Origin of the sequence: Serratia sp. CY31944, from assembly GCF_052169175.1 — a bacterium.
GTDB classification, from domain to species: domain Bacteria; phylum Pseudomonadota; class Gammaproteobacteria; order Enterobacterales; family Enterobacteriaceae; genus Serratia; species Serratia sarumanii.
On sequence record NZ_JBJNLG010000011.1, the window covers coordinates 57,672 to 164,028 of the forward strand.

The window sequence follows — 106,357 nt, forward strand, 5'->3', positions numbered from 1 at the left end:
CGCTTTACCGGGCACGGCAATTACGCCGCTTCTTATGATGTCCCCACGCTGGATATCTACAACCCGGTTTATGGCCAGGCCACCTACGGCACGCCTGAGAACTATCAGGATACGCGGCTGATGAATACACAGACCGGTTTGTATGCTCAGGATCAACTGAGCTATGAAAAATGGCGCGCCACGGTGGGGGTGCGTCATGACTGGTCAAGCGTGCGTACCACTGACTTAATGGGTTACAGCGCGGATACCAAACAGCGTGATGAAGCCACAACCTGGCGTGCCGGCGTCAATTATCTGTTTGATAGCGGTATTGCTCCGTATTTCACATACGCTCAATCATTCCAGCCGATCAACTCTGTGGACAGCAGCGGGAACGCGTTTGATCCCTCGCACGGCGAGTTGTATGAGGCAGGTATTAAGTATCAGCCCAAATATTTGCCAGCGTTATTCTCTATTGCCGCCTTTAATCTTACCCAGGACAAAGTCCTGACCACTGATCCCAACAACATCAACTACTCGGTACAGGGCGGGAAGATTCGTTCCCGCGGCATTGAGTTAGAAGCGCGTGGCCAACTGACTGACCAGTTCAGCATCATCGGATCCATGACCTGGCAGAATGTGGAATATACCCAGGACAGCAATCGCGATGTCGTTGGGCGCACCCCACTGCGTATACCTACCCGTTTCGGTTCGTTGTGGGTCAACTGGGAAGCGCCGGAGTCCAGCTTTGCTTCCGGGTTTGGTGCAGGTGTGGGGGGACGTTTCAGCAATGGTACCAAAGGCGGCACCATGGAGAACCAGTTCAGCACCGCTGGCTATGGCGTGATGGATGCCGAAGTGCATTTCGATCTGGGACATCTGACTTCCAACCTAAAAGGTGGAAAGGTGCAGGTCACCGCGCAAAACCTTACCGATCGTAAGTACATCACCAGCTGCTTTACCGAATCTCAGGGCTGTTTCTATGGGGCTGAGCGTGCCGTGATAGCGAAGCTGAGTTGGGATTTTTAATCATAACTTCACCAGACACCTGGCCATTCAGCACCAGGTGTCTGACGCTTACTCATGAGTTTCCGTCGAGATCAACGAGCGAACTGCAACCCGCTGGCAATAGCGTGCTGAACCTGTTCCACTCGCCGGTTCTTAAAGGGACGGAGTTTGCGAATTAAGGCATCAAGTTTTTCAGGTTCCATCCCGTACTTACTGGGGTCGCGCGATGTATTGACCTGAACAAATACATTAAGTGAATGGTCTTCCGCCGTCAGGTGGCGATCTAGAACTTCAGCGGTATGAAAACTGTCGGACGCCTGAAATTCATCCGCAAAGCGGGCAACAAACTTCGCTTTGTTGGACTGCAGGTGTGCAGGTGGCCGATAAATGAATAATGCCGTGCCAGCACAGGCTGATACGGCTTTTCTCATGATCTTATTATGCCCGATGCATTACGCCACTTTGACCCTGGATATACGGCGGCACATATGCTTCCCGGCAGGTATCCAGATAATCCGACCACCACTGCATCATTGCCTTACGGGCTTCCAGATGCTCAGCCTTATGAATGTAAGCCAGGCGTACGGTGTTGCGCTCCTGATGGCTCATCTGACGCTCCACCGCATCCTGCGACCATAAACCGGATTCCTGTAGTGGCACAATATGTGGGGTGCGCATTTTGGCACCGCGCCCGGAATAACACACCAGCAATGGTCTCGCGAGTGGCAGGAATTGTCCAGACCCGGTTTCTGAAATCAATCTCCCACCAGCGGGTGAAACGTAATTCACTGGAGCGAATGAACAGATGCAGCGTCAGCAGGACGGCAAGCCGGGTAAGTTCGCGGCCCCGATGATAACCTTCAACCCTTTCGAGCAACTCAGGAAGCCGTTCCAGCGGCAGGGCGGGATAGTGGCGTCTGACGGGAGGTGTCGTCACGCCGTCAAGGTTTGCCGCCGGGTTGCTGTCGATTAACCCCTGATGTATAGCATGACGCATGATGTTACTGAGGTGCTGCCGCGTGCGGGACGCGACTTCCAGCAGGCCCTTTCCCGCAACCCCTTTCAGCAGCTCAATGAAATGTCGGGGTTTAAGCTCTAAAACTGACAGATGCCCGATGACTGGAAAGATATGCCTGTTCATGCTGGCGAGCAAACGGTCGGCGGTGTTCTGCGACCATTTCTTATTGCTTTTATGCCATGCCAGCGCCACGGTTTTAAACACTTTATCCGGTGTGGAGGGTCCGCGTTCAGCAGCGCGTTGCTGTGTCGGGTTGATGTTCAGCGCCAGCATTTTACGGATACCTTCGCGCTGATGGCGGGCATCAGAGAGGGAGACGGCAGGATAGGCACCCAATGCAATGCGGGATTCTTTACCGTTTATGCGATATTTGAGATACCAGTGACGTGAACCTCCGGGTTTGACCAGAAGATACAGACCGTGGGAATCGGAGACTTTAAAGGGTTTATCAGAAGGTTTGAGAGTGCGAATTTTCGCATCGGTAAGGGACATATGGGGGGCACTTCATTATCGAACTAACCTGACCCCAGATTTGACCACCAATTTTTCCCGATGCGGAGGGTAAAATCAAAATGCACCAGGAAGACTTTTCACGCTAACCTCTTGAATCAACATCAGAAAAGGATTCGTAAGGATGCATGAAAACAGGAAAATGGCTCCTCTGACTGGACTCGAACCAGTGACATACGGATTAACAGTCCGCCGTTCTACCGACTGAACTACAGAGGAATCGTTGGAACGGGGCGAATAATAGCGGGGCGCCTGGGGTTTGTCAAAGCGCTAAACTGCAAAAAAAGCGCGTTTGCTGAGGGAATGAGCACCTTGCGCTGTTTTTCGGCATTTTCCATCGCTATGCGCTGATTTTTGCATCCCAAATCGTTTTGACGTCGTTTGCACAAGCCGTTGCACGGCGATGGTGCAGGGTCACTCTCGCTATCCTGCACCTTCCCTCTTAGCCGTACGGCTTATCCCCCGTTAACCCCGTCAAACGCCGCGCCGCAACTGATATGTAGGATGAATAAGCAAATAATATGTATTCGTCGTCACAATGGCTGGATTTTTGCTTACCCATTTTTGGGGAATGCGACTGCGCTCTCAAGAAAATTATTTTCCCCGTCTACACATAAAGTGAAAGTTCCGCGCCCCAGGGCGTTCCGCTACACCAGTGCTGAGGAAGATAACAATGTCATCGAAATTGATAAAAAGTCCGCTCGCTGCTTTGCTCATCGGTTGTTTAGGTACGGCGTTTTCCGCGCAGGCCGATATCGTCATCGGCGTCGCCGGGCCGTTCTCCGGGCCTAACGCCACCTACGGCGATCAGTATTGGCGCGGCGCTTCTCAGGCGGCGGCGGACATCAACGCCGCCGGCGGCATCAAAGGGGAAAAAATCAAGCTGGTGCAGGGAGATGACGCCTGCGAACCGAAACAGGCGGTCGCGGTCGCCAACCGGCTGGTGGATCAGGAAAAGGTCTCGGCGGTGGTCGGCCACTTCTGCTCCTCTTCCACCATGCCCGCCTCCGAGGTGTATGACGAGGCCGGCATCATTGCCATCACCCCCGGCTCCACCAACCCGCAGATCACCGAGCGCGGCATGAAGACCATGTTCCGTATGTGCGGGCGCGACGATCAGCAGGGCGTGATCGCCACCAACTACATGCTGGACACCCTGAAGGCCAAGCGCATCGCGGTGATCCACGATAAAGACACCTATGGCCAGGGGCTGGCGGACGCGGCGAAGGCGGCGATGAACAAGCGCGGGGTCAAGGAAGTGCTGTATGAGGGGCTGTCGCGCGGCGAGAAAGACTTCAACGCGCTGGTGACCAAGATCGCCTCGGTCAAGCCGGACGTGGTCTACTTCGGCGGCTGCCATCCGGAAGCCGGGCCGCTGGTGCGCCAGATGCGCGAGCAGGGCGTGACCGCCAAGTTCTTCTCCGGCGACTGCGTGGTGACCGAAGAACTGGTGACCGCTGCCGGCGGGCCGCAGTATACCAACGGCGTGCTGATGACCTTCGGCAACGATCCGCGTCAGATCCCGGAAGGCAAGGCGGTGATCGCCAAGTTCCGCGCCAGCGGCTTTGAGCCGGAAGGGTACACCCTCTACTCCTACGCCTCGATCCAGGCGATCGCCGCCGCCTTTAACGCCACCGGCGGCAAAGACAGCGCCAAGGCCGCCGAGTGGCTGAAGTCGCACGACGTTGACACCGTGATGGGCAAAAAAGCCTGGGACCAGAAGGGCGACCTGAAGGTCTCGGACTACGTGGTCTACCAATGGGATGACAAGGGCAAATATCACCAGCTGTAAACGGCCGAACCTTGAAGTTGTAACCCTATGACCGACGGGCTCGCCGCTCTGGCGAGCCCGTTCCGCGATGACCTTTGGGCCGCGTCGGACTGCGTTGGCGGCCTTACCAGGCGAGACTGCTCATTATGGATGTATTCTTTCTGCAACAGCTGATCAACGGCCTGACCCTCGGTGCGGTGTATGGCCTGATCGCCATCGGCTACACCATGGTTTACGGCATCATCGGCATGATCAACTTCGCCCACGGCGAGGTGTACATGATCTCCGCCTACCTGTGCGCCATCGGTTTGGCGCTGCTGTCGTTCTTCGGGCTGCACTCGTTCCCGCTGCTGATCCTCGGCACGCTGGTGTTCACCATCGTCATCACCGGGGTGTACGGCTGGGTGATCGAGCGTATCGCCTACAAGCCGCTGCGCAACTCCACCCGCCTGGCGCCGCTGATCTCCGCCATAGGCATGTCGTTAATCCTGCAAAACTACGCGCAGATAAGCCAAGGGCCGCGCCAGCAGGGCATCCCAACGCTGCTGAGCGGCGTGTTCCGCCTGGAGTTCGACGGCGGCGTGGTGCAAATCACCTACACCAAAGTGTTTATTCTGGTAGCGTCGCTGCTCGGCATGGCGATCCTCACCTACATCATTCAGCGCACCCGGCTGGGGCGCATCTGCCGCGCCACCCAGCAGGATCGCAAAATGGCTTCGATTCTCGGCATCAATACCGATCGGGTGATCTCGCTGGTGTTCGTGATCGGCGCCGCCATGGCCGGGCTGGCCGGGGTGCTGATCACCATGAACTACGGCACCTTCGATTTTTACGTCGGCTTTATCATCGGCATCAAGGCCTTCACCGCCGCGGTGCTGGGCGGCATCGGCTCGCTGCCGGGCGCCATGCTGGGCGGGCTGCTGCTCGGGGTGGCGGAGGCGCAGTTCGCCGGCATGGTGAACTCGGATTACAAGGACGTGTTCTCCTTCGGGTTGCTGGTGGCGATCCTGATCTTCCGTCCGCAGGGCCTGCTCGGCCGGCCGCTGATCGCCAAGGTTTAAGGAGAACGCCATGTCGCAATCCGTGATCCACGGCGGGCTGGACGTTAAACGCAGCCTGCTGGACGCCGTCTTGGCCGGGCTGATCGCCCTGATCGTGTTCGGGCCGATCGTCGGCATCGTGCTGAACGGCTACAGCTTTAACTTCGAACCGCACCGGCTGGTGTGGATTATCGTCGCGGTGATGGCCGGGCGGCTGCTGCTGAGCCTGTTCCTGCAAACCGCGCCGGGGCGCAGGGTGCTGGCGCGCTTCGACGGCGGCAACGACGGCGTCTACGTGCGGCCGCTGGGCTATAAATCCAACCTGCGCTGGCTCCTGCCGCTGATGGCGGCGATCGCGCTGCTGTTCCCGTTCGTCGCCACCAAATACCTGCTGACGGTGGCGATCCTCGGCCTGATCTATGTGCTGCTCGGCCTGGGGCTGAACATCGTGGTCGGGCTGGCGGGGCTGCTCGATCTGGGGTACGTGGCGTTTTACGCCATCGGCGCCTACGGGCTGGCGCTGGGCTATCAGTACCTCGGGCTGGGCTTCTGGGCGATGCTGCCGCTGGGGGCGCTGATGGCGGCGCTGGCCGGCGCGCTGCTGGGCTTTCCGGTGCTGCGCATGCACGGCGACTACCTGGCGATCGTCACGCTGGGGTTCGGCGAGATCATCCGGCTGGTGCTGAACAACTGGATGTCGCTCACCGGCGGGCCGAACGGCGTCTCGGTGCCGGCGCCGACGGTGTTCGGCCTGGAGTTCGGCCGCCGCGCCAAAGACGGCGGGGTGCCGATCCACGAGTTTCTCGGCATCGATTACAACCCCAACCTCAAGTTCATTTTCATCTACGCGGTGCTGTTTTTGGTGGTGCTGCTGGTGCTGTACATCAAGCACCGGCTGACGCGCATGCCGATCGGCCGCGCCTGGGAGGCGCTGCGCGAGGATGAGATCGCCTGTCGCTCTCTCGGGCTGAACCACGTGCTGGTGAAGCTGTCGGCCTTTATGCTGGGCGCCTCCACCGCCGGGCTGGCGGGGGTGTTTTTCGCCACCTATCAGGGCTTCGTCAACCCGACCTCGTTCACCTTCTTCGAGTCGGCGCTGATCCTGGCGATCGTGGTGCTGGGCGGCATGGGCTCCACCCTCGGCGTGGTGCTGGCGGCCTTCGTGCTGACGGTGGCGCCGGAGCTGCTGCGCAGCTTCGCCGAATACCGGGTGCTGCTGTTCGGCATGCTGATGGTGGCGATGATGATCTGGCGGCCGCGCGGGCTGGTGCGCATCAGCCGCGCCAGCTTCGCCGAGCGCAAGGGGGTGGCGCCATGAGCGACGCCATTTTACGGGTGGAGCACCTGATGATGCGCTTTGGCGGCATCAAGGCGCTGAACGACGTCAATCTGGAGGTAGAGCGCGGCTCCATCACCGCCCTGATCGGCCCCAACGGCGCCGGCAAGACCACGGTGTTCAACTGCCTGACCGGCTTTTACCGCGCCAGCGGCGGCGCGATCCTGCTCAATACCCATAAGCGGCCGACCGACGTGATCCAGGTGCTGGGGCAGAAGTTTCGCGCCGGCGACTGGATACGCCCGAAGCGGCTCGGCTCGCGCCTCTATTACAAGATGTTCGGCGGCACTCATTTGGTCAACCGCGCCGGGCTGGCGCGCACCTTCCAGAATATCCGCCTGTTCCGCGAAATGTCGGTAGTCGAGAACCTGCTGGTGGCGCAGCACATGCAGAGCAACCGCAACTTGATCGCCGGGGTGCTGAACATGCCGGGCTACCGCCGGGCGGAGAGCGCCGCGCTGGATCACGCCTTCTACTGGCTGGAGGTGGTGGATCTGGTGGACTGTGCCAACCGGCTGGCGGGGGAGATGTCCTACGGCCAGCAGCGGCGGCTGGAGATCGCGCGCGCCATGTGCACCGCGCCGGAGATGATCTGTCTCGACGAGCCGGCCGCCGGGCTGAACCCGGTGGAAACGGCCACGCTGAGCCGCATCATCCGTTTCCTGCGCCAGCATCACGGCATCACGGTGCTGCTGATCGAGCATGACATGGGCATGGTGATGGAGATCTCCGATCGGGTGATCGTGCTCGATCACGGCGACGTGATCGCCCGCGGCACGCCGCAGGAGATCCAGCACAACGAGGCGGTGATCGCCGCCTACCTGGGCGCGGACGAAGAGGAGCTGGCGGGATGAGCGAAGCGATGCTGGAATTTCGCGAAGTGGACGTGTTTTATGGGCCGATCCAGGCGCTGCGCAAGGTGTCGCTGCAGGTCAACGCCGGAGAGACGGTGGCGCTGATCGGCGCCAACGGCGCGGGCAAGTCCACGCTGTTGATGTCGATCTTCGGCCAGCCGCGCATCGCCGGCGGGCAGATCCTGTTTGGCGGCGAGGACATCAGCCGCCGCTCCACGCACTACGTGGCGGCCGGCGGCATCGCGCAAGCGCCGGAAGGGCGGCGCATCTTTCCGGACATGAGCGTGGAGGAGAACCTGCTGATGGGCACCATCACCGTCGGCAACCGCTATCTGGCGGAGGATCTGCAGCGCATGTTCGAGCTGTTTCCGCGCCTCAAGGAACGGCGCAACCAGCGGGCGATGACCCTGTCCGGCGGCGAGCAGCAGATGCTGGCGATCGCCCGCGCGCTGATGAGCCGGCCGAAGCTGCTGCTGTTGGACGAGCCGAGCCTGGGGCTGGCGCCGATCGTGGTGCGGCAGATCTTCGGCGTGCTGCGCGAGCTGACCCGCAGCGGCATGACGCTGTTTCTGGTGGAGCAGAACGCCAACCACGCGCTGAAGCTGTCCGATCGCGGTTATGTGATGGTCAACGGCCAGATCCGCCTCACCGGCAGCGGCCAGGAGCTGTTGAACGATCCGGAGGTGAGAAAGGCCTATCTGGGCGGCGGCTGAACGCCGCCCACGGGCAGGGAGGCCCGCAGTCATCTCTCGGTGGCGTGACGTTCTTGATCATCGTAGTGCGAGCGGGCCGCCCTGAAGGCATCGGCGGAGGCGATAATCCACGACCAGAGCGGCAGCATGTTGAGCAGCATCTCTTCCCCCGCGTCGGTGATGGTGTAAACCACGCGGGGCAGCTTTTCCTGATAATCGCAGCGCGATATCAACCCGTCCCGCTCGAGATGGCGCAGCGTCCGCGTCAGCATTCTCTGCGTCACGCCCGCTAATTGGCGGCCTATTTCGCCGTGGCGCAGCGGCCCGTGGGTGCTCAGGATATGCAATACCCCCAGCGACCAACGGTTGCCTGCATGCGCGAGGACCTCACGCTTCAACCCTTCATCGTCGTCGCTCAATTCTTCACAGAACGCCTGCGAAAATTGCAACAGCGCTTCCCGATCGCTCGTCATATTCATCTCCAGTATCACGCGTGTACCTAATTGAACCCGTTTTTGTCAGCTGTCAGGATGACGCAGTGTCAAGACAGGAGGCAAGAATGAAATCCACAAATCCATCCATCAATACCGTGCTCATACTCGGCGCCGGTGAACTGGGGCTGCCGGTATTGCGCGCGATGAGCCGGCAGGCCCGGTTACACCACGCTTTAAAAATCAGCGTGCTCCTCCGGCCGGAGGCCGCTCGCGCCGTCACCGGCCCGCATCGGGCGCGGCGGGATGCGCTGGCGCGGCTCGGTATCGCTGTAGTGGAAGGCGATCTGCAGCAAAACAGCGTGGATGAGCTGAGCGCGCTGCTGCGTTGCTTTGACGCGGTGATCAACTGCAGCGGCTTTGTCGGCGGGGCGGGCACGCAGATAAAGATCACCTGGGCCGTTTTGCAGGCGGGCGTGGCGCGTTACTTCCCGTGGCAGTTCGGCGTGGACTACGATGTTGTCGGCACAGGCAGCGGGCAACAGGTGTGGGATGAACAGCTCGAAGTGCGCCATCTGCTGCGTGCGCAGAAGGCGACGGAGTGGGTGATTGTTTCCACGGGTATTTTCACCAGCTACCTGTTTGACTCGGGTTTTGGCGTGGTGGATGCGGCAACCAAAACGGTGCGCGCGCTGGGCGACTGGGGCTACGCGGTGACGCTGACCACCCCCGAGGACATTGGCCGGCTGACGGCCGCGATTTTTTTCCATCGGCCCGCGTTTCGCAACCAGGTGGTCTATATCGCCGGGGACACGCTGACCTACCGCGAGCTTGCCGATGTCATGCAGGCGCACTGGGGCGTAGAGGTCAACAGAGTCCTGTTGGACAAAGAGCGGCTGCAGGAGGAGGCGCGGAACCATCCGCGTGACGTCGGCGCCAAATACCGGCTGGCTTTCGCCCGGCCCGACGGCGTGGCCTGGGATAAGGCGAAAACCTTCAATGCGCGCCAGGGCATAGCCACCACCACCACCGAGCAGTGGCTGGCGCAGCAATGCCCGACCTCTCAGGACGGTTAAGCGCCTGAGCGCCGCAGTCAGAACTGTTTCTGCATCCAGCGCACGTTCAGCCGCACCAGGGCGATGATGGCGCTGGAGAGCAGCCGCAGCCCGCCGGGCATGTCGCGGCGGCGGATGTCCAGCAGCAGCACGGTGCGCACCTGCGGGCTGTCGTTCCACACTTCGTGTTCGAAGGTGTCGTCCCACAGCATGAACTCCCCCTCGTGCAGCCGGTATTCGCGGCCGTCCACTTTCAGCACCGCCGCCGGCGCGCCGTCGGCGCGTTTGGGCATGTCCAGCACCAGATAGCCGCGCAGAATGCCGCGAAACGGCCCGCGGTGGGGCGGCACCTGCTTGCCGGGCGCCAGGAAAGAGAGCGAGGCGGACAGCACGTCCGGCGACGAGGCGATCAGCGCCGCCAGCGTCGGGCAGCGCGCCAGGTTGCGGGCGATTGGCTGGCCGTAGGCCTTCATGATGAACATGCGCCAGTCGCGCGCGTCGTTGGCGGAAATCGACGCCTGCTGGATCATGATCTCGTGAAAGCGGGGAATATTGTGCAGATCGTGGGCTACGGTCAGCGCCTCTTCGCGGATCTGCCGCCATTGGGCGGTGAAACGTTCGGCGTCGGGGAACAGCGCGGCGCTGTCGAGCACCGGCTTGCCCTGAATGCGGCGATCGTAAACATTGCGCAATGCGAGCACGGACCAATCATAAATCGCGGACATAATGACCTCGCCTCAGAAAACGCCAAATGGACACTGCGCGCGGTTCTTCGGCGCGGCGCGTCGTCTGCGGCGGCCGGAGGGGAAGAGCGGCAGGAAAAATTGGTACGCTTCAATAGATTAGCACAGCATTTGTGCAACCGTGTGTCTGCGAATGTGTCGAAATGCGGCGAAAAAAACCACACAATTAAAGTGTGACGCGTATCGCATTTAGCGGGCCGGTTGGTTAAAATATCGCTACTTGCCCGCACCTGTCCGGATTTTGTTTACCATGGAACACGCTGCCGTTTCGCGCTCAACCGCCTGGTTGCGCGTGGTTATCCTCGCCGTCTCGGCCTTTATCTTCAACACCACCGAATTTATTCCGGTCGGTCTGCTGAGCGACATCGCCGCCAGCTTCTCGATGCAAACCGAACAGGTGGGCCTGATCATCACCATCTACGCCTGGATCGTCGCCGCCGCCTCATTGGCGTGCATGCTGCTGACCAGCAAAATTGAGCGCCGCAAGCTGCTGATCGGCGTGTTCATGCTGTTTATCGCCAGCCACGTGCTGACCGCCGTGGCCTGGAACTTCACCACGCTGGTCATCTCGCGTGCCGGCGTGGCGCTGGCGCACTCGGTGTTCTGGTCGATCACCGCTTCGCTGGCGATCCGCGTGGCGCCGCCGGGCAAGAAAGCCCAGGCGCTGAGCCTGCTGGCGGGCGGCACCGCGCTGGCGATGGTGCTCGGGCTGCCGCTCGGGCGGGTGGTGGGGCAGCTGCTCGGCTGGCGCATGACCTTTATCGGCATCGCGGTGTGCGCCACCCTGGCGCTGGTGCTGCTGTGGCGCCTGCTGCCGGTGCTGAAAAGCGAGCACTCCGGTTCGCTGGCCAGCGTGCCGCTGCTGTTCAAACGCCCGGCGCTGCTGGCGCTGTACATGCTGACCGTCATCGTGGTGACGGCGCACTTCACCGCCTACAGCTACATCGAGCCGTTTATCCAGACCGTGGCCGGGCTGTCGGAGAACTTCACCACGCTGATGCTGCTGCTGTTCGGCGCCGCCGGCATCGTCGGCAGCCTGCTGTTCAGCCGCTACAGCGAGCGTTTTCCTTCCGGCTTCTTTATCGGCGCCATCGCGCTGCTGGCCTTGAGCCTGCTGCTGTTGTTGCCGGCCGCCGGCAGCGAAAGCCACCTGACGGTGCTGTGCATCTTCTGGGGCATGGCGATCATGGCCATCGGCCTGTCGATGCAGGCCAAAGTGCTGAGCCTGGCGCCGGACGCCACCGACGTGGCGATGGCGATCTTCTCCGGCCTGTACAACTTCGGCATCGGCAGCGGCGCGCTGCTGGGCAACCAGGTAAGCCTGCATCTGGGCATGGGCAACATCGGCTTCGTCGCCGCGCCGCTGGCGCTGATCGCCCTCGGCTGGTGCCTGCTGAGCTTCTACCGCAGCGAACGGCTGCAGCAGCACCCCAGCCGTTAAGCCACCGATTCGGGATGCCGCAGCGGCATCCCGCGTTGCACTTTCCTGCTATAAAACAGGCTGCTGCAGCGTTTTATGCTTAACTTTTTTTCATAGTCTGCTAATTAAAAATTTAACTCCGACGCCGCTTCGCTAGCATAGAAAGTCATCAAAAATGTTAATGCGAGGTTAACGGTGAGTGACTCTGTAGCGGCGTCGCCGATCCATGCGCGGGATTTGGCGGCCAGAATCGACGCCTTGCCCGCGTCGGCCGGCCTGTGGCGCTTTATCATTCTGCTGTCGCTGGGCGGCTTTTTCGAACTCTACGATCTGTTCCAGACCGGCTATATCAGCACCGGCCTTATCGCCGACGGCATTTTCCACACCGGCGCGCAGGGCGTCTTCGGCGTGTCGGACCAGGCGGCCTTCGCCTCCGCCACCTTTCTTGGCCTGTTCGTCGGCGCCAGCCTGCTGAGCCCGTACGCCGATCGCTTCGGCCGCCGCGCCACCTTCATGTTCGCCCTGATCTGGTATGGCGCCTTCTCGCTGCTGCTGGCGTTTCAACAGCAGGCGGAGTGGGTGATCTTTCTGCGCTTTCTGGTGGGCGTCGGGCTTGGCATTGAGCTGGTGACCATCGATACCTACCTGACGGAGTGGGTGCCCGCGCATCTGCGCACCCGGGCTTTCGCCTTCGCGTTCTTCGTGCAGTTCCTGTCGGTGCCGGCGGTGGCGCTGATGTCCTGGTGGCTGGTGCCGCAGACGATTTGGGGCCTGAGCGGCTGGCGCTATGTAGTGATCGCCGGCGCGCTGGCCTCGCTGGTGATCTGGCTGGTGCGCAAGGGGCTGCCGGAGTCGCCGCGCTGGCTGGTGCAGCAGCGGCGCTATGTGCAGGCCCGGCAGGTGATGCGGGATATGGAACGGCGCTGCGGCGTGGCGGCTACGGACTTCCCGTCGCGCCCGGTGGACGATGCCGAGGGGGCACCGCTGCGCGGCCGCTTTCGCGACATCTGGGCGCCGCAGTATCGCGATCGCACGCTGATGCTGGTGGTGATGAATTTCTTTCAGGCCATCGGCTTCTTCGGCTTCGGCAACTGGTTGCCTGCGCTGCTGTCGGGCAAGGGCGCATCGGTCACCCACAGCCTGCTGTACGCTTTCTTCATCACGCTGGCCTACCCGCTGGGCTCGCTGCTGTGCAGCTTCTACGCCGACAAGATGGAGAATAAGTGGCAGATCGTGTTGTCTTGCCTGGTGACGGTGGTCTTCGGCTCGCTGTTCGCGCTGCAGAACAACCCGCTGTGGCTGATCCTGTGCGGCTTCTTCATCACCTGGTCCAACGCCTGGCTGACCTACAGCTACCACTCCTATCAATCCGAGATCTTCCCGACCCATATTCGCGCCCGCGCCGTCGGTTTTTGCTACTCCTTCAGCCGGCTGTCGACGGTGTTCAGCAGCATTATCATCGGCATTATCCTGCAGTACGGCGGCTCGCTGGGGGTGATCGCGTTTATCGTCGCCAGCATGCTGATCGTGATGCTGGTGATCGGGCTGTTCGGCCCGAAAACGCGCGGTATCGATCTGGAAAACATCTGACGTTTTGCGCCGGCGGCGACGCCGGCCTCTTCAGCAAAAAAACTCGCGATCATGCGAAAATTATTCCGTTATCACTGCCTTTGCGCCTGCCGTACTGTTACCCGGTACAAAATCCAATTCAATACCGAGCGGGGAACACGTCATGAGCATCCTCACCGCGCCCGATGGCGCGCGCATTTTCTATAAGGATTGGGGCCGCGGCCAGCCGATCCTGTTCTCCCACGGTTGGCCGCTGTCCGCCGATGCCTGGGACAACCAGCTGCTGTTTTTCGGCCAGAGCGGGTTCCGGGTGATCGCCCACGATCGCCGCGGCCACGGCCGTTCCGATCAGACCTGGCACGGCAACGACATCAACCAATACGCCGACGATCTGGCTCTGCTGATCGAAACGCTGGATCTGCGCGATCTGATCCTGGTCGGCCACGCCATCGGCGGCGGCGAAGTGGCGCGCTACATCGGCCGCCACGGCAGCGATCGGGTGGCGAAAGTGGTGCTGGTGGGCGCCGTGCCGCCGCTGATGCTGCAAACGCCGGTCAACCCGGAAGGCACACCGATGGCGGCCTTCGACGGCATTCGCAGCGGCGTGGCGGGCAACCGCTCGCAGTTCTTCAAAGATCTGGCGGTGCCGTTCTACGGTCTCCACTGCGACGAGGTGGAGAGCAATGCGGGGCTGATCGACCACTTCTGGCTGATGGGCATGCAGGGCGGCATGAAAGGGCAGTACGACGGCGTGAGCGCGTTCTCCGAAGTGGACTTCACCGCCGATCTGCTGGCGATCGACAGGCCGACGCTGTTGGTACACGGCGACGCCGATCGGATCGTGCCGATCGGCGCCTCGGCGCTGAAAGCCGCTAAGCTTATGCAACAGGCGGAGCTGAATGTTTACGCCGACGGCGCTCACGGCTTGGCGCAGGTCGATCCCGATCGCTTCAACGCCGATCTGCTGGCCTTTATCCAGAATTCGCCGTTTTAAGGGGGCACGATGAACCTGACTGCTATCGCCGCCCGCTGCGCGCAGCGGCTGCATGCGCCCGCGGTGCGCTGGCTGCTGCTGCTCGCCATTTGCGCCGCCTACATTCAGGGCGGATTGGTCAAGGCGCTGAACGTCGAAGGCGCCATCGCCGAGATGACCCATTTCGGCCTGCAGCCGGCGGCGCTGTTCGCCGTGCTGGTGACGCTGCTGGAACTGGCGGCGTCGGCGCTGATCCTGAGCGGCTTTTACCGCTGGCTCGGCGCGTTGGCGCTGGCCGGTTTCACCCTGATGGCGACGCTGATGGCCAATCCGTTCTGGCAGTTCGACGGGGCGGAACGCGGCCAGATGATGAACGGATTTTTTGAACACCTTGGGCTGGCCGGCGCGCTGTTGCTGGTGGCATTTAACGATTTGAAGGAGCGAACGGATGGCTGAACAGGCGGACAACAAGGCGGCGGCGGGCGGCTTCGCGCCGCTGAAAATCCCCTTATTTGCGGTGCTGTGGGGCGCCACGGTGCTCGGCAACGTCGGTAGCTTTATGCGCGACGTCGCCAGCTCGTGGCTGATCACCGATCTGTCGAGCAACCCTTCGGCGGTGGCGCTGATGCAGACCGCCGCCACGCTGCCGGTGTTCCTGCTGGCGATCCCGGCCGGGGTGCTGTCGGACATCCTCGATCGGCGGCGCTTTCTGATCTTCGTGCAAATTCTGCTGGCCTGCGTCAGCGGCAGCCTGCTGGTGCTGTCGCAGACCGGTGCGCTGACGGTGGAATACCTGCTGGCGCTGACCTTCGTCGGCGGCATCGGCGCGGCGCTGATGGGGCCGACCTGGCAGGCGATCGTGCCGGAGCTGGTGCCGCGCGCCGAGCTGAAAAACGCCGTGGCGCTGAACTCGCTGGGCATCAACATCGCCCGCTCCATCGGCCCGGCGGCCGGCGGCCTGCTGCTGGCCAGCTTCGGCGCCGGCGCGGCCTACGGCGCGGACGTGATGAGCTATGTGCTGGTGATCGCGGCGCTGCTGTGGTGGAAGCGGCCGAAGGCCGAGGACAGCGGCCTGTCGGAACACTTCTTCGGCGCCTTCCGCGCCGGCCTGCGCTATGCCCGTTCCAGCCGCGAGCTGCACGTGGTGCTGCTGCGGGCGGCGGTGTTCTTCGCCTTCTCCAGCTCGGTCTGGGCGCTGCTGCCGCTGGTGGCGCGCCGCATGCTGGGCGGCAGCGCCGGCTTTTACGGTGTTCTGCTGGGGGCGGTAGGCGCCGGGGCGATCCTCGGGGCGATCGCGCTGCCGCGCCTGCGCCAGCGGCTCAACGCCGACGGGCTGGTGCTGCTGGCGGCGGTGCTCACCGCCGTGGTGATGGCGGCTCTGTCACTGGCGCCGCCGCAGTGGCTGGCGGTGGTGCTGCTGTTGGTGCTGGGCGCAGGCTGGATTATCGCGCTGACCACGCTCAACGGCGCGGCGCAGGGTGTGCTGCCCAACTGGGTGCGCGGCCGCGGCCTGGCCATCTACCTGATGGTGTTCAACGGCGCGATGGCGGCGGGCAGCCTGCTGTGGGGGCTGGTGGCGCAGGAGCTGGGCGTGCCCGCCACGCTGCTGGTCGGCGGCGTCGGCCTGCTGGCGGCGGGGCTGCTGTTCCATCGCCTGCGTCTGCCGACCGGCGAAGCCGATCTGCAGCCGTCGAACCATTGGCCGGAGCCGCTGGTCAACACGCCGGTTGAGAACGATCGCGGCCCGGTGATGATTCAGGTGGAGTACCGCATCCGCGAACAGGATCGGCCGCAGTTCTTGCGCACGCTGCTGATGCTGGAGCGGGCGCGTCGCCGCGACGGCGCTTACGCCTGGGGCATTACCGAGCACACCGGCGATCCGGAATGCATCATGGAGTGGTTCCTGGTGGAGTCCTGGGCGGAGCACCTGCGGCAGCACCAGCGGGTGTCGCACGCCGACGCCGATCTGCAGCAGGAGGCGCTGCGCTTCCACATCGGGCCGGAGAAACCGGTGGTGCATCACTTCCTGTCGCTCGACCGGCATCAGGTGAAGCATTAACTGCACGGCCAGGCGGTGAGAAGGTGCTATGCTTTTGGTCGGTTCGGCGGCGCGGTCGCCGTAAGACGAATGTAGTCAGCACAGGGAGACACATTGATGACGGCACCTTCTGCTTTTGCCCGCGAGCTTGGGCTGCGCTATCCGATCGTTCAGGGGCCGATGAACGGCGCGTCGCCGCCGGCATTGGCGGTGGCGGTGAGCAACGCCGGGGCGCTGGGCTCGTGCGCGGCGGCGCTGTTTTCACCGGCGGTGATCCTCGAACGCGTGCAGCAGATCCGCGCGCAGACCGCCGCGCCGTTCAACATCAATCTGTTTCTGCTCGATGAGCAGCACCCGGATCTCGCCGAGCTCAAGCGCGCCCAGCACCTGCTGCGGCCGTTCCGCGAAGCGCTGGGGCTGAGCGAGCCGCCGATCCCCACCCAATTCGCCGAAAACAACCGTGACCAGATCGCGGCCTTGCTGGAGGCGGCGCCGCCGGTGGCCAGCTTCACCTTCGGCGTGCTGCCGCGCGCCACGGTCACGCAGTTCAAGAAGGCCGGCTCGCGGGTGATCGGCACCGCCACCACGGTGGCGGAAGCCCGCGCCTGGGAAGAGGCGGGCGCCGACTTCGTTTGCGTCTCGGGCGCGGAGGCGGGCGGCCACCGCCCGACTTTCCTTGGCGACATCGAACAATCCTGCGTCGGCCTGATGGCCCTGCTGCCGCAGGTGGTGGCGGCGGTGAAGATCCCGGTGATCGCCGCGGGCGGTATCATGAACGGGCGCGGCATCGCGGCGGCGCAATTGCTGGGCGCGAAGGCGGCGCAGCTGGGCACCGCGTTCCTGTGCAGCCCGGAGTCGGGCATCGCCGAAGCCTGGCGGGCGGCGCTGCGCAACGCCGGTGATGACAGCACGCGCCTGACGCGCGCCTTCAGCGGCCGCCCGGCGCGCGGCATCGTCAATGATTTCATGCGCCAGATGCGCGCGGAAGAGGCGCAGATCCTGCCTTATCCGGTGCAGAACGCGCTCACCGGCGATATCCGCCAGGCGGCGGCCAAGGCCGGTCGTGGAGATTTTATGTCGCTGTGGGCTGGGCAGGGCGTGGGCCTGGCGCGGCCGATGCCGGCGGCGGAGCTGGTCGCCACCCTGGCGGCGGAACTGGAGGCGGTGTGAGCTCGTCTGCGCGATTTGGGGGGAGCAACGGAGCCAAAACCGTTGTTTTCTGCCCCAGGGCTGGGCTGAAAACCAATCTGGCGTGGAATTAGCCATCAACGAAAACGTCCAATAAACTCTCGTTTGTTGGACGTTGCTTAAAACGCACTTATGGAAGGCACTGGTAATTACTCAATACCGTATTTTTTCTCGGTTACGAATGCGGGTTCTTTCCAGTTTGGACCTCTTTTATAGCCACCTTTTCCATTAGATGATACATCCCCTTTTTCTCGCATACTTTTCACTAATGAAATCAGTTCAATGTTTGATATACGTTTATTACCATACATAGTGCAATACCCATCTAATTGAGGATGGGATATCCCGTTTTCTTTTCGTCCCGACAAGAATAAAACTATGTCTCGGATTTGTTCATTTTCAAACATAGGTTTAAAATCAATCATATATAACCTCTAGATTTATTCATCACCAGCTTTTAATGCTTCTGGTGTATATAACAGAGAGCGATCGCTACTTAATTTGTAATCTTCCAACGTCGCCGTATGAGTGTTATTCCATGTAGCACCATCGTCATCAGGTGATATTCCATCAGGAACACCAACTGCTCTATAACGCTCCAATTCCCTGATTTCGTGGGTGTAAAAACGCTTGTCGGTATCGGTGGGCTGTACTTCTCCCTTCAGGATTTTTTCCAGGCGGTCAATCATCACCTTGTTATCGGGAGATTCGCCAAACCGCCCGGTATGCAGCTTCACCTTGTCCACGCCGGCGCGGTCAATGGTGGCGGTTTTCCAGTCCAGATTCTGAATTGGGCCACCGGCCTTGTCCGTGTTGTAGTCGCGACCACTGTATTGCCCTTTAGCGTTGGTTTCACCATAGATACCACTGAGCATGACATAGACAGGCTCAACACCGGTTCCCGTTGCATCAGGCTGCCAGTAGATAAAATCCTGCAGTGGCATGTCATCTGCAGGGAACGTCGTCGTGACGATACTGTCGGCCTGCTTTATCTCCGTACCGGTATGCACCGGCGTTACCGGCGCTGCAGGCGCAGGATTGCCGGTATGCCACGGACCCGACGGGGCGGTGCCCGGGTTTATCAAAATGGTTCGCCCCGGCGCACCGGCAACCGCCGGCAAGGTTATCCGGTCCAGGCCGGTTTTTTCATCGCGAACCGGCCGATACACCGGCACGGTAGCGGAGACGCCGCCCGTTCCTGTTTTGACCAGTATTACCTCTTGCTGACCGCTATTCCCTCTGCGAATAAACCCGCGCACCGGTAAATCGACCGTGGTCATTTCCGGCTGAATCGGTGTTTTCCCTGCGGCAACCAGGCTGGCCGGAACGGTAAACATCTGTGTTAAATCACGACCCAGCAATTTATCAATATCGCTCTGACTTTCACCGGCTTTCCCCGGCCAGAATCCGACAACGAAGGCGCCGACTGCCGGAGCTACCGCACTGAGCGTGGTAGCCCGGGAAACTTCGACGGCGCCGCGCCACACTCCACCGGATACCCAGCCGGCCAGCTCACTGGCGCTGGTCATCACGCTGTTGATCCATGTTGATAATTGTACCATACCGCCCGAGCGGTTGAGCACCATGACCCCGGCCGTGGCCATCGCGGCATTGGCCGCTTTTATCATGCCGGATGTATAGACCGGGGAGTCCAGTACGCCGGCTTTGGCGAACAGCGCTTTCCGTGCTGCTTCAGCTTTGCGGGCTTCTTCAGCCTTACGGGCCTCTTCGGCTTTGCGAGCTTCTTCAGCTCGACGGGCTTCCTCTGCCTTACGGGCCTCTTCGGCTTTGCGGGCTTCTTCCGCTCGACGGGCTTCCTCTGCCTTGCGAGCTTCCTCAGCTTTGCGGACTTCCTCTTCCTTCTCACGCTGTTCATTTTCTAAATGTTCAATGTTTTGTTTAGCTGTGTCAATTTCTGACTGTATTCTCTTCTCTTCTTCCAGTTTTTTACCCATTTCCTTTCTGTTTAATGATTGCTGTTCCCTAACCCAGGAGGTGGGCTTTTCTCTAGAGAAGAACCAGTCTTCATTATTTAGCTTTAAATATTCCTGATGTACTTTTCGTTTATTAGCTTCATTTCGAAGAATGGTAAGGCGTTCTTTACTTACCTTTAACTTGCTAATAATTACTTTTAGGTTTGCTTTCTCGAACTCAGTCAGTTGACTACTTTCAGCTTTCTTGCTTAATGCGTCAATATCCTTTTGAATTTCTTTAATTTGGTTGTCAATTTCATTTGCTTTATTAGCTGCAAACTGAATGGCTGTATCTGAATCCTCACGGTAACTCTCTTTTGCTTCATTACTGAATGGCGTGATATCATCATCTTCAGGACCAAAAGCACTTATCGGTTTATTAATATCGGAAATTTTTTGATCCCAGATATGGGTAATATTACTCAATTCCTTCTGTCTATCAGGTAAACCCTCGCCAACCCATGCTTCTACAACCATATTGCTATCTGATAAGTCAAACCCTCGTTGCCACCCATGTCCATTCCAGTTGTATCCCATTGAAGTCATTACATCGCGTTCATACTGCGTTGTATCTTCATATCGTGTCATAATCCGATCCCTCTTCAAATAGAACGATGTAATCGACGCGCTGCCGAGCTGCGAATAACGCAGACATTATCGAACCGGGAAGCAGCTTCTGCATTTACACCGCCTTGACGTTCCCTTCCTTTACCATCACCGTAATTAAATCCATTCATAATTGAGTTCCTTTCCGTCATCGTGTTGTACGCGTGGTACCCACCTGTAAAGGCGCTGAGAGGCATTCAGTGCTACCCCCCAATATTGTTAATCAGGCGCGCTCAATGCCTTTTTCCAAGACTACCAGTCGTCTTTCAAAAGCCTCTCGTTCTGCTTCGCGCAGTGAGCGTTCTTCCTTAAGCGCTTCAACCAGCAACGCGACTACGCCGTTGATATTGATGCTGCGGGCGTCTTTCAGCACGCTGCCGTCATTGAGTTTCAGCTCGGTCTGGGTCACGGATTGGGGGAGAATTTCTTCCACTTCTTGTGCAATCACGCCGGCTTCCGGCACGCCCTGTTTGAGGTAGGTGTAGCCGCCGATGTTGGCCAGCTTGTCCAGGGCACCGTCGATTGGGGTTATTTCCGTTTTCATACGGACGTCAGAGCTGATGTTCCACCCGCCGCCGGTGACGGCATAGCCGTCTTCTTTGAAAACGAACCAGCTATTTTTATTACCGTCACTCACGTTAATGACCAGCTCGTTGTACTTCACATGGTCGTGATGATAAATTTTTACGTGTTTGTTACCTGGATTAGGTAAATAAAGCCCGTTGGTGAGGGATTCCTGCGATTTATCGACATTCTCAGGCGGGCTTGCAGTGAACCAGCCGTGAGCGTTGCGTTTGGTCAGTTGCCCAACAGACAGCTCGGCATTGGGTTTGACCCGGAGTTCATTCCAGTTTCCCTGCCAGTCGCGGTAAGAGAGCAGGCCATAATCCTCTTTGCCGGCGACCACGCGTGACCCCATCAGCATGGTCGTGGTGATATTACCGCTGGTAAATTTGGTATGTATAGTTGCCGCATTATAGACCTGCCCGTTGATAAGCGGAGCCGGGCCGGTGGTCGCAGTGGAGATGTCGGCATTATGCGAAACCATCGCCCCGCCGGATATATCTACGCCGTTGCGCAGAGCAACCCGACCGGAAGCTAGATTGAACGAGAAGGGGCGCAGCGTGTTCCACTGCCCGTCCTGTGCCTGTCCGGTTGGTGTGGTCAGGGCATAAAAATCCTTGCCGTCGTTACGCAACATTACGCCGGTGTTGCCGTTGGCCAGTCGAAAGCCGTTGGCAGATTTTGAGACGATTTCACCGTCGCTGACGACCCGTTTGCGCAGTGTAGTCAGCGACTTTAGTTCGGTGATGTCGTCGTTGACGCCACTCTGTACCTGGGCATTTTTCTTTTGTTCAGCCATGATAATTCCTCAGTTTATTAATAAGTTCCTGCCATGGAAATGGCACATGGTAACGCTTTACAGACAGCTAACGACGCTGCGCATTTAAGGCGAAGATGGTTAAAAATTACGAAAGCTGTATGCATTAACAGTAGGTTATGAGCATCAGGAATAGATATCAAATGATAATGACTATCATTTGCCGTGTGATGGATGAGACAAGAAAGAAGAACGGATGATTTCTGGCGATGACGTGATAACTTATTAATTTATAGATTAATAGTCATTTAAATTGACTGCTTAAGTGCGTTTATTGTTCCGTTGCTCCTCACACCCATTTACTGCTTTGGTGATGTGGGAACCGCGCAAAAAATCGCCAGGGTGATGCCTGAGAAGAGATAAACAGTCCGGCGTTCGCGCCGGACTGCGGGTTTCTTGGCTAGACGAGAATATCGGCGGAAGCGTCGACATGCCCAACGATTTTAACCAGGAAATCAGGCTGGTTATGGCCGGAGAGATTGATCGCCAGATCGGTCACATTCTGCTGCGAGTCATAATTCAGCGCCGCTTCATATAGCGAGCCGCTTAAATTATTGACGAAGTGCAACTCGCCCCCCTCGGCCTTAACCGTCTGGTTGAGCCACGACAGATCGATTTTATCCACCGCCGTTTGGAAATCACGGATCCAGTCCGGCGCGGCGGCCTGGCTGTCGTCGGCTGCGCTGAAGACGAAGGTGTCGGCGCCTGCATTGCCCCAGAGCTGATCGGCGCCGTCGGCACCGTAAATGATATCGTTGCCTGCGCCGCCTTTGAGCGTATTGTTCAGTGCGTTGCCCACTAAGATATCGGCGCCGCTGCCGCCGATGATATTTTCAATCTGCGCGCCATAGGCGATGGCGATATTCGCCTTCAATCCGCCCACATCTGAGAATGAGCCTTCGTTAATGTTGATGCGCTGATCTTGGCTGTAGCCTGAAAAATCCAGCGTGTCGTTGCCGCCGGCATCCCAGATAGCCGCCACGATTTTGTCCGTGGACGCCTTAACGCTCAAAAAGTCTCGATCCGTATTCGAGTTGAAACCATAAGTGGTATCACCGGTGCGCGTGGTGGTGTTCGCGCCGTACAGCTTCTGAATGGCGGTAATATCATCCAGCTGCGGCCCCGAGGGCCATACGCCTTTATAGTCGGCGCCGGTGTTTTGTTCACTAAAATAGCTCATCAAAGAGTATTGATGGTCGTCCTCATAATATTTCGCCGAGTTGGTGTAGGTGGGGTAGGTCGCGTTGGAGGCATCATAGTTTCCGGGGTGGGAGAGCCCGAGCGCATGCCCTATTTCATGGGTCAGCGTATCCCTGGCATAGTTATTGGTCTGCGGATTCGAAGCGTCGTAGCCTTTGTTGCCGCTGATCCAGATGGTGCTTTTCAGGTTGTTTTGCGTACTTTCATAGGAGGTGTAATTGCCTCCGCTGGCCGCCTTATAAAAACCAAACTTTATATCAGCACTTTTGGCATCGGTGCCTTTGACCTCGGTGAAGGTGATATTGGCCACGTCTGACCAGGACTGCAATGAAAGCTTGGTTTGGGCCTGTTGGGCGGCGGTAAGCTGTGCGGATCCTGGCTTATCGCTGTCGGTATATACGGGGAAAGAGTAGGTTATTGTTGCCGCATGGTCAGTCACGCCTTTGCCATTGGCGGAATAATGGCTCCTCAGCAACAGATCTGAAACGTCTTCCGTGGCGTATGAAGGCTTGCTGCTTCCCTCGCGATCGCCTCTTTCATAATCGGTTAAATAATCTGAGATTTTATCGGTAGCTAATGACATATCAAACTCCTTTGGACGTTGACAATATTGCACTTAACGCTCTATATGCTCGTACACAGGTTTGAAAATAGGGGGGGTTATTGGGTTATCATTGGCTTGCCTCCTTGTCTGGCTTGAATATCGCACTCAAGCGGGATATGTCCTTATCATTAATCACGGTGAGGAATTAATGGCGCGCAATGGTTGGCTGAAAGCAGTATAGGCATAATTATTTTATTAATGAGTTATTCTTATATGAATCTTTTACATAAGATATGTGTAAAAGGCGCACTTAAATAACCAGGTGGAATTAAATCTTTATTTAATATTACTCTGTAACTGGCTCGTGGAGTTTACCTAACTGATTTATCTTTTTGCTTTTCATTAATTTTCATCTGTAAATGGCGGCGAGTAGCCACCATTGCCGCAATGCATATAGGCGGCTACACGCCGGCGAACGTCATTAATTGAGTAAGGGATTATTAAGGGCGCCCGCGTACACCGATTAACTTGCCTGATAATTAAAAACTGTAGGTGCCCTGCGCCAGGATGAAGTTCATGTTTTTCAGCCCGGCATGCTGCTGCAGGCTGTGGCCGACGTCGAAGTAGACATAGGCCACCTTGAACTGAAGATCGCTGCGCGGTGTCCAGATGGTTTCGACCTGATACTGATTGCCGATAAAGCGCGAGCCCTGCGCGCTGCCCTTCACCGGGCGCATCGGCCCGAGGTAGAAGGCATCCTCGCGGCGTTGCCGCCACAACGCGTCCCAGCTGAAGTCGATGGCCAGGGTTTGCCACGGCGTAATCGTGACCGAAGGATGAATGGCGATCAGGTTAGCCGGCGCCACCAGCCCGTTTTCGGTCAGGTAGGGCAGCTTGGGGTACATGGCGTTAAAGGTATTGAGCTGCCCATCGTGACCGTTTTTATCGCCGCTGGCGATGCCAATCTTGCCGCCAAAGCGCGGCTGCCAGCGCCAGTCGTTCACCGTATACCCGGCGTGCGCCGACGCCGACCAGGCGCGGATGTCGCGCTGTTCCGCGCTGCCGAACTGCCAGGCGGCTTCATTATCCCAGTCGAACCCCTGCGCCGCGCCGAAAATGCGCGCGCCGACGGTATAGCGCCGTTCTTGCCCGCTGAGCTGCGCGTAGTGGGCGTCGTTATCCTCAAAGCCAAAGGTGTAGAGATCGAGCGAGGACGCCAGCGCTGCCAGCGGCGTGGTGCCGTACAGTCCCCACACCTTTTGGCTGTTGTCGGTATCGTCGTCGAAACTGCCGGTTTTGAGGGTGACGGGGTGGCCGATAAATGCGTCGAGGCGGTTTTTATCCTTGGCCCAGCTGGCGCGGATGGCGTCGAAAGAGCGGCGCACGTTGGGGCCGTCGCGGGTGCCCATCAGGTGCAGCGAACCCAGCGCAATCTCCTGGCGGCCGACCCGCAGGGTGCCGAGGCCGTAGGCGGTGGGCAGTTTCAAGTCCACATAGCCCTGGCCGAGATAGGCATGATCTTCGTCGGTCGGCTTGCGCCCGCGATCGCGCGCCGTGGCCAGTGACGATCCCAACTGGACATAGGCGCCAAAGTAGTCGCCATAGTCGAGGCGCGCGCCAATCAGCAGGCGCTGCATGAAGGTGTCGTCGCGTCCGCCGCTCAGATCGCGTTGATCCGTCCATTCATAGCGCTCGCGCAGTGAACCGTCGAAAGACAGGGTGGCCGCATCGCCCAACGGGATGTTTTTCCAGGGGGAAGCGGCGGGTTCCGCCGCCAGGGCGGGGAGCGTGGAGAACAGCAACAGTGCGGAAAACGTGCGTTTCATCATGGATATCCGAAGAAAAAAGCGCGCCGCAGCGCGCCTTGGGTTTATTTAGCCGTCTGGTGAATTTCGGCGATGTAGCCGCCGGGGAAACGCACCAGCGCCGAGGCGCGGCGCTCCGCCGCCGTCGAACGCCACAGCACCTGCGCGCCGCTGGCCGTCGCTTTGGCCAGCGTGGCCGGCAGATCGTCGACGCCATAGCCGGTGCGCTCATGGCCGAACGGATAAGGCAGATGCCCGTCGGTGACGAAAATGCGCGTTTTGCCGAAGCGCGAGTCCAGTTCGATCTCGCGGATCTTGCCGCTGTCGCTGCGGCCGATCGCCGTATCGCTGACCTGTTCGTCGCTCACCACCGTGGCGTGCGAGAACGCCTGGTAGCTTTTCAGGAAATCGTCGACGCGGTAGGCGGAGAGATACAGGCGGTTTTCCGGCACGCTCAGCAGCGGCTTGTAGTTGGGCGCCTTGGTGTGCCAATAGAGCTGCATGTTGACGCCGCCGGGCCACTGGATCACCGCGTCGCGGCCAATCGGATCGTCGAAAGGCGCAACCTGCACATCGGCGCCGGCGGCCTTGGCCTGGCGGATGGCGGCGTCCATATCCCTGACCAGAAAACCGTTGCGCTCGGCGCCGAATGGGTGCGGGATCGGCGTTTTGAAATCGAACACCGAGAAGCTGCCGGCCGGCGTCAGTATCAGCTGGGAGTAGGTTTCGCTCGGCGTGGGCGTGACGTTGACCAGCACGCGTTCGGTGCTGGTGCCGCCGAAGGTTTTCAGGATGCTGTCGACAAAGGCATCCATTTTGCCGCGTTCGACGTAGACATGGGTGGTGTCATATTGCGGCCCCACGGCAAGAGACGCCGTATCGGCCGCCCATGATACGGCAGGGAGCAGCAGCGCAAGGGCTGATATCCTCAGCCGATGAGAAGAAATACCGATAATATGTTGCATGATGACCTCCAGGTAGCGGTTATTTTCCTGAGTGAAGCGTGATTTCCTATGAGCTTTCCCGTCGGCTGAAAAATAAAAACTAAAAACGCAATGCGCGTCGTGAAACATTAAATAAGGGCGAAATTCTGGCGCCCGAGCGAATATCGCGCAGGTGCAGAACCTCTCTTTTTATTGGCATAAAAACGGTGGGGTGCCTTTGCCGGCTAAGCCCGCTGTCGCTAAGGAACGGCGAGGCTCATAAGGCCCGCCTCGCCGCGCGCTGAGACGAATTGAGGATAATCCATAACGGTGTTCTCCTGGATGGGATATATCGCATTAGCCAGCTGAGTTTACGGTCTTCATTGCCGTCTAAATATAAATACAGCATTAAAATAATTGCCGCCCATCAAATTTTTATATGACTTGTTGAGTAAATACGAATAAGCGGGTAAAGAGAATATCGCGGCGCCAGCCATGGCTCGCCGAAGCAGGCCGTTGAGGGGGCTTACGCTAGGTTTGGGCGATCCTCGTAAGGGTTATTGATGTTCTTAGCGGGAAGGAACAGCGCGAAGAACAGCATTACATAGGGTGTGAAGCAGAACCATGTCAGGCACCAACCACCGGAGTAACCCGCATCATGCAAACGGCGCACATTGGCTGCTAGCATGGGGAGTAAAAACGCCGCAAGCGCGAAAATGGAAATTTCATTCACCTTGCTGGCGATAACGGCGAGATAAAACAGAAACCAAACGTGCTGGCACAAAAGCAGCATTGAGTAAGGCCCACGGCTTTCGCGGCCTGAGTAGGTGAAGGTCTTTTTGTAACAGTTGAAGAGCGGGTGAGCGCTATCCGATGTCTGTATCATGCCATCTTCTTGGCTGTGGTTAACCCACGTTAGCACGAGATTGCGATAAAGATATGCATCAATGATTAAAAAGCCCGCCAGGTTTACCGTGGCGGGCTTTGTGCTGTCGCTTAGTTACGCCAGATCGAAACGATCGAGGTTCATCACTTTGTTCCAGGCGGCGACGAAGTCGTGGGCGAACTTCTCCTGCGCGTCGGCGCTGCCGTAGACTTCGGCCAGCGCGCGCAGCTGCGCGTGTGAACCGAACACCAGATCGACGCGGGTGCCGGTCCATTTGACCGCGCCGCTGCGGCGATCGCGCCCTTCGAACAGGCCGTCCTCACCCACCGGGTGCCAGGTGGTGCCCATGTCTAGCAGGTTGACGAAGAAGTCGTTGGTCAGCGCCTGCGGCCGCTGGGTGAACACGCCGTGCGGCGTGCCGTCGACGTTGGCGCCGAGTACCCGCAGCCCGCCGACCAGCACCGTCATTTCCGGCGCGGTCAGGGTCAGCAGCTGCGCCTTGTCGACCAGCAGCGTCTCGGCTGGCACGCGGTATTTGCCCTTCAGGAAGTTGCGGAAACCGTCGGCGAGCGGCTCCATCGCTTCGAAAGAGTCCACGTCGGTCTGTTCCTGCGAAGCGTCCATGCGGCCCGGCGCGAACGGCACCGTCAGGGCCAAACCGGCGTTCTTCGCCGCCTGTTCCACGCCCGCCGCGCCGGCCAGTACGATCAGATCCGCCAGCGAGACGCGCTTGCCGCCGGTCTGCGCATCATTGAAGGCGCGTTGGATGCTCTCCAGCTTGGCCAGCGTCGCGGCGAGCTGCGCAGGTTGGTTGACCGCCCAGTCTTTTTGCGGCGCCAGGCGAATGCGCGCGCCGTTGGCGCCGCCGCGTTTGTCGGAACCGCGGAAGCTCGAAGCGGAAGCCCAGGCGGTGGAGACCAGCGCCGATACCGACAGGCCGGAAGCCAGCACGGCGTTTTTCAGCGCGGCGATGTCCTGCTCGTCGATCAGCGGATGATCGACCGCCGGGATCGGATCCTGCCAAATCAGCTCTTCCTGCGGCACTTCCGGGCCGAGGTAGCGAGGGCGCGGCCCCATATCGCGGTGGGTCAGCTTGAACCAGGCGCGGGCGAAGGCGTCGGCCAACTCTTCCGGATGCTCATAGAAGCGGCGCGAAATCTTCTCGTAGGCCGGATCGAAGCGCAGCGACAGGTCGGTGGTCAGCATGGTCGGGCGGCGTTTCTTGTTCGGATCGAAGGCGTCGGGAATGGTTTCACCTATGTCTTTTGCCACCCACTGGTGCGCGCCGGCCGGGCTTTGGCTCAGTTCCCATTCGTATTCGAACAGGTGGCGGAAGAAATCGTGGTTCCACTGGGTTGGGGTGGTGGTCCAGGTGACTTCCAGGCCGCTGGTGATGGCGTCTTTGCCGACGCCGGTGCCGAAGGTGCTGTGCCAGCCGAGGCCCTGCGACTCCAGCCCGGCCGCTTCCGGATCGGCGCCGACGTTAGACGCCGGACCGGCGCCGTGGGTCTTGCCGAAGGTGTGGCCGCCGGCGATCAGCGCCACGGTTTCTTCGTCGTTCATCGCCATGCGGGCAAAGGTTTCACGGATGTCGCGCGCGGCGGCCACCGGATCGGGGTTGCCGTCCGGGCCTTCCGGGTTGACGTAGATCAGGCCCATCTGCACCGCCGCCAGCGGGTTCTCCAGGTCGCGGTCGCCCGAGTAGCGGCTGTTCGGCCCGCCGCTCAGCTCCAGCCAGATCTTCTCCGAGCCCCAGTAGACGTCGTCCGGCTCCCAGGTGTCGGCACGGCCGCCGGCGTATCCGAAGGTTTTGAAGCCCATCGATTCCAGCGCCACGTTGCCGGTCAGGATAATCAGGTCGGCCCAGGAGATGTTGCGGCCGTATTTCTGTTTGATCGGCCACAGCAGGCGGCGCGCCTTGTCGAGGCTGACGTTGTCCGGCCAGCTGTTGAGCGGGGCGAAGCGCTGCTGACCTTCGCCCGCGCCGCCGCGGCCGTCTCCGATGCGGTAGGTGCCGGCGCTGTGCCAGGCCATGCGGATGAACAGGCCGCCGTAGTGGCCGAAGTCCGCCGGCCACCATTCCTGCGAGTCGGTCATCAGGGCGTGCAGATCCTGTTTGACCGCCGCCAGATCGAGACTGTTGAAGGCGTCGGCGTAGTTGAAGTCTTTATCCATCGGATCGGACAGGGGGGAGTGCTGATGCAGCGGTTTCAGGCTGAGCTGATTGGGCCACCAATCCTGATTGGTGGGGCCGTTCTGCGGTGCGGGCTGCTTGCCGCCCGAAAACGGGCATTTGCTTTCAGTTGTCATAATGCGCTCTCTGCTTCCGTAAGGGTGCTCCAGCCGCCGGGCGTGGAGCGGTTAACAAGGCATGCGGGTAAGGCTTGCGTCGGGTGTTACGCTAAATAACTGAACTCAATGGAATCACATCGCCCCGGCCGCTAACGGGCAAAGGGCGACTCATGGCTAAGCTTAGTCAGCGGCGGCGGAGAGATAAAATAGGAATGAGTGAATACTGTGATAGCTTGCGGCGATTCATGGCTGTGTTATTGATAGTCAGCGCGGCGCTCTATCGGCGCCGCAGCATCACCTTGAGCACCGCGTCCGCCAGCCTGCCGAACGGCGCGCGCAGCAGATCGGTGAAGCGCCAGCGGCTTTGGATAAAGACGCCCTTGGCGTGGCTCAGCGCCCGGAATCCTTCGATGCCGTGACAGGCCCCCATGCCGCTGGGGCCGATGCCGCCGAACGGCAGATCGTCCTGGGCAAAGTGCAGCAGGGTGGCGTTGACGCTGACGTTGCCGGAGGTGGTGCGCGCCAGCAGCCTATCCTGCAGCGTGCCGCCTGGGCCAAAGTAGTACAGCGCCAGCGGGCGCGGCCCGGCGTTGATAACGTCGATCGTTTCGTCGAAGGCGGTGTAGGTGCGCACCGGCAGCAGCGGCCCGAAGATCTCCTCTTGCATGATCCGGCTGTCGTCGGGGGCGCCGACGATCAGCGTGGGGGCGAGGGTTTTTGGCCGTTCCGCCGCCGAGTCCGGGCGGTGGCCCACCGGAACGATCCGCGCGCCCCGCGCCTGGGCGTCGGCGAGCAGATCCTGTAAACGGTGGTAGTGCCTGGCGTTGATGATGGCGCCGTAGTCATGGCTCGTCGGCCCGTCGGGGTAAAACGCTTTGACCGCCGCGTCGTAGAGCGCAATGAAGTTTTCCACATCGTCCTGATGGATCAGCAGGAAATCGGGCGCGATGCAGGTTTGGCCCGCGTTCGACAGCTTGCCGAACGCCAGGCTGTTAACGGTTTTGGCGTTAACCGCGCCGGGCGCCACCACGGCGGGGCTTTTGCCGCCCAGCTCGAGCGTCAAGGGCACCAGATTTTTACCGGCCGCCTGCATGACCTGACGGCCGATCGCCGTGCTGCCGGTGAACACCAGGTGATCGAACGTCAGCTCGCTGAACCCAGCCCCGACGTCCGGCCCGCCGGTCACCACGGCGACCTCATCGGCGGGAAACAGCGCCGCCAGCATCGTTTCGATAAGCTGGCTGGTGTGCGGCGTGAGCTCCGAAGGTTTCAGCATCACGCGGTTGCCGGCGGCCAGGGCGGTGGCCAGCGGGATGAAGGTCAACGAAAACGGGTAGTTCCACGGCGCCATGACGCCAATCACGCCCTTGGGTTGATACTGCACGTAGGCGCGCCCGGCCTGATACGGCAGGGCGACATGGCGGCGTTCCGGCTGCATGAAGCGCTTCAGATTGCGCAGCAGATAATCGATCGCCTGCACGGTGACCAGGATCTCCAGGATGTCGGTTTCGTATGGCGAGCGGTGGCCGAAGTCTGCGCTGACGGCCGCCGTCAGTGCGCCGCGCTGAGCCAAAATGGCGCTCCGCAGGTGGCGCAGGGCGGCCTTGCGCTGAGCGATCGTCGGTGCGCCGTCGCGCAGGAAGGCATGGCGCTGGGCGGCAAGCCGTTGCTCCATCGTCATGAGGATGTCATCTCCCTGCACTTGAATTCTCCTGATGCCGAGTGAAAGCGGGAATGCGGTTTGCCGAATCGTGTTTGACCTTAAAGTGAACTTTAAACCTATACTCGTTAAACGATCAACGCAAGATCGTCGGCCAACCGGGATGAGGGAGCCAGAGATCCCGGCGCCGCGCGCAGTATAAACCTTCTTTTTTAACCAAAGTGTAAATGGGAGAAACGACATGGGTTACGTAACGACCAGCGATGGCGTCGAGATTTTCTACAAGGATTGGGGCCCCAAAAACGGCAAGGTTATCTATTTTCACCACGGCTGGCCGCTGTCCAGCGATGACTGGGATGCCCAGATGCTGTTCTTCGTGAACAAAGGGTTCCGCGTGGTTGCGCACGATCGCCGCGGCCACGGCCGCTCCAGCCAGGTGTCGGAAGGGCACGACATGGACCACTACGCCGATGACGTCGCCGCGGTGGTAAAACACCTGGGCGTGCAGGGCGCGATGCACGTGGGCCACTCGACGGGCGGCGGCGAGGTGGTGCGCTATATCGTGCGCCACGGCGAGGACAAGGTGTCCAAAGCGGTGCTGATCAGTGCGGTGCCGCCGCTGATGGTGAAAACCGACGCCAATCCGCAGGGCACCCCCAAAGCGGTGTTCGATGATTTCCAGGCGCAGCTGGCCGCCAACCGGGCGCAGTTCTATTACGACGTGCCCGCCGGCCCGTTCTACGGCTATAACCGCCCGGGCGCCAAACCGTCGGAGGCGATTATCTGGAACTGGTGGCGCCAGGGCATGATGGGTGGCGCCAAGGCGCACTACGACGGCATCGTCGCCTTCTCGCAGACCGATTTCACCGAAGATCTCAAGAAGATCGCCATTCCGGTGCTGGTGATCCACGGCGACGACGATCAGGTGGTGCCTTATCAGGATTCCGGCGTGCTGTCGGCCAAGCTGGTGCAGAACGGCACGCTCAATACCTATAAGGGCGCGCCGCACGGCATCCCGACCACCCATGCCGATCAGGTCAACGCCGATCTGCTGGCGTTCGTGAACAGCTAAAGACTCAACGCGTCGCGAGCCTCGCCCTTCACCGGACGGGGCTTTTTATTGGCTGCGGGAGAGCGGATCACCAATGATAGCTGATGCCCATATCGAGCTTGTCCGAGGCATCGACGCCGGGCATGTGCTGCGAAAGGTTATTGAATTCATAGTTAATAAACACCTGCATATTGCTGTTGAGCAACCAGGTGACCCCCAGCTCCTCATAGTTCAATAAGTCCATGTTCCGGCCTGCCCGGGTCTGTATCAAACGGGTATAGCCGATGTTGGGTTGGATGTGGTCCGTCAGCCGGTATTTGGCGAGCGCTTCATAACTTGACGCCGAACCGCGGTTAGCGGTTTGTTGCGGGCTGATGGCGTTGTCGCTTTGGGTGAACACGGCCGCAAGATAGATTTTTTTCGACGCATAGAGAACCCCTTCGGCCAGCGTATCGATGCGCCGGCGATAGCCGGCGGCGCGTTGTTGCCGCTGCGTGGTTTGAGACGCCGAGGCGGCGGCGATTAGGCTGAGCGTCGGCGTCAGCGCATAACGGAAGGAGAGGCCGAATCCGTTGCCGTTTTGTTTGCCCGGCGTTTGCCGGTCGTCGCCGTCTTTGAACTGATATTGCAACGCGAGTGCGGCGCGCCGCTGAAACAGGCTGAAGGGGCGGCGGTAAGTGAGCAGGTTACGCGCCCGGCCGCGCATAAAATTGTCGATGTAGTTGTAGGCCATCTCTCTAAACAGCGGAGAGCGATCGGTCAGGGCGGTCACATCATAGAGCACGCCCCAATTGCGGCCGATATCGAGGCTGCCGAAGGTTGCGTTTTGCACCCCAATATAGGCGAGTCGGGTGCTGTTGCGAGTCGCGTCGGCGAAGCTGACGGTATATTCCCAGTGGGCGTAGGCCCGCCAGCGCGGCGCGATCTTTTTTTTGCCTATCAGGCCGAAATAGAGGTAGCTGCGGTCGCCGTCGTCGCGCGCGTTTTGGCCGCTGTAGCGTCTGGCGATAATCGTGCCGTAGAAATTCAGGCTGTTTTGCTGCGACCCCGTCAACGACACGGCGAAGGCGCCGCGTGGTAATAGGGCCAGCAGGGGGAAAAGCATGCTCGCCGAAAAATAACGCGGATTGCATTTTATCATGATGACACCGTCCCTGTGCGCGGCAAGCCCGTGAGCTTGCCGCCTCGGCGAAGCTTAAGCGTGCGTTTCGCGTTTAAAGTAGCTGACGATCCCCTGAGCGATCGCCGTGGCAATTTTATTTCGGAATGCGGGGGTGCCGAGCAGCCTTTCTTCCTCAGGGTTGGTGATGAAAGAGGTTTCCACCAACACGGAAGGAATATACGGGGATTTTAAGACCACGAAGGCCGCCTGTTCGGTATTTTTGGCATGCAGATGATGAATGGGCGCAATATGTTGAATCAGGTGCGAGCCCAGCGTCAGGCTTTCTTTGATCGTTTCCGTCTGCTCCAAATCAAACAGTATCTTCTGCAAATAGCGGTCTTTCTTGATGACGTTAGGGCCGGCGAGATCGTCCGCCGCGTTTTCACTGTTCGATAAGTATTTCGCCATCGCGCTGCTGGCGCCTTTATTGGAAAGCGCAAAGACCGAAGCGCCGCAGGCGCTGGGGCAGGTAAAACCGTCGGCGTGGATAGACATGAAAAGATCCGCACCGTGCCGGTGCGCGATCTCCACCCGATCGTAAAGCGGAATAAAAACGTCGCTGTCGCGCGTCAGGCGGGCATCGATGCCGTGTCGATCGAGCTGTGCACGCACATTTCTGGCGATCGCCAGAACGACATGTTTTTCCAGCGAACCGGTGTGGCCAATGGCACCGGAGTCGATGCCGCCATGACCGGGATCCAACATGACCAGGAATCTTTTTCGCGCCCCCTGAGGTTTGGGGCGCGGCAGGCCGTGGGCGTGAGCCAGCGGGGAAACGGCGCCGTTCAGCGCCAGGGCCGCCAGCCCTGCCAACATCATTCTGCGGCGAGATAACCGGGTGTTCAAAAGGTCCGTCTTAGCCATAAGGTTAACCAGCATAAAAGGAAAGGGTGTTTTTGTTATAACATAACAATTTCACGCGCCAGCGGGGTTGTCTGTTAGCGGCTGTTACTTTTAATGTCATTCCTTAAATTCACTGGTTTTTTATACTGCATTTATTTTGTTTATTGAATATTCGTATTGCTATTAATTTGTTTTGTATTTGTTAATTCTTATTTTGACACACTATTTAATCTAATATTTCAAATGAGATTTATTCTCCTCTTTAATTGATATGTTATAACGTAATTACTAAAACGGATAAAAAACGGGGTCTTTGCCGCCGGCATGAAGTCACTCACGTTTTTGGAGCGTTAACATGACTTTTAAACACCAGGAAAAAGAGACATTAAATATATTCGCCGTTCTCGCCGTCTCGTTAAGCACGGTTATCGCCATGCTCGACAGTACCATCGCCAACGTGGCGCTGCCGGTGATCGCCAAAGATTTCGGCGTTTCCGAATCGGCCTCCATCATGATTATTAATGCCTACCAGTTTGCCGTCGTGGCCTCTTTGATGCCCTTCGCGGCGCTGGGCCGCGCGGTGGGCAATAAAAAAATCTTTATGGCCGGGGTGGTGCTGTTCGCTTTTTCATCCCTGGGCTGCGCGCTGTCCACGACGCTGGAGATGCTGACGGCATTCAGGGTGATACAGGGCTTCGGCGCGGCGGCGGTGCTCAGCGTCAATGCGGCGCTGATCAAGGAGATATACCCGGCAAGGCTGCTTGGGCGCGGCCTGGGCATAAACGTGATGGTGGTGTCGGTTTCCGCCGCCGCCGGGCCATCCATCGCCTCGGCGATACTTTCTCAAACGAGCTGGAACTGGCTGTTTACCATTAATGTTCCCATCGCCTGCCTGTCGCTGCTGCTGAGCGTGATATTCCTGGGTTCCCGCGAGCGGCGCAGCGTTGGGTTCGACAGCGGGGGCGCCCTGTTGGTGTTTGTGCTGTTTATCGCTTTCTCGCTCAGCACCATGAGCATGACCACTCACCATCTGCCGGCGGCGGCGCTGAGCTTTGCGGTATTCGCCGGGCTGGCCGGGTTGCTGTACATCAATCAAAAAAGAAAGGCCGACGCCGCGCTGATCCCGATCGCGATGCTGCATAACCCGACGCTGTCATTGTCTTTGCTGATGTCGATGCTGTCCTACAGCACCCAGCTTTTGGCCTATGTTTCGCTGCCTTTTTATTTTCACAACGTCCTGCAAAGAAACGTGGTGGAAATCGGTCTGTTGCTGACCGCCTGGCCGCTGGCCACCATGGCGTCTTCGCTGATTTCCGGCGATTTGGCCAAGAAGTACGATCCCAATCTTGTTGCCCTCTCGGGCCTTGCCTGTCTGCTGGCAGGCATGCTGCTGATGGCCAATCTGCCGAGCGATCCGTCGAATGGGGCGATCGTATGGCGCGTGGCGCTGTGCGGCATCGGTTTCGGCCTGTTTCAATCACCGAACAACCTGTTGATCATGACGTCGGTCTCCCATGAAAACAGCAGCATCGCCAGCGGCCTGTTGGGCAGTTCCCGGCTGATTGGGCAAATCGTCGGTTCGGCGTTGGTGGCGATTTTCTTCAACATGCGGGGCGCGCAAGCGACGAATATCAGTTTAATGGCGGGGGCGGCATTCTCGTTCCTTTCTCTGGTCGTGAGCTATATGCGCTTCAAGTCCGCCGTTACGTTAAAAACCAGTAAATAGAAGCACGAGGTTTCCCATGCGATTTATCCCATTAGTGCCGTTGGTTATCGGCATGGCGGCGTTTTCCCTTGCCGGCTGCACGACCTACCACGACGTGGCGTTGCAACAAAAAGAGACGGGGCTCAATAGCCAATATTACCTGCTGCAGCCGCCGGTCTATGTCGGCGACCGGTTGAAATATGGTCTGAAGGACGGCAGCGGCGGCGAGTTGACGGTGGCTAAGGTTGAACCAAAAGACCTGGTCGCCGACAGCGGAAAAATCATTCCCCTGTCGCAGCTCTCTTTCCTGCAACGAAAAGACCTTTCCACAGGAAAAACCGCCGCGTTGGTCGGCGGCGGCGCGGTCGCCACCACGGCAATCGTCTTTGTGGCCGGGATAACCATCATGGCCGCCGGCATCGCCGCGTCGGCCTAACGCAGCCCATCGCCGCACGCCGCCGAGCGTGCGCACAGGAGGCACCATGTGCGTCACAGTGAAATTTATCGCCACCGCGCTGCTGGCAATATTCGCCTTGCCGACGGCGCCTTGCGCCAGCGGTAGTCAGCCGGCGGCGGCCGAACGTCCGCAGAGCGCAGCGGTGCAAAAGTTGCCTGGCCACTATCAGCGGATCGTCATCACCGGCAACTGCCCCTTCGGCGTGATCCTGGCGAACGAGGCGGCCTACCGGCACGTCGTCGGCGTGGGGCCCTGGGCGTTCATGCATGCCGATATGCATGTGTTGAAGGACATGAAGCCTGACATCGGCAGGATCACCTCCGCCTTCATCAATAAGGACTACCGGGTCAACATGGAGTCGTTAATGAATCTACGGCCCGACATTATTTATTACTACGGCAAAAGCCAGGACGATCGGCTGGAAAGGGCGGGCGTGATGACCGTCGATCTGGATGCCGGCGGGAAGACAAAGTACCTACCGATGGTCACCCAGATGTATTGGGAAAATACCTTCGCCGACACGCTCGGCCTGCCGCGCATGCACAAATTCAAAGACGCCTGGGAAAAGACCCTGAAGCAGATCCGCCCCTATGCCGCAGCCATCCGCGCGCAGCACGTCAGGGCGTTGTATCTCGAAGAAAGCGACGGCAGGCAGCTGAAGGTGAGCGGCCCGCATACCTACGGCGACACCTACCTGAAAATGGCCGGTATGGACAACGTCGCCGGGGATTTGCCGGTGAAAGGGGATGCCGGCAGGTACATCAACGTTTCGATGGAGCAGATCATGGCCTGGGATCCGGATGTGATTTTCGTGGTTTTCGGCAGCGCCAAAGCGCTGCTGCACGGGGGGATCCCCGGCCAGGCCTGGGAGACGCTCAGGGCGGTAAAAAACGGCAAGGTTTTCTCGACGCCGGTGGGCATTCATAACTGGGGGGGCCTGTCGGCGGAAACGTCACTGCTGCCGCTGTTTATGATCAACCGCTATGCCCCTGAAGATATTAGCGACAAGACGCTGCGGGAGGAGACGCGCCGCTATTATCAGACGATGTTCTCCTATGCGATCCCGGACCGTTTGTTGGATGAGGTGCTGGCACAGCGCTAGCACCACGGTTGAATTGCGTTAGTGGGTTGGAGGAGCTTGGGGATGCCGGGCAGAGGAAAATATATGGCGATCATGGTAGGGCTGTTTTTAGCCTTGTGTGTGGTTGCCGTCGCATCACTGTTTGCCGGCCGTTACGCCTTGTCGGCACATGACGTGCTGCTGATTTTATGGCAGGGGAACATGCCGGGGGAAAACCAGGCCCACTATTCGGTGATTTTTAACCTGCGTGCGCCGCGGGTGGTGGCGGTGATGCTGGTGGGCGGCGGGTTGGCAGTCGCCGGCGCGACCTTTCAGGCGGTGCTGAAAAACGCGTTAGCCAGCCCGGACGTGCTGGGCACGTCTTCCGCCTCCGCCTTTGGTGCTGCGCTGGGCATTTTATTGAGTTTGCCTTTTGCCCTGAGTTCCCTGCTGTCGTTTCTTTTCGGCGTGGTGAGTTTGTTGCTGGTGCTTGGCATTTGCCGCCTGAAACGCCGGCAGGATGCGCTGACGACGATCCTGTCCGGCATGATTATCGCGTCGGTGTTTATCGCGTTTGTCTCGGCCATCAAATATGTCGCCGATCCGCAGGATACCTTGCCCGCCATCGTCTTCTGGCTGATGGGCAGCTTCGCTTCGGTGGCGAAAGCGCAGGTCTATTGGCTGATCCCGCTGTTTGCGGCGTGTTACCTGACTATCTACCGGCTCAGGTGGAACATGAACATTCTCTCGCTGGGGGACGACGAGGCGCGCATTGCCGGCCTGAATCCGCCCCGGCTGAAGATCCTGCTGCTGATCGCCGCCTCCTTGCTGGTTTCCGCCTCGGTGAGCTTGGCCGGCGTGGTGGGGTGGGTTGGCTTGGTGATCCCCCATTTGGTGCGAAGCGTGTTGGGGTATAACCACGGTCGCCTGATCCCAGCATCGGCGCTCGGCGGCGCGTTGTTTTTGCTGGTTATCGACAATATTGCGAGAGGCGCCACCTATACGGAAATTCCAATCGGCATCCTGACCGCGCTGATCGGCGCGCCGCTTTTCGCGGTGCTTTTTATTCTGGGGAATCGATATGATCACCGCTAGCCGGCTAGCCTTTGGTTTCAAGGGGCGGGAGCCCATTTTCGACAACGTCAGCTTCGAGCTTAAGCGCGGCGAGATCCTCAGCGTGCTGGGCCCGAACGGCGCCGGCAAAACGACGCTGCTGAGAAATATTGCGGGCCTGTGTCGACCCAGCGCCGGCAGGTGCGAGATCGGCCGCGTCGATAATCGAGAGGCGCGCCTGGCCTACGTGCCGCAGGCGAAGGCGCCACATTTTTCCTATGGCGTACTCGATTTTGTCACTTTCGGCTGCGCCCACCAGGCGGGATGGTTCGCCGGGCCGCGGCGGCAAGATTTCACCAGGGCGCAGGCGGTGTTGCACGCGCTGGAGATCGCGCCGCTGGCGCAGAAAAATATCAACCAGATCAGCGGCGGTGAACTGCAGATGTGTTATTTCGCCAAGGCGCTGGTAGCAGATCCCGACGTCATGATCCTCGACGAACCGGAATCGAATCTGGATTTTTACAATCAGGCCAAAATGATCGAGATGCTGTGGCGCCTCGCCAAAGAGCGGCAGATGACGATCGTGCTGAATACGCATTTCCTCAATTACGCCGAACGCATCTCCGACAAGTGTTTACTGATGGCAAAACGACAGTCGCTGTTTGGCGTTAAAAGCGCAGTGCTGCAGGAAGATATCCTGGAGCGCTATTTCCGGGTGCCGGTCAGAAAATGCCGCTATGAACACCAGGGCGCCAGCGAAGAAACCTTTATTATCGCTCTACGCAATCTCGCCTGAGTTTCGGCTGCAAGGATTGCTTGAGGGATATCCCTCATTGCGGCCCCGCCGGCGGTTATTTAAGCTGAAAGGGCAACGTAACGGTGAATATGGAGATAATCATGACTGATTCAGTGTCCAACGATCGTAATCCCACCCCGGATGTGGCGGAAGACAACGCGTTCTTCCCATCACCTTACTCCCTCAGCCAGTACACCTCGTCCAAAACCGACTTCGCGGGCGCCAGCTACCCGAACGCCTATCGCGGCGGCAAGTGGAAGGTGCTGATGATCGCCTCGCAGGAGCGCTACCTGCTGATGCAAAACGGCAAGTTCTTCTCCACCGGCAATCACCCGGTCGAGATGCTGTTGCCGATGCATCACCTGGATCTGGCCGGTTTCGAGATCGATATCGCCACGCCGTCCGGCGATCCGGTGAAGCTGGAGATGTGGGCGTTCCCGCAGGAGGACGACGCGGTCAAGGCCACCTACGAGAAGTACCGCAGCCAGCTCAAGCAGCCGAAAAAGCTGACGGAAGTGGTGAAGGATCTGGATGGCGGCAACTACCTCGGCGTTTTCATCCCCGGCGGCCACGGCGTGCTGAATGATATTCCGTTCAGCGAAGAGGTGAAAAAGACCCTGCACTGGGCGCACGACAACGATCGCTACGTGATTTCGCTGTGCCACGGGCCGGCCGGTTTGCTGGCGGCGGGCATCGGCGAGAGCAAAGAGGATTTCCTCTATCGCGGCTATGAGATGTGCGTGTTCCCGGACTCGCTCGATACCGGCGCCAACATCGACATCGGCTATATCCCCGGCCCGATGCCCTGGCTGGTGGGCGAGCGCTTGCGCGAGCGGGGCGTGAAGATCGTCAACGCCGACATCACCGGCAAGGTGCATAAAGATCGGCGCCTGCTGACCGGCGACAGCCCGCTGGCTTCCAACAACCTCGGCAAGCTGGCGGCGGAGACGCTGCTGGCCGACGTCGCCGCGCGATGAGTGACGAGATCGCGCAGCGCGCTTTCCAGACGGCGCTGGCGATGCACCACGAGCGAACCCTGTCCGCCATTCAGGGGCGGGTTCGCGCCTTCGCCGCACCGTTCGGCTTCGATCGCTTTGTGCTGTTTTCCGCCTCCGCCGCGGCGGAGGCGGGGATCGAGCATATCTATTGGGTCGAGGGCGACTGGTTCGGCGACGGCGAGGCCGTCGATGCGCTGACCTACGTGCGGCACTGCCCGGTGACCCGGCATATGCTGCGGGTCAGCGAGCCGTTTTTCTGGACCAAGACCCGGGCGCAGCAGGGCGAGCGCTACCGGATTGTACGCACGCCGCGCGGCGTCGGCCTGCACGGCGTGCAGATCCCGGTGTTCGGCCCGGCCGGTTTGGAGGGCGCCGTCAGCCTGGGGGGCGATCGCATCGACGCCTCGCCGCCACCGCCGCCTGCAGCGCATGCGTCTCGTCGCTGAAGGTCAGCCCGGCTTCCACGTTCAACCCTTCCGGCCCGTAGCGCCGCCGCCAGTTTTCCCAGGTCGGCGCGTCGGCGGGCACCTGCCGATGTTCCACGTGAAACAGCGTTACCCGCCGCAAATCCTCGCTGCGCTTCAGCGCCAGCGCCGGGCTGGCCACCACGATAAAGCGATCCTCATGCAGCAGGGTGCAGTGCAGATCGGTTTCCGGCGTTTCGCGGTAGCGGATGGCGACGTCTACGGTGCGCTGGTTGAGATCGACGCGCTCGACGCTGGTGTGCAGGCGCAGATCGATGGCGGGAAACTCCGCCTTGAAATCCGCCAGGCGCGGCACCAGCCAGTGGGTGAGAAAATTGGAGGTGGTGGTGACGGTCAGCGCCGGCGGCTGTTGGGCGCGGGTGATTTGGGCGACGGACTGCTCCAGCGCGGCAAAGGCGCGCTGGGTGCCGGCATACAGGATCTCGCCGGTCTCGGTCAGGCTGACGCCCTGCGCGCTGCGCTCGCACACCCGGCATGCCAGCACCGACTCCAGCAGCTTGATCTGATGGCTGACCGCCGTCGCGCTGACGCCCAGCGCCTCGGCGGCCAGTTTGAAGCTGCGGCAGCCGGCCACGGCGTGGAAGGCGCGCAGCGCGCCCAGCGGCGGCAAACGGGGTTTTCTCATGGCTGAGTTATTCTCATCTAAGGCTGAAAACTATGAGTTTGTCTGACCGATTATACAAGAGATAGGCTACTGACATGTGAACAGGGAAGTGAATTTATTTCATCATTTCCACCATGTCGGGAGTTAACGATGAGCATATATGTCAACAACGGCGCCCTGGGCGCCATGGAACACACGGGAACGGCGGCGAGCGGTCTGGCGCTCAGCGTGCCGGTCGCGGCGGGCGCCTTGCTGCTGAAGACCGAAAGCCTGCTGGGCATCGGCGCAACGCTGATGCTGCTAACGGCATTGGCGCTGGCGTTTCTCGGCGGCGCCGCGCTGGCCCGCTGGCAGCCGCTGAGGAAGCGGCCTGCGCTGGCTATGCTCCGCTACGGTTTTTTGCTGGCGGCGGCGGGGTGGCTATTGACGCTGCTGATGCTGTTCGGCGGCCATGATTGGCCGGCCCTGCTGGCGGGCATCGCCCTCGGCGGCCTGGGGCAGGGCGTGGCCTACCGCACGGCGGTAGGGGAAGGGGCGTTCGCTGTGGCGTGCAGGCTGGCGACGGTGGTGACCATCGTGGCCGTGTTGGTTGCCGCGTTGCTGATTCAAACCTACGCCGCGCCGGGCGCGAGAGGAGGCTGTTTCGCGCTGGCGTTGCTGGTCGATCTGGCGCTGTTGGGGGCGTTGATGGCGCGGGTTGCGGAGCGGGATGGCGCCTGAGACAGTGCGGAGGGCCAAAGGCCTGCCTGGGGACGGGGCGGGCTTTTTGGTGTTTGCGGAGATTGTTGAGTAGGTGATCCGACGGTTGGTTTTGTGGCATGAACGGACGCTACCTACCTCAAGGTAGCGTTTGCCATACCGAACAAGCCTCAGTGCGACGAAACAAATATCGAGGCAGGCTGCGCGGGCGGAATGGCGAAGTGACGCTGCATGCGTTTTATCTCCTCTGCCGGTGGCAGGCCAAACAGACGTTTGAATTCGCGATTAAATTGCGATGGGCTTTCATAGCCAACGGCGTAACTCGCGGCGGCGGCGGTGATTTGTTGGCGCACCATCAGCATCCGTGCCTGGTGCAGGCGTACCGATTTCACATACTGCATCGGCGGCATCTTCGTTATCGCTTTGAAATGGCTATGAAAGGTCGGCACGCTCATGCCGGCCTTCATCGCCAGCTGCGTCAGCGTTAGCGGCTCCGCGTAAGCGGCATGGATGTGCTGCAACGCTTTGCCGATTTTGCCAAACTGGCTCTGCAAGGCCAGCGCGGCACGCATGGCGTTGCCCTGTGCGCCTGTCAGCACGCGGAAATAAAGCTCACGCAGCCGCGTCGGGCCGAGGATCGCCGCCTCTAGCGGGTCAGCCAGGGCTTCAAGTAAGCGAAGAACGGCCATTTTTACCCTGTCGTCCATGGGGCTCGACATCATGCTTTGCGGCGCGACGGGAGGGTGCGGGGCGCCATGCTGTTCAATCTGCAACATCAGTTCAGCGGCAAGCTGAAAATCCAGATGCATATAAATCGCCAGCAGCGGATGTGCTGCCGACGCATCGGTTTCCATCACAAACGGCACCGGCACCGAAACCGCCAGGTAGTGCTGCTCATCATATAAATAGGTCTGCTGGCCGAAATAGCCACGTTTGCTGCCCTGACAGACAATCACGATCCCCGGATCGTAAAGCACCGGCGTTCTGGCAAGCGGGCGATCGGATCGCAAAATTCGCACATCAGGTAGGGCAGTGAGGTTGTATCCCTCTTGCACCGCAAGTCTATTCATCAGGGCAATCATGTCGTACATCCCACCACCTCATAAAATCAGGCAAGAAAAAGAGAAGATACGGCCTAAAAATGCGGCAGTACAGAGAATACCATGCAACCTTCATGGTTCATGGGAGTTCTTTGTATGGCATCTGTAAAAACGATTTTAATCACCGGCGTCAGCAGTGGCTTTGGTCAGGCGCTGGCGCGGGAAGCCCTCGCCGTAGGGCATCGGGTTGTAGGGACGGTGCGCAACAGCGAAGCACTGCAGGCATTCGGCGCGCTCGATACGCAGCGGGCTTTTGGCTATCTGCTTGATGTCACGGACGTTGAACGTATTGATGAGGTGGTTGGAGAGATAGAGTCCGCCGTCGGCCCGATAGATGTGCTGGTGAACAATGCCGGTTACGGCCATGAAGGCATACTGGAAGAATCCCCGCTTGCAGAGCTGCGCCGCCAGTTTGACGTCAATGTGTTTGGCGCGGTGGCGATGATCAAAGCCGTGCTGCCGGGCATGCGCCAGCGCCGTCGCGGCCACATTATTAATATCACCTCAATGGGCAGCTTCATTACCTTACCTGGTATCAGCTATTACTGCGGCAGCAAATTTGCACTGGAAGGGATATCAGAAACGTTAAGCAAAGAGCTTGTCCCGTTCAACATACACGTGACCGCAGTAGCGCCCGGCTCGTTTCGGACGGACTGGGCCGGGCGCTCAATGGTACGTAGCCCTCGCCGTCTCCCGGACTATGACGCGTTATTTGAACCTGTTCGTCAGGCGCGTCAGGAAAAAAGCGGCAAGCAACTCGGCGATCCCGTGAAGGCGGCTCACGCCATGCTGGCATTGATCGAGAGCCGGAACCCACCCACGCATCTGTTGTTAGGCAGTGACGCATTAAGTTTGGTGCGGCAAAAGCTTGAGGCGTTAGGCAAGGAAATTGAACAGTGGGAGAAACTTACCCGTTCAACGGATGGCTGACCGGTTTCGGGTAGGGAGTGTGCAGGGGATAATTGAGTATAACCGCCCAACAGCAAAAAGCCCGCTCGGGTTTCCCTGAGCGGGCTTCTCTAAATATGGCTCCTCTGACTGGACTCGAACCAGTGACATACGGATTAACAGTCCGCCGTTCTACCGACTGAACTACAGAGGAATCGTGTGAACGGGGCGAATAATAGCGAGGCGCCGTCGGCATGTCAAAGGCGGATTACACATTCTGTGACTGTTTGCTTACAGAATGCGCAACCCGTTGAGTTTTTTGGCAGATTTAGCCCTCGGGCGCCCGCTGCAGGCGCAGCTGATAGCGGTAAACGCCGGCGGTGAGCAGGTAATCCCGGTGCACGCTCGGGCTCCAGGAATCGTCGCCGCCCACCCCCATGTGGAAGCCGTCCAGATGCAGCCAGGTGCCCGCTTCCGGCTGCAGCAGGTGCTGGTGGCTGCAGGCCATCAGCTGTTGCAGGCCGTAGCGGCTGAGCGAGAAGTGGAAGCGGCCGTCGATGCGCCAGCCGCCGTAGCGCAGGCTGCGGGTGTCGCAGCGCAGGCCGTTCTCGCCGGGGAAAATATACGGCGTGTGCAAATCTGCCAGCGGCAGGCGCCAGCGCCCGTGCTGCGCGGCCAGGCGGCGATCCGGGTAATTCTCGTGCGGGCCCAGGCCCAGCCATTCCGCCTGTGGCTGCACCGTCGCCAGTTGGCAGTGCAGGCCGATGCGCGCCGGCGGCGGCAGGGCGTCGGCCACCTCGACCTCCACGCTCACGTTCACCGCGCCCAGCGCATCGAATAGCCACTGTTTGCGGCCGATCAGCAAAATTTGCCCGTCTACGCCGAACTGGTGTTCGCTCACCACCTGCACGCCGTTTTGCAGCGCATCGGCCTGCAGCCGCGTGCAGCGTTCCTCCAGCCGGTACAGGCCCGCCAGCTTCCAGCGTTCGATCCAGGCGTTGGGATCGATATGGTCCGCCTCGCTGACGCCGATGTCGTTATCGATCGGCGCGCGCGCAAAGCCGTCGCGCAGAGGCGTCAGCAGCTGCGGCTGCTCATTCTGCCACCACTGCGTCAGGTGGCCGCTGCTGCGCTCGAAGCGCCAGCGCTGGTCGCCGTGGGTGAGGGTCAGCCCCTGATCGTCTTCAATCAGCGTTGGCGGCACGCCCTGCGCCGGCGGCGGCGCGGGATGCAGCGCGCGCGGCACCCGCCACTGATCCCAGGCGCAGCGGTGGTGCGCTTCGGACCAGTCGGTGGCCTGCGGCTGCACCACCTCCACGTTCAGCCACAGCTCGCCGGGCTGATGCAGCATCGGCAGGCGGTCGAGCAGGGTGAAGCTATGGCTGCCCTGCGGCGGCAGCGCCAGATCGAAGCTGCCGCTGGCGCGCTCCACGCCGTCCAGCTCCAGCCGCCAGTTGAGCTGCTCGTTGTCGGTCTGGCGGAACAGGTAATCGCTGGTGACGGTCAGCGTCAGCGAGGCGGCGTCGAAGGCGAAGCGGAACAGCTGCTGCGCCCGCTGCGCTTCGAACAGCGCCGGGTGCGGGGTGCGATCCGCGAACACCAGCCCGTTCAGGCAGAACTGGCGATCGTTGGGGGTATCGCCGAAGTCGCCGCCGTAGGCCCAGAACTCTTCGCCCTGTGCGTCGCGCTTGATCAGCGCCTGATCGACCCAGTCCCAGACAAAGCCGCCCTGCAGGCGCGGATGTTCGTGGAACGCGCGCCAGTAACGCTCAAAACCGCCGAAGCTGTTGCCCATCGCATGGGCGTATTCGCACAGGATCAGCGGCCGCTGTTCCTCCGGCAGGCCGATCCACTTGCCGATCGCCCATTTGGGCACCGCCGGGAACGGCTGATCCTGATCCACCCGCGCATACATCGGGCAGATGATGTCGGTAGCGGCGGTGTCGGCGCCGCCGCCTTCATATTGCACCGGGCGGGTCGGATCCTGGCTTTTCACCCAGCGGTACAGCGCGTCGTGGTTCACGCCGTGGCCGGACTCGTTGCCCAGCGACCAGATAATGATGCAGGGGTGGTTGCGATCGCGCTGCACCATGCGGGTGACGCGCTCGCTCATCGCCGGCAGCCACAGCGGATCGTCAGCCAGGCGGTTCATCGGCTGCATGCCGTGGGTCTCGATATTGGCTTCGTCCACCACGTACAGCCCGTAGCGATCGCACAGCCGATACCACAGCGGGTGGTTTGGGTAATGCGAGCAACGCACCGCGTTGAAGTTGTGCTGTTTCATCAGCAGGATGTCGTGGCGCATCGTCGCCTCGTCCATCACCTGGCCGTGGCGCGGATGATGCTCGTGGCGGTTAACGCCGCGGATCAGCAGCGGCTGCCCGTTGAGCTTCAGCAACCCGCCGCTGATGTCCACCTGGCGGAAGCCGACGTCATAGGCCTCCACCTCGATAATCTCCCCCTCGGGCGAGAGCAGGGCGACGGTGGCGCGATACAGCGCGGGCGTTTCGGCGCTCCACAGCGCCGGGCGTTCTACCGGCAGCCGCAGCGTGACGCGATCGTCATAGGCGCCGCGCTCGTCCACGATCTCGCTGCCGAGCGGCTGGGTGCGTTCGGCCACCCGCGCGCCATCGCGCCACAGCTGAATCTGCACCTGCAGCGGGCCGGGCCGGCTGGCGCGCGCCGTCACCACCAGTTCGCCGCGGGTAAAGCTGTCATGCAGCGGCGTGGTGATGCGCACATCGCTCAGGTGCGCGGCGGGTTTGTGCAGCAGGCTGACGTCGCGGAAGATGCCGCTCATGCGCCACATGTCCTGATCTTCCAGATAGCTGCCGTCGCACCAGCGCAGCACCATCACCGCCAGCCGGTTTTCACCCGGCTGCAGCCACGGGCTGAGATCGAACTCCGCCGGCAGGCGGCTGTCCTGCGAATAGCCGACCCAGTGGCCGTTGCACCACAAATAGAACGCCGAGTTGACGCCGTCGAAGATGATGCGCGTCTGGCCGGCGACCAGCCAGGCCGGATCGACGCTGAAGGTGCGCGAGTAGCAGCCGGTCGGGTTGTCTTCCGGCACGCGCGGCGGATCGACCGGGAACGGGTAGCGCACGTTGGTGTAAATCGGCGCGTCGTAGCCGGCGAGCTGCCAGTTGCCCGGCACCGCCAGCGGGGCGGCGTCCGGCAGATCCTGCTGCAGCCAACTGTCCGGCGCCGCCTCTGGGCGCGGGAAATAGCTGAAGCGCCACTCGCCGTTCAGCGAGCGGCGGCTGGCGCTGGGGGCATCGTCGCGCGCGTCTTCCACCGTGCGCCAGCTGGCGAACGGCGGGTGGGCGTCCAGCCGGCGGTAGTGGGTGCAGGCCAGGTTTTGCCAGTCACGGCGGGCGAGGATCTCGGTCAGGGAAGCAAGGGGCGCAGCGGGCATCGGCGATCGTCCAGTCGGCTAGGTGATGCTCACCAAGATGCTGACCGGCGCATAAAAAGTAAAGCGGTTACACGCAACCTTGCAAGGGCGATCAAATAACCGCTAATGCGGTTCGCCGGCGCGGTAGATCCGCTGCGGGCGGCCGACCTTGCCGTAAATGATCTCGGCGCGCAGCTGCTGCGCGGCGGTGCAAAACTCCAGATAACGGCGCGCGGTGGTGCGGCTGAGCCCCATTTTTTGCGCAACGCTTTCAGCGGTGTGGCGCGCGGCGGGTTCGGCAAACAGCGCGCGGACCTTGCCCAGCGTCAGCTCGTCGATGCCGGCGGGCAGCGCCGCCTGCTGTTCGCCGCGGGCGTAGGTGTTGAACATCTCGTCGATGCGGCGCTGGTTGAGGCGCGCTTTGTCCTTCAGCGCTTCGCGACGCTGGCTGAAGCGCTGCAGGGTCTGGCTCAGCCGGTCATAGGCCAGCGGTTTGATCAGGTAGTCGAATACGCCGTAACGCAACGCCTCGGCCACGGTGGCCATGTCGCTGGCGGCGGTGATGAACACGATGCCGCCGCGATACCCGCTCAGCGTCAGTTCGCGCAGCAGGGTGATGCCCTGGCCGTCGGGCAGAAAGTTGTCCAGCAGGATCAGGTCCGGCTTGAAGCGCTCGGTCATGGCGCGCGCCTGCGCCAGCGTGCCGGCCAGCCAAATCTGGCGGCAGCCGCCGTTCTGGCGGATAAACTCCGCGTGCATCTCCGCCAGCGGCGTTTCGTCTTCAACGATCAGGATGTTCAGCCATTCCATAATGAAACCTACTATTGCAATCAAGATGCTAAATGAATGTAAGTAAATTGCGGCGCCAAATAAAGATTATCTCAATAATAAACACCATAAGATTAATTAAGCAAATAAAGAACATTAAATAACTTATTAACCGGGATCGGTTTGTGAAATAGGTCAATAATCGGCGTTTTTTTTCTGTTTACCATTAATTTATTGAACGCAAAGTCGCGTTTATCTGCATGGTTTTTAAGGTTTTAATTACCCTTGTCGATGTTAATTAAAATGCCTTTTTGTATTTAATTTGTTGTTTGCCAGTTAACCCAGAGAGCGTGTTATGTTAGGCGATGCCGTATTTAATCGGGTAAAGCGATCGGATCATAAAGCGATTTCGGAAATAAGCGCCTTCTTGCGCAGTAACGATCTGAATATCGACACCACGGTTGAAATATTTATTACCGTTACCCAGCACGACAAATTGGTCGCCTGCGGCGGCATCGCCGACAATATTATCAAATGCGTCGCCATCAGCCCGCTGATGCGCGGCGAAGGGTTGGCGCTGGCGCTGGCGACCGAGCTGGTGAACCTGGCCTACGAGCGCCACCACACCCAGCTGTTTATCTACACCAAGGTGCAGAACGAGCCGCTGTTCCGCCAGTGCGGTTTCTACCCGATCGCCACCGTGCCGGGTATCGTGGTGCTGATGGAAAACAGCCCGTGCCGCCTGAAGCGCTACGCCGCCCAGCTGGCGAGCCAGCGCCGGCCGGGCGACACCATCGGCAGCATTGTGATGAACGCCAACCCCTTCACCCGCGGGCATCAGTATCTGGTGCGTCAGGCGGCCAAACGCTGCGACTGGCTGCACCTGTTTCTGGTGAAGGAAAACACCTCGCGCTTCAGCTATGAAGACCGCCGCCGGCTGGTGCTGGCCGGCACCGCCGATATCCCCAACCTCACGGTACACGAAGGCTCGCAGTACGTGATCTCGCGCGCCACCTTCCCCTGTTACTTCATCAAGGATCAGGGCGTGGCCGACGACTGTTACACCGAAATCGATCTGAAGATCTTCCGCCAGTATCTGGCGCCCGCGCTGGGCATTACGCACCGCTTCGTCGGCAACGAGCCGTTCTGCGCGGTGACCGCGAAATACAACCGCGACATGCGTTACTGGCTGGAAACGCCGGCGCTGCCCAGCCCGCCGATCGCGCTGGTGGAAATCGAGCGTTTGCAATATCAGGGCACGGCGATCTCCGCCTCCTGGGTGCGCAAGCTGCTGGCGGCGGGGGACTTCCACGCCGCCGCGCCGCTGGTGCCGCCGGACACCCTGTACTACCTGCAGGATCTGCAAACGCAGCGCCGGGCCAAGGCGGCCCCGCATCCTTTTGAGTCCGCACAATCAGGTGAATGATGAAAATTATCCGAGAAGCAATGGCCGGCACGCTGGAATCCAGCGATGTCATGGTGCGCATCGCGCCTGCCGAGGGGCCGCAGCACGATCTGTTGATCGCCAGCAGCGTGGAAAAACAGTTCGGCGCGGCGATCCGCCACACCCTGCTGGAGGTGCTGCAGCGCTATGAAGTGGAGCCGGTGCAGGTGATCGTCGACGACAAGGGGGCGCTGGACTGCGTGCTGCGCGCCCGGCTGGAAACCGCGCTGATGCGCGCCTGCGAGGGCGGCCAACTGCCGTGGGAGGCGAAAGATGAAAACGCTGAATAAAACCCGGCTGCGCCGCAGCATGCTGTTCGTCCCCGGCGCCAACGCGGCGATGGTCAGCAACGCCTTTATCTACCAGGCCGATGCGCTGATGTTCGATCTGGAAGACTCGGTTGTCCTGCGTGAAAAAGACGCGGCGCGCCGGCTGGTGTACCACGCGCTGCAGCACCCGCTGTACCAGGAGGTGGAAACCATCGTGCGCGTCAATGCGCTCGACTCTGCCTACGGCCTGGCGGACCTGCAGGCGGTGGTGCGCGGCGGCGCGGACATCGTGCGCCTGCCGAAGACCGACAGCGCGCAGGACGTTGTCGACATGGAACGCGAGATTGCCGCCATCGAAGCGGCCTGCGGGCGGCCAGTCGGCAGCACCGGGCTGCTGGCGGCGATCGAATCGGCGCAGGGCATCACCAACGCGGTGGCGATCGCGCACGCTTCGCCGCGGCTTATCGGCATCGCGCTGGGGGCGGAAGACTACGTGCGCAACCTGCGCACCGAGCGCTCGCCGGAGGGCATCGAGCTGCTGTTCGCCCGCTGTTCGCTGCTGCAGGCGGCGCGCGCCGCCGGCATTCAGGCGTTCGACACCGTCTATTCAGACGCCAATAACGAGGCCGGCTTCCTGCAGGAAGCGGCGCTGATCAAACAGCTCGGCTTCGACGGCAAATCGCTGATTAACCCGCGCCAGATTGAGCTGCTGCACAACCTGTACGCGCCGACCGCCAAAGAGGTGGCGCACGCGCAGCGGGTGGTGGATGCCGCCGAAGCGGCGGAGCGGGAAGGGCGCGGCGTGGTGTCGCTCAACGGAAAAATGGTCGACAGCCCGGTGATTGAGCGCGCCCGGCTGGTGCTGGAGCGCGCCGCGCTGTCCGGCTTACGGGAAGAACCGGCGCAGCACGGGGAGGAAGCATGATGAACCGCCAACAACGATTGATGACCTTCGCCAACCCGGCGGATCTGCCGGGCTATCAGGACGTGTCCAAAGCCAATCTGCAGGCGCGCAAACCGCGCGATCTCAAGCTGTGCGACTCCTTGCAGGAAGCGGTGCGCCGCAGCGGACTGCAGGACGGCATGACCATTTCCTTCCACCATGCGTTTCGCGGCGGTGATTTGACGCTCAATCAGGTGATGGAGACGCTGGCGGCGATGGGGTTCCGCAACCTGACGCTGGCGTCCAGCTCGCTGACCGACTGCCATGCGCCGCTGGTTGAGCATATCCGCCACGGCGTGGTGAGCCGCATTTACACCTCCGGGCTGCGCGGCCCGCTGGCGGACGCCGTTTCGCGCGGCCTGCTGGCGGAGCCGGTGCAAATTCACTCGCACGGCGGCCGGGTCAACCTGATCGAATCCGGCGAGCTGAAGATAGACGTGGCCTTCCTCGGCGTGCCGGCCTGCGATGAGTTCGGCAACGCCAACGGTTACAGCGGTGAAGCCTGCTGCGGCTCGCTCGGCTATGCGCGGGTGGACGCCGAGGCGGCGGGCACCGTGGTGCTGCTGACCGAGCAGCTGGTGCCGTATCCGCATCATCCCGCCAGCCTGGCGCAGGATCGGGTGGATCTGATCGTGCAGCTGGAGCGGGTGGGCGACGCCGACAAGATCGGCGCTGACGCCACGCGCATGACCTCGAACCCGCGCGAGCTGCTGATCGCCCGCCGCGCCGCCGAGGTGATCGCCGGTTCCGGCTACTTCACCGAAGGCTTCTCGCTGCAAACCGGCACCGGCGGCGCCTCGCTGGCGGTGACCCGGTTCCTGGAGGACAAGATGCGCGCCCGCGGCATTCGCGCCGCGTTCGCCCTCGGCGGCATCACTTCAACCATAGTGGATCTGCACGAGAAAGGGCTGATCGGCAAGCTGCTGGACGTGCAGAGCTTCGATCGGGCGGCGGCGACTTCGCTGGCGCGCAACCCGCGCCATATCGAAATCAGCGCCAACCAGTACGCCAACTTCAGCTCCAAGGGCGCCTCTGTTGATCGGCTCGACGTGGTGGTGCTGAGCGCGCTGGAAATCGACACCGGCTTCAACGTTAACGTGCTGACCGGCTCCGACGGCGTGCTGCGCGGCGCGTCCGGCGGCCACTGCGACACCGCCGCCGCCGCGCGGCTGGCGATCATCGTTGCGCCGTTGGTGCGCGGGCGCATCCCGACGCTGGTGGAGCAGGTGACTACCTGCGTCACGCCGGGCTCCAGCATCGACATTCTGGTGACCGACCACGGCATCGCCGTCAACCCGGCGCGGCCGGAGCTGGCGCAGCGCCTGCGGGAGGCCGGCCTCGAGGTGGTGAGCATCGACTGGCTGCGCGCCCGCGCGCTGCAGCTGACCGGCGAACCGCAGCCGATCGCCTTTACCGACAAGGTGGTGGCGGTGGTGCGCTACCGCGACGGCTCGGTGATCGACGTGGTGCATCAGGTGGCAGAGTAGCCGATGGCTGCCGTCGATCCCCAACTGGCCGCCGAACGCGCGGTCAGTCTGCCGGAGTTGCTCACCAGCCGCGAATGCCGCCAGGCGCGCCAGCAGGCGTGGCTGGCGCAGCACCAGTGCACGCTGCTGGTGCTGACGCTGGTGGTGCCCGGCCCGGTGAAGGACAGCGCGCTGACGCGCGGCATCTTCAACCTGGGGTGGGCGGCGCTGCTGCGGCTGTGCGCCGAACAGGGTTGGCCCAGCCCGCAGGCCGAGGCGCTGGCGCTCGCCACCGGTTGCGAAGGGTTTGTCGCGCTGCGCGCCGATGCTCAGCGGGTGAAGGACTGCGCCATGCAGCTGGAGGTGAGCCGCCCGATCGGCCGGCTGTGGGATATCGACGTGCTGGATACGCAGGGGCGCATTTTGTCGCGCCGCGACATCGGCCTGCCGGAACGGCGCTGCCTGCTGTGCGGCCAACCGGCCAAGATCTGCGCCCGCCAGCGGCGGCACAGCAGCGAGCAGCTGCTGCATGAAATGGAAAGGATGTTCAACGATGCGATCTCTGCCGATTAACCTGCCCGTCCACCGTGCCGAACCGGCCTGCGACTTCGCCCGCGCCGCTTTCCGCGCGCTGCTGGTGGAGGTCAACCTCACACCCAAGCCGGGGCTGGTGGATCGCCATAATACCGGCGCCCACCGCGACATGGATCTCGGGCACTTCTATCGCAGCGCCCGCGCCATCGGCGTGTGGCTGCCGCGCTTTATCCAACGCGGGCGCGAGGACGCCGCTTTGCCGGCAGAGCAGCAGCTGGCGCGGCTGCGGCCGCTCGGCCTGGCCTGCGAAAACCAGATGTTCCGCGCCACCGGCGGCATTAACACCCACAAGGGCAGTGTGTTCTCGCTCGGGTTGCTGTGCACCGCCTTCGGCCGCCTGCAGCAGCAGGGCCGCGCCATCGGCGCCGAAGCGCTGTGCGCTGAGGTGGCGGCGATGTGCCGGGGGCTGGTGGATCGCGAACTGCGGCGCAACAACGCCGGGCAGACCGCCGGCCAGCGGCTGTTCGCCGCGCACGGGCTGAGCGGCGCGCGCGGTGAGGCGGAGGCCGGTTTCCGGCTGGTCATTGACGGCGCGCTGCCCCTGTATCGGCAACGGCTGGCCGCCGGCGGCGATGAACAGCGGGCGCTGCTGGACAGCCTGCTGTGGCTGATGGCCCATAACGACGACACCAACGTCGCCTCGCGCGGCGGCCTGCACGGGCTGCGCTGGCTGCGGCGCCGGGCGGCATTGCTGCTGGCGCAGGGCGGCTCGGCGGGGGAGGCGGGCCTGGCGCGCCTGCGGCGCTTCGATGCCGACTGCATCGCCCGCAACCTCAGCCCCGGCGGCAGCGCCGACCTGTTGATAGTGACCTGGCTGCTGGCGCAGCTGGGTGCCCAAGAATAATAACCAAGCCTTCAGGAGAGTCCCTATGTCCCAAACCCAGGAAAAGATCTGGAAAGCGATAGCGCCGCTGGCGGTGCTCGCGATCCTGTTATTGATACCGGTGCCCGACGGCATGCCGCCGCAGGCCTGGCACTACTTCGCCATCTTTGTGGCGATGATCGTCGGCATGATTCTGGAGCCGATCCCGGCCACTGCCATCAGCTTTATCGCAGTGACCGTCAGTGTGCTGAGCGCCAACTGGGTGCTGTTCGGCGCGCAGGAGCTGGCGGAGCCGGGCTTCAAAGCCGGTAAAGAGGCGCTGAAATGGGGGCTGGCGGGCTTCTCCAGCACTACCGTCTGGCTGGTGTTCGGCGCCTTTATCTTCGCGCTGGGCTACGAGGCCACCGGGCTGGGGCGGCGCATCGCGCTGTTCCTGGTGAAGTTCATGGGCAAGCGCACGCTGACGCTGGGCTATGCGGTGGTGATCATCGATATCCTGCTGGCGCCGTTCACGCCGTCCAACACCGCACGCACCGGCGGCACGGTGTTCCCGGTGGTGAAAAACCTGCCGCCGCTGTTCGATTCTTTCCCCAACGATCCCTCTTCACGCCGCATCGGCGGTTACCTGATGTGGATGATGGTGGTCGGCACCAGCATCAGCTCCTCGATGTTCGTCACCGGCGCCGCGCCGAACGTGCTGGGCATCGAGTTCGTCGGCAAGATCGCCGGGGTGCACATCAGCTGGATGCAGTGGTTCCTGGCGTTCCTGCCGGTCGGCCTGCTGCTGCTGATCGTTGCGCCGCTGATCTCCTACTACCTGTACAAACCGGGCGTGACCCACAGCAGCGAAGTGGCCGCCTGGGCGGATACTGCGCTGGGGGAAATGGGCAAGCTGACGCGCAAGGAATACACCTTGATCGGCCTGGTGCTGCTCAGCCTGTGCCTGTGGGTGTTCGGCGGCAAAATGCTGGACGCCACCGCGGTGTGTCTGCTGGCGGTGTCGCTGATGCTGGCGCTGCACGTGGTGTCGTGGAAAGAGATCACCAAATATTCCAGCGCCTGGAACACGCTGGTTAACCTGGCGACGCTGGTGGTGATGGCCAACGGCCTGACGCGCTCCGGCTTTATCGACTGGTTCGCCCAGACCATGAGCACCCACCTGGACGGCTTCTCGCCGAACATGACGGTGGTGGCGCTGGTACTGGTGTTCTACTTCGCCCACTACCTGTTCGCCAGCCTGTCGGCGCACACCGCCACCATGCTGCCGGTGATCCTGGCGGTCGGTAAAGGGCTGCCGGGCGTGCCGATGGAGCAGCTGTCGATGCTGCTGGTGCTGTCGATCGGCATCATGGGCGTGCTGACGCCGTACGCCACCGGGCCGGGGGTGATCATCTACGGCTGCGGCTACGTGAAGTCGAAAGACTACTGGCGCCTGGGCGGCATTCTCGGCGTGGTGTACATCGCCGCGCTGCTGCTGATCGGCTGGCCGATCATGAGCCTGTGGTACTGAGTTGACGCACAGCGGCCGCCGCCCGGTGGCCGCTGGTACGATCCTTTCCCGTGAACCCTGTCACACACTTGTCACACTAACCCCGCCATCATACTCGGGCAAACGCTAACACCTTAAAAATAATCATTTTCCGGGAGCCTCTGCGGATGAGAAAAAAAACGTTATTGCTGTGCCTGCCTTTGCTATTCACCGGGAACGCGCTGGCGGAAGCCGGCGGTTATCAGCTGGAACAGGTGCTGGTGATGAGCCGCCATAACCTGCGCGCGCCGCTGGCCAACAACGGCAGCGTGCTGGCGCAGTCCACGCCGCAGGCCTGGCCGGCCTGGGAAACGCCGGGCGGCCAGCTGACCACCAAGGGCGGGGTGCTGGAAGTGTATATGGGGCACTATTTCAACGCCTGGCTGAAGCAGACCGGCCTGTTGCCGCAAGAGGGCTGCCCGACCGCCGGCAGCGTGTACGTCTATGCCAACAGCCTGCAGCGCACGGTGGCCACCGCGCAGTTCTTCAGCAACGGCGCGTTCCCTGGCTGCGACGTCGGCGTGCATCATCAGGACAAGATGGGCGAGATGGATCCGACCTTCAACCCGATCATCACCGACACCAGCGAGGCCTTCAACCAGCAGGCGCTGGCGGCGATGAACGCCGCGCTGGGATCGCTGAAGCTGGACGCGGCTTACCAACAGCTGGCGAAGATCATCGACTACAAGGATTCCGCCGCCTGCAAGACCGACAAACACTGCGACCTGAGCAAAGAAGCCAGCGTGATGAGCGCGGTGCCGGGCAAAGAGCCGGGCGTCTCCGGCCCGCTGCGGGTGGGCAACTCGCTGGTGGACGCCTTTATGCTGCAGTACTACGAAGGATTCCCGATGAAAGAGGTGGCCTGGGGCAAAATCGCCACCCCGCATCAGTGGCAGCAGCTGGCGCAGCTGAAAGACGGCTATCAGGACTCGCTGTTCACCTCGCCGGTGGTGGCGCAGAACGTCGCCAAGCCGCTGCTGACCTACATCAACAATGCGCTGCTCGGCGAGCGCAAACCGGACGCGCCGAAGCTGACGGTGCTGGTCGGCCACGATTCCAATATTGCCTCGCTGCTGTCGGCCATGCAGTTCCAGCCGTATCAGCTGCCGCAGCAATACGAGAAAACGCCGATCGGCGGCAAACTGGTGTTCCAGCGCTGGCGCGACGCGCAGAACGACCGTGAATTGCTGAAGATCGAGTACGTCTATCAGTCCACTGAGCAACTGCGCAAGGCGACGCCGCTGACGCTGCAAACCCCGCCGCAGCGCGTGACGCTGGCGCTGAAAGGCTGCCCGATCGACAAAGACGGCTTCTGCGCCTGGAGCGATTTCGAAAAGACCATGAAAGGCATCTTGTAATGCCCAGCTTCTCTCCCGAGCGCGGGGGAGAGGCGAAGGCGCGGCTGCCGGGGGGATTGTGCTTGAATCCCCTCAACCGATCACCTAGCATTTCGTTAGGTGTAACGGGGAGAGAAAACCATGCGACCATCCATTGTTCTTGCAGAGCATCGCCAGGCGATCCGAGAAACGGTTGGGCTGTTCCCTGCGGCTAATCCGCGTATTTTCGGCTCGGTGCTGCATGGCACCGATCGGGAGGGCAGTGATTTGGATCTGTTGGTCGATGCGTTGCCGGGCGCCACGTTGTTTGATCTGGGAGGGCTGCAGTCGGAACTGGAAGCGCTGCTGGGTATTCAGGTGGATCTGCTGACGCCGCTCGATTTGCCGCCGACCTTTCGCCAGCAGGTTTTGGCGGAGGCCCAACCGGTATGAAAGATGCGCGGTTGGTCGATTATCTGAGCCACATGCAACAGGCGGCGCAGGATGCCTGCGATTTCGTTGATGGCCTGGCGCCGGCAGATTTTATCGAAGATAAACGCACTCAGCAGGCCGTCATTATGAGCCTGATTATCATCGGTGAAGCCGTGACGAAAATCATGGATGGCAGCCCCGCGTTTACGCAACGTCATACTGAAATCCCCTGGCGCAACATGCGCGGCATGCGTAATCGCATTGCGCACGGTTATTTTGATATCAACCTTGAAGTGGTCTGGGCGACGGTGCAAACGGCGTTGCCGGAACTGCTGACACAGCTGGTGGCGGTACGCCAGGATGCCGAGAAGTTAAACGACGGTGATTAAACTCTCTTTGGACAGTGACTCTGGTTCCTGCCGGTTGCCCACTTTTATCCGCAATATCGAATTTTTCACGCCGGACGGCTATCCGGGCCAGGTGGCGCGCTGCCATTTTACGCTGGCGGAGTATCGCGACGACAGTTTTCCCGAGGCGGGTTTTGCACTGCCGGATCATCTGGCGCGCGCGGTGCCGAAGCGCCGCGCGGAGTATCTGGCCGGGCGTGTTCTGGCGCGGCAACTGTTGGCGCCGCTCGGTTTTGCCGACTTCACCCTGGCGCGCGGCGAAGATCGCGCGCCGCAGTGGCCGCCGGGCATCGCCGGGGCGCTGAGCCATAATTCGGATACCGCGCTGTGCGCCGTGCACCGCGAGCGCGGGCTGGGCGGCGTGGGGTTGGATGTGGAGACGCTGCTCTCCGACGTGCGGGCGGAGGAGTTGTGGGGCGCGATCGTTTCGGCGGGGGAGCGCGAGGCGTTGCTGCGCGAGGCGCTGCCGTTCAATGAACTGCTGACGTTGACGTTTTCCGCCAAAGAGAGCCTGTTCAAGGCGCTGTATCCGCAGGTGCGCTGTTACTTCGATTTTCTCGATGCGCGCATGGTCGCCGTGGATGCGCAGCGGCAGACGTTTGTATTAGCGCTGCTTAAGACGTTGACGCCAAATTGCCCCGCCGGCCGCCGGTTTAACGGGCGTTTTTGGCGTAAAGGTGACGATGTCACGACTTTTATCTTTTGTTAAAACCAAATAATAACAGTGTGTTATTTCTTTATTTGCCGTAACGCAGGTTTGCCGCGGCGGGCGGAAAGATTCATTCATCGGAGATTGACCCACGCTGGGGATCCGGTGTAATTTATCCTCCTTTTTATGGCTAATGATAATTATTCGCATAAACATTATCATTGGTAAGGCGCAACAAAGGAGTGGTCTAGTGGCGACACTGACGACAGAAAACCAAACCTTCCCCGGGTTTGTGTACGCCGAACAATCGACCTTTTTGTACCGGTCCGAATTCCGTTCCCTCTCCGCCGATGGCGTGTTCGAGCGTATCGAGACGCCGGCGTTCGGCGGCGAGCAGGAAGGCAGCGCGCTGGCGCAGCATATCCGCCAGGCGCTGGCGCGCGCCAAAGCCGCCGGCCAGGAGACGCCGGTGGTGGTGGGCGCCATTCCGTTCGATACGCGCCGGCCTTCCAGCCTGTACGTGCCTGAAAACTGCCAGTTTGTCGCCAACGACAGCTTTACCCGCGCCGCGCGCCCGATGCTGCAACAGCCGCATCGCCTGGCCGCCTGCACCAGCATTCCGGACGAGCCGCGCTTCAAGCACGCGGTGGCGGAAGCGGTCAGCCGCTTTAAACAGGGCAAGCTGGACAAGGCGGTGCTGTCGCGCATCCTCGACATCGAGCTGGAGCAGCCGGTGGCGGGCCACCAGATCCTCAATAACCTGATGGTGCAGAACCCGACCGGCTACCACTTTTCCCTGCCGCTGGCCGATGGCGGCGTGCTGATCGGCGCCAGCCCGGAGCTGCTGATCCGCAAGCAGGGCGGCGAGATCCACACCAATCCGCTGGCGGGCTCGGCGCGCCGTCAGGACGATCCGCAGCAGGATCGCCTCGGCAGCGAGCGCCTGATGCGCTCGACCAAAGACAAATACGAACACAAGCTGGTGATCGACGACATTCGCCGCCACCTGGCGCCATTGTGCGCCAGCCTGAGCGTGCCCAGCGGCCCGTCGCTGCTCAGCACCGGCACCATGTGGCACCTGTCCACCCGCATTCGCGGCGAGCTGCTGAACCCGAATCTCAACGTGATGCAGCTGGCTTGCCTGCTGCATCCGACGCCGGCGCTGTGCGGCTTCCCGACCGAGAGCGCCCGCCAACTGATCGCCGATCTGGAACCGCACGATCGAGGCCTGTTCAGCGGCATTGTCGGCTGGTGCGACGCCAACGGCGACGGCGAGTGGGCGATCGTCATCCGCAGCGGCCTGCTGCGCGGCAACCGGGTGCGGCTGTTCGCCGGCGCGGGCATCGTCGCCGCCTCGACGCCGCAGGCCGAGTGGATGGAAACCGCCGCCAAACTGGGCACCATGCTCAACGCTTTCGGCCTGAACAGCGGCGCGCTGTAGGCCTCTTTGCGGCGCAGTGCGCGCCGCGCCATACGCTTTCGCAGGAGACAACGATGAACAACAACATGACCCGGCTGTGCGCCCGGATGGCGGTGCGCGCATGAGCATTCAGATGGATTTCACCGGCAAACGCGTGTGGGTGACCGGCGCGGCGCGCGGCATCGGCGAGCAGATCGCCCGGCATTTTTTGACGCAGGGCGCCGAGGTGGTGGGATTTGACCGCGAGTTCGCCAACCCGGATCTGCCTTACCCGTGCGTGACGCTGGACATCAGCCGGCCGGAGCAGGTGGAGGCGGTGTGCCGCCAACAGCTGGCGGAGAACCCAAAACTGGACGTGTTGGTCAACGCCGCCGGCATTCTGCGCATGGGCAATACCGAAGATTTGAGCGTGGATGACTGGCATCAGTGCATCAACGTCAACGCCTCGGGGGCGTTTTACCTGTTCCGCGCCGTGCTGCCGCACTTCAAGGCGCAGCGCAGCGGGGCGATCGTCAGCATCGGCTCCAACGCCGCGCACGTGCCGCGCACGCAGATGGCGGCCTACTGCGCCTCCAAGGCGGCGCTGACCAGCCTGAACCACTGTGTGGGGCTGGAGATGGCGCCGTTCGGCGTGCGCTGCAATCTGGTGTCGCCGGGCTCGACCGACACGCCGATGCAGCGCGGCATGTGGCAAACCGACGATGCGCCGCAACGCACCATCGCCGGTTTCCCCGAGATGTTCAAGCTGGGGATCCCGCTCGGCAAAATCGCCCGCCCGGACGAAATCGCCAATGCGGTGTTGTTCCTGGCCTCCGATTTGGCCAGCCACATCACTATGCAGGACATCGTGATCGACGGCGGCGCCACGCTGGCCGCCTGAGTCAGACCCGCTGGCGGCGCAGCAGGTGCTGCGCACCTTCCGCCGCCAGCAGCAGCACCGCCAGCCAGATCGCCAGATAGGTTGGCCATTCGCTTTGGCCGATGCTCTCGCCGAGCAGCAGCGCGACGATCACCAGCAGCACCGGTTCCACATAGCTCAGCAGGCCGAACAGGCTGAACGGCAGCAGGCGGCTGGCGAGGATGTAACACACCAGCGCCACGGCGCTGATGACGCCGAGCAGCGGAATGCGCCAATACAGCTCGGCATTGGTCGGCAACGCCGCCGCGCCGCCGTCGCCGAAGGCGAACCAGGCCGCCGCCGGCAGCATCAGCGCCAGCTCGCACCACAGCCCGCCGAGATTGTCGGTGCCGAAACGCCGCCGCAAAATAAAGTAGAGCGGATAGCCCAGCGCCACCACCAGCGTCGGCCACGAGACGCCGCCCGCCTGATACAGCTCATTGCCCACCCCCACCATGGCGCACGCCACCGCCAGCTTTTGCAGCAGCGACAGCCGATCGCGGTAGATCAAACGGCCCGCCAGCACCATGGTCAGCGGCAGCAGAAAATAGCCGAGCGACACGTCGAGCGCCTTGCCGTGCAGCGGCGCCCACAGGAACAGCCACAGCTGCACCCCCAGCAGCGCCGAGGTGAGCAGCAGGCCCAGCAGGCGCTGCGGCCGTTGGCCGATCCAGGCCAGCGTGTCGCCCACCTTGCGCCAATCGCCGGACAGCGCCATAAACAGCGTCAGGAACGGCAGCGTCAGCAGCGTGCGCCAGCCGTAGACCTGCTCGCCGTTCAGCGGGGTGAGGGTAGAGGTGAAGTAATACATCGCGCCGAACAAGATGGAGGCGACGACCGAGAGAGTGATGCCCTTAATCACACGCATTCCTGGTGAGTGATCGATTTTATGGCGGCTACTGTAGAGAAATTTGCCGCCAACGACAATGGCGTTGCCAAGCGCTGGACAATCGGCGGCGGCGGGTTACAATGAATACTGTGTATTCATACAGGCTTTGGCGATGACAATCGATCTTTTTGAAGACGTGCTGCCGCCGCCGTGGCGCGAAGAGATCGCCCCCGGCGCGGTGGTGATGCACGGCTTCGTGCGCGATCACGGGCCGGAACTGCTGGCGGCGGTGCAGGGGGTCGTCGCCCAGGTGCCGTGGCGGCATTTGACCACCCCCGGCGGGCACGTGATGTCGGTGGCGATGAGCTGGTGCGGCAACGGCTGGACCAGCGACAGCCGCGGTTACCGCTATTCGGAACGCGACGCTCGCAGCGGCAAACGCTGGCCGGCCATTCCCCCCATCCTGATGGCGCTGGCGGACGAAGCCGCGCAGCAGGCGGGATTCGGCCCCTTCGTGCCGGATTCCTGTCTGATGAACCGTTACGATCCGGGCAGCAAGCTGTCGCTGCATCAGGATAAAGACGAGCATGACTTCGGTGCGCCGATCGTCTCGGTGTCGCTCGGGCTGCCGGCGGTGTTTCAGTTCGGCGGGCTGCAACGCAGCGACCGGGCGCGGCGCATCCCATTGGCGCACGGCGACGTGGTGGTATGGGGCGGCCCGGCGCGGCTCTGTTTTCACGGCATCCTGCCGGTCAAGGAGGGCTACCACTCGCTGGTGGGGCCGCACCGCATCAACATCACGCTACGCAAGGTGCTTTAGCTGCGGCTCCTGCGCCAGGCAGGCGACGAGATAGTCGATAAACACCCGCAGTTTGGGCGGCAGATACTGGTTAGGCGCGTAAAGCAACCACAGGCCGCCGTGATAGCTGCTGAGGAAATCCCACTCCGGCAACACCTGCACGATCTCGCCGTCTTCGAGCGCCTGGCGGGCGGTAAAATACGGCAGGCTGCCGATGCCGATATGCTGTTTCACCGCGTCCAGCCGCACGCCGGTGTGGTTGGCGGCGTAGCGGCCGCGCACGTTGACCGTCACCGTTTTGCCGCTGCGGCGGAACTTCCATTGCGCGTCGCTCGGCGTTTCGCCCAGATAGATGCAGCTGTGCGCCGCCAGATCGTGCGGGTGCTGCGGCGTGCCGTGCTGCGCCAGGTAGTGCGGCGTGGCGCACAGCAGATGGTCTATTCTCATCAACTGGCGGCCGATCAACCCGGGCGACGGGCGATCGGTGATGCGCAGCGCCAGATCGACCCGATCGTCGATCAAATCCATGTAGCGATCTTCCAGCCGCAGCCGCACGTCCACCTTCGGGTAGCGGCGCAGGAACTCCGGCATGTGCGGATGCAGCACGAAGCGGCCCACCGCCTTGGGCACGCTGACGCTGACCAGCCCCTCGGGCTCCACGGCGCCGCGCCCGCCGATCGCCATGACCGCGTCGGCCGCCGCCAGCAGGGTGCGGCAGTGCGCAAACGCCTCTTCACCGCTTTCGCTTAGCCGCAGTTTGCGGGTGGTGCGGTGCAGCAGCTGCAGCGCCAGCGCCTGCTCGAGCTTCGCCACGCTGCGGCTGACGGCGGAAGGCGAAGTGCCCAGTTTACGGGCGGCGGCGGAAAAGCTGCCGCTCTCTACCACCTGAACGAAAACGGCCATTTCAGGCAACAGGGCGTAAGAAAGATTTGTGCTCATGACGCAAAAGTCCATTGTGATGACGGCGGATTATCCATCGATTATGACATGAATATAATGGCTCTTCGAACCGAGGAGAAAAATGATGACCGAACGACGTTATTACTACAGCGACGATGTACAGGGCCAGGCGCAGGCGTTGAGCTGTACGCCGGCCGAGGCGGGCGCCTACGCCGTAGAGCTGGACGCCACGCTGTTCCACCCGCAGGGTGGTGGCCAGCCGTCCGACGTGGGGACGTTAGGCGGCGTCGCCGTGCTGCGGGTGCAGCAGCAGGGGGATACCGTGCTGCACTTTACCGCCGCGCCGCTGCCGATCGGGCCGGTCACGATGCAAATCGATGAAGCGCAGCGCCGCCTGCACGCCCGCTGGCACTCCGGCGGGCATCTGATCGGCTGGCTGGGCGAAAGCCGGGGGTGGCGGCCGGTCAAGGCGCATCATTGGCCGGGGGAAGGGCGCATCACGTTTACGCCAGGGCCGGATGCGCAGACGATAGAAGCGGACTTTTTGCAGGCGGAGCTGGCGCGCTTGATAGCCGCCGATCTGCCACGCCGCCAACAGGCGGTGGACGGGATGCGCCAGGTCGGTTTCGGCGAACTGCCCGCTTACGGCTGCGGCGGCACCCATGTCGCCACGCTGGGCGAGGTGGGGGCAATTGCGATCACCGGCGTAAAGATGAAGAAAGGGCAGCTGATCGTGCAGTATGAGCTGGGTTGAATAAGGGGCTTCAGCGCCCGGCCTGCCGCAGCTGGGTGCAGAACGCGCATTGGCATCCCGCTACCGGCACCGCCGCGCAGCTGCCGATGTTCACCGGCTGGGCGTCCATGGCGTGAAAGCCGTAAAACAGATTTTCGATGTTTTGTTCCGCCGCGCGCGCCTGTTCCGGGCGCGGTTCGGGCACTTTTGACTGAAACGCCGCGGCCTTGCCGGCCAGCAGGCTGAGAAACAGCAGCGACAGCTGGATTTTCATCGTCGTCTTCCTTTGGCTGAAGTTGTGATACGTTATAACAAAACCCCATCAATGCCAAGCGGCGGCGCTGCCGCCATTCACGGTATTTTTACGCACGGCAACAGTTCCTCATTCAAATAACACTTCGACACATTTCTTGCCGATACGCTGACTAATAATTCAAATTACAAAAATTGCCTCACTAAACGAATATTTAGATACTCGCTGTGCGGCCTGGCCAGTGCTGACACGTTTTTAAATTCTGAGCATACAGAAAGATGCCTCTGTAGGTATCGTCACGCACTCTGGACAGGACATCGCCACCATGGGCTCTTTTTTTAAGCAGATCTACCGCTATTCCCACGCGCGCCCTTATCGGCATAACGAAAACCTCTGGCCCTACGTGAAGATTGCGCGCGGCGAGGGCGGTGAAATCGCCGCCTTATGGTACAAGCACCGGCCGGTGCCGATCGTCCCGCTGAGCGAACTGCGCAACAGTTGCCGGGGGCCGGCGTTGTTGACGGCTACCGGCCCGTCGGTGAAGGCGCTGCGCTTCGAAAATATTCCCGCCATGCCCGCGATCGGGGTCAACGGCGCCTATTGCCTGCATCGGCAGGTGGATTTTCACTTCTACGTCATCGTGGACATGGGGTTTATCGATAACCGCCCGGAGATCGTGCGCGATGTCATTCAACGGCCGGCGCTGACGCTGTTCACCACCGTGCACGGCGTGGCGCGCATTCTCGATCGTTTTGGACAGGCGGCGATCGGCTGCCGATTGGCGATTGTCGAAGACGCGGCCTGCAAGATTTACCGTCCCCGGATCGACAGCGGCGCGCTGTGGGATCACTACTGCCGGGAAAACGGGGTGGAGTTTTGCATCGCGAACCGCACGCTCGGCTTCAGCCAGGATATCCGCTGTGGCATTTTCGATGCCGGCACCGTGGCCTATTGGGCGCTGCAAATCATCGCCTATCTCGGCTTCAGGCAGCTGTTTATCGCCGGGTTGGACATGAACAACTTCCACCAGCCGCGCTTTTACGAAACGGAGCTGGATCGGTTACCGACGTTCCTGTCGGACAAAGTGGAGTCGCTGGTGATCCCCGCTTTTCGGCATGCCGGCGCGGTCATGCAAAAACAGCAGATCGCGATAAAAAACCTTTCCCCGCACAGCGCTATCGGCAGCGATATCTTCGAGAAGGTGGACGGCAATGTTTACTTTCAGCAAGCCTGAGCGGTGTTATCGCCTCGGCAGCGCGCTGTTTTTAGCCTTCGCATTTTTAAGCGCGATCTTTTGCGGGCAGACCCGCGTCAACAACCTGTTTCATCTGGCGGCGCTGCTGTGGCTGGCCGCCGTGTTCACCTGGCCGCCGCTGCGGCGGCAGCTGTGGGCCAATCGTCAGGCGCGTTGGGGCGGCGGGCTGGCGCTGATGTTTTTGCTTTATTATTCCCTCAGCGCGCTGTGGGGCGAGACGCCGGGTGACATGCAGTCGGCCGTGACCCACAGCGCCTATATCCTGCTCTATCTCGCCTGGCTGGTGACGCTGCTCGACGGTGAGCGGCGTCATCAACTGCAGTGGGCGATGCTGGCCGGCATAACGGTGCTGTGCCTGTATCTGACGCTGGTCGACGCCCCGTCGATTTATCATCTGCGGGAAACCACCGCCCGCAATCCAGGGCCGAGCAACGTGATCGATCTGGCCGGTTACGCCGCCATCGCCATTTTGTTGAGCCTGATGATTTTCCGCGATACCGGGCAAAAAGCGGCGCTGTGCTTTATCCCGCCGCTGCTGGCGTTCATGGTGCTGACGCAAAGCCGCGGCCCGCTGATCGCGCTGGCGTTCGCGGTGGCGGTGGCGATGCCTTATCGACACCGGCCGGGACGATGGCTGTGGTTTCTGTTGCCCGGCGCGCTGGCTGTGGTTCTCGCCGTCGTTTACAGCGCGATCGGCGAAATGTTGCTTACGCGTTTTGGCGAGCTGTATCAACAGAGCTTTGTTCGCATCAGCATCTGGCGCCACAGCCTGGCGCTGATCGAACAGGCGCCGTTCTTCGGCTACGGCTTTGATAAGCAGCTTAACTTTCGCAATTACACCGGCGAGCTGAACCACACCACGCACAGCCTGTACCTTGGCGCGTTGCTGAAGGGCGGCTGCGTGGGGTTCCTGTTGTTGCTGGCGCTGCTGGGATACGGCGCGCGGCTCGCCATCGCGCACTGGCGCGCAGGGCGGCGTTGGGAGGCGGGCCTGTTTCTGTTTATGCTGGTATTTTACAGTTCGCAGGGCATGTTTGTGATCGCCAATCCGGCGGAGTTTTGGTACCTGTTTTGGCTGCCGCTGGCGTTGCTGCTGTCGCAGCCTAAACGGATCGGGACTGTGCGGACGGCAGCGCCGCCAGCGTCTTCTCCAGCACCTGTTCCGCCGCGATGATGCTGAGCGGTTGGCGTCGCTCAGCGGCACTCAGCGCGGCGCTGTCAACCGGCACGTGCATCACCTGATGCCGTTCGCTGTCCTGATAGGGGCCGGTATGCCGCGGGTTAGCGGTGACGAACAGGCTGACGGTGGCGGTTTTCAACGCCACGGCGAGGTGGAGCGGGCCGGTATCGCCGGTCACCAGTACCTGCAGATTGGCGATCGTCGCCAGCAGTTGCGGTAGCGTGGTCGCGCCGATATGGCTTACTACCCGCTGTTGCTGCGCCTCGCTCAAACCCGCCATAAACTCCCGCTCGAGGCTGTGCTCCGCCTTGCTGCCAATCAACTCGATCTGACAGTCGGGAGAGTGCGCCAGCAGCCGTTGCGCCAGCTGAACAAAGTGGTCGACCGGCCAGCGGCGCAGCGTTTCGGAAGCGCCCATCTGAAAGCCGATCAGGATCTTGCCCGCCGGTTTGGCGCGCGCAGGGAAAGCGACGGGAATGAACATCGCCGGGTTATCGGTGCGGCAGCCCAATTGCCCCATCATATCCAGCTTGCGCTGAATCAAATGGCCACCGGTGCTGCGGCTGACGCCGGTCAGCCAGCGCTCCATGCCGCTCGGTTTGTTGCCATAAATGTCTTTGAACAGGTATTGGCAGCCGGCGGCGATGGCGACCAGCACATCGTAAGGCGCCTTCGAGTGCAAGATGACCGCCAGCTGAGGCCGGTTTTTTCGCAGGCGCCGGATAACGCCCAACATGTCTTTGGCCTTGTGGTCCCAGTAAATTACGTCATGAAAGCAGGGGCTGCCTTCGACCAGTTGCCGGTTTTTATGGCTGGAGACCAGCGTGATTTGCGCGCCGGGATAGCGTTCGCACAGTGCGCGAATGGCGGGCGTGTTGAACATCAGATCGCCGAGGGCGCTGGTGGAGAAAATCACGATGCGCTCAAAGGATTGCTGCGGATCGAAGCTTGCTACGGGCCGGAAATTGCCCGCGATGCGGGTATAGAGACGCAGCCCGGCGTTGGCCGCCGCTATTTTCCACTGTTTAGACATTGCAGTTCGCTTCCGCTTGAGATCGGCGGCCACCGTCTGGCGCCGCGTCGTATCATACAAGCGCGGCAACGGCGGGCCAATGGCCCGCAACAGATTGCGACAGATGCTAACGTTATGCTTGCAATTGCCTCCGGGCGCCGCGCTTACTCCTCCCACACCTGCGTGCTGCGCGGGCTGTCCATCTGATAATCCGAATAGGGGCGAGTGAAAAACTCGCGCCCCAGCTCGCGGGCGGCCTGCAGCGGATTGCGTGGATCGCGGGCGATCTCGCCGCGCTGATTGCCGGCGCCGTGCACCAGCCCAACGAAGGCGGAATGGGTGTAGCGGCTGAATTCCTGGAGCTGATGCACGATGCCCAGCGCCGCGCCGGGGTAGGTCTCTTCCGACGCCACCGCCAGCCCGATCCGTTTGCCGCTCATGCGCTGGTGCACCTGTTCCGCCTGAGGGTAGGCATTGGAATAGAAGCTGAACGAGCGATCGAAAAAGGCTTTGGTTTGCGCCGACATGCCGTACCAGTAAATCGGCGTGCAGAATACCGCGCCGTCGGCCGGCAGGAAGTGCTCCAGAAACAGCTCGGCGTAGCGATCGGCCGGTGGCGGCGTGTGGCGTTCATCACTCAGAAAACCGCTCAGGTAATCATCGAGAAAATGCAGGCTGGCGGACGTGCCGGCTTCGGCGGCGCCCGCCAGAATCGCCTGCGCCAGCGTGGCGCTGTTGCCGTCGCGGCGCGGGCTGCCGACCAACACTACCAGACGTTTGGACTGATGAGTTGTATTCATGTCATGTTCCTCGGTATGAAGTGGATTCAGCCCTACTCTAGAAACAAGTAGTGGCAGGCGACAAATGACGACTTTTCTGCCAGGATGAGCTCAACTCATCTCTAGAGGTTTCGCCATGTTCGCCACGCTGCCCGTCAACGCATTACGCACCTTTGAATCTGCCGCTCGCCTGCGCAGCTTCAAGCTGGCGGCGGCCGAGCTGGCGGTGACGCCGACGGCGATTTCGCACCAGATCAAAGCGCTGGAACAGCAGTTGGGGTTTGCGCTGTTCGAGCGGGTGCCGCGCGGCGTGCGGCTGACGCCGAAAGGCGAAACGCTGTTTGCCGGGGTGCACGGCGCGCTGCTGGACGTTGCCGCCACGCTCGAGGGCCTGCGGCCGCAGCCCAGCACCGGATCGCTGTGCGTCTCGGTCACGCACTCTTTCGCGGCGCTGTGGCTGGTGCCGCGCCTGGGGCGTTTCTATCAGGCCTATCCGCACTATCTGGTGCGCCTGGAGGCCTGCGCCGAGGTGATCGATCTGCAGCAGGATGCCAGCGTGGACGTGGCGGTGCGCTACAGCCGCGCGCACTATCCTGCGCTGCATCAGACGGCGCGGCTGGAGGAAAGCTTTGGCGTCTACGTGGCGCCGGGGCTGGCCGCCGCCGAACCGGAAAACCCGGTGCTGATCACCGTCAAATGGGGGGATTCGGCGCTGTACGACAGCGGCTGGCGCGACTGGTGCCTGGCCGCCGGCGTGGACTGGTGGCAGCGCCATGCGGCGATGCGCAGCTATCACGAGGAGCATTACGCCCTGCAAGCGGCGGTGGCCGGGCAGGGGATGGTGCTCGCCAGTTCGGTGATGGTGTCCGATATGGTGGACAACGGCCTGCTGGTGGCGTACCGGCCGGAGGTGTGCGTACCGGGCGCCGCGTACAGCGTGCTGTGCGCGCCGGGGCGCGAACGGCATCCGCCGGTCAGGGCGTTTCTCGCCTGGCTGCAGCAGGAACTGCCGCAGGGCAATGGCACGAAATAAAAGTTTTATCGTCCTAAGCTGTGGGAATATCAGCGAACTTTTGTTTTTACTTCACTGCGAGAACCTATCATGAGCCAGCCAAGAACTTCCGATTATCCGATTGATGCGCAATTTATCGAACGCTGGTCGCCGCGCGCGATGGCCAACGACGCCATCGACGATCAAACGCTGCTCAGCTTTTTTGAAGCGGCGCGCTGGTCGCCTTCGGCCTACAACATTCAGCCGTGGCGCTTTGCCTACAGCAAGCACGGTTCCGACAGCTGGGAGAACTACCTGGAGTTCCTGATCGACTTCAACCGCGGCTGGGCGCAGCACGCCTCGGCGCTGGTGGTGATCGTCTCCAAAACCACCAGCCTGAACGGCGAACGGCTGGTGGACAACCCGACCCACGCGTTCGATACCGGCGCCGCCTGGGCCAGCCTGGCGCATCAGGCGCACCTGAAAGGCTGGCTCACCCACTGCATGAGCGGCATTCACCACGACAAGATCAAAGCGGCGCTGCAGCTGCCGGACGACTATGCGGTGCACGCCATGGTGGCGATCGGCAAACCGGGCGACAAGGCCCGCCTGCCGGATTTCCTGCAGGAAAAAGAGGCGCCGTCGGGCCGCCTGCCGCTGGGCAAAACCGTCAGCGAAGGGCTGAATTTCACGCTGTGATCGCCCGTTCTCGCCGAGGCCCGCTTGGCGGGCCTTTTTTATGCGGCGAGTAAAACTTAGGGAGTATGTTCTCGTTTGCTCATTCGCTGTATATTTTGTTATATAGCGATGGCGTAATGAGGAGGAAACCGTGGGTGACCATTTTGGCAAAGGGCTGTTGGCGGGGTTAAAGGCGGAGAGTCTGAAGCCGGAGACGGAGCTGTCGCGCTTTTGCTCCGACTACAAGCGCGGCTTTGTGCTCGGCTATGCGCACCATTTGGCGCAGCGCTGCGGCGACGAGAACCGGGCGGCGTTCGAAGCCGGGCAGCTGAGCCGCGCCTATGGCCTCGGCAGCGAGCCGATGAGCGAGTTTTTTTCCGGCGGCGACAGCCGGCTGGCGGAGAAGTTTTTCCGCGCCGGCTATAACCGGCCGACGCAGGGTTAGCGAGGGCGGGGCATCAGGCGGCGCTCAGCACCGCCACCATATACACGCACGGTTGATCGCTCTGGTTTTCAAAGCGGCAGTCCGCCGGTGGGCCGAGCTCCAGGCAGTCTCCCTCGGCCATGTCATGGCGCGCGTCACCTTCCACAAAGACCAACTCGCCGGATAAGACCCAGATCAGCTGGCGCTTGAAGGCATACACCGAAGCCGGCATCGGGATCGTCGCGCCGGCCGGCAGTTCGATACGCACCAGATCGAGCGGCAGATCGGTGCGCGGCGACACGTGGCGCCGCACGTAGCCGCTCTCCGGATCGACCCAGACCGGCTGATCTTCCCGGCGCAGCAGCCGGCCTTCCTGCGTTTCCGCCCGGGCGATCAGCTTGGACATGCTGAGGCCGAACGCCCCCGCCAGCCTGGCCAGCAGCATCGCCGTCGGGCTGCTCTCGCCGCGCTCGATCTTATGAACCATCGCCCGTGAGACGCCCGCCTGCTCGGCCAGATCGGACAGCGACCAGTGGCGCGCCTCGCGCTCAAGGCGAATGCGTGCGCCGATCAGCTGATTTAGATTGTCTAATTTAATATTCATATCGTAGTATTATAGTGGACAATTGGCCGGGGTAAACCATGATTATACGAAATGCGACGCTTAACGATAGCGCGGCGATTGCCGCCATCTATAACGACGCGGTGTTGAACAGCACCGCCATCTGGAATGAACAAACCGTGGATGCGGCCAACGGCGCGGCGTGGATCGGCGAACGGCAGGCGGCGGGCTACCCGGTGCTGGTGGCGGTGAACGGCGCGGACGAGGCGATCGGCTACGCGTCGTTCGGCGACTGGCGCGCCTGGGACGGCTATCGCCATACCGTAGAACACTCGGTGTATGTCCATCAGGCGCATCGCGGTGAAGGGATTGGCAAAGCGCTGTTGATCGCCCTGATAGCACGGGCGCGGGAGATCGGCAAGCACGTGATGGTGGCCGGTATCGAATCCGGCAATCAGGCCTCGATTAAGCTGCATCTGGCGCTCGGGTTCCGCGAGGTGGGGCGCATGGAGCAGGTGGGCGCCAAATTTGGCCAATGGCTGGATCTGACTTTCCTGCAGCTGACGCTCGACGAGCGAACGGCGCCGCCGGCGCGCTGATCCTGGAGACAGGGCGATGAATATGCTATTGCTGCTGATCGCGGCGGGAATGGGGCTGGTGGTGCAGAATCTGCTGATGGTGCGCATTACCGAAAGCGTCTCGACCATCCTTATCACGCTGGTGATCAACTCCAGCGTCGGTTTGCTGCTGCTGGTGGGGTTGTTGCTGGCCAAAAACGGCCTCGGCGCGCTGGCGGAAGTGACCGGCGCCGCCAGGTGGTGGATGCTGCTGCCGGGGCTGTTGGGATCGCTGTTCGTGTTTGCCGGCATCCTGGGCTACCAAAAACTGGGGGCGGCGGCCACCATCTCGATCCTGGTCGCCAGCCAGCTGTGCATGGGGCTGCTGGTGGACGTCTACCGCGCCGGCCCGGCGGCGCTGCGCGACAATCTGCCGGCGCTGGTCGGCGCCCTGTTGCTGGTGGCGGGCGCCTATCTGGTGGCGAAACGCAGCTTTTGACGGCGGCAGAAAGCAAAAAGCCCGCTCGGGTTTCCCTGAGCGGGCTTCTCTAAATATGGCTCCTCTGACTGGACTCGAACCAGTGACATACGGATTAACAGTCCGCCGTTCTACCGACTGAACTACAGAGGAATCGTGTGAACGGGGCGAATAATAGCGGGGCGGTTGCGGCTTGTAAAGCGTGAAAACGCCCGACGCGTTCGTTTGCTGCAAGATTGCCCAACCTGCTGCTTTTTCTCGCTTTTGTCGCTTATCCCGCGCGCAGCGCCGCCGGGTTGCCCGTTGTTTGGCGCATTTGCCTGCCGATGGTGCAACGGCTGCCCTGCGCGGTGGCGCGCGCCGCCCGGCGAACGGCCGTTGACCGCCGTATATCCCGCTTCCGTGGCCGTTTACCGACTCTGGCCTGGATCTTGCTGTGGTTGCCTGACCGGATTTCGGCATTCTCAATTTAGCGGCTCGCTGGAGGCACTATGAATTTCAGACGTCTGAAGTACTTCGTGAAAATCGTCGATATCGGCAGCCTGACCCAGGCGGCGGAGGTGTTGCACATCGCCCAGCCGGCGCTCAGCCAGCAGTTGGCGACGCTGGAGGGGGAGCTGAAGCAACAGCTGCTGATCCGCACCAAGCGCGGCGTGCAGCCGACCGAGGCCGGCAACATTCTGTATGCCCACGCGCAAACCATTCTGCGCCAGTGCGAGCAGGCGCAGAGCGCGGTCAACAGCGCCGGGCAGGCGATGAGCGGCCAGGTGTCTCTCGGGCTGGCGTCGGGCAGCACCGCGGCGCAGCTGGCGTTGCCGCTGCTGCAGAGCCTGCGCGATCAGCAGCCGGGTATCCTGCTCAGCCTGCATGAAAACGGCGGCGCGGCGCTGGCCGGGCAGGTGGCCAACCAGACGTTGGACATGGCGATGGTCTACGGCGCCAAAATGCCCGCCGGGCTGCACGCCATCGCACTGATGCGAGAAGATCTTTATCTGGTGGCGACGCGCGCGGTGCCGCATCCCGGCAACAGCGTCGAGCTGCTGGACGTGGCGCGGCTAAACCTGTTCCTGCCGCGCGAGGGCGATGCGGTGCGCAATCAGTTGGAAGAGGCGATGGCGCTGCGCAAGCTGGCTGTCAACGTGGTGGGGGAGATCGAATCCTCGGGCGCGTTGAGCGCCGCGATCGCCAGCGGGCTGGGGGCGACCGTGCTGCCGGAATCGGTGGCGCGCGCGATGATCGGCCCGGCCAAAGCCTGGATGGCGCGCATCAATGCGCCGACGATGTCGGTGCCGCTGTCGCTGTGCATGTCGGGCCAACAGGCGCTGTCCGCCCCGGCGCTGCTGGTGAAAGACCTGCTGCTGTCGATCGCCGGCGGCCGCAGCCAGGAGAAGCGCGCGCTGGCGTTGGTGCGTTAAGGAAAAAATGGCCCGCCGCAGCGGGCCTGAGAACCGTTACCGGAACGGCGGCTCGTTGAAGGTGCGCAGCTTGCGCGAGTGCAGGCGATCGCCCTCGGCGCGCAACAGATCGATGGCGCAGATGCCGATCTGCAGGTGCTCGGAGATCGCTCCTTCGTAGAAGCGGTTGGCCTGGCCCGGCAGTTTTATTTCGCCGTGCAGCGGTTTGTCGGAGACGCACAGCAGCGTGCCGTACGGCACCCGGAAGCGGTAACCCTGGGCGGCGATGGTGGCGCTCTCCATGTCGACCGCCACCGCGCGGCTGAGGTTGAAGCGCCGCGCCGAAGCGGAATAGCGCAGCTCCCAGTTGCGATCGTCGGTGGTGACCACGGTGCCGGTGCGCAAACGCTGTTTGACCTCTTCGCCGGGCATGCCGCTGACCATCTTGGTGGCGTCGTACAGGGCGCGCTGCACCTCGGCGATGCTCGGGATCGGGATATCCGGCGGCAGCACCGCATCCAGCACGTGATCGTCGCGCAGATAGGCGTGGGCCAGCACGTAATCGCCGATCTTCTGGCTTTCGCGCAGGCCGCCGCAGTGGCCGATCATCAGCCAGGCGCTCGGGCGCAACACCGCCAGGTGATCGCAGATGGTCTTGGCGTTGGACGGGCCGACGCCGATGTTGATCAGCGTAATGCCCTGGCCGGTGCGCGAGATCAGGTGATAGGCCGGCATCTGGTGGTTTTTCCACGCCAGATCGGACACCGCCTGCTCCGGTGCGCGGGTTTCCGGCGTGATGTAGGTGCCGCCGGCGCTGGAGAGGGCGATGTAGGGGCTGGCCGGATCGGCGATCTGGGCGCAGGCCCAGCGCACGAACTCATCTACATAGCGGGTGTAGTTGGTGAACAGCACGAACGGCTGGAAGTGTTCCACCGGCGTGCCGGTGTAGTGCCGCAGCCGCGCCAGCGAGAAATCCGCGCGCAGCGCATCGAAATGCGACAGCGGGAAATGGCTGTCGGTGGCGTGGTACAGGCCGTCGGCGGTCTCGTCACCGATCTGCGCCAGCTCGGTGGTGGGGAAATGCTGCGCGATGCCGGCGCTCATCGAGCGATCGAGCGCCAGGCTGGAGCCGTCGATCACGTAAGGGAATGGGATCTCCTGCTGCGACGGCGCCACTTCGATATGGGCGGCATAATCGTGCTCCAGCATCGCCAGCTGTTCGGCCAGATAATGGCGGAACAGCTGCGGCCGGGTCACGGTGGTGCTGTAGCTGCCGGGATGGGTAAAGCGGCCGAAGGCGCGGGTTTTGTTCGGGCCGGATTGCTGCCCGTCCCAGCTGACGCGCAGCTCGGGATACACGAACAGCCCGGCGGCGCGCGCCTGCGCATCCGGCAGCGTGCCGTGGCTGATAAAGTCGCTGACCGCCTGACGCAGCGCGTCTACCGCGGCGTCATACAGGGCTTCCAGTTGATCGAGTGCCTGATCGGCGCTGAGGCCGCTGCGAGGTGGGGCATAGCTCATACTTTCTCCTTGGATGTCCCGGCTCTGTAGCGGGGTTGCGGCGTTTTACCGTCACAGGTTAGCCGAAGAAAGGCGTAAAAGCTTGGTCGAAATGACGGGCGCAGCAAAGAAAATACCGCGCCCGTGAAGGCGTGGGGATCAGGAGGAGGGGGAGGCCGCCTCGACCTTCAGCGACACCAGGCCGATGCCCAGCTTCTTCGGCGTGAAGCCGCCGCTGGCGCTCTCTTTCGGCTCGGTCGGCGCCGGCGGGGTAATGCTGATCTTCTGCGCGCCGCGCGGGTTGTCGAAGCGCAGGGTGACGGTGCTGTCCTGTTCGCCGAGCGACACGAAACGCTCTTCGTCGCCGACGCGCACCGAAATCGGTTCGCCGACGTTATTGCCGTAGGCGCGGGCGCGCAGCACCAGATCGAAGCGCTTCGGCAGCGGATCGACGTAATCGATGTCGACCGCCGGCGCCAGGTTGGCGTCGGACCAGCGGCCCCACTCCTCGACGCCGGAAACGCCGGTGATGGCTTTCACCTGCTCCGGCAGGCCGGGCAGCATGAACTCGATGCTGTCCGCCCGGTACTTCATCGCGGCGTCGTCCACCTGCAGGCGGGCGACGGCGTTTTGATAATCGGCGACGCTGTCCGCTGGCGGGGCGGTAAAGCTCACCTTGCCGCGGAAGCGTTCGCCGCTGGCCTGCACGATCTGCGGCGGCGAGGCCAGGGTGCCGGAGGCTACGCAGATGTCGGTGCTCAGCGCCAGCTGCGGCGCCCAGACCCGGCCGATCTCGTAGCATTTATCGACCCAGACGAATTTCTCCCCCGCGCCCAACCCGGCCAGCTGCTTGCGCAGCGGGGTGGAGAGGTAGACGTTGAACATCGGTTCGATGCGGTTGTCGCCCACCCGCAGGATGAACGGCACCTTGTAGGTGACGCCGGAAAAGCTGAAGCTGCGCTGGCGCGTGTCCACGCTGTAGTCGCTGATGCGGTTCGGCAGGCCCCACTGGTTGATCACCGCCGGTTTCCAGCCGTTGATTTTCTCTTCGATGTTCAGGAACACCGTAGACAGCGACGGCGCCGACAGGCTGCTGCGGCCGAGGCCGATGTAGTTGTCGCCGCCCATCACGTCCAGCACCGTGGCGCCGTTGTCCAGCGTGCTGCGCTTCTCGTTGCGCTGTTCCGCCAGCGGCCGGGTGCCGTCGATGATGAAGAACAGGTTGCGGCGCTTCTGTTTGGTCAGGATATCGTAGGCGGTGTTGTTCATCGCCAGATGATCGGAGGACACCACGATCACGGTGTTGCTGAAATAGGGCGAGCGTTTGATCTTGTCGATCAGCGCGGCGATGTGTTGCTGGCTGCAGGCCACCGCGCTCAGCGAGCGGTTTTCCTTGTTCTGCCAGGCGTAACTTTTCTTGCTGCAGCCGGCGGAGATAAAGCCGTCCGGGTGATGGGTATCGACGGTCAGGGTAAACAGCGAGAAGGGTTGGCGCTGTTTGGACAGCTCGACGAACTTGCCGTACACCACGTCCAGCACGCTGTCGTCGTACCAGCCCCAGTCGTTTTTGTAGCTCGGATCGGCGACCTGTTCGCGCAGCTCTTTGAAGCCGTAAACGTGGTCGAAGCCGTGGGATTTCAGGAAGGTGTCTTTACCGGCGAACGCCAGCTCGGCGCCCTGATAGAAATAGTTGCTGTAGCCGGCGGCCTTCAGCACGTCGCCCAGGCAGACGTTCTCCGGGTAGAAGGTGGAGACCGCGCTGGAGGCGTTGCCGTCGAAGGGCGCGAACAGCGGAATGCCGCACTGCGAGGCGACCATGCCGGCGATGGTGTAGCCGGTGCCCGGCAGCTGCTGGGTGTTGCTGAAATCGATGCTGTCCGTGCGCAGGGCGTTCAGCTCGTCGGCCAGGCCGGGAAACAGCTCGGCGTCGAAGTAGGTGCGCTCCAGGCTCTCGGCATAGATGTACACCAGGTTCGGCCGCTTGCCCTGCACGGTCTTTTTCGGCGCCTTGTAATAGGTGGTGAAATCGGCGGTATCGCCGACGATCTGGCTCTTGACCAGCAGCGAGATGTCCTGAAACGCCGGGGTGGTGCCGACCGAAAACAGCGCCAGCAACACGGCGACGATGCTGTAGGCCACGCTGCTGCCTTTGGCCTTGCGGCGCAGCAGGCTGCGAGCCAGCACCGCGAAGATAAGCCCCAACGCCGCCAGCAGGCCGATAAACGGCAGCACGTATTTGCTGATGCCCGCGCCTTTGAGGCTGCTGGTGACGGTGTAAATCACCGCGTCGGTGATGCCGTCGCCGGTGAAGTAGTTGCTGGCGATCAGGATGACGTTCAGCACCAGATAGCTGCCGAGCAGCGTCAGCAGAATGGCGAACCACCAGCGGTTGGCGGCGGCCCGGGTGCGATAAATCAAAATCGACGCCAAAAAGAGAACAAACGAAACGACTGCTAAAACCATCCGCCAAACCCTGTCTGATTGAAATAAAACCGTTGCTGCCCTGGTCTGCGCCGCCGAGCGTGCCGCGGCGCGAAAAGTGAAGGGTATAGCCTATTGCCGGCGGCGGAACAACGCGCGATCTCCCGCTACGGCCGACGAACGGCGGCTATTGTACATTTTTATGACAATAGTGTGACGTTAATCACGCCGACGGTGGTCTCGGCGGCGAAAGCTTGCTGGTCGGAGGTTTCGCTCTACCCTTAATGAGCGCCACGACGGCGCGCCCATCAGCCATTCAGGAGGAAGTATGCAGACGATTCCCGCCGCGGTACTCGACGATCTGGCCCCGCAAGGCGTGTTGCGCGCGGCGATCAACTACGGCAATCCGGTGCTGGCGCAGGCCGGAGCCGGCGGCAAACCGCAGGGCGCTTCGGTGGAGCTGGCCGCCGCGCTGGCCCAGGAGCTGGGCGTGACGCTCGAGCTGGTGACCTATGATGCGGCGGGCAAGGTGTTCGCCGATCTGGACAGCGGCGCCTGGAACCTGGCGTTTATGGCCATCGAGCCGGTGCGCGCGGCGCAGATCGCCTTCAGCGAGCCGTACGTGATCATCGAGGGGACTTACCTGGTGGCGAACGACGCGCCTTACTTTGAGGTGGCGCAGCTCGACAGGCCGGAGGTGCGCATCGCGGTCGGCCAGGGGGCGGCGTACGATCTGTTTTTATCGCGCACGCTGCAGCAGGCGCAACTGGTGCGGGCGGCAACCTCCGCCGAGGCGATCGCGCTGTTTTTCGACCGGGGGCTGGAGGCGGCGGCCGGCGTGCGCCAGCCGCTGTTGGCCGCCGCGGCCGCCCATCCCGGCTACCGGGTGCTGGACGGGCATTTCACCGCTATCCGCCAGGCGCTGGCGGTGCCGCGGCAAAAAACGCAGGGCGCCGCCTACGTGAGCGATTTTATCGAGCGCTGCAAGGCCAACGGGTTGGTAAAGGCGGCCTTGCAGCGCAGCGGCCAGGGTGAGGTGACGGTGGCGCCGCCGGCCGCCTCGGCGTGATCAGTCGAGCTCCACCGCGTACTGTTCCACCGGAGTGATTTTCTTGATCAGCTTGTTGTCGAACAGGAACTGTTCGTAAGCCTGGTAGCGGGCGCGATCCAGCTTGGCCGGATCGCGCGCGAACAGCGGCAGGCTGGCTTGCCACGCCTGTTTGTTCAGCTCGGTATTCAGCTCCGGGTGCGCCTTGGCGAACGCCAGCCAGGTGTCCTGCGGGTGCGCATGCAGGTAGTCGCTGCCTTGCTTCAGCGCGGCGAGGAACTTGCGGATTTTCGGCTCGTTCACAGCATCACGGTGGGCGACGATGATCAGCTCGTCGTAGGCCGGCACGCCGTAATCTTCGACGTTGAACACCACCGGCGTCTTGCCCTGCAGCTTCAGCTCCAGCGCTTCGATGTTGCGGTAGCCGCCGATCACCGCATCGACCTGGCCCGCCAGCAGGGCGCTGGTCAGCTGGAAGTTGACGTTGATGAGCTTGATGTCCTGCGGCTTGAGGTGCTCGTGTTCGACCATGGTGGCCAGCGTCGCCTGTTCGATGCCGCTGACCGAGTAACCCACCGTCTTGCCCTTGAGATCCGCCGGCGACGTGATGTTTTTATCCAGCGCGATCACCGTATTCAGCGGCGTGTTGATCAGCGTGCCGACGCGCATCAGCGGCAGGCCCTGATCGGCGAAGAAATGCAGCTGCGGTTGGTAGGTGATGGCGAGGTCGGCCTGTTTGGCGGCCACCAGCCGCGGCGGCAGCGCCGGATCGGACGGCGGCACGATCTTGACGTCCAGCCCTGCGGCCTTGAAGGCGCCGATCTGCTCGGCCACCATAATCGGCGCGTGATCGGGGTTGATGTACCAGTCGAGCACCAGCGTCAGCTTTTCGGCCGCGCCGGCCTGGCCGGTGATGGCGGCGCCGAGCAGCAGCCCGCAAACGGTTTGTTTGATCATGGTCGTTCCTTTATCCCTGGTTATGGTTGCAATCATCAGTCGTTTTCCGGCGCCCAGGCGATCAGGCGCCGCAGCAGCGCATCCACCGCGACCCACAGCAGCACGGTCATCAGCACCAAAATAAACAGCGCGGCGAAGCAGACGTCGGTCTGCATGCGCGCGTTGGCGTTCAGCATCACGTAGCCCAGCCCTTCGGCCGAGCCGACCCATTCGCCGATGATGGCGCCGATCGGCGCGACGGCGGCGGCCATGCGCAGGCCGGAGCCGAAGGCCGGCAGCGCCGCCATCAGCCGCACGTGCCGCAGCTGCGCCCAGCGCGAAGCGCGCATCGTGCGCGCCAGATCGAGATAGTCGTTGTTGACCCGGCGCAGCCCGTCGAAAAAGGCCGACACCACCGGGAAGAAAATCACCAGCACCGCCATCGCCACCTTGGCGCTCATGCCGAAGCCGAACCACAGCACCAGCAGCGGGGCCAGGGCGAACACCGGTATCGCCTGGCTGGTGAGCACCAGCGGCATCAGCCAGCGCTGCAGCCGCGGCGAGAAGATCATGCACAGCGCCAGCGCCGCGCCGAGCAGCACGCCCAGCGCCAGCCCGCTGACGATCTCCGAAGCGGTGATCAGCGTGTGCCAGGCGAGATAGCCGCGCCCGTCCCACAGCGCCTGCGCCACCGCGCCCGGCGTGGGCAGCAGAAAGGCCGGAATGCCGCTTTGCGCCGCCAGCCACCACAGCAGCAGCAGGCCGGCAAACACCGTCAGCCCACGCCGCAGGCGGGTGAGGCCGCGTTCTTTGGCGATATTCATTGCGCGGCCCTCACCAGCTGTTGCAGCAGCTCGGCCTGGCTTTTCAGCAGGTCGGCGTCATCCGGCGCACGCGGCGGTTGCCCGCTGATGCGGTGGCTATCGTCGAGGCCCAGCGGCCAGGGCGACAGCACCAGCAGCCGGTGGCTCAGGCGGCAGGCCTCCATCGGGTCGTGGGTGATCAGCAGCACGGTGTTTTGCGCCAGCAGCTCGGCGGCCAGACTTTGGATCTCGGCGCGGGTGATGGCGTCCAGCGCCGAAAAGGGTTCATCCATCAGCACGATCGGCTGGCGTTCATAGAGCGTGCGGGCGATGGCGGCGCGCTGGCGCATGCCGCCGGACAGCGCGGCGGGCAGGCTGCGGCCGTGAGCGGCCAGGCCCACGCGCTCCAGCAGGTGCGCCGCCCACGCCCGATCCGGCGTTTCGCCGCGCAGCCGCGAGCCGAGGGCGACGTTCTCTTCGACGGTCAGCCACGGGTAGAGCAGGTCTTTTTGCCCCATGTAGGCGATGCGCCCGGCGATCGGCAGGCCGTTGCTGCCGGTCACCGTGCCCGAGGTGGCCTGCGCCAGGCCAGCGATGATCTTCAGCAGGCTGGTTTTGCCGGCGCCGCTGGCGCCGAGCAGGGCAACGAAGCTGCCGCCGGCGATGTCGAAACTCAGCCGCTCAAAGATCGTCTGTTGGCCAAAGCGCAGAGTGAGATCCCGCACCTGGATGCCGGGCGGGAGACGCGGGGTGGTCATTAGGCGTTCAGCCCCATTTGCCAAAATGCCGATTCCAGCTGGGTGGCGGTGGTGAAAATCTGCGCCAGTTCGGCGATGCGGCCTTGTGCGCCGCGCTGGTGGCCGACGGTTTCCAGCAGCTCGATGGCGGCGCGCACGCCGGCCAGATAGCCCTCGTCGCCGTAGTTGCGGATCCAGGAGGCGTAAGGATTGCCCTCCATTTGGGTGGCGGGATCGTGCAGCAGCCGCAGGCCGATTTCGGCATAGCCGGCCACGCAGGGCAGCAGGCCGGCCAGCAGGTCGAGGGCGTCGCCGGCATGGCCGATATCCAGTACGTAGCGGGTATAGTTCATGGTTTCCGCCGCTTCCGGCTGGGCGGCGATCTGCGCTTCGCTCAGCCCCCATTCGGCGCAGTAGGCCACGTGCAGCGGCAGTTCGGCGACGATGCCGTTGAGCGAGGCGGTGGCGGCGCGCATCTCCGGCAGGGTGCGCAGCTTGCTGACCAGCAGCGCGTAGGCGCGGGCGAAGTGCAGCAGGAACAGATAGTCCTGGGTCAGGTAGCGGCGAAACGCGCGTTCGGGCAAGGTGCCGGCGGCCAGCTGCTGCAGAAACGGGTGATCGACGTAGTCTTGCCAGTGGCTGCCGGCATGTTGGCGCAGCCGGCCGTAAAGACCGCTTTCGAACAGGGTGGTGATGGACATGGGACCTCCTTGAGTCAGTGGAGATCCGGGCACGCTGGGGTATGAACAGGCAACGGGTGAGAGCGTTGTTGCCTAACCGTCCCTTCGCTGGCATGACCCAGATCAGGTTCAAAGGGTTCGGCTTGCGCCATCTCAGCCCGTAACAGGACACCCCTCGGAGCTGCTTGTTATACGACATTTGTTTTTTGATTACAATCGCCGGGCGGCGCGGCGGCAATCGGTTCGTTTAGTGCGATCGGGGGCGATTTTGCTGGCGCAGGGCGCGCGGTTTTTGTCACTGTAGGCCGATGATTTGCCTTTGAGGATGATGCCCGATGAAAAAGATTGGTTTTCTCTCGTTTGGCCACTGGTCGCCTTCCGCCCAGTCCGGCACCCGTTCCGCGGCGGATGCGCTGCTGCAGTCCATCGATCTGGCGGTCGCCGCCGAAGATCTGGGGGCGGACGGCGCCTATTTTCGCGTACACCACTTCGCACGCCAGCTGGGGTCGCCGTTCCCGCTGCTGGCCGCCATCGGCGCCAAAACCCAACGCATCGAGATCGGCACCGGCGTGATCGACATGCGTTATGAAAATCCGCTGTACATGGTGGAAGACGCCGGCGCGGCGGATCTGATCGCCGGCGGGCGGCTACAGCTCGGCATCAGCCGCGGCTCGCCGGAGCAGGTGATCGACGGCTGGCGCTATTTCGGCTATGCCCCGGCCGACGGCGAGAGCGACGCGGACATGGCTCGCCGCCACACCGAAGTGTTCCTGGAAGCGCTGCGCGGTGAAGGGTTCGCCGAGCCCAATCCACAGCCGATGTTTCCGAATCCGCCCGGGCTGCTGCGGCCGGAGCCGTTTTCCGCCGGGCTGCGCGACCGCATCTGGTGGGGCGCCGGTTCGAACGCCACCGCCGTCTGGGCGGCGAAGCTGGGCATGAACCTGCAAAGCTCGACGCTCAAGAACGACGAAACCGGCGAACCCTTCCATATCCAGCAGGCCAAGCAGATCCGCGCCTACCGCGCCGCCTGGCAAGAGGCGGGCCATGCGCGCGAGCCGCGGGTTTCCGTCAGCCGCAGCATCTTCGCGCTGGTGGATCAGCGGGATCGCAACTACTTCGGCGGCGGCGGCAAGGAGGGCGATCAACTGGGGTATATCGACGCGCAGACCCGGGCGATCTTCGGCCGCAGCTATGCCGCCGAGCCGGACGAGCTGATCAAGCAGCTGGCGCAGGACGAGGCCATCGCCGAAGCGGATACGCTGCTGCTGACCGTGCCTAACCAGCTGGGCGTGGATTACAACGCCCACGTCATCGAATCGATTTTAACCCATGTCGCGCCGGCGCTCGGCTGGCGCTAAACGGAGGAGTGGCATGTCACGCATTTTCATTACCGGTTCGGTAGACGGGCTGGGCCGCGCCGCCGCGCAAACGCTGTTGGACGAAGGGCATCAGGTAATTCTGCATGCGCGTGAGCCCGGCCGTTTGGACGCGGTGCGCGATCTGCTGGATCGGGGGGCGCAGGCGGCGATTGGCGATCTGTCCGATGTGCAGCAGATCCGGCAGCTTGCCGAGCAGGTCAACCGCCTCGGCCGCCCGGACGCGGTGATCCACAACGCCGGTATGTTTACCGGGCCGCAGGTGATGCCGGTGAACGTCGTTGCGCCCTACCTGCTGACGGCCCTGATCGAACGCCCCAAGCGTATCGTCTATCTGAGCAGCAGCATGCACTTTGACGGCGTGGAGGAACTGAGCGGCGTGGACTGGCTTGGCGACGCAGCCGGCTCCTATTCGGACAGCAAACTGTTCGTCACCGCGCTGGCCGCCGCCGTGGCGCGCCTGTGGCCTGACGTGATCAGCAGCGCGGTCGATCCCGGCTGGGTGCCGACCAAAATGGGCGGCGCGGAAGCGCCCGACGATCTGGCGCTGGGGCATGTGACGCAGGCGTGGCTGGTGAGCAGCGATGAGCCGCAGGCCCTAGCGTCCGGCGGCTATTGGCACCATCAGCAGCGCTTCGATCCCCACGCGGCGGTACACGACGAGGCGTTTCAAACGGCGCTGCTGGCGCAGTTGGCGCGCGCCAGCGGGGTGAACCTGCCGCAGGCTTGAGGGCAGTGCTTTGTTGGCCCGTCGGTGCTTGCCGGCGGGCTTTTTTATGCCCGCAGGGTGAACCGGCGAGGCTTTTCTTATACAGTGGCTGTCTGACCTGTTTTGCTTGTTCTTCCTATTATCGCCATGCATACATTCCTGATTATCGTCCCTGAAGGGGGCATGCTGTTCGAAGCGGCGGGCATCGCCGATATCCTGATGCAGGCTAACCGTCTGAGCCCTGCCGAGGCGCCGCTGTATCAGATCGCGGTCGCCACCACGCAATCCCATCGGGTGGTACACGGCCTGTCCGGGCTGAGCCTGTTGGCCGACCACCGCCTGGCGGATCTCGATCCGGCCCTGCCGCGCGATACCGTCATTGTCGCCGGCAAGGGGGCGACCGAAGAAGAGGGCGCCCTGGTGGCGGATTGGCTGCGCCGCGCGGCGCCGCAGGCGCGCCGTATCGCTTCCGTTTGCGGCGGGGCTCTGCTGCTGGCCGAAGCCGGGTTGCTGGACGGGCGGCGGGCGACTACCCACTGGCGGCTGGCGGAAACGCTGCAGGCGCGCTTCCCGCGGGTGCAGGTCGAGAACGGCCCGATCTACGTGCAGGACGGGCCGATCTGGACCTCCGGCGGCGTCAGTTCCGGCTTCGATCTGACGCTGGCGCTGGTGGAGGACGATTACGGCTTCGTGCAGGCGCGCGAAGTGGCGCAGGATCTGGTGATGTTTCTACGTCGCCCCGGCGGGCAGGCGCAGTTCAGCCGCTACCCGCTCAACCAGGCCAAATCGCCGGGCCCGATCCGCGACCTGCAGTCCTGGATCCTGGAAAACCTAGCCGACGATCTCAGCGTCGATCGGTTGGCCGAACGCGTGGCGATGAGCCCGCGCAACTTTACCCGCGTATTCACCCGCGAGACGGGCATTTCTCCCGCCAAATTCGTCGAAGAGGGGCGGTTGCATACCGCCAGACAGCGCCTCGAGCAGAGTGCGGAGGGCATCGAACAGATCGCGCTGGCCACCGGCTTCGGCAACGGCCTTAACCTGCGGCGGGTGTTTGAGCGCAAACTGCAGCTGACCCCGAGCGAATACCGTGAACGCTTCCACGCGCGCAATTTGGCGTAAATTGATCGTTAAACGTCATTTACGCCGCCTCGGGGCAGGGCTAGATTTGAGGCAAAGCCCAAACGAGGAGAGCATCATGGTGAAAGTAGGCATTAACGGCTTCGGCAGGATCGGGCGCAACGTGCTGCGCGCGGCGCTGGGGCGCAGCGATTTTGAAGTGGTGGCGATCAACGATCTGACGGACAGCAAGACGCTGGCGCACCTGCTGAAATACGACACGCTTTCCGGCACGCTGGCGGCCAAAGTGGAAGCCGGCGACAACCAGCTGCTGCTGGACGGCCGGCCAATTCAGGTGTTTTCGCAGCGCGATCCCGCCGAGATCCCCTGGCGCAGCGTGGGCGTGGACGTGGTGATCGAAGCGACGGGCTTCTTTACCGATAAAGCCAAGGCGGAAGTGCACATCACGCACGGCGGCGCCAAGCGGGTGATTATCTCGGCGCCGGCCAAGAACGACGACATCACCATCGTCATGGGGGTTAACGACCAGCTCTACGATCCGGCGCGGCATAAAGTGGTCAGCAACGGTAGCTGTACCACCAACGGGCTGGCGCCCGCCGCGCAGGTGTTGCATCAGGCGTTCGGCATCGAATATGGGCTGATGAACACCACCCACGCCTATACCAACAGCCAGGCGCTGCACGATCAGCCGGAAAAAGATCTGCGCGGCGCGCGGGCGGCGGCGGAGTCGATCGTGCCTTACTCCAGCGGCGCGGCCAAGGCGCTCGGCAAGGTGATCCCGGATCTCGACGGCAGGTTGACCGGTTATTCGCTGCGGGTGCCGGTGCCGGTCGTCTCGATCGTTGATCTGACGGTGACGCTGAAACGCCCGGCGACGGTGGAGGAGATCAACGCCGCTTTCCGCGCGGCGGCGGCGTCCGGCCCGCTGAAAGGGATCCTGGGGTACAGCGATGAACCGCTGGTGTCGAGCGACTATCGGGGCGATGCGCGCTCATCGATTATCGATGGTTTGTCCACGCTGGTCATCGGCGGCAATCTGGTGAAGGTGCTCGCCTGGTATGACAACGAGTGGGGCTTCTCCAACCGCTTGGTCGATCTGGCGCTGCTGATGGAAAAACGCGGGCTGTAAACGCCCAACAGCAAAAAACCCGCTTAAGTTTCCTTAAGCGGGCTTCTCTAAATATGGCTCCTCTGACTGGACTCGAACCAGTGACATACGGATTAACAGTCCGCCGTTCTACCGACTGAACTACAGAGGAATCGTGTGAACGGGGCGCATCATATCCAGCCGCCCCGGGTGTGTCAACGCTAAATTGCCCCAGGCGGCGCGACTGCTCGGTATCTGAGCAATATGCCCGTCAGTCAGCCCATTGCGCGTCGTTTTCCGCCTGGCCGCGCAGCAGGCGAGCCAGCGGATCCTGGCGGTAGAAGCGGCAAAAGTGCTGATACAGCGCCGGGAAGCGTTCTGCCAGCAGCTCGGGGGCGCTGAAAAAATACTCCGACAGCACGGCGAAGCACTCGGCCGCATCGGTGGCGGCGTAGGCGTCCATGCTGGCGGCCTCTTCGCCGACCATGTCGATCTCGTCCTGCAGACTTTCCATCGCGGCGTGCAGATCGTGCTCCCAGGCGGCCACTTCGCGCAGCGGGATCGGCGGCACGCCGGTGGCGACGCCGCCGTTGCGCATATCCAGCTTGTGCACCGCTTCGTGGATCACCAGATTGAAACCGGAGAGATCGAAAGAGTCCTGCACGTCTTGCCAATTGAGCACGATCGGCCCTTGTTCCCAGCTCTGGCCGGACTGCACCACCGGCCCCGAGTGCACCAGGCCGATTTCGTCCTGCCATTCGTCTTCCACCACGAACGGGGTGGGGTAGAGCAGGATTTCGTTGAAGCCGTCGAGGCACTCCGCGCCGAGCTCCAGCACCGGCAGGGCGAACAGCAGGGCGATGCGCGCCTGCATTTGTGAGGTGAGCTGCAGCCCCTGCAGCGGCACGATGCGCTTTTGCTGCAAGATCTGCCCGGCGACGGCCACCAGCCGCTGCCGCTCCTGCTCATTCAGCGGCGACAGCAGCGGGATCGCCAGCGCGTCCTGCCACTGGGCCTCGATGTCTGCCTGGGATTGAGAGGGTTGAGTCGCTTTCCACGGCCATTTAATCATCAGGTTGCTCGTAAACTCATCACTTGAACGTTCAGCGGTATGCTAATGCTGTAAAAATGCCGCAAAAGCGGGCATGATAGCAAGCGTTGTCAGGAGAGATGCCGGAGCGGCTGAACGGACCAGTCTCGAAAACTGGAGTAGGGGCAACTCTACCGGGGGTTCAAATCCCCCTCTCTCCGCCACTATTCAATCACTTACGAATAAATCTTTCAACGATCCCCATCACAGTAAAACCACCGTTCTTATCGGCTGTCGTTCTTATTTCCCTGTCCCGCCCCTTTGCCGGCGTTATCAAACCGTCTTTTCGTCTTACCGTTTGTATCGAGAATGATCCCCAGCGCCGGATGGTCTACGGCCTTAACCCGCGCCCAGGCGTCGCGCCACAGGTTCACGTGACGTCCCCATGCCAGCGCTTCATAACCGACAGTAATATCATACTCGGCGGCCAACTCCGCCAACGCGCGCAAATCGCTCACTTGCGTGGCCATGTCTTCGCTGCTGTCGGGCGAGACATTACTGCAGAGCAGCATGCGCGAGCAGCCCAATTGCTGCATGACGTCGAACTTGCGCGCTGCGCGTGAAAGGTTCTGCGCCAGGCTTTCGCGTGGGCCGCCTTCGAGGTCCCGAAACGGCTGGAACAGCAAAATTTCCAGGCCCAGTTCGGCGCACAGATCACGAATTTGCGCCGGTGAACCGGGGTAATAGACCAGATCGTTATCGAAAATTTCGACGCCATCAAAGCCTGCGGCGGCGATATAGCCCGCAGTTTTTCCGGCAGCGAGCCCGATACCGAGACCGTCGCGATAGAACGTTTCATCATTGCCTCCAGTTAAGCGGTCATGGATGACCTGAAAGCGACCATTCAGTAGCGAGGCGGACCACCGACGGGAATTGAAACCTGTTATGGACCAAATGAAATGTTTCGTCAATTCAGAACATTCCATGACTTTTGGTTATATAAAGCGATCGGTTTTCTCACTTTACTTTTACATATTGCGCTTCCTACACTCTGTCGACATGTACCCTCAAATAATAAGGATACCGGGATGAAAAGTGATTGGATGGCGCGAGAACTGGTGCATCGCGATTACAGCCATCACCCGCCTGCGCTGGCGCCGCTGTATAAAACCAGCGTGCTGCGATCGCCGCGCAATGCATTAATTTCATTGCAAAACTCACTGTCTGAACTGACCGCACCCGTGTTCACGCCAACGGATATCGGCCCGATTGATCACGATCTGATTCTGAACTACGCCAAAGACGGCTTACCGATCGGCGAGCGGATTATCGTGCATGGATATGTGCGCGATGCCTTCGGGGCGCCGGTGCGCAACGCCCTGGTCGAGGTATGGCAGGCCAATGCGGGAGGGCGCTATCGTCACAAGAAGGATCAGTATCTGGCGCCTATCGATCCCAATTTTGGCGGCTGCGGCAGGATGCTGACCGACGACAACGGGTATTACTGTTTTCGCACCATCAAGCCGGGCCCGTACCCCTGGCGCAATCAGGTCAGCGACTGGCGTCCGGCGCATATTCACTTCTCCCTCTCCGGCGAGGCGTTCGCGCAGCGGTTGATCACGCAGATGTATTTCGAAGGCGATCCGTTGCTCGTTCGTTGCCCCATCTTGCAGTCAGTAGGCAGCGACGATGCGATGCGCACGCTGATTGCCGAGCTGGATATGCACGCCGCCGTGCCGCTGGACAGCCTGGCCTACCGCTTCGATCTGGTGCTGCGCGGCCATCGGGCCACGTGGTTTGAGAACCGTACACAGGGAGCCGCGTGATGAAAAAGTATTTGTCTGAAACGGCCTCGCAAACCGCCGGCCCTTATGTGCACATCGGTTTGGCGCCGCATGCCGCCGGTTTTGACATTTTTGAGCGTAATTTCACCCATGTGTTGACGCAACCGGAAACGCGCGGGGAACGCATCGTGGTAGAAGGGCATGTTTATGACGGTACCGGCACGCCGGTGCGAGACGCGCTGGTTGAAGTCTGGCAGGCCAACGCCGCCGGGCGATATCAGCATCCCGCCGACGGCCAACGAGATAAACCCGACGACCCCGCTTTTCGCGGCTGGGGGCGAACCTGTTCGGATTTCACCAGCGGCCTGTGGCAATTTGAGACGATCAAACCGGGCAGAGTAATGGGGCGCGACGGCCGGCTGATGGCGCCTCATCTCAATTTATGGATCGTGGCCCGCGGCATCAACATCGGGTTGAACACGCGTCTTTACTTCGCCGATGAACAGGCGGCGAACGCTGAAGATCCGGTGTTGAACCTCATTGAATGGGAGAAACGGCGCGGCACGTTATTGGCGCAAAGGCGGCAGCGCGGTGATCAGACGGTATACCATTTCGATATCTGGCTACAGGGCGAGAACGAGACCGTTTTTTTTGATATTTGACCTCCGTTCGCCCTGTGAATGAGCTTGCCGCGTTGGCGGCAAGTTAATACTATAAATCATGAACATGACTTCTCGCTTTAGCCAACGCATCCGCCTGCGTCATCTGCACGCCTTTGTCGCTACCGCGCAGCAGGGGACGCTGGTGCGCGCCGCACAGCAATTGGGCATCACGCAGCCCGCCCTCTCCAAAACGCTCAATGAACTGGAAAGCCTGGCCGGCGAGCGCCTGTTTTCGCGCAGCCGGCAGGGGGCAGAGCTGACCGCCGCCGGGGCGCGTTTCCTGCAGGATGCGGGGCGCGTTTTGGATGCGCTGAATGTGTTGGGGCGTACGGTCGCATCGGACAGCGAGGCGCTGCCGGCGCCGCTGCATATCGGGGCGCTGCCCACCACGCTGGTGAGTTTGGTCGCGCCGGTCGTGGTGGGGTTGCAGCAGCAATCGCCAGGTTGGCGCATGCAGGTTTCGACGCTGGCCAACGATGCGCTGATGATGGCGGTGAGATCCGGGCAATTAACCTTAGGGATAGGGCGTATGTCAGACCCCTCTCGCATGGAGGGGCTCAATTTCGAGCTGCTGTATCATGAAACGCTGCGGCTGGTGGTTTCCCCCCATCATCCGCTGCTGCATGCGGATGTCACGCTGGCGGAGGCCCTGAGTTGGCCATTGGTGCTCTCACCGCGTGGGACCGTACCGCGCCAGAATGCGGAAGCGCTCATTGTCAGCCACGGGCTGGCCGTGCCGGAAGGCTGCGTCGAGACCTTGTCGGTCACGCTGGCGCGCTGCCTGACGTTGCAGTATGGCTATGTTTGGCTGGTGCCTTACGGCGCGGTGCGCGACGATCTGTTCGGCAATCACCTGCGTGCGCTGCCGTTGCCTACTCAGGGAATGGCAGAACCGTTGGGCATCATTACCCGGCAAGAGGCGTTCACGCCCCCTGAGCAGCAGCGCCTGGTCGCAGCGCTGCGTCAGAGAGTACTGGATGTGCCGGTATAAACGGCTGTTCTATTCGACCGGCGGCTGCCCGGCATCGTGTTCGGCAAAGACGGATTGCGCCAAATGAAAGGCGGCGTTCGAGGCGGGCAGCCCGCAGTAAAGCGCCGCATGCATCAGGACTTCTTTGAGCTCTTCGCGCGTGACGCCGTTGTTGAAGGCGGCTCGTATATGCATTTTCAGTTCAGCTTCGCGATTCAAGGCGATCAACATTGCGATGGTGATCAGGCTGCGGGTATGGCGCGACAGACCCGGACGCGTCCACATTTCCCCCCAGGCGTAGCGAGTGATGAAATGTTGAAATTCCTCGTTGAACGGCGACAGCGCCGCGAGGGTATTATCGACATGTTCATCGCCCAATACGGCTCTGCGCACCGTCATGCCTTGCTGATAGCGTTGCCGCTGCGTGAGCTGTTCATCCAAAAAGGCCCGGAAAGTGCGATTGAATGCCCGCCAGGCCTCGACGCTGGAAAGGTGAGAGGCGGGCAAGATGACGCATTGAGCGCCGGGAATGCCCGCCACTAACGCTTTGGCATCATCGACGGTGGTTACCGCGTCGTCATGTCCGGCGATAATCAGCGTCGGCACGAGGATCCCTTCCAACTCGGCGCGTAAATCGGCGTTCGCCAATGCTTCGCAGCAAGCGGCATAGCTGTTGGGATCGCAGGCGGTAAGCTGTTTCAATAATGCTTGCACCCTGGCGGGGGCGGATTGGCAAAATGCCGGCGTGAACCAGCGTGATGCTGCGCCATCGCTGACGGCGGACATCCCCGACTGACGCACTTGCGCGGCGCGTTGTCGCCAATTCGCCGCCGTTCCAATTTTTGCTGCGCTATTGGCGATGGTCAACGTCAGCAAGCGCTCGGGATGAAAACGCGCCAGCCATAATCCCGTTAACCCCCCCATGGAGATACCGCAAAAATGGACGCGCTCAATCGCCAGAGCGTCCAGCAATGACAGCACCTGTCTGCCCAGCAGCGCCAGCGATCCGGGTTGTTCACCGGGCGGCGATGCGCCGTGGCCGGCAACGTCGTAGCGCAGAATGCGATAGTGGGAGATGAGCGCGTCGCGCTGCGGTTGCCACATTGCCAATGACGTCCCCAGCGAGTTGCTGAACAGAATGACCGGGGCGTTTTCGGGCCCTTCCAGGACATAATTCAACATCATTGCTCCTTTTCGGCCGATGCCAGAACTTGTTGAATGAAACGCTGTGCGCTGCCTGTGGCATTGGCCGGATCGAGCAACGTCTCCAGAGCTTCCCGGCTGAGTCGGGAAGAGACTTCCGCATCGGCGCACAGCAGGGTTAACAGGGATTGCTGCGTTGCCTGAGCCTGGCGGCAACATTGCGCGATATGCTGGTGCGCCTGCTGGCTGCCGAGAAGCGGGGCTAAGGCCAGGGAAACCGATTCAGCCATGATCTGCCCCTGCGTCAGCGCCAGATTGCGCCGCATCGCCGCTTCATGCACCTCCAGGCCGTTAACGAGGTCAAGGCTTTGCGCCATTGCCGCTCCGCTCAGCACCAGGAGCTGCGGCAGGCTTTGCCACTCGGCCTGCCAGCCTCCCAGCGCGCGTTCGTGCTCCTGCACCTGGCCGGCATACAATCCCGCCATCAGCGCAGGCAAGCGGTTAGCCGCGCTGAGGATGGCGGCGCAGAGTACCGGATTACGCTTATGCGGCATGGTGGAGGAGCCGCCGCGACCCGGAGCCGAAGGTTCGCTGATTTCAGCGACCTCGGTTTGCATCAACAGCGACATGTCACGCGCCAGCTTGCCGAGCGTGCCCGTGAGTCCGGCATACCAGCCGGCCAGTTCCAGCAACCGGTCGCGTTGGGTATGCCACGGCGTGGCGCTGCGCGGCAGCGCCAGCGCTTCCGCCAGCGCCTGCTCGACGCGTTCTCCCTGCTCGCCGAATGAGGCGAGCGTGCCGGCGGCACCGCCGAATTGCAGCGCCAGCACGCGTGGCCGCATTTCAGCCAGACGAACCCGAAAGCGCAGCAAGGCGTCCAGCGTGCCGGCCAACTTCAGCCCCAGCGTCGTGGGTAACGCGTGTTGCAGCCAGGTGCGGCCGACCATTAACGTTGCGCTATGGCGCCGACATTGCGCCGTCAGCGCCGCAATCAACTGATTGAGCAGCGTGTCGGTTTGGTTGAGCGCGCTGCGCAGTTGCAGCACCAGCCCGCTGTCAATCGCATCCTGACTGGTTGCCCCCCAGTGAACGAAGCGCGCCGCGTCCGGCGAGCGTTGAGCCACCAGCGCCGTCAACTGTTTGACGAGCGGAATCGCTAAGTTGCCCGCCAATCCGGCGGACTGCGCCAGCGCGGCGGCGTCGAGTTTTTCCGCCCGGCAGTGGCTGCGTATGATTTGAGCCGACTCGTCATCGATAATCCCTGCAGATGCCAGGGCTTGTGCCAGGCCGGCTTCGAAATCGAGCATGCCCTGTAGCAGGGCCGTATCGCTGAAGCAGGGCGTTAATGGCGACGTCATAAACATTGCGCTATAGAGTGACATTGGTTATATCCGTTCCAGAATCAAGGCGACGCCCTGCCCAACACCTACGCACATGGTGCACAGGGCAAAGCGCCCGCCGGTGCGACGCAGCTGATAAGCGGCGGTCATGGCCAGCCTGCCGCCGGATGCGCCCAGAGGATGGCCCAGCGCGATGGCGCCGCCGTTAGGGTTGACCTGTTCCGCATCATCCGGTAACCCCAGGGCGCGCATCACGGCCAGCGCCTGGGCGGCAAAGGCTTCATTCAACTCGATGACGTCCATTTGCGCCAGGCTCAAACCGGTTTGCGCCAGTACCTTGCGGACCGCGGGAACCGGCCCGTAACCCATGATGCGCGGCTCTACGCCGCAGGCGGACATGGCGACCACCCGCGCCAGCGGGGCGAGTCCATACTGCACCGCCGCGCGTTCGCTGGCAATGAGCAGGGCGCTGGCCCCGTCGTTGATGCCCGAGGCGTTGCCGGCGGTGACGCTCCCCTCGGCGTGTACGACGCCTTTCAGTGCGGACAGCGCGGCCAAAGAGGTGCTGCGGGGATGTTCGTCGCGAACCAAGTTGAGCGGTTCGCCTTTGCGTTGCGGAATGTTGACGGCGATCAGTTCCTCATCAAACAGGCCCAGCTCCTGAGCGCGGGCGGTGCGTTGTTGGCTGCGCAATGCAAAGGCGTCTTGATCGGCGCGGCTGACGGCGAATTCGCGAGCCACATTTTCGGCGGTTTCAGGCATGGTTTCGACACCGAACTGAGCGCGCATTTGCGGGTTGATAAAGCGCCATCCCATCGTCGTATCTTCCATTTTCAGCGATCGGCTGAAGGCGCTGTCCGCTTTGCCGGTGACAAAGGGTGCGCGCGACATGCTTTCCACGCCGCCCGCGATGATGACCTCCGCTTCGCCGCATTTAATGGCGCGCGCCGCCATCCCTACCGCGTCCAATCCCGAACCGCACAGGCGATTGTGGGTGGTGCCCGGCACGGAGTGCGGCAATCCGGCCAGCAGCAGCGCCATTCGCGCCACGTTGCGGTTGTCTTCACCGGCCTGGTTGGCGCACCCCAGAATAACGTCATCAATGGCCTGGGGATCCAGCTGCGGCAGCCTGGCAAGCAGCGCCTTCAGGGGCAGAGCGGCCAAATCGTCGGCGCGCAGCGCGGATAATGCGCCGCCGTAACGGCCAAAGGGCGTACGAACGGCATCGCAGATTAAAGCCTGTTGCATGGCGATTTCCTCAAGCGGGGATCAGGTCAGATTGCAGTAAACGTATCGGGGTTAACGCTTGCAGCGCGTCAAAGGTGAGCCCCGGACACAGCTCCAGCACCTGCGGGCCGTCCGGGGTGATATCAATGATTGCCATATCCGAATAGATGCGGCTGACGCAGGCCAACCCGGTCAACGGGTAGCTGCACTGTTCCACCAGCTTGCATTCGCCGGTCTTGGTCAGGTAGTCCATCATCACATAGACTTTGCGCGCGCCGATGGCCAGATCCATGGCGCCGCCCACCGCCGGGATCGCGTCTTCGGCGCCGGTGCTCCAGTTGGCCAGATCGCCGGCAGCCGAGACCTGATACGCCCCCATCACGCAGATATCGAGATGGCCGCCGCGCATCATGGTAAAAGAGTCGGCGTGATGGAAATAACTGCCGCCGGGCAGCAAGGTCACCAGCTCTTTGCCGGCGTTGATGAGTTCCGGATCTTCTTCGCCCGGCGCGGGTGACGGCCCCATGCCGAGCAGGCCGTTTTCGCTGTGCAGAATCACTTCTTTGTCGGCGGGCAGGTAGTTAGCGATGCGGGTCGGCAGCCCTATTCCGAGGTTGACGTAGGCGCCTTCCGGAATATCGCGCGCCACCCGTTGGGCTAATTGGTCGCGGGTTAATTTTTGCATGTTGTACTCCTCAGGCAGAGAGGGAAAAGGTCGCGGGGCGCGCCACCGCCACCAGGCGCTGGACGAAGATGCCCGGCGTTATCACGTTTTCCGGATCCAGTGCGCCCAACGGCACCAATTCAGCCACCTGCGCTATCGTCGTGGCGGCGGCCATCGCCATCACCGGGCCAAAATTACGCGCCGCTTTGCGGTAAACCAGATTGCCCCAGCGGTCACCCCGATGGGCCTTTATCAAGGCGAAATCCGCCTTTAAGGGCGTTTCAAACACGTAATGACGCCCGTCGATTTCACGCGTTTCTTTGCCTTGCGCCAGCGGCGTGCCAAAGGCGGTTGGGGTGAAAATGCCGCCCAACCCGCTGCCGGCGGCCTGCATGCGGGCCGCCAGGTTGCCCTGCGGCACCAGTTCCAGTTCGATCGCGCCGCGGCGATAAAGATCGTCGAAGACCCACGAATCGGCCTGGCGCGGGAAGGAGCAAATCATCTTTCGCACACAGCCGGTCTTGAGCAGCGCCGCGAGGCCGCTGTCGCCGTTGCCGGCGTTATTGCTGATTACCGTCAGCTCGCGGGCACCGCGTTCAATCAGCGCATCGATCAGTTCCAGCGGCTGTCCCGCGGGGCCAAAGCCGCCAATCATGATGCTCGCGCCGTCCGGAATGATGGACACGGCATCTTCCAGGGTGGCCACACTTTTATCGATCATCTGTTGTTCCTTTTGTTCGATGCCCGCCGGGGGAGTGTCTATCGTCAATGGGAAAAGTAGATCGTCCCTTTCAGGCAAACAATACCGATTATCGAAAAAGTGTGCGATTATCGGCTATTGTTTAACAAAGGTTCGCAGGCTGTGATCGTCGGCACACCGAAATTTCAGGCAGACAGCGGGGTAACGAGAATGGAAAAAGGACAGGAAATTACGCGCAGCAGCACCGATCCCTGGAAGGGGGATCCCGACTTTATGGCCTCTTTGGCGCGAGGATTGGAAGTCCTGCAGGCTTTTACGCCGCAGCGGCGGCTGATGTCGGTATCGCAGATTAGCCAGCGTACCGGCATTCCGCGCGCGGCGGTGCGCCGCTGCCTTTACACCCTGAGTAAGCTGGGCTTTGTGTACGCGGAAGACGGCAAGAATTATGAGCTGCGCCCGCGCGTCTTGTCGCTGGGCCATAACTGGCTGGCGGCTTCGCCGTTGGCCAACGCCGCGCAACCGGTGTTGAGGCAACTCAGCCAGACGCTCAATGAGTCCTGTTCCATGGCCATATTGGACGGTGATGACATTCTTTATATCGCCCGCGCATCGACTTCGCGGATCATGACCATCGATTTGCACGTCGGCAGTCGCTTACCTGCCAGCACGACGTCGATGGGGCGGGTTCTGCTGAGCGGGCTCGCCAATGAGCCGTTGAATGACTATTTGGCGCGGCTGACGCAACTGCGTTACACCAGCCATACCCTGGTGAGCGTTAGCGCATTGCGGGAAGAGCTGGCGCGCGTGCGTCAGCAGGGATATGCCATCAACGATCAGGAACTGGAGATTGGCCTGCGTTCACTGGCGGTGCCGCTCACCACGCCGGACGGCCGTATCGCCGCGGCGTTGAACGTCGGTGTGCATGCCAGCCAGGTTTCCGCAGAGCGTTTGTATCAGCACCACTTGCCTTTATTGCGCTCGGCCGCGGAAGAGATATCGCTGCTGTTGCACGACTAATCTTGAACTTTGGGTACCTGCCGGAGTTAACGCCGGTTTTTTACCGCGCCAGGTGAGTCATACGGTGTTGTACTGTTGCCCGCGGGTAAGGTAATTTGCTGTTGGCAAAGATGACTGACGCGGGGGCCAACGGACATGAACGAGAAAATCGACTATCACATCGAGAAATACCATTTCGCGCCGCTGGATGAGGCCCCGCGGCTTGCGCACCAGTGGCGTGAGGTGCTGAACGAGTGCCGCGAGACGCAGGCCGGGGCGGAAGAGCGTCTGCGCATTGCGCTGCTCAACGTGGACTATGTGACCAGTTTCGAATTGCCGTTTCGCTTATTGCTGGTGCGGGCGCCGCAGCTGATCGCCGGCCTGCGCGATCAGCTGTCGATAAGTCAAAAAAATGTGGTGTTCAACGGCAAGCGTTTCGGCTGTGTCTACAGCCTGAAAAGCGATTTGAGCGGCGTGCCGGAGGCCTTTCAGTACAGCCTGTCGACCCGTATTCATCGAACCTCGGCGTCGGGCGTGGACGCGCTGCCTTACCGGGAAATCGCCAAGGCGCTCAAAGCGCCGCGTGAGCGGCTCAAGCTGGCGCTGGAGCAGGGGCTGCCGGTAACGGCGCTGGATGGATTGTTCTGGTTCGGCATCCAGCGCATTGCCGCCGAGGTGCGCAGGCTAAGAAAAACCGGCATGGCGATCGTGACGGCGGAAACCGAGATCTTCGACACCCTGACCGGCACGACGCGCAAGGTCCCGGTGTACCGCCTGGCCGAGAGTTAATGGCCGATAGCCGGCGGTTTATATTATGAGGCTTGATTCCCGCCGGTCTCCGCCTGGCTCTTCTACGATCCTTTTTTTACCCGCATCTCCTCGCCGTTCGGCAAGAAAACCGACGCGACGTATTCCTCAAACCTGACTCAGCGTTCGTTCTGCAGCGGCACAACACAGACGGCGGGCCATCGTCGATAGCCGGTGTCACGATGGTGTTTCCGGTGGTCGGCGCCGTTTGCCGCCCACCTTTGGCTAACATCGACGAGGGTTTGAAGGAGAAGAGTATGCTGAAACGTTTTGCACTGCTGTGCTGGTGCCTGATCGGCGCCAACGCGCTGGCGGCGGGCCCCAACGCCAATATCAAGTATTACGGCTATGACTGGCTGGACTTTTATGCAACTGCCACGCCGTCTTTCAGCGCCACAGAGGCGCTTAAGGCGATTACCGGCACCGGCTTCAGTATGACCAATCTGAACGTGGTGCACACGTTGGCAAGCCTCAATCTGCCCGTTTGCGCCGGTGGCACCTGCGCCGTGAACATTCAGGCTGGTTCGGGTGCGGTCTCGGGATCGCCGTTTATCGATATCTGCCCTGGCGCAGACTCGAACGGCAGTTGTCAGGCCGCGGGTTCCTGGAACGCCATTTGGACGGCGGTGAAAAAGATCGCCGAAGCCAAACATAAGCCCGGCGCCATTTATTTTATCGATGAGCCGTTCGACGTTCCCGCGTTACAGACCGCGGGGAAATACGACGCTTACCAATATTCAAGCTATGTTTGCACCCTGCGGCAGGCCATGCAGCAGTATGGCGTCGCGATCCCCATCTACACCATCTTGTCCTACCGGCATGCCAACAACGCCGAATGGATCCGTGAAATACAGCAGGGCGCGCCTGCGACCGCGTGTCCGGCCAACGTAAAAAGCACGCCCGATTGGGTTGGGGTGGATAACTACAACTGGTCGGTGGCGGATATGTGGAGTACCTACAACCGCCTGGCGCCGATAAGCGCAGCCGGACAAAAGTGGGTGTTGGTACCGCCTTCCACGGCATCGTTAGGAATGAACGACCAGCAACTGCATGCGCAAATTCAACTGTATTGGGATTTTATTAACCAATATCCGAATGCGCCTGTGGTTTACATCATGAACTGGCGGTTTGATCGCGAGGTTACCGAGAACCGTGCAGCCTACCCTCACTCGACCGCCTTACTGTCTTTCATGGCGAACACGCTGCTTGCCAAACCTTAGGCATGCAAAAAGGAGGTTCGAATCAGGAACCTCCTTTTAATAGTGCCGCTTACCGATAGGCTTCATTGCGCGCGATCGCGTATTTCCCGCTGCCCAGCAGCAGGATGACGACCCCACCCATAAAGAACACCAGTTCGTTTTCAATGCCCCAGGCGCCGACGTCGGTGACGGTAAACACCTTGCCGGTGCCCACCATCAGAAACGCCACCACCAGCGTGAGGGCGTAAACCAGCGCGGCGGGGCGGGTGAACAGCCCCAAAACGATCAGTATCGGCGCCAGGATCTCCCCAACATACACGCCATAGGCAATGAAGGCGGGCAGCCCCTGTTGTTGTAACGCATCGGCGATCCAGCCGACGCCATGCTGAATTTTCGCCACGCCGTGAAACAGCATCAGCCCGCCGAAGGTCAGTCTGAGCGCCAACTTACCGGCGTCCGGGCGATCAAAAAGGCGCGTGAATGCCGCATTCAGTGACTTAACCATGACCCTTCCTCCTGAATAGGAATGATTTTCAATCAATATATCAGCAAGGTGAATGCGAAAGATGTTCTGGATCAGTAAAACGGCGGGCTTTACGCCGAATCAGCGGGCGAGGTTCGGCGGGCATTGCGCACGGCAACGCAGGCTGTCCCCGCGACCCAAATCGCGGTAAAATGCAGCAGTTCACCCTATCGCATTCCATCAGGCCGTCGAACCCGCTATGAAAACGCGCAAACCGCGCCGTCCGCCCGGGCGGTGGATCTATTACATCCTGCATGAAGACATGCTGTGGCCCTGCCCGGTCAAATGGGAGTGGGAGAGCGGCTATAACGCCTGGCTGCCGTTTTACTATTCCCCCACGCTGGAGTTCGTCGCCGGCAACCCCGCCCGCGCCACCAAGGTCAGCAGCGGCCGGCGCTAAGCGTGTAGCCCGCCTTGCCGCCCGGCATTCGCTCACCTAAGATCATTGCATCACCCACAGGTTTCCGGGAGCGCCCATGTCTACTCTGTTTCGCACTTCTCTTTGCGGCGCGGTGGCGTTGCTGCTGCTTGCGGGGTGTCAGCAGACGGCGCATAAACCGGCGCCGCCGCTGCAGGCGCAGTTGGATCACATCGCTCTGATGCTGGCCGGCGGGCATTTCCTGCGCGTGGCGTGCGGGCGCAGCGAAGTGCCGGACGATGTGAAATTGCAGCGCACCGCGATGCGTACGGCGCAGCACCGCGGCTGGGACACGCATGCGGCAGGGTATCGGCAGCTGCCGGCGCTCACCCAGGCGCGCTATCTGGCTCTGCAACAGGATAATCAGCTGCTGACGGATAAATGCGCCACGCTCAGCCGCAGCACCGCGCGCTTTATCGCGGCGGCGCAGGCCGATCAGGAAGACTACATGGAGTAACGTTGCGGCAAGCCTGTCGGGCGCTCGTCACGGGCGCCCAAAAATTCTTTGCAGGATAACGATTTATCGATCATCATTTGAAATGATGTTTCACTTTTATCCACCGAGCCCACCTTGAACCTGTATGCCGCCCTGCGTCAGCGCGTGGAAAATACGCCCTGGTACGCCAAACGGAAAAGCTACCGCGTGCTGTTCTGGCGCGAGATCACGCCGCTGGCGGTGCCGATCTTCCTGGAGAACGCCTGCGTGCTGCTGATGGGGGTGCTGAGCACCTTTCTGGTGAGCTGGCTCGGCAAAGAGGCGATGGCCGGGGTGGGGCTGGCGGACAGCTTCAACATGGTGATCATCGCCTTTTTTGCCGCGGTGGATCTCGGCACCACCGTGGTGGTGGCCTTCAGCCTCGGCAAGCGGGATCGCAGGCGCGCGCGGGCGGCGGCGCGTCAGTCGCTGGTCTTGATGACCGGCGTGGCGCTGCTGTTGGCGGCGGGCATTCATCTGGCGGGCGAACCGATCATCGATGTGATCGCCGGCGCGGCCTCGCCGGAAGTGAAAGCGCTGGCGCTCTCTTACCTGCAGACCACGGTGTGGAGCTACCCGGCGGCGGCGATTGCGCTGATCGGCAGCGGCGCCCTGCGCGGCGCGGGCAACACCAAGATCCCGCTGCTGATCAATGGCGGCATGAATATCCTCAATATCATCATCAGCAGCATCCTGATTTACGGCATGCTGGGTTGGCACGGGCTGGGCTTCGTCGGCGCCGGGCTGGGGCTGACGATTTCCCGCTATATCGGCGCCATCGCCATTCTCTATGTGCTGGCGATCGGTTTTAACCCGGCGCTGCACATCACGCTGAAAAGCTATTTCACGCCGCTGAAGATGAGCATCCTGTGGGAAGTGCTGGGGATCGGCATTCCCGCCAGCGTTGAATCGGTATTGTTCAACGGCGGCAAGCTGTTGACGCAGATGTTCGTCGCCGGCATGGGCACCAACGTGATCGCCGGTAACTTCATCGCCTTCTCCATCGCTTCGTTGATCAACTTGCCGGGCAACGCGTTGGGATCGGCCTCGACCATCATCGTCGGCCGGCGGCTCGGCAAAGGCGAGATCGGCCAGGCGGAGCGGCAGCTGCGTCATATTTTCTGGCTGTCTACCCTTGGGCTAACCGCCATCGCCTGGGGCACGGCGCCGCTGGCCGGGGTATTCGCCGCGTTTTATACCTCGCAGGATGACGTGAAATCGGTGGTGAAAACCCTGATTTGGCTCAACGCCGCCTTTATGCCGATCTGGGCCGCTTCCTGGGTGTTGCCCGCTGGGCTGAAAGGCGCGCGCGATGCCCGCTTTGCCATGTGGGTGACGATGCTGGGCATGTGGGGCTGCCGCGTGGTGGCGGGCTACGCGCTGGGCATTGAACTGGGCATGGGCGTGGTGGGCGTCTGGTTGGGGATGTTCCTCGATTGGGCGGTGCGCGGCGCCTTGTTCTATTGGCGCATGGTCAGCGGGCGCTGGCTGTGGAAATATCCGCGGATGAGGCGCTCGGACGCCGGGTGACGAGCCGCCGCCGACAGCCGCGGCAACGTCAATACAGCAGCGTCATCGCGCTGAAGAACAGTAGCGTCAACACGATGATGATGACGTTTTGTGTGGCTTTGCGCACCAGTTTGCTGGCGCTCAGCCGGCTGTCGATGATGTAGAGCAGCGGCACCATCAACAGCACGTAGGCGAACATCAGCATGGCGGTAAAGGGCTGCAGGTTCATTCATGCTCCTCTTGTGCGTCATCATGGCCGACCAGGTGCACCAGCACGGCCTCCGTCTGATGGGGCAAACCAATAAAATGCGCAGTGGCTGGGGAGTTCGCCGCGAGCGGCAGAGCGGCGCGCCGCGTCTTCACCGCCGCTTGCAGAATTTTCTTTCGATGCTTCCGAGTATGGTCGACCATGCGCCTCCGAATAAAGCCGCCCGCAGGCGGCCGATCGTTGTATTGCCCATTAAGCTGGAGAAGGATTTCGGGCCGCTGCCGGGGCCACGCACTCATAATATTGCGAATGATAACCATTATCAATAATGAGAGTGAAAAAATTAAGGGTATTACGAGGGGCAGTCGGCGGGGCGGGAAAAGAAAAAGCACGCCTTGCGGCGTGCTTTGCGCGGTATTAACTGCAGCGGTTACTTCTGGTCGGGCAGGGCGTAAGCGACCAGATAGTCACCCAGCTTGGTGCCGAAGGAACCGTGGCCGCCGGCGAAGATCAGCACGTACTGCTTGCCGTTGACCTCATAGGTCATCGGCGTCGCCTGGCCGCCGGCCGGCAAGCGCGCTTCCCACAGTTTTTCACCGTTGGTCACGCTGAAGGCGCGCAGGTAGTTGTCTGCGGTGGCGCCGATGAAGAACACGTTACCGGCGGTGGTCACCGGGCCGCCCAGCATCGGCATGCCCATTTTGAACGGCAGCGGCAGCGGGGAGCTGTCGCGCACGGTGCCGATGCGTTTTTTCCACACGATGTCGTTGGTTTTCAGATCCACGGCGGAAATGTAACCCCAGGCCGGCTGTTTGCACGGCAGACCGAACGGTGACAGGAACGGGTTCAGGGTCACGCCGAACGGTACGCCATACTGCGGCTGCACGCCGGACTCGGTGCCGCTGCCGCCCTTGTCGCCTTCCGGCGGCTCAATCGGGTTGCCTGGGCCGCGTGGGATCAGCTTGGACACGAACGGCAGCGCGATCGGGTTGGCGATGGCGATTTCGCGATCGGTATCGACGGCCAGGCCGCCCCACTCGAACATGCCGAGGTTACCCGGGAACACCAGCGTGCCCTGCTCGGACGGCGGGGTGAAGGTGCCTTCGTAACGCAGGCTGTGGAACATCACGCGGCAGACCAGCTGGTCATAGATGGTCGCGCCCCACATGTCCGCACCGGTCAGTTTCTTCTCAGGACGGAAGGTCAGCTCGGAGAACGGCTGGGTCGGCGACAGGCGGTCGCCTTTGGCCGGGCCCTGCGGTACCGGTTTCTCCGGGGCCGGCACCACCAGCTCGCCGTTGGTGCGGTTCAGCACGAAGATGTTGCCGGTTTTGGTCGGCACGTAGATGACCGGCACTTTTTTACCGCTCTTGTCGGTAATGTCCGCCAGGGTCGGCTGCGCCGGCACGTCCATATCCCACAGGTCGTGGTGTACCGTCTGATAGAACCAGGCCAGCTTGCCGGTGGAGGCGTTCAGCGCCAGCAGGCCGCTGGCGTAGCGCTCCATTTCCGGGGTGCGATCGCCGCCCCAGATGTCCGGCGTGGAAACGCCCATCGGCAGATAGACGATATCCAGCTTGGCGTCATAGGCGGCCGGCGCCCAGGAGTTCGGCGAGTTCGGCACGAAGTGATGCTCGTCCGCCGGGATGGCGTTCGGATCTTTCGCGCCCGGATCGAAGGCCCACAGCAGCTTGCCGCTGTTGACGTCGAAGCCGCGAATGACGCCGGAAGGCTCGCGGTTGGAGTAGTTGTCGGTCACGGCGCCGGCGATGACGATCACTTTATCGGTGATCACCGGCGGCGAAGTCGGCTCGTAGTGGCCCGGCGTCGCATACGGCATGTTGCTCTGCAGGTTCAACTCGCCGTTGTTGGCGAAGTCCGGGCAGGGTTTGCCGGTGTCGGCGTCCAGCGCGAACAGGCGGCCGTCGTTGACCGGCAGAATGATGCGGCGTGCGCACATCGCCGGTGCAGCATCGCCGGCGGCGCCAGCGGCTGCAGCGGTTTCGTGGTAAGACACGCCGCGGCAGGTGATGTGCTGGAAGGTCGGGTTGTACTTCAGCTGCGGATCAAATTTCCACTTTTCTTTACCGGTGGCGGCATCCAGCGCGAACAGCTTCTGGTGCGGCGTACACATGTAAAGGGTATCGCGGATCTTGATCGGCGTGACTTCGTTGGTGATCTCACCCGGATCGTTGGCGGTCTTCAGATCGCCGGTCTGGAAACGCCAAACCTCTTGCAGCTGGCCAACGTTTTTGTCGTTGATCTGGCTCAGCGGCGAGTAACGGGTGCCTTCCTGGGTGCGGCCATAGGCCGGCCAGTCGGCGCCGGTGGCGTCTTTCGGCTGCGCCTGCGCGGCGTCGAGAGTGCCGTTGATCTCTTGCGGATCGTTGAATACGGCATAGGCCAGCGCGATGACGGTGATGACCAGCGCCGCGCTCAGCGCACCGTAGGCGAACTTGCCGTTGGCGACCAGCTTACGGTAGATAAACGGCAGCACCAGCCACAGGCCGAAGAAGAAGGTGACGTCCAGGCGCGGCGTCAGCGCCCAGAAGTCCGGGCCGACTTCCCACAGGGCCCAAACGGTGGTGCCCAGCAGGAATACCGCGTACAGCAGCAGCGCGGTGGCGCGGCGGCGGAACAGCAGCCAAGAGGTCGCCAGCAGCACCAGCCCGGCGATGATGTAATACAGCGAACCGCCCAACTTGGCCAGCCAAATGCCGCCGCCGAGCAGATAAAGCCCGCTCAGGGCGGCAAATAGCGCCGTTATGACGATAAGCGGCGATAGTGACGCTTTATTTTGCATAGCAATACCCTTACCAAAAATGAAAGTCCCCGATTTAGAGATTAAGCCAAATCGGAAAAAACACGCGGTTTCTCCCTAATATTTCAGTGGGAAGCCGCTAGGGTGACGTAAAACCCATCCCGTCTTTTAACCTTAAGGTGCTTTGCCTTATTCAAAGCGGTAAGACAAGGTGGCGCCGCCACCCCAGTTGCGACCCGGCGCCGGCTCGAAATAGCGGCCGTTGCCTTCGTTGACGATCACCGAACCGACGTAACGGCGATCGAACACATTGTCTACCCGGCTGAACACGTCCAGCGCCCAGCGGTTCCAGGTAAAGCGATAACCGGCGTTTACGCCGGCCACGGTGTAAGAGGGCGCCTGCGCGCTGTTGGCATCGTTAGCCTGAATGTCGCTCATGTAGCGCAGCTCCGCGCCGGCGTGCCAGCCTTCCGGCGGCGCCCAGGCCAGCGAGGCGTAGCCCATGTTGCGCGCGATGCCCGGCAGGCGATTGCCGGCGGGGGTACAGCCGGATTTACCGCACATATCGCTGCGGTAGGTGGCGTCCAGCAGCGTCCAGGCCATATTCAGGCGCCAGTCCAGCGCAAACTCCTGATCCAGCGCCAGCTCGAAGCCGCGCCGCCGGGTTTTGCCGGCGTTGGCATAGCTGGTGCGCCCGCCGCTGCTTTCCGCCACCACCAGTTCGTTGTCGGTCTCGGTCTGGAACAGGGCGGCGCTCACCAGGCCGTTGCCGAGGCGCAGCTTGCTGCCCAGCTCGACGGTGTCGCTGGTAGACGGCTGCAGGCCGATATTGAGGCCCGCCTGGCCGTCGGGGCGGTATGAGAGCTCGTTGATGGTGGGGGTTTCAAAGCCGCGGCCGGCGGAGAGATAAACGTTCCACGCCGGATTGATCTTGTAGTTGAGCGAGCCCATCGGCAGCCACTGGTGGTAGCGCTTGTTGCCGCTGTCGTCGCCGTTGCGCGGCGTGATGTAATAGTCGGTCGAGTCGAAGCTGACCGTGCTGTAGCGCAGGCCGGCATCCAGCGTCCAGTGCGGCGTCAGTTGCCAGGAGGTTTGCAGGTAAGGATCCAGGTTCCAGATGCGGTTCTTCTCGTTGCGCCGCTGGTCGCCTTTCTCGCCGTAGTCCACTGTGCCGTCTCGCAGAATAAAGTTTTCGAACCCCTGCCGGCGTTCGGTCATGGTTTCATAATCCAGACCGCCGATCAGTGTTACCGGTAACGATGCGAGAGTATCCTCATGCTTCCAGCGAGTGTCAATGCCCTGATATTTTCTTTCCAGCACGATCACCCCGCCGGCGTGGGTGGGGTTGAGCTGCGGCCCCATCGGGATCGATTGGTACTGCGTGGTGTGGCGCTCGCCGTGGTAGGCGGTCAGGGTCAGTTCGTCGCGTTCACTCATCTGGCGCTGATAGCGCAGGCCGGCCTGGGTCTGGTCGAGCGATTTGCGGGTGTTGTATTGATCCGCGCGCGGCGCCTGGCGCGGGTTTTCCTTCCATTCCGCCTCGGTCAGGCCGCCCGGATCGCCGGCATCGATTGAGACGCTGTTGAACATCAGCGTCAGGGTGCTGACGTCGTCCAGCCGCACGCCGAGCTTGCCGTTGCCGAGGTTTTTCCGCGCGGCGCTGTGATCGCGGTATCCCTGGGTGGTAAAGCGGGTGCCGGAGATGGCGTAGTTGACGTCGCCGGCCTGGGTGCCGTCGCCGGTGGCGCCGGTCGCTTTCACCCCGTAGCGCCAGGTGTTGTCGCTGCCGAAATAGCCGCCGGCTTCCAGCGTCGGCGGCTGGGTGCCGGTAATAGTGTCAACATTGATGACCCCGCCCGAGGCGTTGCCGTACAGCGCGGAATAGGGGCCGCGCAGCACCTCGATGCGTTCGACGGAATTGATGTCGATATTGGAGGTTTGCCCCTGGCCGTCGGGCATGGTGGCGGGAATGCCGTCGACGTACATGCGCACCCCGCGCACGCCGAACATCGAGCGGCTACCGAACCCGCGTATCGACAGCTGCAGATCCTGCGCATAGTTTTGCCGGTTTTGGATCTGCAGGCCCGGCACGCTGCCGAGGTTTTCCGACAGGTTAATCTGCGGCGCGGCGTTGCGCAGGTCTTCGCCGTCGATCACGCTGACGGAGACCGGCGACCCCAGCTCCGTCAATCCGGTGGGTTGCGCCATCACCACCAGGGTGTCGCTGTCTTTTTGCTCCGCCGCCAGGGCCGAGCCGATACAGATCGGCTGTAGCAATAACAGGGTTGCCGGGGTCAAGGCGGGACGTTTTTTATTCATCAGATAATTCTGCCAATAATGCTGAAAGAGTTGCCCGCAAGGGGGCGAAAATAGCCATTTTTGACTCCCTGTACCGGCATTCAAGGGGAAGGAAAATGCATCCTGCAAAGAGTATAGGATATTCCGATATCGTATGCTTTGGAATAGCGCAGCCGAAAGAGGCGTATTTTCAATTAAGAAAATTCTCTATTCAATAGCGATGTGCCGGGCGTTTTTAAATTATCCAGGCTTATCTTAAACATAATCCTATTCGTTTTTTTAATTTGTTTAT

100 protein-coding genes, 5 tRNA genes, 3 pseudogenes and 1 riboswitch (1 of these 109 running past the window's edge) are annotated in these 106,357 nt (G+C 61.6%); of the genes and pseudogenes, 62 read left to right on the forward strand and 46 right to left on the reverse strand.

Annotation, left to right across the window (positions count from 1 at the left end; all coding sequences use genetic code 11):
* Positions 1-1,008, forward strand: the 3' end of a protein-coding gene (locus ACJ8IN_RS13035; protein ID WP_060422547.1) for a TonB-dependent siderophore receptor. Its footprint begins 1,149 nt before the window's first position; only the last 1,008 of its 2,157 coding nucleotides appear in the window; its start codon lies beyond the left edge, outside the window; the stop codon is at positions 1,006-1,008.
* Between the two features lie 71 nt (positions 1,009-1,079).
* Here ACJ8IN_RS13035 and ACJ8IN_RS13040 read toward each other — a convergent pair whose 3' ends face one another.
* The 3 genes and pseudogenes from ACJ8IN_RS13040 to ACJ8IN_RS13050 form a co-directional block, all read right to left on the reverse strand.
* Complete coding sequence (locus ACJ8IN_RS13040) at positions 1,080-1,418, reverse strand: hypothetical protein (RefSeq protein ID WP_176454064.1); 339 nt, start codon at positions 1,416-1,418, stop codon at positions 1,080-1,082.
* Positions 1,419-1,425: 7 nt separating this feature from the next.
* Positions 1,426-2,497, reverse strand: a pseudogene (locus ACJ8IN_RS13045) (tyrosine-type recombinase/integrase).
* A 161-nt stretch (positions 2,498-2,658) separates the two neighbouring features.
* Positions 2,659-2,734 (reverse strand) — tRNA-Asn (locus ACJ8IN_RS13050).
* 454 nt (positions 2,735-3,188) lie between these two features.
* On the opposite strand from ACJ8IN_RS13050, the gene ACJ8IN_RS13055 reads away from it, so the two are divergent.
* The 5 genes from ACJ8IN_RS13055 (at position 3,189) to ACJ8IN_RS13075 (ending at position 8,229) form a co-directional block, all read left to right on the forward strand.
* Entirely contained in the window at positions 3,189-4,307 is a 1,119-nt protein-coding gene (locus ACJ8IN_RS13055) for a branched-chain amino acid ABC transporter substrate-binding protein (protein ID WP_033647954.1), read from the forward strand.
* A 125-nt stretch (positions 4,308-4,432) separates the two neighbouring features.
* Positions 4,433-5,347, forward strand: coding sequence for an ABC transporter permease subunit (locus ACJ8IN_RS13060; protein ID WP_004928592.1), 915 nt, complete (start codon positions 4,433-4,435; stop codon positions 5,345-5,347).
* Positions 5,348-5,357: 10 nt separating this feature from the next.
* On the forward strand, positions 5,358-6,644 hold the full coding sequence (gene livM / locus ACJ8IN_RS13065) for a high-affinity branched-chain amino acid ABC transporter permease LivM (RefSeq protein ID WP_060422542.1): 1,287 nt from the start codon (positions 5,358-5,360) through the stop codon (positions 6,642-6,644).
* Positions 6,641-7,516, forward strand: a complete 876-nt coding sequence (locus ACJ8IN_RS13070; protein ID WP_308325891.1) for an ABC transporter ATP-binding protein — start codon at positions 6,641-6,643, stop codon at positions 7,514-7,516. The genes livM and ACJ8IN_RS13070 overlap by 4 nt, the downstream gene beginning before the upstream one ends.
* Positions 7,513-8,229 (forward strand): ABC transporter ATP-binding protein, encoded by a 717-nt coding sequence (locus tag ACJ8IN_RS13075; RefSeq protein ID WP_033647952.1) that lies wholly within the window; start codon positions 7,513-7,515, stop codon positions 8,227-8,229. The genes ACJ8IN_RS13070 and ACJ8IN_RS13075 overlap by 4 nt, the downstream gene beginning before the upstream one ends.
* A 29-nt stretch (positions 8,230-8,258) precedes the next feature.
* Here the strand turns inward: ACJ8IN_RS13075 and ACJ8IN_RS13080 are convergent, their stop codons facing one another.
* On the reverse strand, positions 8,259-8,681 hold the full coding sequence (locus ACJ8IN_RS13080; RefSeq protein WP_308325890.1) for a winged helix-turn-helix transcriptional regulator: 423 nt from the start codon (positions 8,679-8,681) through the stop codon (positions 8,259-8,261).
* Between the two features lie 86 nt (positions 8,682-8,767).
* Here ACJ8IN_RS13080 and ACJ8IN_RS13085 point away from each other — a divergent pair, with 86 nt between their 5' ends.
* Entirely contained in the window at positions 8,768-9,715 is a 948-nt protein-coding gene (locus ACJ8IN_RS13085) for an aromatic alcohol reductase (protein WP_308325889.1), read from the forward strand.
* 17 nt (positions 9,716-9,732) lie between these two features.
* Here the strand turns inward: ACJ8IN_RS13085 and ACJ8IN_RS13090 are convergent, their stop codons facing one another.
* On the reverse strand, positions 9,733-10,419 hold the full coding sequence (locus tag ACJ8IN_RS13090; RefSeq protein WP_033654946.1) for an aspartyl/asparaginyl beta-hydroxylase domain-containing protein: 687 nt from the start codon (positions 10,417-10,419) through the stop codon (positions 9,733-9,735).
* A gap of 268 nt (positions 10,420-10,687) precedes the next feature.
* On the opposite strand from ACJ8IN_RS13090, the gene ACJ8IN_RS13095 reads away from it, so the two are divergent.
* From ACJ8IN_RS13095 to ACJ8IN_RS13120, 6 genes are all read left to right on the forward strand, one after another.
* Complete coding sequence (locus tag ACJ8IN_RS13095; protein ID WP_033654945.1) at positions 10,688-11,878, forward strand: sugar transporter; 1,191 nt, start codon at positions 10,688-10,690, stop codon at positions 11,876-11,878.
* Positions 11,879-12,052: 174 nt separating this feature from the next.
* On the forward strand, positions 12,053-13,447 hold the full coding sequence (locus ACJ8IN_RS13100) for an MFS transporter (protein ID WP_170943483.1): 1,395 nt from the start codon (positions 12,053-12,055) through the stop codon (positions 13,445-13,447).
* A 142-nt stretch (positions 13,448-13,589) separates the two neighbouring features.
* Positions 13,590-14,420 carry an alpha/beta fold hydrolase gene (locus ACJ8IN_RS13105; RefSeq protein WP_043147685.1) on the forward strand — a complete coding sequence of 277 codons (831 nt, stop codon included), beginning with the start codon at positions 13,590-13,592 and terminating at the stop codon, positions 14,418-14,420.
* A 9-nt stretch (positions 14,421-14,429) separates the two neighbouring features.
* On the forward strand, positions 14,430-14,855 hold the full coding sequence (locus ACJ8IN_RS13110; RefSeq protein ID WP_033639880.1) for a DoxX family protein: 426 nt from the start codon (positions 14,430-14,432) through the stop codon (positions 14,853-14,855).
* Positions 14,848-16,458: an MFS transporter gene (locus ACJ8IN_RS13115; RefSeq protein WP_060422536.1), complete on the forward strand. Its 1,611-nt coding sequence runs from the start codon at positions 14,848-14,850 to the stop codon at positions 16,456-16,458. The genes ACJ8IN_RS13110 and ACJ8IN_RS13115 overlap by 8 nt, the downstream gene beginning before the upstream one ends.
* Positions 16,459-16,554: 96 nt before the next feature.
* Entirely contained in the window at positions 16,555-17,607 is a 1,053-nt protein-coding gene (locus tag ACJ8IN_RS13120; RefSeq protein ID WP_308325888.1) for an NAD(P)H-dependent flavin oxidoreductase, read from the forward strand.
* Between the two features lie 167 nt (positions 17,608-17,774).
* Here the strand turns inward: ACJ8IN_RS13120 and ACJ8IN_RS13125 are convergent, their stop codons facing one another.
* The 9 genes from ACJ8IN_RS13125 to ACJ8IN_RS13165 all read right to left on the reverse strand — a co-directional run bounded on the left by ACJ8IN_RS13125 (position 17,775) and on the right by ACJ8IN_RS13165 (position 30,937).
* Entirely contained in the window at positions 17,775-18,050 is a 276-nt protein-coding gene (locus tag ACJ8IN_RS13125; protein WP_071796825.1) for a hypothetical protein, read from the reverse strand.
* A 15-nt stretch (positions 18,051-18,065) separates the two neighbouring features.
* Entirely contained in the window at positions 18,066-20,186 is a 2,121-nt protein-coding gene (locus ACJ8IN_RS13130) for an S-type pyocin domain-containing protein (protein WP_308325887.1), read from the reverse strand.
* A 241-nt stretch (positions 20,187-20,427) separates the two neighbouring features.
* Positions 20,428-21,567, reverse strand: a complete 1,140-nt coding sequence (locus ACJ8IN_RS13135; RefSeq protein WP_060422531.1) for a tail fiber domain-containing protein — start codon at positions 21,565-21,567, stop codon at positions 20,428-20,430.
* Positions 21,568-21,985: 418 nt separating this feature from the next.
* Complete coding sequence (locus tag ACJ8IN_RS13140; RefSeq protein WP_308325886.1) at positions 21,986-23,368, reverse strand: serralysin family metalloprotease; 1,383 nt, start codon at positions 23,366-23,368, stop codon at positions 21,986-21,988.
* 500 nt (positions 23,369-23,868) lie between these two features.
* Complete coding sequence (locus tag ACJ8IN_RS13145) at positions 23,869-25,158, reverse strand: alginate export family protein (RefSeq protein WP_442519502.1); 1,290 nt, start codon at positions 25,156-25,158, stop codon at positions 23,869-23,871.
* Positions 25,159-25,199: 41 nt separating this feature from the next.
* Complete coding sequence (locus tag ACJ8IN_RS13150) at positions 25,200-25,997, reverse strand: VOC family protein (RefSeq protein WP_102025769.1); 798 nt, start codon at positions 25,995-25,997, stop codon at positions 25,200-25,202.
* A 586-nt stretch (positions 25,998-26,583) separates the two neighbouring features.
* Complete coding sequence (locus tag ACJ8IN_RS13155) at positions 26,584-26,943, reverse strand: DUF805 domain-containing protein (protein WP_047571379.1); 360 nt, start codon at positions 26,941-26,943, stop codon at positions 26,584-26,586.
* Between the two features lie 114 nt (positions 26,944-27,057).
* Positions 27,058-29,253, reverse strand: coding sequence for a catalase/peroxidase HPI (gene katG, locus ACJ8IN_RS13160; RefSeq protein ID WP_060427466.1), 2,196 nt, complete (start codon positions 29,251-29,253; stop codon positions 27,058-27,060).
* A gap of 259 nt (positions 29,254-29,512) precedes the next feature.
* Entirely contained in the window at positions 29,513-30,937 is a 1,425-nt protein-coding gene (locus ACJ8IN_RS13165; protein ID WP_308325884.1) for a coniferyl aldehyde dehydrogenase, read from the reverse strand.
* 199 nt (positions 30,938-31,136) lie between these two features.
* Here ACJ8IN_RS13165 and ACJ8IN_RS13170 point away from each other — a divergent pair, with 199 nt between their 5' ends.
* Positions 31,137-31,967: an alpha/beta fold hydrolase gene (locus ACJ8IN_RS13170; RefSeq protein WP_033635196.1), complete on the forward strand. Its 831-nt coding sequence runs from the start codon at positions 31,137-31,139 to the stop codon at positions 31,965-31,967.
* 67 nt (positions 31,968-32,034) lie between these two features.
* Here ACJ8IN_RS13170 and ACJ8IN_RS13175 read toward each other — a convergent pair whose 3' ends face one another.
* Positions 32,035-33,051, reverse strand: coding sequence for a porin (locus ACJ8IN_RS13175; RefSeq protein ID WP_223182358.1), 1,017 nt, complete (start codon positions 33,049-33,051; stop codon positions 32,035-32,037).
* A 90-nt stretch (positions 33,052-33,141) separates the two neighbouring features.
* Positions 33,142-33,972, reverse strand: a complete 831-nt coding sequence (gene amiA, locus ACJ8IN_RS13180) for an N-acetylmuramoyl-L-alanine amidase AmiA (protein WP_049211354.1) — start codon at positions 33,970-33,972, stop codon at positions 33,142-33,144.
* A 334-nt stretch (positions 33,973-34,306) separates the two neighbouring features.
* Here amiA and ACJ8IN_RS13185 point away from each other — a divergent pair, with 334 nt between their 5' ends.
* The 7 genes from ACJ8IN_RS13185 to ACJ8IN_RS13215 all read left to right on the forward strand — a co-directional run bounded on the left by ACJ8IN_RS13185 (position 34,307) and on the right by ACJ8IN_RS13215 (position 40,466).
* Complete coding sequence (locus tag ACJ8IN_RS13185) at positions 34,307-35,677, forward strand: MFS transporter (RefSeq protein WP_041035867.1); 1,371 nt, start codon at positions 34,307-34,309, stop codon at positions 35,675-35,677.
* Between the two features lie 16 nt (positions 35,678-35,693).
* Entirely contained in the window at positions 35,694-36,092 is a 399-nt protein-coding gene (locus ACJ8IN_RS13190; RefSeq protein WP_223181972.1) for a hypothetical protein, read from the forward strand.
* A gap of 46 nt (positions 36,093-36,138) precedes the next feature.
* Positions 36,139-37,215, forward strand: a complete 1,077-nt coding sequence (locus tag ACJ8IN_RS13195; protein ID WP_308325883.1) for an ABC transporter substrate-binding protein — start codon at positions 36,139-36,141, stop codon at positions 37,213-37,215.
* Positions 37,216-37,278: 63 nt separating this feature from the next.
* Positions 37,279-38,268, forward strand: a complete 990-nt coding sequence (locus tag ACJ8IN_RS13200; RefSeq protein ID WP_308325882.1) for a FecCD family ABC transporter permease — start codon at positions 37,279-37,281, stop codon at positions 38,266-38,268.
* Positions 38,255-39,022: an ABC transporter ATP-binding protein gene (locus tag ACJ8IN_RS13205; protein WP_049195268.1), complete on the forward strand. Its 768-nt coding sequence runs from the start codon at positions 38,255-38,257 to the stop codon at positions 39,020-39,022. Before ACJ8IN_RS13200 ends, ACJ8IN_RS13205 begins: the two co-directional genes overlap by 14 nt.
* A 101-nt stretch (positions 39,023-39,123) precedes the next feature.
* Positions 39,124-39,999, forward strand: coding sequence for a glyoxalase III HchA (gene hchA, locus ACJ8IN_RS13210; RefSeq protein WP_033654929.1), 876 nt, complete (start codon positions 39,124-39,126; stop codon positions 39,997-39,999).
* Between the two features lie 41 nt (positions 40,000-40,040).
* The gene (locus ACJ8IN_RS13215; RefSeq protein WP_442519503.1) at positions 40,041-40,466 is read left to right on the forward strand and encodes an autoinducer binding domain-containing protein; all 426 of its coding nucleotides are present in this window, start codon (positions 40,041-40,043) and stop codon (positions 40,464-40,466) included.
* On the opposite strand, the pseudogene ACJ8IN_RS13220 reads toward ACJ8IN_RS13215, so the two are convergent.
* Positions 40,423-41,130: pseudogene (locus tag ACJ8IN_RS13220) on the reverse strand (LysR substrate-binding domain-containing protein); the annotation flags it as partial. The gene ACJ8IN_RS13215 and the pseudogene ACJ8IN_RS13220 sit on opposite strands and share 44 nt — an antisense overlap.
* A 129-nt stretch (positions 41,131-41,259) precedes the next feature.
* Between ACJ8IN_RS13220 and ACJ8IN_RS13225 the strand changes: the two are divergent.
* Entirely contained in the window at positions 41,260-41,829 is a 570-nt protein-coding gene (locus tag ACJ8IN_RS13225) for a hypothetical protein (RefSeq protein ID WP_033647933.1), read from the forward strand.
* Between the two features lie 149 nt (positions 41,830-41,978).
* Here the strand turns inward: ACJ8IN_RS13225 and ACJ8IN_RS13230 are convergent, their stop codons facing one another.
* The gene (locus tag ACJ8IN_RS13230; RefSeq protein ID WP_308325880.1) at positions 41,979-42,899 is read right to left on the reverse strand and encodes an AraC family transcriptional regulator; all 921 of its coding nucleotides are present in this window, start codon (positions 42,897-42,899) and stop codon (positions 41,979-41,981) included.
* 105 nt (positions 42,900-43,004) lie between these two features.
* On the opposite strand from ACJ8IN_RS13230, the gene ACJ8IN_RS13235 reads away from it, so the two are divergent.
* Positions 43,005-43,838 (forward strand): oxidoreductase, encoded by an 834-nt coding sequence (locus tag ACJ8IN_RS13235; RefSeq protein WP_308325878.1) that lies wholly within the window; start codon positions 43,005-43,007, stop codon positions 43,836-43,838.
* A gap of 96 nt (positions 43,839-43,934) precedes the next feature.
* Here the strand turns inward: ACJ8IN_RS13235 and ACJ8IN_RS13240 are convergent.
* The 3 genes from ACJ8IN_RS13240 to dpiA all read right to left on the reverse strand — a co-directional run bounded on the left by ACJ8IN_RS13240 (position 43,935) and on the right by dpiA (position 48,003).
* Positions 43,935-44,010: transfer RNA gene (locus ACJ8IN_RS13240), tRNA-Asn, on the reverse strand.
* A 114-nt stretch (positions 44,011-44,124) separates the two neighbouring features.
* The gene (locus ACJ8IN_RS13245) at positions 44,125-47,214 is read right to left on the reverse strand and encodes a beta-galactosidase (RefSeq protein WP_308325877.1); all 3,090 of its coding nucleotides are present in this window, start codon (positions 47,212-47,214) and stop codon (positions 44,125-44,127) included.
* A gap of 102 nt (positions 47,215-47,316) precedes the next feature.
* Positions 47,317-48,003, reverse strand: coding sequence for a two-component response regulator DpiA (gene dpiA, locus ACJ8IN_RS13250; protein ID WP_021505854.1), 687 nt, complete (start codon positions 48,001-48,003; stop codon positions 47,317-47,319).
* A 313-nt stretch (positions 48,004-48,316) separates the two neighbouring features.
* Here dpiA and citC point away from each other — a divergent pair, with 313 nt between their 5' ends.
* The 13 genes from citC (at position 48,317) to dhbA (ending at position 60,132) form a co-directional block, all read left to right on the forward strand.
* A complete protein-coding gene (citC, locus tag ACJ8IN_RS13255; protein WP_004940809.1) occupies positions 48,317-49,387 on the forward strand; it encodes a [citrate (pro-3S)-lyase] ligase in 1,071 nt (356 codons plus the stop codon).
* Entirely contained in the window at positions 49,387-49,695 is a 309-nt protein-coding gene (gene citD / locus ACJ8IN_RS13260; RefSeq protein ID WP_019452464.1) for a citrate lyase acyl carrier protein, read from the forward strand. The genes citC and citD overlap by 1 nt, the downstream gene beginning before the upstream one ends.
* Complete coding sequence (citE, locus tag ACJ8IN_RS13265) at positions 49,679-50,599, forward strand: citrate (pro-3S)-lyase subunit beta (RefSeq protein ID WP_049272699.1); 921 nt, start codon at positions 49,679-49,681, stop codon at positions 50,597-50,599. The genes citD and citE overlap by 17 nt, the downstream gene beginning before the upstream one ends.
* The gene (citF, locus tag ACJ8IN_RS13270; RefSeq protein WP_308326151.1) at positions 50,599-52,104 is read left to right on the forward strand and encodes a citrate lyase subunit alpha; all 1,506 of its coding nucleotides are present in this window, start codon (positions 50,599-50,601) and stop codon (positions 52,102-52,104) included. Before citE ends, citF begins: the two co-directional genes overlap by 1 nt.
* A 3-nt stretch (positions 52,105-52,107) precedes the next feature.
* Complete coding sequence (gene citX / locus ACJ8IN_RS13275; protein ID WP_060436473.1) at positions 52,108-52,656, forward strand: citrate lyase holo-[acyl-carrier protein] synthase; 549 nt, start codon at positions 52,108-52,110, stop codon at positions 52,654-52,656.
* Positions 52,637-53,521, forward strand: a complete 885-nt coding sequence (gene citG / locus ACJ8IN_RS13280; RefSeq protein ID WP_197846195.1) for a triphosphoribosyl-dephospho-CoA synthase CitG — start codon at positions 52,637-52,639, stop codon at positions 53,519-53,521. Before citX ends, citG begins: the two co-directional genes overlap by 20 nt.
* 25 nt (positions 53,522-53,546) lie before the next feature.
* Positions 53,547-55,010 carry an anion permease gene (locus ACJ8IN_RS13285; protein ID WP_033647927.1) on the forward strand — a complete coding sequence of 488 codons (1,464 nt, stop codon included), beginning with the start codon at positions 53,547-53,549 and terminating at the stop codon, positions 55,008-55,010.
* Positions 55,011-55,156: 146 nt separating this feature from the next.
* Positions 55,157-56,386 (forward strand): bifunctional glucose-1-phosphatase/inositol phosphatase, encoded by a 1,230-nt coding sequence (gene agp, locus ACJ8IN_RS13290; protein WP_308325876.1) that lies wholly within the window; start codon positions 55,157-55,159, stop codon positions 56,384-56,386.
* A 120-nt stretch (positions 56,387-56,506) separates the two neighbouring features.
* Positions 56,507-56,797 carry a nucleotidyltransferase family protein gene (locus ACJ8IN_RS13295; protein WP_033654918.1) on the forward strand — a complete coding sequence of 97 codons (291 nt, stop codon included), beginning with the start codon at positions 56,507-56,509 and terminating at the stop codon, positions 56,795-56,797.
* Entirely contained in the window at positions 56,794-57,165 is a 372-nt protein-coding gene (locus ACJ8IN_RS13300) for a HepT-like ribonuclease domain-containing protein (protein WP_193146416.1), read from the forward strand. Before ACJ8IN_RS13295 ends, ACJ8IN_RS13300 begins: the two co-directional genes overlap by 4 nt.
* A gap of 34 nt (positions 57,166-57,199) precedes the next feature.
* Positions 57,200-57,892, forward strand: a complete 693-nt coding sequence (locus tag ACJ8IN_RS13305; RefSeq protein WP_308325875.1) for a 4'-phosphopantetheinyl transferase family protein — start codon at positions 57,200-57,202, stop codon at positions 57,890-57,892.
* A gap of 190 nt (positions 57,893-58,082) precedes the next feature.
* Positions 58,083-59,273, forward strand: a complete 1,191-nt coding sequence (locus tag ACJ8IN_RS13310) for an isochorismate synthase (RefSeq protein ID WP_033635179.1) — start codon at positions 58,083-58,085, stop codon at positions 59,271-59,273.
* Between the two features lie 100 nt (positions 59,274-59,373).
* Positions 59,374-60,132 carry a 2,3-dihydro-2,3-dihydroxybenzoate dehydrogenase gene (dhbA, locus tag ACJ8IN_RS13315; protein ID WP_060427441.1) on the forward strand — a complete coding sequence of 253 codons (759 nt, stop codon included), beginning with the start codon at positions 59,374-59,376 and terminating at the stop codon, positions 60,130-60,132.
* Between the two features lies 1 nt (position 60,133).
* Here the strand turns inward: dhbA and rarD are convergent, their stop codons facing one another.
* Positions 60,134-61,012, reverse strand: a complete 879-nt coding sequence (gene rarD / locus ACJ8IN_RS13320) for an EamA family transporter RarD (protein WP_049212004.1) — start codon at positions 61,010-61,012, stop codon at positions 60,134-60,136.
* 139 nt (positions 61,013-61,151) lie between these two features.
* Between rarD and alkB the strand changes: the two genes are divergently transcribed.
* Positions 61,152-61,799, forward strand: a complete 648-nt coding sequence (gene alkB, locus ACJ8IN_RS13325; protein WP_060427341.1) for a DNA oxidative demethylase AlkB — start codon at positions 61,152-61,154, stop codon at positions 61,797-61,799.
* Here the strand turns inward: alkB and ACJ8IN_RS13330 are convergent.
* Positions 61,782-62,717, reverse strand: a complete 936-nt coding sequence (locus ACJ8IN_RS13330) for a LysR family transcriptional regulator (RefSeq protein WP_060427342.1) — start codon at positions 62,715-62,717, stop codon at positions 61,782-61,784. The genes alkB and ACJ8IN_RS13330 overlap by 18 nt on opposite strands.
* 85 nt (positions 62,718-62,802) lie before the next feature.
* On the opposite strand from ACJ8IN_RS13330, the gene ACJ8IN_RS13335 reads away from it, so the two are divergent.
* Entirely contained in the window at positions 62,803-63,432 is a 630-nt protein-coding gene (locus tag ACJ8IN_RS13335) for an alanyl-tRNA editing protein (protein WP_308325874.1), read from the forward strand.
* 10 nt (positions 63,433-63,442) lie between these two features.
* Here the strand turns inward: ACJ8IN_RS13335 and ACJ8IN_RS13340 are convergent, their stop codons facing one another.
* Positions 63,443-63,685, reverse strand: coding sequence for a hypothetical protein (locus ACJ8IN_RS13340; RefSeq protein WP_025303447.1), 243 nt, complete (start codon positions 63,683-63,685; stop codon positions 63,443-63,445).
* 304 nt (positions 63,686-63,989) lie between these two features.
* On the opposite strand from ACJ8IN_RS13340, the gene ACJ8IN_RS13345 reads away from it, so the two are divergent.
* Both ACJ8IN_RS13345 and ACJ8IN_RS13350 read left to right on the forward strand, forming a co-directional pair.
* The gene (locus ACJ8IN_RS13345; protein WP_060438505.1) at positions 63,990-64,898 is read left to right on the forward strand and encodes a hypothetical protein; all 909 of its coding nucleotides are present in this window, start codon (positions 63,990-63,992) and stop codon (positions 64,896-64,898) included.
* On the forward strand, positions 64,876-66,093 hold the full coding sequence (locus ACJ8IN_RS13350) for an O-antigen ligase family protein (RefSeq protein ID WP_308325873.1): 1,218 nt from the start codon (positions 64,876-64,878) through the stop codon (positions 66,091-66,093). The genes ACJ8IN_RS13345 and ACJ8IN_RS13350 overlap by 23 nt, the downstream gene beginning before the upstream one ends.
* Here the strand turns inward: ACJ8IN_RS13350 and ACJ8IN_RS13355 are convergent.
* Together ACJ8IN_RS13355 and ACJ8IN_RS13360 are read right to left on the reverse strand one after the other, a co-directional pair.
* A complete protein-coding gene (locus ACJ8IN_RS13355) occupies positions 66,023-67,132 on the reverse strand; it encodes a glycosyltransferase family 9 protein (RefSeq protein WP_060422469.1) in 1,110 nt (369 codons plus the stop codon). The genes ACJ8IN_RS13350 and ACJ8IN_RS13355 overlap by 71 nt on opposite strands.
* A gap of 143 nt (positions 67,133-67,275) precedes the next feature.
* A complete protein-coding gene (locus tag ACJ8IN_RS13360; RefSeq protein ID WP_047571425.1) occupies positions 67,276-67,911 on the reverse strand; it encodes a flavodoxin family protein in 636 nt (211 codons plus the stop codon).
* A 115-nt stretch (positions 67,912-68,026) separates the two neighbouring features.
* Between ACJ8IN_RS13360 and ACJ8IN_RS13365 the strand changes: the two genes are divergently transcribed.
* The 3 genes from ACJ8IN_RS13365 (at position 68,027) to ACJ8IN_RS13375 (ending at position 70,004) form a co-directional block, all read left to right on the forward strand.
* On the forward strand, positions 68,027-68,923 hold the full coding sequence (locus ACJ8IN_RS13365) for a LysR substrate-binding domain-containing protein (protein WP_308325872.1): 897 nt from the start codon (positions 68,027-68,029) through the stop codon (positions 68,921-68,923).
* A 69-nt stretch (positions 68,924-68,992) separates the two neighbouring features.
* A complete protein-coding gene (locus ACJ8IN_RS13370) occupies positions 68,993-69,580 on the forward strand; it encodes a nitroreductase family protein (RefSeq protein WP_033635168.1) in 588 nt (195 codons plus the stop codon).
* A gap of 130 nt (positions 69,581-69,710) precedes the next feature.
* Positions 69,711-70,004, forward strand: a complete 294-nt coding sequence (locus ACJ8IN_RS13375; protein WP_033654910.1) for a DUF2623 family protein — start codon at positions 69,711-69,713, stop codon at positions 70,002-70,004.
* Between the two features lie 13 nt (positions 70,005-70,017).
* On the opposite strand, the gene ACJ8IN_RS13380 is transcribed toward ACJ8IN_RS13375, so the two are convergent.
* Complete coding sequence (locus ACJ8IN_RS13380; RefSeq protein ID WP_041035812.1) at positions 70,018-70,587, reverse strand: helix-turn-helix domain-containing protein; 570 nt, start codon at positions 70,585-70,587, stop codon at positions 70,018-70,020.
* Between the two features lie 38 nt (positions 70,588-70,625).
* Between ACJ8IN_RS13380 and ACJ8IN_RS13385 the strand changes: the two genes are divergently transcribed.
* Together ACJ8IN_RS13385 and ACJ8IN_RS13390 are read left to right on the forward strand one after the other, a co-directional pair.
* On the forward strand, positions 70,626-71,144 hold the full coding sequence (locus tag ACJ8IN_RS13385; protein WP_308325871.1) for a GNAT family N-acetyltransferase: 519 nt from the start codon (positions 70,626-70,628) through the stop codon (positions 71,142-71,144).
* A gap of 16 nt (positions 71,145-71,160) precedes the next feature.
* Positions 71,161-71,601, forward strand: a complete 441-nt coding sequence (locus tag ACJ8IN_RS13390; RefSeq protein ID WP_047571430.1) for a DMT family transporter — start codon at positions 71,161-71,163, stop codon at positions 71,599-71,601.
* A gap of 56 nt (positions 71,602-71,657) precedes the next feature.
* Here the strand turns inward: ACJ8IN_RS13390 and ACJ8IN_RS13395 are convergent.
* Positions 71,658-71,733: transfer RNA gene (locus ACJ8IN_RS13395), tRNA-Asn, on the reverse strand.
* Positions 71,734-72,071: 338 nt separating this feature from the next.
* Between ACJ8IN_RS13395 and nac the strand changes: the two genes are divergently transcribed.
* Entirely contained in the window at positions 72,072-72,995 is a 924-nt protein-coding gene (nac, locus tag ACJ8IN_RS13400; RefSeq protein WP_041035809.1) for a nitrogen assimilation transcriptional regulator NAC, read from the forward strand.
* A gap of 36 nt (positions 72,996-73,031) precedes the next feature.
* On the opposite strand, the gene ACJ8IN_RS13405 is transcribed toward nac, so the two are convergent.
* Entirely contained in the window at positions 73,032-74,495 is a 1,464-nt protein-coding gene (locus ACJ8IN_RS13405; protein ID WP_033647909.1) for an AMP nucleosidase, read from the reverse strand.
* 138 nt (positions 74,496-74,633) lie between these two features.
* Positions 74,634-76,937, reverse strand: a complete 2,304-nt coding sequence (gene opgB / locus ACJ8IN_RS13410) for a phosphatidylglycerol--membrane-oligosaccharide glycerophosphotransferase (protein ID WP_308325870.1) — start codon at positions 76,935-76,937, stop codon at positions 74,634-74,636.
* Positions 76,938-77,223: 286 nt separating this feature from the next.
* On the opposite strand from opgB, the gene ACJ8IN_RS13415 reads away from it, so the two are divergent.
* Positions 77,224-77,964, forward strand: coding sequence for a transporter substrate-binding domain-containing protein (locus tag ACJ8IN_RS13415; protein ID WP_308325869.1), 741 nt, complete (start codon positions 77,224-77,226; stop codon positions 77,962-77,964).
* Here the strand turns inward: ACJ8IN_RS13415 and ACJ8IN_RS13420 are convergent, their stop codons facing one another.
* Genes ACJ8IN_RS13420 through tenA form a run of 4 tightly spaced genes read right to left on the reverse strand, consistent with a single transcriptional unit; the run spans position 77,965 to position 81,120 of the window.
* Positions 77,965-78,900, reverse strand: a complete 936-nt coding sequence (locus tag ACJ8IN_RS13420; protein ID WP_060427350.1) for an ABC transporter substrate-binding protein — start codon at positions 78,898-78,900, stop codon at positions 77,965-77,967.
* 35 nt (positions 78,901-78,935) lie between these two features.
* Positions 78,936-79,703, reverse strand: a complete 768-nt coding sequence (locus tag ACJ8IN_RS13425) for an ABC transporter permease (protein ID WP_308325868.1) — start codon at positions 79,701-79,703, stop codon at positions 78,936-78,938.
* A complete protein-coding gene (locus ACJ8IN_RS13430) occupies positions 79,700-80,440 on the reverse strand; it encodes an ABC transporter ATP-binding protein (protein WP_060427351.1) in 741 nt (246 codons plus the stop codon). The genes ACJ8IN_RS13425 and ACJ8IN_RS13430 overlap by 4 nt, the downstream gene beginning before the upstream one ends.
* Positions 80,440-81,120 (reverse strand): thiaminase II, encoded by a 681-nt coding sequence (gene tenA, locus ACJ8IN_RS13435; RefSeq protein ID WP_308325867.1) that lies wholly within the window; start codon positions 81,118-81,120, stop codon positions 80,440-80,442. Before tenA ends, ACJ8IN_RS13430 begins: the two co-directional genes overlap by 1 nt.
* A gap of 62 nt (positions 81,121-81,182) precedes the next feature.
* Positions 81,183-81,285, reverse strand: a riboswitch (TPP riboswitch).
* Positions 81,286-81,434: 149 nt separating this feature from the next.
* On the opposite strand from tenA, the gene ACJ8IN_RS13440 reads away from it, so the two are divergent.
* The 4 genes from ACJ8IN_RS13440 (at position 81,435) to gap (ending at position 85,393) form a co-directional block, all read left to right on the forward strand.
* Complete coding sequence (locus ACJ8IN_RS13440) at positions 81,435-82,457, forward strand: LLM class flavin-dependent oxidoreductase (protein ID WP_033635151.1); 1,023 nt, start codon at positions 81,435-81,437, stop codon at positions 82,455-82,457.
* A gap of 13 nt (positions 82,458-82,470) precedes the next feature.
* Positions 82,471-83,205 carry an SDR family NAD(P)-dependent oxidoreductase gene (locus ACJ8IN_RS13445; RefSeq protein WP_308325866.1) on the forward strand — a complete coding sequence of 245 codons (735 nt, stop codon included), beginning with the start codon at positions 82,471-82,473 and terminating at the stop codon, positions 83,203-83,205.
* A 126-nt stretch (positions 83,206-83,331) separates the two neighbouring features.
* Positions 83,332-84,306, forward strand: coding sequence for a GlxA family transcriptional regulator (locus ACJ8IN_RS13450; RefSeq protein ID WP_049234372.1), 975 nt, complete (start codon positions 83,332-83,334; stop codon positions 84,304-84,306).
* A 76-nt stretch (positions 84,307-84,382) separates the two neighbouring features.
* Complete coding sequence (gene gap / locus ACJ8IN_RS13455) at positions 84,383-85,393, forward strand: type I glyceraldehyde-3-phosphate dehydrogenase (protein ID WP_047571446.1); 1,011 nt, start codon at positions 84,383-84,385, stop codon at positions 85,391-85,393.
* 54 nt (positions 85,394-85,447) lie between these two features.
* Here the strand turns inward: gap and ACJ8IN_RS13460 are convergent.
* A tRNA-Asn gene (locus ACJ8IN_RS13460) sits at positions 85,448-85,523 on the reverse strand.
* A gap of 99 nt (positions 85,524-85,622) precedes the next feature.
* Positions 85,623-86,423, reverse strand: a complete 801-nt coding sequence (gene mtfA / locus ACJ8IN_RS13465) for a DgsA anti-repressor MtfA (protein ID WP_033635147.1) — start codon at positions 86,421-86,423, stop codon at positions 85,623-85,625.
* A gap of 92 nt (positions 86,424-86,515) precedes the next feature.
* On the opposite strand from mtfA, the gene ACJ8IN_RS13470 reads away from it, so the two are divergent.
* Positions 86,516-86,605 (forward strand) — tRNA-Ser (locus ACJ8IN_RS13470).
* A gap of 135 nt (positions 86,606-86,740) precedes the next feature.
* On the opposite strand, the pseudogene ACJ8IN_RS13475 reads toward ACJ8IN_RS13470, so the two are convergent.
* Positions 86,741-87,240: pseudogene (locus tag ACJ8IN_RS13475) on the reverse strand (sugar phosphate isomerase/epimerase family protein); the annotation flags it as partial.
* A 229-nt stretch (positions 87,241-87,469) separates the two neighbouring features.
* Between ACJ8IN_RS13475 and pcaH the strand changes: the two are divergent.
* The 3 genes from pcaH to ACJ8IN_RS13490 are packed head-to-tail and all read left to right on the forward strand — an operon-like array spanning position 87,470 to position 89,818.
* Positions 87,470-88,207 (forward strand): protocatechuate 3,4-dioxygenase subunit beta, encoded by a 738-nt coding sequence (pcaH, locus tag ACJ8IN_RS13480; RefSeq protein WP_033647894.1) that lies wholly within the window; start codon positions 87,470-87,472, stop codon positions 88,205-88,207.
* Positions 88,207-88,827 carry a protocatechuate 3,4-dioxygenase subunit alpha gene (gene pcaG, locus ACJ8IN_RS13485; RefSeq protein WP_033635143.1) on the forward strand — a complete coding sequence of 207 codons (621 nt, stop codon included), beginning with the start codon at positions 88,207-88,209 and terminating at the stop codon, positions 88,825-88,827. The genes pcaH and pcaG overlap by 1 nt, the downstream gene beginning before the upstream one ends.
* 58 nt (positions 88,828-88,885) lie before the next feature.
* Positions 88,886-89,818: a LysR substrate-binding domain-containing protein gene (locus ACJ8IN_RS13490; protein WP_033635142.1), complete on the forward strand. Its 933-nt coding sequence runs from the start codon at positions 88,886-88,888 to the stop codon at positions 89,816-89,818.
* Between the two features lie 9 nt (positions 89,819-89,827).
* Here the strand turns inward: ACJ8IN_RS13490 and pcaDC are convergent, their stop codons facing one another.
* From pcaDC to ACJ8IN_RS13515, 5 genes are read right to left on the reverse strand one after another with little or no spacing between them, the layout of a single operon-like run.
* Entirely contained in the window at positions 89,828-90,982 is a 1,155-nt protein-coding gene (pcaDC, locus tag ACJ8IN_RS13495) for a bifunctional 3-oxoadipate enol-lactonase/4-carboxymuconolactone decarboxylase PcaDC (protein WP_103772237.1), read from the reverse strand.
* The gene (locus ACJ8IN_RS13500) at positions 90,979-92,322 is read right to left on the reverse strand and encodes a 3-carboxy-cis,cis-muconate cycloisomerase (protein ID WP_047571453.1); all 1,344 of its coding nucleotides are present in this window, start codon (positions 92,320-92,322) and stop codon (positions 90,979-90,981) included. The genes pcaDC and ACJ8IN_RS13500 overlap by 4 nt, the downstream gene beginning before the upstream one ends.
* A gap of 3 nt (positions 92,323-92,325) precedes the next feature.
* Positions 92,326-93,528 carry a 3-oxoadipyl-CoA thiolase gene (gene pcaF, locus ACJ8IN_RS13505; RefSeq protein ID WP_308325865.1) on the reverse strand — a complete coding sequence of 401 codons (1,203 nt, stop codon included), beginning with the start codon at positions 93,526-93,528 and terminating at the stop codon, positions 92,326-92,328.
* 10 nt (positions 93,529-93,538) lie between these two features.
* Positions 93,539-94,192 (reverse strand): 3-oxoacid CoA-transferase subunit B, encoded by a 654-nt coding sequence (locus tag ACJ8IN_RS13510; RefSeq protein ID WP_033647889.1) that lies wholly within the window; start codon positions 94,190-94,192, stop codon positions 93,539-93,541.
* A gap of 10 nt (positions 94,193-94,202) precedes the next feature.
* Complete coding sequence (locus ACJ8IN_RS13515) at positions 94,203-94,892, reverse strand: 3-oxoacid CoA-transferase subunit A (protein ID WP_033647888.1); 690 nt, start codon at positions 94,890-94,892, stop codon at positions 94,203-94,205.
* A gap of 189 nt (positions 94,893-95,081) precedes the next feature.
* On the opposite strand from ACJ8IN_RS13515, the gene ACJ8IN_RS13520 reads away from it, so the two are divergent.
* From ACJ8IN_RS13520 to ACJ8IN_RS13530, 3 genes are all read left to right on the forward strand, one after another.
* Positions 95,082-95,888, forward strand: coding sequence for an IclR family transcriptional regulator domain-containing protein (locus ACJ8IN_RS13520; RefSeq protein WP_033635136.1), 807 nt, complete (start codon positions 95,082-95,084; stop codon positions 95,886-95,888).
* A gap of 135 nt (positions 95,889-96,023) precedes the next feature.
* Positions 96,024-96,656 carry a helix-turn-helix domain-containing protein gene (locus ACJ8IN_RS13525; protein ID WP_047571460.1) on the forward strand — a complete coding sequence of 211 codons (633 nt, stop codon included), beginning with the start codon at positions 96,024-96,026 and terminating at the stop codon, positions 96,654-96,656.
* Between the two features lie 275 nt (positions 96,657-96,931).
* Positions 96,932-97,894, forward strand: coding sequence for a hypothetical protein (locus tag ACJ8IN_RS13530; protein ID WP_094859961.1), 963 nt, complete (start codon positions 96,932-96,934; stop codon positions 97,892-97,894).
* Positions 97,895-97,943: 49 nt separating this feature from the next.
* Here the strand turns inward: ACJ8IN_RS13530 and ACJ8IN_RS13535 are convergent, their stop codons facing one another.
* A complete protein-coding gene (locus tag ACJ8IN_RS13535) occupies positions 97,944-98,378 on the reverse strand; it encodes a DoxX family protein (RefSeq protein ID WP_033635133.1) in 435 nt (144 codons plus the stop codon).
* Between the two features lie 217 nt (positions 98,379-98,595).
* On the opposite strand from ACJ8IN_RS13535, the gene ACJ8IN_RS13540 reads away from it, so the two are divergent.
* The 3 genes from ACJ8IN_RS13540 (at position 98,596) to ACJ8IN_RS13550 (ending at position 100,819) form a co-directional block, all read left to right on the forward strand.
* A complete protein-coding gene (locus ACJ8IN_RS13540; protein ID WP_015378375.1) occupies positions 98,596-98,796 on the forward strand; it encodes a hypothetical protein in 201 nt (66 codons plus the stop codon).
* Between the two features lie 76 nt (positions 98,797-98,872).
* Complete coding sequence (gene gspS, locus ACJ8IN_RS13545; RefSeq protein ID WP_033635132.1) at positions 98,873-99,271, forward strand: type II secretion system pilot lipoprotein GspS; 399 nt, start codon at positions 98,873-98,875, stop codon at positions 99,269-99,271.
* Between the two features lie 114 nt (positions 99,272-99,385).
* Positions 99,386-100,819, forward strand: coding sequence for an EmmdR/YeeO family multidrug/toxin efflux MATE transporter (locus ACJ8IN_RS13550; protein WP_060422425.1), 1,434 nt, complete (start codon positions 99,386-99,388; stop codon positions 100,817-100,819).
* 28 nt (positions 100,820-100,847) lie between these two features.
* Here the strand turns inward: ACJ8IN_RS13550 and ACJ8IN_RS13555 are convergent, their stop codons facing one another.
* Complete coding sequence (locus ACJ8IN_RS13555; protein WP_033635123.1) at positions 100,848-101,027, reverse strand: hypothetical protein; 180 nt, start codon at positions 101,025-101,027, stop codon at positions 100,848-100,850.
* A gap of 23 nt (positions 101,028-101,050) precedes the next feature.
* Between ACJ8IN_RS13555 and ACJ8IN_RS13560 the strand changes: the two genes are divergently transcribed.
* The gene (locus ACJ8IN_RS13560) at positions 101,051-101,335 is read left to right on the forward strand and encodes a hypothetical protein (RefSeq protein ID WP_160211299.1); all 285 of its coding nucleotides are present in this window, start codon (positions 101,051-101,053) and stop codon (positions 101,333-101,335) included.
* 101 nt (positions 101,336-101,436) lie between these two features.
* On the opposite strand, the gene ACJ8IN_RS13565 is transcribed toward ACJ8IN_RS13560, so the two are convergent.
* Together ACJ8IN_RS13565 and pqqU are read right to left on the reverse strand one after the other, a co-directional pair.
* Positions 101,437-103,809 carry a glucose/quinate/shikimate family membrane-bound PQQ-dependent dehydrogenase gene (locus ACJ8IN_RS13565; protein ID WP_308325864.1) on the reverse strand — a complete coding sequence of 791 codons (2,373 nt, stop codon included), beginning with the start codon at positions 103,807-103,809 and terminating at the stop codon, positions 101,437-101,439.
* Positions 103,810-103,956: 147 nt separating this feature from the next.
* Positions 103,957-106,086 carry a TonB-dependent receptor PqqU gene (gene pqqU / locus ACJ8IN_RS13570; protein ID WP_197846221.1) on the reverse strand — a complete coding sequence of 710 codons (2,130 nt, stop codon included), beginning with the start codon at positions 106,084-106,086 and terminating at the stop codon, positions 103,957-103,959.
* Positions 106,087-106,357 lie beyond the last annotated feature (271 nt).

Excerpts from the sequence above, each read along its gene's own strand:
- ACJ8IN_RS13055 (WP_033647954.1), top strand. The coding sequence starts at position 3,189 with ATGTCATCGAAATTGATAAAAAGTCCGCTCGCTGCTTTGCTCATCGGT.
- hchA (WP_033654929.1), top strand. The coding sequence starts at position 39,124 with ATGACTGATTCAGTGTCCAACGATCGTAATCCCACCCCGGATGTGGCG.
- ACJ8IN_RS13070 (WP_308325891.1), top strand. The coding sequence starts at position 6,641 with ATGAGCGACGCCATTTTACGGGTGGAGCACCTGATGATGCGCTTTGGC.
- ACJ8IN_RS13300 (WP_193146416.1), top strand. The coding sequence starts at position 56,794 with ATGAAAGATGCGCGGTTGGTCGATTATCTGAGCCACATGCAACAGGCG.
- ACJ8IN_RS13355 (WP_060422469.1), bottom strand. The coding sequence starts at position 67,132 with ATGTCTAAACAGTGGAAAATAGCGGCGGCCAACGCCGGGCTGCGTCTC.
- ACJ8IN_RS13170 (WP_033635196.1), top strand. The coding sequence starts at position 31,137 with ATGGGTTACGTAACGACCAGCGATGGCGTCGAGATTTTCTACAAGGAT.
- ACJ8IN_RS13245 (WP_308325877.1), bottom strand. The coding sequence starts at position 47,214 with ATGCCCGCTGCGCCCCTTGCTTCCCTGACCGAGATCCTCGCCCGCCGT.
- ACJ8IN_RS13415 (WP_308325869.1), top strand. The coding sequence starts at position 77,224 with ATGCAGACGATTCCCGCCGCGGTACTCGACGATCTGGCCCCGCAAGGC.
- ACJ8IN_RS13060 (WP_004928592.1), top strand. The coding sequence starts at position 4,433 with ATGGATGTATTCTTTCTGCAACAGCTGATCAACGGCCTGACCCTCGGT.
- ACJ8IN_RS13555 (WP_033635123.1), bottom strand. The coding sequence starts at position 101,027 with ATGAACCTGCAGCCCTTTACCGCCATGCTGATGTTCGCCTACGTGCTG.
- citX (WP_060436473.1), top strand. The coding sequence starts at position 52,108 with ATGGCTGCCGTCGATCCCCAACTGGCCGCCGAACGCGCGGTCAGTCTG.
- ACJ8IN_RS13430 (WP_060427351.1), bottom strand. The coding sequence starts at position 80,440 with ATGACCACCCCGCGTCTCCCGCCCGGCATCCAGGTGCGGGATCTCACT.
- ACJ8IN_RS13380 (WP_041035812.1), bottom strand. The coding sequence starts at position 70,587 with ATGAATATTAAATTAGACAATCTAAATCAGCTGATCGGCGCACGCATT.
- ACJ8IN_RS13135 (WP_060422531.1), bottom strand. The coding sequence starts at position 21,567 with ATGGCTGAACAAAAGAAAAATGCCCAGGTACAGAGTGGCGTCAACGAC.
- ACJ8IN_RS13195 (WP_308325883.1), top strand. The coding sequence starts at position 36,139 with ATGTGCGTCACAGTGAAATTTATCGCCACCGCGCTGCTGGCAATATTC.
- ACJ8IN_RS13080 (WP_308325890.1), bottom strand. The coding sequence starts at position 8,681 with ATGACGAGCGATCGGGAAGCGCTGTTGCAATTTTCGCAGGCGTTCTGT.
- ACJ8IN_RS13130 (WP_308325887.1), bottom strand. The coding sequence starts at position 20,186 with ATGACACGATATGAAGATACAACGCAGTATGAACGCGATGTAATGACT.
- ACJ8IN_RS13565 (WP_308325864.1), bottom strand. The coding sequence starts at position 103,809 with ATGCAAAATAAAGCGTCACTATCGCCGCTTATCGTCATAACGGCGCTA.
- ACJ8IN_RS13095 (WP_033654945.1), top strand. The coding sequence starts at position 10,688 with ATGGAACACGCTGCCGTTTCGCGCTCAACCGCCTGGTTGCGCGTGGTT.
- ACJ8IN_RS13490 (WP_033635142.1), top strand. The coding sequence starts at position 88,886 with ATGAACATGACTTCTCGCTTTAGCCAACGCATCCGCCTGCGTCATCTG.
- ACJ8IN_RS13140 (WP_308325886.1), bottom strand. The coding sequence starts at position 23,368 with ATGTCATTAGCTACCGATAAAATCTCAGATTATTTAACCGATTATGAA.
- gap (WP_047571446.1), top strand. The coding sequence starts at position 84,383 with ATGGTGAAAGTAGGCATTAACGGCTTCGGCAGGATCGGGCGCAACGTG.
- ACJ8IN_RS13330 (WP_060427342.1), bottom strand. The coding sequence starts at position 62,717 with ATGAGCACAAATCTTTCTTACGCCCTGTTGCCTGAAATGGCCGTTTTC.
- ACJ8IN_RS13425 (WP_308325868.1), bottom strand. The coding sequence starts at position 79,703 with ATGAATATCGCCAAAGAACGCGGCCTCACCCGCCTGCGGCGTGGGCTG.
- ACJ8IN_RS13390 (WP_047571430.1), top strand. The coding sequence starts at position 71,161 with ATGAATATGCTATTGCTGCTGATCGCGGCGGGAATGGGGCTGGTGGTG.
- ACJ8IN_RS13450 (WP_049234372.1), top strand. The coding sequence starts at position 83,332 with ATGCATACATTCCTGATTATCGTCCCTGAAGGGGGCATGCTGTTCGAA.
- pcaF (WP_308325865.1), bottom strand. The coding sequence starts at position 93,528 with ATGCAACAGGCTTTAATCTGCGATGCCGTTCGTACGCCCTTTGGCCGT.
- ACJ8IN_RS13085 (WP_308325889.1), top strand. The coding sequence starts at position 8,768 with ATGAAATCCACAAATCCATCCATCAATACCGTGCTCATACTCGGCGCC.
- pqqU (WP_197846221.1), bottom strand. The coding sequence starts at position 106,086 with ATGAATAAAAAACGTCCCGCCTTGACCCCGGCAACCCTGTTATTGCTA.
- ACJ8IN_RS13090 (WP_033654946.1), bottom strand. The coding sequence starts at position 10,419 with ATGTCCGCGATTTATGATTGGTCCGTGCTCGCATTGCGCAATGTTTAC.
- ACJ8IN_RS13385 (WP_308325871.1), top strand. The coding sequence starts at position 70,626 with ATGATTATACGAAATGCGACGCTTAACGATAGCGCGGCGATTGCCGCC.
- livM (WP_060422542.1), top strand. The coding sequence starts at position 5,358 with ATGTCGCAATCCGTGATCCACGGCGGGCTGGACGTTAAACGCAGCCTG.
- tenA (WP_308325867.1), bottom strand. The coding sequence starts at position 81,120 with ATGTCCATCACCACCCTGTTCGAAAGCGGTCTTTACGGCCGGCTGCGC.
- ACJ8IN_RS13510 (WP_033647889.1), bottom strand. The coding sequence starts at position 94,192 with ATGCAAAAATTAACCCGCGACCAATTAGCCCAACGGGTGGCGCGCGAT.
- pcaH (WP_033647894.1), top strand. The coding sequence starts at position 87,470 with ATGAAAAGTGATTGGATGGCGCGAGAACTGGTGCATCGCGATTACAGC.
- ACJ8IN_RS13230 (WP_308325880.1), bottom strand. The coding sequence starts at position 42,899 with ATGTACGACATGATTGCCCTGATGAATAGACTTGCGGTGCAAGAGGGA.
- ACJ8IN_RS13175 (WP_223182358.1), bottom strand. The coding sequence starts at position 33,051 with ATGCTTTTCCCCCTGCTGGCCCTATTACCACGCGGCGCCTTCGCCGTG.
- ACJ8IN_RS13370 (WP_033635168.1), top strand. The coding sequence starts at position 68,993 with ATGAGCCAGCCAAGAACTTCCGATTATCCGATTGATGCGCAATTTATC.
- ACJ8IN_RS13235 (WP_308325878.1), top strand. The coding sequence starts at position 43,005 with ATGGCATCTGTAAAAACGATTTTAATCACCGGCGTCAGCAGTGGCTTT.
- ACJ8IN_RS13515 (WP_033647888.1), bottom strand. The coding sequence starts at position 94,892 with ATGATCGATAAAAGTGTGGCCACCCTGGAAGATGCCGTGTCCATCATT.
- nac (WP_041035809.1), top strand. The coding sequence starts at position 72,072 with ATGAATTTCAGACGTCTGAAGTACTTCGTGAAAATCGTCGATATCGGC.
- citF (WP_308326151.1), top strand. The coding sequence starts at position 50,599 with ATGAACCGCCAACAACGATTGATGACCTTCGCCAACCCGGCGGATCTG.
- ACJ8IN_RS13530 (WP_094859961.1), top strand. The coding sequence starts at position 96,932 with ATGCTGAAACGTTTTGCACTGCTGTGCTGGTGCCTGATCGGCGCCAAC.
- ACJ8IN_RS13225 (WP_033647933.1), top strand. The coding sequence starts at position 41,260 with ATGAGCATATATGTCAACAACGGCGCCCTGGGCGCCATGGAACACACG.
- ACJ8IN_RS13200 (WP_308325882.1), top strand. The coding sequence starts at position 37,279 with ATGGCGATCATGGTAGGGCTGTTTTTAGCCTTGTGTGTGGTTGCCGTC.
- ACJ8IN_RS13540 (WP_015378375.1), top strand. The coding sequence starts at position 98,596 with ATGAAAACGCGCAAACCGCGCCGTCCGCCCGGGCGGTGGATCTATTAC.
- ACJ8IN_RS13040 (WP_176454064.1), bottom strand. The coding sequence starts at position 1,418 with ATGAGAAAAGCCGTATCAGCCTGTGCTGGCACGGCATTATTCATTTAT.
- agp (WP_308325876.1), top strand. The coding sequence starts at position 55,157 with ATGAGAAAAAAAACGTTATTGCTGTGCCTGCCTTTGCTATTCACCGGG.
- ACJ8IN_RS13115 (WP_060422536.1), top strand. The coding sequence starts at position 14,848 with ATGGCTGAACAGGCGGACAACAAGGCGGCGGCGGGCGGCTTCGCGCCG.
- ACJ8IN_RS13340 (WP_025303447.1), bottom strand. The coding sequence starts at position 63,685 with ATGAAAATCCAGCTGTCGCTGCTGTTTCTCAGCCTGCTGGCCGGCAAG.
- ACJ8IN_RS13125 (WP_071796825.1), bottom strand. The coding sequence starts at position 18,050 with ATGATTGATTTTAAACCTATGTTTGAAAATGAACAAATCCGAGACATA.
- ACJ8IN_RS13520 (WP_033635136.1), top strand. The coding sequence starts at position 95,082 with ATGGAAAAAGGACAGGAAATTACGCGCAGCAGCACCGATCCCTGGAAG.
- ACJ8IN_RS13215 (WP_442519503.1), top strand. The coding sequence starts at position 40,041 with ATGCACCACGAGCGAACCCTGTCCGCCATTCAGGGGCGGGTTCGCGCC.
- ACJ8IN_RS13145 (WP_442519502.1), bottom strand. The coding sequence starts at position 25,158 with ATGATGAAACGCACGTTTTCCGCACTGTTGCTGTTCTCCACGCTCCCC.
- ACJ8IN_RS13350 (WP_308325873.1), top strand. The coding sequence starts at position 64,876 with ATGTTTACTTTCAGCAAGCCTGAGCGGTGTTATCGCCTCGGCAGCGCG.
- ACJ8IN_RS13120 (WP_308325888.1), top strand. The coding sequence starts at position 16,555 with ATGACGGCACCTTCTGCTTTTGCCCGCGAGCTTGGGCTGCGCTATCCG.
- ACJ8IN_RS13105 (WP_043147685.1), top strand. The coding sequence starts at position 13,590 with ATGAGCATCCTCACCGCGCCCGATGGCGCGCGCATTTTCTATAAGGAT.
- amiA (WP_049211354.1), bottom strand. The coding sequence starts at position 33,972 with ATGGCTAAGACGGACCTTTTGAACACCCGGTTATCTCGCCGCAGAATG.
- ACJ8IN_RS13205 (WP_049195268.1), top strand. The coding sequence starts at position 38,255 with ATGATCACCGCTAGCCGGCTAGCCTTTGGTTTCAAGGGGCGGGAGCCC.
- ACJ8IN_RS13420 (WP_060427350.1), bottom strand. The coding sequence starts at position 78,900 with ATGATCAAACAAACCGTTTGCGGGCTGCTGCTCGGCGCCGCCATCACC.
- ACJ8IN_RS13500 (WP_047571453.1), bottom strand. The coding sequence starts at position 92,322 with ATGTCACTCTATAGCGCAATGTTTATGACGTCGCCATTAACGCCCTGC.
- pcaDC (WP_103772237.1), bottom strand. The coding sequence starts at position 90,982 with ATGATGTTGAATTATGTCCTGGAAGGGCCCGAAAACGCCCCGGTCATT.
- ACJ8IN_RS13295 (WP_033654918.1), top strand. The coding sequence starts at position 56,507 with ATGCGACCATCCATTGTTCTTGCAGAGCATCGCCAGGCGATCCGAGAA.
- ACJ8IN_RS13365 (WP_308325872.1), top strand. The coding sequence starts at position 68,027 with ATGTTCGCCACGCTGCCCGTCAACGCATTACGCACCTTTGAATCTGCC.
- ACJ8IN_RS13440 (WP_033635151.1), top strand. The coding sequence starts at position 81,435 with ATGAAAAAGATTGGTTTTCTCTCGTTTGGCCACTGGTCGCCTTCCGCC.
- dhbA (WP_060427441.1), top strand. The coding sequence starts at position 59,374 with ATGAGCATTCAGATGGATTTCACCGGCAAACGCGTGTGGGTGACCGGC.
- ACJ8IN_RS13185 (WP_041035867.1), top strand. The coding sequence starts at position 34,307 with ATGACTTTTAAACACCAGGAAAAAGAGACATTAAATATATTCGCCGTT.
- ACJ8IN_RS13525 (WP_047571460.1), top strand. The coding sequence starts at position 96,024 with ATGAACGAGAAAATCGACTATCACATCGAGAAATACCATTTCGCGCCG.
- ACJ8IN_RS13345 (WP_060438505.1), top strand. The coding sequence starts at position 63,990 with ATGGGCTCTTTTTTTAAGCAGATCTACCGCTATTCCCACGCGCGCCCT.
- ACJ8IN_RS13360 (WP_047571425.1), bottom strand. The coding sequence starts at position 67,911 with ATGAATACAACTCATCAGTCCAAACGTCTGGTAGTGTTGGTCGGCAGC.
- ACJ8IN_RS13535 (WP_033635133.1), bottom strand. The coding sequence starts at position 98,378 with ATGGTTAAGTCACTGAATGCGGCATTCACGCGCCTTTTTGATCGCCCG.
- ACJ8IN_RS13335 (WP_308325874.1), top strand. The coding sequence starts at position 62,803 with ATGACCGAACGACGTTATTACTACAGCGACGATGTACAGGGCCAGGCG.
- citD (WP_019452464.1), top strand. The coding sequence starts at position 49,387 with ATGAAAATTATCCGAGAAGCAATGGCCGGCACGCTGGAATCCAGCGAT.
- ACJ8IN_RS13560 (WP_160211299.1), top strand. The coding sequence starts at position 101,051 with ATGGCCGACCAGGTGCACCAGCACGGCCTCCGTCTGATGGGGCAAACC.
- pcaG (WP_033635143.1), top strand. The coding sequence starts at position 88,207 with ATGAAAAAGTATTTGTCTGAAACGGCCTCGCAAACCGCCGGCCCTTAT.
- ACJ8IN_RS13285 (WP_033647927.1), top strand. The coding sequence starts at position 53,547 with ATGTCCCAAACCCAGGAAAAGATCTGGAAAGCGATAGCGCCGCTGGCG.
- ACJ8IN_RS13075 (WP_033647952.1), top strand. The coding sequence starts at position 7,513 with ATGAGCGAAGCGATGCTGGAATTTCGCGAAGTGGACGTGTTTTATGGG.
- ACJ8IN_RS13190 (WP_223181972.1), top strand. The coding sequence starts at position 35,694 with ATGCGATTTATCCCATTAGTGCCGTTGGTTATCGGCATGGCGGCGTTT.
- ACJ8IN_RS13110 (WP_033639880.1), top strand. The coding sequence starts at position 14,430 with ATGAACCTGACTGCTATCGCCGCCCGCTGCGCGCAGCGGCTGCATGCG.
- katG (WP_060427466.1), bottom strand. The coding sequence starts at position 29,253 with ATGACAACTGAAAGCAAATGCCCGTTTTCGGGCGGCAAGCAGCCCGCA.
- ACJ8IN_RS13445 (WP_308325866.1), top strand. The coding sequence starts at position 82,471 with ATGTCACGCATTTTCATTACCGGTTCGGTAGACGGGCTGGGCCGCGCC.
- alkB (WP_060427341.1), top strand. The coding sequence starts at position 61,152 with ATGACAATCGATCTTTTTGAAGACGTGCTGCCGCCGCCGTGGCGCGAA.
- ACJ8IN_RS13155 (WP_047571379.1), bottom strand. The coding sequence starts at position 26,943 with ATGATACAGACATCGGATAGCGCTCACCCGCTCTTCAACTGTTACAAA.
- ACJ8IN_RS13405 (WP_033647909.1), bottom strand. The coding sequence starts at position 74,495 with ATGAGCTATGCCCCACCTCGCAGCGGCCTCAGCGCCGATCAGGCACTC.
- mtfA (WP_033635147.1), bottom strand. The coding sequence starts at position 86,423 with ATGATTAAATGGCCGTGGAAAGCGACTCAACCCTCTCAATCCCAGGCA.
- citE (WP_049272699.1), top strand. The coding sequence starts at position 49,679 with ATGAAAACGCTGAATAAAACCCGGCTGCGCCGCAGCATGCTGTTCGTC.
- gspS (WP_033635132.1), top strand. The coding sequence starts at position 98,873 with ATGTCTACTCTGTTTCGCACTTCTCTTTGCGGCGCGGTGGCGTTGCTG.
- dpiA (WP_021505854.1), bottom strand. The coding sequence starts at position 48,003 with ATGGAATGGCTGAACATCCTGATCGTTGAAGACGAAACGCCGCTGGCG.
- citG (WP_197846195.1), top strand. The coding sequence starts at position 52,637 with ATGCGATCTCTGCCGATTAACCTGCCCGTCCACCGTGCCGAACCGGCC.
- citC (WP_004940809.1), top strand. The coding sequence starts at position 48,317 with ATGTTAGGCGATGCCGTATTTAATCGGGTAAAGCGATCGGATCATAAA.
- opgB (WP_308325870.1), bottom strand. The coding sequence starts at position 76,937 with ATGGTTTTAGCAGTCGTTTCGTTTGTTCTCTTTTTGGCGTCGATTTTG.